107 protein-coding genes and 1 pseudogene (1 of these 108 cut by a window edge) are annotated in these 113,945 nt (G+C 56.6%); 43 read left to right on the top strand and 65 right to left on the bottom strand.

From position 1 onward, the window contains the following. Positions 1-1,646, bottom strand: the 5' portion of a protein-coding gene (locus tag ACH518_RS07645) for a diguanylate cyclase domain-containing protein (RefSeq protein WP_445372465.1). 499 nt of this gene lie to the left of the window's left edge; 1,646 of the gene's 2,145 nt are visible here — the first part of the coding sequence; it begins with the start codon at positions 1,644-1,646; its stop codon lies beyond the left edge, outside the window. A gap of 163 nt (positions 1,647-1,809) precedes the next feature. On the opposite strand from ACH518_RS07645, the gene ACH518_RS07650 reads away from it, so the two are divergent. From ACH518_RS07650 to ACH518_RS07690, 9 genes are all read left to right on the top strand, one after another. Beyond that, a complete protein-coding gene (locus ACH518_RS07650) occupies positions 1,810-3,204 on the top strand; it encodes a cytochrome ubiquinol oxidase subunit I (RefSeq protein ID WP_445372466.1) in 1,395 nt (464 codons plus the stop codon). After that, the gene (gene cydB / locus ACH518_RS07655) at positions 3,197-4,285 is read left to right on the top strand and encodes a cytochrome d ubiquinol oxidase subunit II (RefSeq protein ID WP_445372467.1); all 1,089 of its coding nucleotides are present in this window, start codon (positions 3,197-3,199) and stop codon (positions 4,283-4,285) included. Before ACH518_RS07650 ends, cydB begins: the two co-directional genes overlap by 8 nt. Positions 4,286-4,386: 101 nt before the next feature. After that, positions 4,387-4,965, top strand: coding sequence for a DUF502 domain-containing protein (locus ACH518_RS07660; RefSeq protein ID WP_445372468.1), 579 nt, complete (start codon positions 4,387-4,389; stop codon positions 4,963-4,965). 55 nt (positions 4,966-5,020) lie between these two features. After that, a complete protein-coding gene (locus tag ACH518_RS07665; protein ID WP_445372469.1) occupies positions 5,021-5,515 on the top strand; it encodes a CinA family protein in 495 nt (164 codons plus the stop codon). A 153-nt stretch (positions 5,516-5,668) separates the two neighbouring features. Further along, entirely contained in the window at positions 5,669-6,454 is a 786-nt protein-coding gene (locus ACH518_RS07670; RefSeq protein ID WP_445372470.1) for a M48 family metallopeptidase, read from the top strand. A gap of 3 nt (positions 6,455-6,457) precedes the next feature. Further along, complete coding sequence (gene dapC / locus ACH518_RS07675) at positions 6,458-7,660, top strand: succinyldiaminopimelate transaminase (protein ID WP_445372471.1); 1,203 nt, start codon at positions 6,458-6,460, stop codon at positions 7,658-7,660. A gap of 119 nt (positions 7,661-7,779) precedes the next feature. Continuing rightward, positions 7,780-8,598: a 2,3,4,5-tetrahydropyridine-2,6-dicarboxylate N-succinyltransferase gene (dapD, locus tag ACH518_RS07680; protein WP_445372472.1), complete on the top strand. Its 819-nt coding sequence runs from the start codon at positions 7,780-7,782 to the stop codon at positions 8,596-8,598. Positions 8,599-8,756: 158 nt separating this feature from the next. After that, a complete protein-coding gene (locus ACH518_RS07685; protein ID WP_260839182.1) occupies positions 8,757-9,020 on the top strand; it encodes a hypothetical protein in 264 nt (87 codons plus the stop codon). Positions 9,021-9,148: 128 nt separating this feature from the next. Beyond that, the gene (locus ACH518_RS07690; RefSeq protein ID WP_445372473.1) at positions 9,149-9,562 is read left to right on the top strand and encodes a hypothetical protein; all 414 of its coding nucleotides are present in this window, start codon (positions 9,149-9,151) and stop codon (positions 9,560-9,562) included. 93 nt (positions 9,563-9,655) lie between these two features. Here ACH518_RS07690 and ACH518_RS07695 read toward each other — a convergent pair whose 3' ends face one another. Beyond that, on the bottom strand, positions 9,656-10,393 hold the full coding sequence (locus tag ACH518_RS07695) for a hypothetical protein (protein WP_445372474.1): 738 nt from the start codon (positions 10,391-10,393) through the stop codon (positions 9,656-9,658). A gap of 240 nt (positions 10,394-10,633) precedes the next feature. Between ACH518_RS07695 and ACH518_RS07700 the strand changes: the two genes are divergently transcribed. From ACH518_RS07700 to ACH518_RS07730, 7 genes are all read left to right on the top strand, one after another. Further along, positions 10,634-11,068, top strand: a complete 435-nt coding sequence (locus ACH518_RS07700) for a hypothetical protein (RefSeq protein WP_445372475.1) — start codon at positions 10,634-10,636, stop codon at positions 11,066-11,068. 127 nt (positions 11,069-11,195) lie between these two features. Further along, positions 11,196-12,509 (top strand): YihY/virulence factor BrkB family protein, encoded by a 1,314-nt coding sequence (locus ACH518_RS07705; protein ID WP_445372476.1) that lies wholly within the window; start codon positions 11,196-11,198, stop codon positions 12,507-12,509. A gap of 169 nt (positions 12,510-12,678) precedes the next feature. Next, complete coding sequence (locus tag ACH518_RS07710; protein WP_445372477.1) at positions 12,679-12,921, top strand: hypothetical protein; 243 nt, start codon at positions 12,679-12,681, stop codon at positions 12,919-12,921. Positions 12,922-12,927: 6 nt separating this feature from the next. After that, positions 12,928-13,266, top strand: a complete 339-nt coding sequence (locus ACH518_RS07715; RefSeq protein WP_445372478.1) for an ArsC family reductase — start codon at positions 12,928-12,930, stop codon at positions 13,264-13,266. After that, positions 13,266-14,393, top strand: coding sequence for a succinyl-diaminopimelate desuccinylase (gene dapE / locus ACH518_RS07720; RefSeq protein ID WP_445372479.1), 1,128 nt, complete (start codon positions 13,266-13,268; stop codon positions 14,391-14,393). The genes ACH518_RS07715 and dapE overlap by 1 nt, the downstream gene beginning before the upstream one ends. A 269-nt stretch (positions 14,394-14,662) precedes the next feature. After that, positions 14,663-17,035, top strand: a complete 2,373-nt coding sequence (locus ACH518_RS07725; RefSeq protein WP_445372480.1) for a CHASE domain-containing protein — start codon at positions 14,663-14,665, stop codon at positions 17,033-17,035. Between the two features lie 17 nt (positions 17,036-17,052). Further along, positions 17,053-17,781, top strand: coding sequence for a TIGR00266 family protein (locus tag ACH518_RS07730; protein ID WP_445372481.1), 729 nt, complete (start codon positions 17,053-17,055; stop codon positions 17,779-17,781). A gap of 9 nt (positions 17,782-17,790) precedes the next feature. Here ACH518_RS07730 and radC read toward each other — a convergent pair whose 3' ends face one another. Then, positions 17,791-18,465: a RadC family protein gene (radC, locus tag ACH518_RS07735; RefSeq protein ID WP_140910878.1), complete on the bottom strand. Its 675-nt coding sequence runs from the start codon at positions 18,463-18,465 to the stop codon at positions 17,791-17,793. Positions 18,466-18,546: 81 nt separating this feature from the next. Between radC and coaBC the strand changes: the two genes are divergently transcribed. The 4 genes from coaBC to argB are packed head-to-tail and all read left to right on the top strand — an operon-like array spanning position 18,547 to position 23,617. Then, the gene (gene coaBC, locus ACH518_RS07740) at positions 18,547-19,767 is read left to right on the top strand and encodes a bifunctional phosphopantothenoylcysteine decarboxylase/phosphopantothenate--cysteine ligase CoaBC (RefSeq protein ID WP_445372482.1); all 1,221 of its coding nucleotides are present in this window, start codon (positions 18,547-18,549) and stop codon (positions 19,765-19,767) included. Continuing rightward, positions 19,739-20,194: a dUTP diphosphatase gene (gene dut, locus ACH518_RS07745; protein ID WP_445372483.1), complete on the top strand. Its 456-nt coding sequence runs from the start codon at positions 19,739-19,741 to the stop codon at positions 20,192-20,194. The genes coaBC and dut overlap by 29 nt, the downstream gene beginning before the upstream one ends. 12 nt (positions 20,195-20,206) lie before the next feature. Then, on the top strand, positions 20,207-22,711 hold the full coding sequence (locus ACH518_RS07750; protein ID WP_445372484.1) for a phosphomannomutase/phosphoglucomutase: 2,505 nt from the start codon (positions 20,207-20,209) through the stop codon (positions 22,709-22,711). 12 nt (positions 22,712-22,723) lie between these two features. Then, the gene (gene argB / locus ACH518_RS07755) at positions 22,724-23,617 is read left to right on the top strand and encodes an acetylglutamate kinase (protein WP_278209537.1); all 894 of its coding nucleotides are present in this window, start codon (positions 22,724-22,726) and stop codon (positions 23,615-23,617) included. Here argB and ACH518_RS07760 read toward each other — a convergent pair. The 4 genes from ACH518_RS07760 to murJ form a co-directional block, all read right to left on the bottom strand. Continuing rightward, a complete protein-coding gene (locus tag ACH518_RS07760; protein ID WP_260839180.1) occupies positions 23,600-24,607 on the bottom strand; it encodes a DUF4124 domain-containing protein in 1,008 nt (335 codons plus the stop codon). The genes argB and ACH518_RS07760 overlap by 18 nt on opposite strands. An 18-nt stretch (positions 24,608-24,625) precedes the next feature. Further along, a complete protein-coding gene (locus ACH518_RS07765; RefSeq protein WP_140910874.1) occupies positions 24,626-25,201 on the bottom strand; it encodes a YggT family protein in 576 nt (191 codons plus the stop codon). Then, positions 25,201-26,028 (bottom strand): pyrroline-5-carboxylate reductase, encoded by an 828-nt coding sequence (gene proC, locus ACH518_RS07770; protein ID WP_445372485.1) that lies wholly within the window; start codon positions 26,026-26,028, stop codon positions 25,201-25,203. The genes ACH518_RS07765 and proC overlap by 1 nt, the downstream gene beginning before the upstream one ends. A gap of 85 nt (positions 26,029-26,113) precedes the next feature. Then, positions 26,114-27,661 (bottom strand): murein biosynthesis integral membrane protein MurJ, encoded by a 1,548-nt coding sequence (gene murJ, locus ACH518_RS07775; RefSeq protein ID WP_445372486.1) that lies wholly within the window; start codon positions 27,659-27,661, stop codon positions 26,114-26,116. A 100-nt stretch (positions 27,662-27,761) separates the two neighbouring features. On the opposite strand from murJ, the gene rpsT reads away from it, so the two are divergent. After that, a complete protein-coding gene (rpsT, locus tag ACH518_RS07780) occupies positions 27,762-28,025 on the top strand; it encodes a 30S ribosomal protein S20 (protein WP_140910871.1) in 264 nt (87 codons plus the stop codon). A gap of 230 nt (positions 28,026-28,255) precedes the next feature. Further along, complete coding sequence (locus ACH518_RS07785) at positions 28,256-29,272, top strand: Gfo/Idh/MocA family protein (RefSeq protein WP_445372487.1); 1,017 nt, start codon at positions 28,256-28,258, stop codon at positions 29,270-29,272. A 47-nt stretch (positions 29,273-29,319) separates the two neighbouring features. On the opposite strand, the gene clpB is transcribed toward ACH518_RS07785, so the two are convergent. Continuing rightward, positions 29,320-31,893, bottom strand: coding sequence for an ATP-dependent chaperone ClpB (gene clpB / locus ACH518_RS07790; protein ID WP_445372488.1), 2,574 nt, complete (start codon positions 31,891-31,893; stop codon positions 29,320-29,322). 275 nt (positions 31,894-32,168) lie between these two features. Between clpB and ACH518_RS07795 the strand changes: the two genes are divergently transcribed. The 3 genes from ACH518_RS07795 to ACH518_RS07805 all read left to right on the top strand — a co-directional run bounded on the left by ACH518_RS07795 (position 32,169) and on the right by ACH518_RS07805 (position 33,796). After that, complete coding sequence (locus ACH518_RS07795; RefSeq protein ID WP_140910868.1) at positions 32,169-32,372, top strand: cold-shock protein; 204 nt, start codon at positions 32,169-32,171, stop codon at positions 32,370-32,372. A 137-nt stretch (positions 32,373-32,509) separates the two neighbouring features. Next, positions 32,510-33,433 carry a hypothetical protein gene (locus tag ACH518_RS07800; RefSeq protein ID WP_445372489.1) on the top strand — a complete coding sequence of 308 codons (924 nt, stop codon included), beginning with the start codon at positions 32,510-32,512 and terminating at the stop codon, positions 33,431-33,433. A gap of 108 nt (positions 33,434-33,541) precedes the next feature. Further along, complete coding sequence (locus ACH518_RS07805; RefSeq protein ID WP_140910866.1) at positions 33,542-33,796, top strand: hypothetical protein; 255 nt, start codon at positions 33,542-33,544, stop codon at positions 33,794-33,796. Here ACH518_RS07805 and ACH518_RS07810 read toward each other — a convergent pair. The 8 genes from ACH518_RS07810 to ACH518_RS07845 form a co-directional block, all read right to left on the bottom strand. Next, on the bottom strand, positions 33,793-34,644 hold the full coding sequence (locus ACH518_RS07810; protein ID WP_445372490.1) for a radical SAM protein: 852 nt from the start codon (positions 34,642-34,644) through the stop codon (positions 33,793-33,795). The genes ACH518_RS07805 and ACH518_RS07810 overlap by 4 nt on opposite strands. A gap of 52 nt (positions 34,645-34,696) precedes the next feature. Further along, positions 34,697-35,512 carry a formylmethanofuran dehydrogenase subunit C gene (locus ACH518_RS07815; RefSeq protein ID WP_140910864.1) on the bottom strand — a complete coding sequence of 272 codons (816 nt, stop codon included), beginning with the start codon at positions 35,510-35,512 and terminating at the stop codon, positions 34,697-34,699. Beyond that, entirely contained in the window at positions 35,509-36,405 is an 897-nt protein-coding gene (gene fhcD, locus ACH518_RS07820; RefSeq protein WP_445372491.1) for a formylmethanofuran--tetrahydromethanopterin N-formyltransferase, read from the bottom strand. Before fhcD ends, ACH518_RS07815 begins: the two co-directional genes overlap by 4 nt. Before the next feature lie 49 nt (positions 36,406-36,454). Then, on the bottom strand, positions 36,455-37,120 hold the full coding sequence (locus tag ACH518_RS07825) for a methyltransferase (protein WP_445372492.1): 666 nt from the start codon (positions 37,118-37,120) through the stop codon (positions 36,455-36,457). Positions 37,121-37,144: 24 nt separating this feature from the next. Further along, on the bottom strand, positions 37,145-38,809 hold the full coding sequence (locus ACH518_RS07830; RefSeq protein ID WP_445372493.1) for a formylmethanofuran dehydrogenase subunit A: 1,665 nt from the start codon (positions 38,807-38,809) through the stop codon (positions 37,145-37,147). Between the two features lie 9 nt (positions 38,810-38,818). Continuing rightward, the gene (locus tag ACH518_RS07835; RefSeq protein ID WP_445372494.1) at positions 38,819-40,078 is read right to left on the bottom strand and encodes a formylmethanofuran dehydrogenase subunit B; all 1,260 of its coding nucleotides are present in this window, start codon (positions 40,076-40,078) and stop codon (positions 38,819-38,821) included. Positions 40,079-40,088: 10 nt separating this feature from the next. Continuing rightward, positions 40,089-40,466: a 4a-hydroxytetrahydrobiopterin dehydratase gene (locus tag ACH518_RS07840; RefSeq protein WP_140910859.1), complete on the bottom strand. Its 378-nt coding sequence runs from the start codon at positions 40,464-40,466 to the stop codon at positions 40,089-40,091. 84 nt (positions 40,467-40,550) lie between these two features. Further along, complete coding sequence (locus tag ACH518_RS07845) at positions 40,551-40,907, bottom strand: hypothetical protein (protein ID WP_445372495.1); 357 nt, start codon at positions 40,905-40,907, stop codon at positions 40,551-40,553. On the opposite strand from ACH518_RS07845, the gene ACH518_RS07850 reads away from it, so the two are divergent. Continuing rightward, positions 40,900-41,106: a hypothetical protein gene (locus ACH518_RS07850; RefSeq protein ID WP_140910858.1), complete on the top strand. Its 207-nt coding sequence runs from the start codon at positions 40,900-40,902 to the stop codon at positions 41,104-41,106. The genes ACH518_RS07845 and ACH518_RS07850 overlap by 8 nt on opposite strands. Before the next feature lie 111 nt (positions 41,107-41,217). On the opposite strand, the gene ACH518_RS07855 is transcribed toward ACH518_RS07850, so the two are convergent. Next, entirely contained in the window at positions 41,218-41,415 is a 198-nt protein-coding gene (locus ACH518_RS07855; protein ID WP_140910857.1) for a hypothetical protein, read from the bottom strand. A gap of 420 nt (positions 41,416-41,835) precedes the next feature. On the opposite strand from ACH518_RS07855, the gene ACH518_RS07860 reads away from it, so the two are divergent. Then, entirely contained in the window at positions 41,836-42,144 is a 309-nt protein-coding gene (locus ACH518_RS07860) for a VOC family protein (RefSeq protein ID WP_140910856.1), read from the top strand. Here the strand turns inward: ACH518_RS07860 and ACH518_RS07865 are convergent. From ACH518_RS07865 to ACH518_RS07880, 4 genes are all read right to left on the bottom strand, one after another. After that, positions 42,141-42,650, bottom strand: coding sequence for a J domain-containing protein (locus ACH518_RS07865; protein WP_140910855.1), 510 nt, complete (start codon positions 42,648-42,650; stop codon positions 42,141-42,143). The genes ACH518_RS07860 and ACH518_RS07865 overlap by 4 nt on opposite strands. Before the next feature lie 130 nt (positions 42,651-42,780). Next, the gene (locus tag ACH518_RS07870; protein ID WP_445372496.1) at positions 42,781-43,464 is read right to left on the bottom strand and encodes a Fe2+-dependent dioxygenase; all 684 of its coding nucleotides are present in this window, start codon (positions 43,462-43,464) and stop codon (positions 42,781-42,783) included. A gap of 3 nt (positions 43,465-43,467) precedes the next feature. Then, positions 43,468-44,178 carry a PepSY-associated TM helix domain-containing protein gene (locus tag ACH518_RS07875; protein WP_445372497.1) on the bottom strand — a complete coding sequence of 237 codons (711 nt, stop codon included), beginning with the start codon at positions 44,176-44,178 and terminating at the stop codon, positions 43,468-43,470. A gap of 127 nt (positions 44,179-44,305) precedes the next feature. Then, positions 44,306-46,486, bottom strand: a complete 2,181-nt coding sequence (locus ACH518_RS07880; protein WP_445372498.1) for a TonB-dependent receptor — start codon at positions 46,484-46,486, stop codon at positions 44,306-44,308. A gap of 316 nt (positions 46,487-46,802) precedes the next feature. Between ACH518_RS07880 and ACH518_RS07885 the strand changes: the two genes are divergently transcribed. From ACH518_RS07885 to ACH518_RS07905, 5 genes are all read left to right on the top strand, one after another. After that, positions 46,803-47,186 (top strand): hypothetical protein, encoded by a 384-nt coding sequence (locus ACH518_RS07885; protein ID WP_278209520.1) that lies wholly within the window; start codon positions 46,803-46,805, stop codon positions 47,184-47,186. Further along, positions 47,183-47,431 carry a hypothetical protein gene (locus ACH518_RS07890; RefSeq protein WP_140910850.1) on the top strand — a complete coding sequence of 83 codons (249 nt, stop codon included), beginning with the start codon at positions 47,183-47,185 and terminating at the stop codon, positions 47,429-47,431. The genes ACH518_RS07885 and ACH518_RS07890 overlap by 4 nt, the downstream gene beginning before the upstream one ends. 12 nt (positions 47,432-47,443) lie before the next feature. Further along, a complete protein-coding gene (locus tag ACH518_RS07895) occupies positions 47,444-47,737 on the top strand; it encodes a hypothetical protein (protein ID WP_140910849.1) in 294 nt (97 codons plus the stop codon). Between the two features lie 291 nt (positions 47,738-48,028). Further along, positions 48,029-48,523, top strand: a complete 495-nt coding sequence (locus tag ACH518_RS07900) for a cupin domain-containing protein (RefSeq protein ID WP_445372499.1) — start codon at positions 48,029-48,031, stop codon at positions 48,521-48,523. Further along, on the top strand, positions 48,520-49,092 hold the full coding sequence (locus ACH518_RS07905) for a phosphoglycerate mutase family protein (protein ID WP_445372500.1): 573 nt from the start codon (positions 48,520-48,522) through the stop codon (positions 49,090-49,092). The genes ACH518_RS07900 and ACH518_RS07905 overlap by 4 nt, the downstream gene beginning before the upstream one ends. A 196-nt stretch (positions 49,093-49,288) precedes the next feature. Here the strand turns inward: ACH518_RS07905 and ACH518_RS07910 are convergent, their stop codons facing one another. Next, positions 49,289-49,792 carry a tyrosine-type recombinase/integrase gene (locus ACH518_RS07910; RefSeq protein ID WP_445372981.1) on the bottom strand — a complete coding sequence of 168 codons (504 nt, stop codon included), beginning with the start codon at positions 49,790-49,792 and terminating at the stop codon, positions 49,289-49,291. After that, complete coding sequence (locus tag ACH518_RS07915) at positions 49,722-49,928, bottom strand: phage integrase N-terminal SAM-like domain-containing protein (protein ID WP_445372501.1); 207 nt, start codon at positions 49,926-49,928, stop codon at positions 49,722-49,724. The genes ACH518_RS07910 and ACH518_RS07915 overlap by 71 nt, the downstream gene beginning before the upstream one ends. A gap of 755 nt (positions 49,929-50,683) precedes the next feature. Here ACH518_RS07915 and ACH518_RS07920 point away from each other — a divergent pair. From ACH518_RS07920 to ACH518_RS07935, 4 genes and pseudogenes are all read left to right on the top strand, one after another. After that, complete coding sequence (locus ACH518_RS07920) at positions 50,684-51,139, top strand: hypothetical protein (protein WP_445372502.1); 456 nt, start codon at positions 50,684-50,686, stop codon at positions 51,137-51,139. Positions 51,140-51,200: 61 nt separating this feature from the next. Next, complete coding sequence (locus ACH518_RS07925; RefSeq protein ID WP_445372503.1) at positions 51,201-52,160, top strand: hypothetical protein; 960 nt, start codon at positions 51,201-51,203, stop codon at positions 52,158-52,160. A gap of 392 nt (positions 52,161-52,552) precedes the next feature. Continuing rightward, positions 52,553-52,861: pseudogene (locus ACH518_RS07930) on the top strand (WD40/YVTN/BNR-like repeat-containing protein); the annotation flags it as partial. An 18-nt stretch (positions 52,862-52,879) separates the two neighbouring features. Continuing rightward, entirely contained in the window at positions 52,880-55,666 is a 2,787-nt protein-coding gene (locus tag ACH518_RS07935; protein ID WP_445372982.1) for an iron-containing redox enzyme family protein, read from the top strand. Positions 55,667-56,034: 368 nt separating this feature from the next. On the opposite strand, the gene ACH518_RS07940 is transcribed toward ACH518_RS07935, so the two are convergent. The 19 genes from ACH518_RS07940 to glnE form a co-directional block, all read right to left on the bottom strand. Continuing rightward, entirely contained in the window at positions 56,035-56,847 is an 813-nt protein-coding gene (locus tag ACH518_RS07940) for a heme ABC transporter ATP-binding protein (RefSeq protein ID WP_445372983.1), read from the bottom strand. Positions 56,848-56,851: 4 nt separating this feature from the next. Then, complete coding sequence (locus ACH518_RS07945) at positions 56,852-57,946, bottom strand: FecCD family ABC transporter permease (protein WP_445372504.1); 1,095 nt, start codon at positions 57,944-57,946, stop codon at positions 56,852-56,854. Continuing rightward, positions 57,943-58,842 (bottom strand): heme/hemin ABC transporter substrate-binding protein, encoded by a 900-nt coding sequence (locus ACH518_RS07950; RefSeq protein WP_445372505.1) that lies wholly within the window; start codon positions 58,840-58,842, stop codon positions 57,943-57,945. Before ACH518_RS07950 ends, ACH518_RS07945 begins: the two co-directional genes overlap by 4 nt. 17 nt (positions 58,843-58,859) lie before the next feature. Next, positions 58,860-59,396, bottom strand: a complete 537-nt coding sequence (locus ACH518_RS07955) for a HugZ family pyridoxamine 5'-phosphate oxidase (RefSeq protein WP_445372506.1) — start codon at positions 59,394-59,396, stop codon at positions 58,860-58,862. Between the two features lie 33 nt (positions 59,397-59,429). Then, positions 59,430-60,446 carry a ChuX/HutX family heme-like substrate-binding protein gene (locus ACH518_RS07960; protein WP_140910840.1) on the bottom strand — a complete coding sequence of 339 codons (1,017 nt, stop codon included), beginning with the start codon at positions 60,444-60,446 and terminating at the stop codon, positions 59,430-59,432. A gap of 91 nt (positions 60,447-60,537) precedes the next feature. Beyond that, a complete protein-coding gene (locus ACH518_RS07965) occupies positions 60,538-61,269 on the bottom strand; it encodes a VPLPA-CTERM sorting domain-containing protein (RefSeq protein ID WP_445372507.1) in 732 nt (243 codons plus the stop codon). Positions 61,270-61,409: 140 nt separating this feature from the next. Continuing rightward, the gene (locus ACH518_RS07970) at positions 61,410-61,655 is read right to left on the bottom strand and encodes a hypothetical protein (protein WP_445372508.1); all 246 of its coding nucleotides are present in this window, start codon (positions 61,653-61,655) and stop codon (positions 61,410-61,412) included. 14 nt (positions 61,656-61,669) lie between these two features. After that, a complete protein-coding gene (locus ACH518_RS07975) occupies positions 61,670-64,114 on the bottom strand; it encodes a TonB-dependent hemoglobin/transferrin/lactoferrin family receptor (RefSeq protein WP_445372509.1) in 2,445 nt (814 codons plus the stop codon). Positions 64,115-64,216: 102 nt separating this feature from the next. Next, entirely contained in the window at positions 64,217-64,345 is a 129-nt protein-coding gene (locus tag ACH518_RS07980; RefSeq protein WP_445372510.1) for a hypothetical protein, read from the bottom strand. A 42-nt stretch (positions 64,346-64,387) separates the two neighbouring features. After that, positions 64,388-64,813 (bottom strand): ExbD/TolR family protein, encoded by a 426-nt coding sequence (locus tag ACH518_RS07985; RefSeq protein WP_445372511.1) that lies wholly within the window; start codon positions 64,811-64,813, stop codon positions 64,388-64,390. Then, positions 64,813-65,556: a MotA/TolQ/ExbB proton channel family protein gene (locus tag ACH518_RS07990; RefSeq protein ID WP_445372512.1), complete on the bottom strand. Its 744-nt coding sequence runs from the start codon at positions 65,554-65,556 to the stop codon at positions 64,813-64,815. Before ACH518_RS07990 ends, ACH518_RS07985 begins: the two co-directional genes overlap by 1 nt. Positions 65,557-65,560: 4 nt before the next feature. Then, on the bottom strand, positions 65,561-66,340 hold the full coding sequence (locus ACH518_RS07995; protein ID WP_445372513.1) for an energy transducer TonB: 780 nt from the start codon (positions 66,338-66,340) through the stop codon (positions 65,561-65,563). Positions 66,341-66,416: 76 nt separating this feature from the next. Continuing rightward, complete coding sequence (hemP, locus tag ACH518_RS08000) at positions 66,417-66,593, bottom strand: hemin uptake protein HemP (protein WP_445372514.1); 177 nt, start codon at positions 66,591-66,593, stop codon at positions 66,417-66,419. 8 nt (positions 66,594-66,601) lie between these two features. After that, a complete protein-coding gene (locus ACH518_RS08005) occupies positions 66,602-66,880 on the bottom strand; it encodes a hypothetical protein (RefSeq protein WP_140910832.1) in 279 nt (92 codons plus the stop codon). A 336-nt stretch (positions 66,881-67,216) separates the two neighbouring features. Then, positions 67,217-69,958, bottom strand: coding sequence for an EAL domain-containing protein (locus ACH518_RS08010; RefSeq protein WP_445372515.1), 2,742 nt, complete (start codon positions 69,956-69,958; stop codon positions 67,217-67,219). Next, complete coding sequence (locus tag ACH518_RS08015) at positions 69,955-72,900, bottom strand: PAS domain S-box protein (RefSeq protein WP_445372516.1); 2,946 nt, start codon at positions 72,898-72,900, stop codon at positions 69,955-69,957. Before ACH518_RS08015 ends, ACH518_RS08010 begins: the two co-directional genes overlap by 4 nt. 9 nt (positions 72,901-72,909) lie before the next feature. After that, on the bottom strand, positions 72,910-73,500 hold the full coding sequence (locus tag ACH518_RS08020; RefSeq protein ID WP_140910829.1) for a YfiR family protein: 591 nt from the start codon (positions 73,498-73,500) through the stop codon (positions 72,910-72,912). Between the two features lie 16 nt (positions 73,501-73,516). Then, complete coding sequence (locus ACH518_RS08025; protein WP_445372517.1) at positions 73,517-75,913, bottom strand: TonB-dependent siderophore receptor; 2,397 nt, start codon at positions 75,911-75,913, stop codon at positions 73,517-73,519. Positions 75,914-76,078: 165 nt separating this feature from the next. Next, the gene (glnE, locus tag ACH518_RS08030; RefSeq protein WP_445372518.1) at positions 76,079-78,955 is read right to left on the bottom strand and encodes a bifunctional [glutamate--ammonia ligase]-adenylyl-L-tyrosine phosphorylase/[glutamate--ammonia-ligase] adenylyltransferase; all 2,877 of its coding nucleotides are present in this window, start codon (positions 78,953-78,955) and stop codon (positions 76,079-76,081) included. A gap of 166 nt (positions 78,956-79,121) precedes the next feature. On the opposite strand from glnE, the gene ACH518_RS08035 reads away from it, so the two are divergent. Together ACH518_RS08035 and ACH518_RS08040 are read left to right on the top strand one after the other, a co-directional pair. Then, positions 79,122-79,601, top strand: a complete 480-nt coding sequence (locus ACH518_RS08035) for a cytochrome c (RefSeq protein ID WP_445372519.1) — start codon at positions 79,122-79,124, stop codon at positions 79,599-79,601. A 1-nt stretch (position 79,602) separates the two neighbouring features. After that, a complete protein-coding gene (locus ACH518_RS08040) occupies positions 79,603-81,081 on the top strand; it encodes a DcaP family trimeric outer membrane transporter (protein ID WP_445372520.1) in 1,479 nt (492 codons plus the stop codon). Between the two features lie 62 nt (positions 81,082-81,143). Here ACH518_RS08040 and ubiB read toward each other — a convergent pair whose 3' ends face one another. Genes ubiB through hslV form a run of 7 tightly spaced genes read right to left on the bottom strand, consistent with a single transcriptional unit; the run spans position 81,144 to position 86,623 of the window. Further along, positions 81,144-82,712, bottom strand: a complete 1,569-nt coding sequence (gene ubiB, locus ACH518_RS08045) for a ubiquinone biosynthesis regulatory protein kinase UbiB (protein WP_445372521.1) — start codon at positions 82,710-82,712, stop codon at positions 81,144-81,146. Positions 82,713-82,724: 12 nt separating this feature from the next. Next, positions 82,725-83,360, bottom strand: coding sequence for a ubiquinone biosynthesis accessory factor UbiJ (locus ACH518_RS08050; protein ID WP_445372522.1), 636 nt, complete (start codon positions 83,358-83,360; stop codon positions 82,725-82,727). Then, entirely contained in the window at positions 83,361-83,549 is a 189-nt protein-coding gene (locus ACH518_RS08055; RefSeq protein ID WP_445372523.1) for a hypothetical protein, read from the bottom strand. A gap of 33 nt (positions 83,550-83,582) precedes the next feature. Beyond that, positions 83,583-84,332 (bottom strand): bifunctional demethylmenaquinone methyltransferase/2-methoxy-6-polyprenyl-1,4-benzoquinol methylase UbiE, encoded by a 750-nt coding sequence (ubiE, locus tag ACH518_RS08060; RefSeq protein WP_140910821.1) that lies wholly within the window; start codon positions 84,330-84,332, stop codon positions 83,583-83,585. Between the two features lie 8 nt (positions 84,333-84,340). Beyond that, positions 84,341-84,730 (bottom strand): gamma-butyrobetaine hydroxylase-like domain-containing protein, encoded by a 390-nt coding sequence (locus ACH518_RS08065; protein ID WP_140910820.1) that lies wholly within the window; start codon positions 84,728-84,730, stop codon positions 84,341-84,343. A 6-nt stretch (positions 84,731-84,736) separates the two neighbouring features. Continuing rightward, positions 84,737-86,056, bottom strand: a complete 1,320-nt coding sequence (gene hslU / locus ACH518_RS08070) for an ATP-dependent protease ATPase subunit HslU (protein WP_140910819.1) — start codon at positions 86,054-86,056, stop codon at positions 84,737-84,739. 3 nt (positions 86,057-86,059) lie between these two features. Beyond that, the gene (gene hslV, locus ACH518_RS08075; protein ID WP_140910818.1) at positions 86,060-86,623 is read right to left on the bottom strand and encodes an ATP-dependent protease subunit HslV; all 564 of its coding nucleotides are present in this window, start codon (positions 86,621-86,623) and stop codon (positions 86,060-86,062) included. A 215-nt stretch (positions 86,624-86,838) separates the two neighbouring features. Here hslV and ACH518_RS08080 point away from each other — a divergent pair, with 215 nt between their 5' ends. Then, positions 86,839-87,285: a hypothetical protein gene (locus ACH518_RS08080; RefSeq protein WP_445372524.1), complete on the top strand. Its 447-nt coding sequence runs from the start codon at positions 86,839-86,841 to the stop codon at positions 87,283-87,285. Here ACH518_RS08080 and ACH518_RS08085 read toward each other — a convergent pair. The 4 genes from ACH518_RS08085 to ACH518_RS08100 are packed head-to-tail and all read right to left on the bottom strand — an operon-like array spanning position 87,279 to position 89,982. Next, positions 87,279-87,743, bottom strand: a complete 465-nt coding sequence (locus ACH518_RS08085; protein WP_140910920.1) for a nucleoside deaminase — start codon at positions 87,741-87,743, stop codon at positions 87,279-87,281. The two genes, ACH518_RS08080 and ACH518_RS08085, sit on opposite strands and share 7 nt — an antisense overlap. Beyond that, entirely contained in the window at positions 87,743-88,807 is a 1,065-nt protein-coding gene (gene metA / locus ACH518_RS08090; RefSeq protein WP_445372525.1) for a homoserine O-succinyltransferase MetA, read from the bottom strand. The genes ACH518_RS08085 and metA overlap by 1 nt, the downstream gene beginning before the upstream one ends. A 13-nt stretch (positions 88,808-88,820) precedes the next feature. Beyond that, the gene (locus ACH518_RS08095; protein ID WP_140910815.1) at positions 88,821-89,669 is read right to left on the bottom strand and encodes an ATPase; all 849 of its coding nucleotides are present in this window, start codon (positions 89,667-89,669) and stop codon (positions 88,821-88,823) included. A gap of 10 nt (positions 89,670-89,679) precedes the next feature. Continuing rightward, entirely contained in the window at positions 89,680-89,982 is a 303-nt protein-coding gene (locus ACH518_RS08100) for a DUF6763 family protein (protein WP_140910814.1), read from the bottom strand. Between the two features lie 129 nt (positions 89,983-90,111). Here ACH518_RS08100 and ACH518_RS08105 point away from each other — a divergent pair, with 129 nt between their 5' ends. Beyond that, entirely contained in the window at positions 90,112-90,324 is a 213-nt protein-coding gene (locus tag ACH518_RS08105; RefSeq protein WP_140910813.1) for a SlyX family protein, read from the top strand. A gap of 11 nt (positions 90,325-90,335) precedes the next feature. Here the strand turns inward: ACH518_RS08105 and ACH518_RS08110 are convergent, their stop codons facing one another. The 5 genes from ACH518_RS08110 to ACH518_RS08130 all read right to left on the bottom strand — a co-directional run bounded on the left by ACH518_RS08110 (position 90,336) and on the right by ACH518_RS08130 (position 97,130). Next, positions 90,336-91,613: a D-alanyl-D-alanine carboxypeptidase family protein gene (locus ACH518_RS08110; RefSeq protein WP_445372526.1), complete on the bottom strand. Its 1,278-nt coding sequence runs from the start codon at positions 91,611-91,613 to the stop codon at positions 90,336-90,338. A 293-nt stretch (positions 91,614-91,906) separates the two neighbouring features. Further along, a complete protein-coding gene (locus tag ACH518_RS08115) occupies positions 91,907-93,019 on the bottom strand; it encodes a PepSY-associated TM helix domain-containing protein (RefSeq protein WP_445372527.1) in 1,113 nt (370 codons plus the stop codon). 57 nt (positions 93,020-93,076) lie between these two features. Next, on the bottom strand, positions 93,077-95,437 hold the full coding sequence (locus ACH518_RS08120; RefSeq protein ID WP_445372528.1) for a TonB-dependent receptor domain-containing protein: 2,361 nt from the start codon (positions 95,435-95,437) through the stop codon (positions 93,077-93,079). Between the two features lie 132 nt (positions 95,438-95,569). Next, positions 95,570-96,523, bottom strand: a complete 954-nt coding sequence (locus ACH518_RS08125; RefSeq protein ID WP_445372529.1) for a FecR family protein — start codon at positions 96,521-96,523, stop codon at positions 95,570-95,572. Positions 96,524-96,614: 91 nt separating this feature from the next. Further along, positions 96,615-97,130: an RNA polymerase sigma factor gene (locus ACH518_RS08130; RefSeq protein WP_140910809.1), complete on the bottom strand. Its 516-nt coding sequence runs from the start codon at positions 97,128-97,130 to the stop codon at positions 96,615-96,617. A gap of 343 nt (positions 97,131-97,473) precedes the next feature. Between ACH518_RS08130 and ACH518_RS08135 the strand changes: the two genes are divergently transcribed. Further along, complete coding sequence (locus ACH518_RS08135; RefSeq protein WP_445372530.1) at positions 97,474-100,950, top strand: hypothetical protein; 3,477 nt, start codon at positions 97,474-97,476, stop codon at positions 100,948-100,950. A gap of 30 nt (positions 100,951-100,980) precedes the next feature. Here the strand turns inward: ACH518_RS08135 and ACH518_RS08140 are convergent, their stop codons facing one another. The 5 genes from ACH518_RS08140 to sucC all read right to left on the bottom strand — a co-directional run bounded on the left by ACH518_RS08140 (position 100,981) and on the right by sucC (position 108,229). Continuing rightward, positions 100,981-103,068 carry a putative bifunctional diguanylate cyclase/phosphodiesterase gene (locus ACH518_RS08140; protein WP_445372531.1) on the bottom strand — a complete coding sequence of 696 codons (2,088 nt, stop codon included), beginning with the start codon at positions 103,066-103,068 and terminating at the stop codon, positions 100,981-100,983. Positions 103,069-103,408: 340 nt separating this feature from the next. Then, positions 103,409-104,533, bottom strand: a complete 1,125-nt coding sequence (locus ACH518_RS08145; protein WP_445372532.1) for a hypothetical protein — start codon at positions 104,531-104,533, stop codon at positions 103,409-103,411. 4 nt (positions 104,534-104,537) lie between these two features. Further along, positions 104,538-106,184 (bottom strand): NAD+ synthase, encoded by a 1,647-nt coding sequence (locus ACH518_RS08150; RefSeq protein ID WP_445372533.1) that lies wholly within the window; start codon positions 106,182-106,184, stop codon positions 104,538-104,540. 3 nt (positions 106,185-106,187) lie between these two features. Beyond that, on the bottom strand, positions 106,188-107,060 hold the full coding sequence (gene sucD / locus ACH518_RS08155; RefSeq protein WP_445372534.1) for a succinate--CoA ligase subunit alpha: 873 nt from the start codon (positions 107,058-107,060) through the stop codon (positions 106,188-106,190). Further along, entirely contained in the window at positions 107,060-108,229 is a 1,170-nt protein-coding gene (gene sucC, locus ACH518_RS08160; protein ID WP_445372535.1) for an ADP-forming succinate--CoA ligase subunit beta, read from the bottom strand. The genes sucD and sucC overlap by 1 nt, the downstream gene beginning before the upstream one ends. 104 nt (positions 108,230-108,333) lie before the next feature. Here sucC and ACH518_RS08165 point away from each other — a divergent pair, with 104 nt between their 5' ends. Further along, a complete protein-coding gene (locus ACH518_RS08165) occupies positions 108,334-109,950 on the top strand; it encodes a sensor histidine kinase (protein WP_445372536.1) in 1,617 nt (538 codons plus the stop codon). Beyond that, entirely contained in the window at positions 109,947-111,287 is a 1,341-nt protein-coding gene (locus ACH518_RS08170) for a sigma-54-dependent transcriptional regulator (RefSeq protein WP_445372537.1), read from the top strand. Before ACH518_RS08165 ends, ACH518_RS08170 begins: the two co-directional genes overlap by 4 nt. Before the next feature lie 46 nt (positions 111,288-111,333). On the opposite strand, the gene ACH518_RS08175 is transcribed toward ACH518_RS08170, so the two are convergent. Beyond that, positions 111,334-111,810 (bottom strand): hypothetical protein, encoded by a 477-nt coding sequence (locus tag ACH518_RS08175; protein ID WP_445372538.1) that lies wholly within the window; start codon positions 111,808-111,810, stop codon positions 111,334-111,336. Between the two features lie 150 nt (positions 111,811-111,960). Beyond that, on the bottom strand, positions 111,961-113,796 hold the full coding sequence (locus ACH518_RS08180; protein WP_445372539.1) for an EAL domain-containing protein: 1,836 nt from the start codon (positions 113,794-113,796) through the stop codon (positions 111,961-111,963). Positions 113,797-113,945: the final 149 nt, after the last annotated feature.

A 113,945-nucleotide genomic window follows, 5' to 3' on the forward strand; every position in this document is an offset into this window, starting at 1 on the left:
TAGGCTTGTTTGCGTAATTGTTCTTCGTTAAGTTTGCGTTGGGTTACGTCGAAAAATAGGCCGATGCGGCGTAGCGGCAAGCCGTTGGCATCGAAAACGGTATTGATGCTGAGTTGTTCGACGTATAGTTCGCCGTTTTTACGACGGTTCCAAATTTCTCCGTGCCACTGGCCCAGGCTGTTGATGGTTTGCCACATGTCCTGAAAGAATCCGGAATCGTGGCGGCCGGAACCGAGAATACTGGCGTTTTTACCAATGACGTCTGCCGCTTCGTAGCCTGTAATCTCGCTGAAAGCCGGATTGACCGAAACAATTGTCGCATCCACTTCGGTAATCATCATCCCCTCGTTGCAATTCTGGTAGAAAAGCATGGCCAATTGGCGGTTTTCGTCGGCAAGTTTTTGAAGCGTGATGTCCTGGATGATCCCCGTCATTCTTGGGTATAGGCTATGGTGGCGACCGGAACCGCGAATCCAGCGAATTTCGCCATCCAATCGGCGAATTTTGCATTCGAAATTCCAATTGCTGCGGTCGCGGCGGGCGTGGCCGAAGTCTTGGTCGACGGTGTCCCGGTATGCCGATACGACATGACCGAGAAAGGTTTGGTAAGTCCAGACCGGTAACAAGTCGTCGTAGCCGAAAATCCGGTCGTGGATCGGAGTGCGCATCACGGTTTCTGTTTCAAGGTCGAGATCCCAGGCGCCGGTGTCTATGGTTTGCAACGCAAAACTCAGGCGGTTTTCGCTTTCTTGCAGTGCTTGGGCTTTTTGCTCGCGGTCGTAAAGCATTAACGCCAACGGAATGCCGACACAGGCCAGGACCAGTAAATAGAGCCAAATATTCAGCAGACCGGCTTGCAAATCGCCGGAGGCAAACAGGCCGCACTGGCGTTCCAATCCCCACAGAGACTGGATCGCGGTCATGCCAATCAGGAGCATGACGCCGTGGCGTCCGAAGCGAGCCGCCGCCCAAACCACAAACAGAAAAGTCCAATACCCGCGGGCGTAACCGCTGATTACATCCGGACACCAACTCAGAAATATCGCTTGGCCGCTGAAAAAACTCAGCGCCAAGAAGGTCGCAGTTTCCGGCAGACGTTTGACGACGAACCAGCCAGTTGGCCATTTTCGCCAAATCAGAATGCAAGGGGTTACTAAAGCGATACCAAACAAATCGGCCATCCACCAATGCAGCATGCTCGGAAACAACTGGTCTTGAGTCAGGTAACCACCCAGCAACAACGCCATCGGCCCGATCAGCGCACTGAAACAGGCGGCAACCGCGCCGGTGACGGCCAGCCAGGCGAAGTCGCTCGGGTGGCGCAGTTTGATCGAAAAACCGGGGTTGCCAAGCAGGAGCCAAGCGCCGATCCACGATTCCAGCGTGTTGCCGGCCGCAATAAAGGCCGAGATTGTCCACGAGTCGCCGACCAACAACCCCGCGATGAAAGCGCCTGACAGTACGCCGGCCCAATAATGTTTGGCATTCAACAAAAATGCGGCCAGACCCAGGCCAGCCGGAAACCAGATCAATGTGACGTTTCCGCGGTCGGAAAAAAAAGCCAATACCAGCTTGGCCAAGCCGGCGTAAAGTAGCGCCAAGCCAATGATTTTCAGTCCGATTATCCAGCGGGGCGGGAGCTTCATGGAGTGTCGTAAACGCGGCCGTAGTCCGTCAAAGTTTATATCAGTGCCGCTTATTCTCCATGGTCTGGCGGCCGATATAATGCGACTTGATCGAGAAAAACGCAGACAAACGGGCGGATAATTTTATAATTGCCGCCATTTTGAGCTTGGCCTAGAGGTAGGAATGGTTTCCGAAACGGTTATTGAATTATCTCGCTCGCAGTTTGCGATCAATGCAGTACAGCATTTTCTGTTTGTACCGCTGACGGTAGGCTTATCGTTTTTCTTACTGGTATTGGAAACTTGGGGGCTGGCTGGCGGCAGGGGTGATTACCAAACCTTATGCCGGTTTTGGGGCAAGTTGTTCGCACTCAGTTTCGGATTGAGTCTAGCGTCGAGTGTGGCCATGCTGTTCCAATTCGGTGGCAATTGGTCGTATTTTGCTCACTATGCCGGCGATGCCTTTGCCGGGCCGGTGCTGGTCGGAGTTTTGGCTGGCTTGTTTACGGCGGCGAACGCTTTGGGCTGGATGTTGTACGGCTGGGACAGGTTGGGTGGCTTTCCGCATCTACTCGCTACCCTGGCGGTGTGCTTGGGTTGCCATTTGATATTGTTTGGCTTTTCGGTCGCCAGCGGCTGGATGCAATATCCGGTCGGTGCCGAATTCGACGTACAGGCGTTGCGGATGGAGATGGCAGACTGGCGTGCCGTGTTATGCAATCCGGTGGCGCTGGCCAAATTCGCCCATAGCTTGCTTTCCAGCTATGCGTTGGCAGCCGGGTTCGTGTTGGCTATCAGCGCCTATTACCGGCTAAGGTCGGCCGGAACGGGGTTGTCCGGGCCGTCGTATTCCATTGCAGTGGGGCTGGGCTTGCTGGCGATTGTCGCTACCTTGTTGTTGGGAGATGCCGGCATTTACAAACAAAGTTCGTTTCAGCGCGGCAAGCTGATGGCAATTAATGGCCTGCCTGCCGACGACATTCTGGCGCAAAACCTGCAACGAATCGAAAACGGTGTCCGCGCTTACGCCATGTTGCAACAATTGCGCGACGATAACCCGCAAGCGCAATTGTGGGAGGAATTCGGTGCCGCTAAAGCCGATCTTGGTTACGGATTGTTGCTGAAACGTTGGCGAGACGGTGTGGTCGATGCTAGTCCGACGCAAATTGAGCAGGCGGCGCAAGCCAGTTTGCCGCCGGCAGCGCCCTTGTATTGGGGGCATAAGGCCATGATCGTGTTCGGTGTGTTGGCATTAGTGACGTTTTTGACAGCCGGTTTCGGTGTCGTCACCGGCAGCCGGCAGCCGTGGGTGCTGAAGTCGGCGATGTACGCATTGCCTGCTACTTGGTTGGCCAGCGTTGGCGGTTGGTTCATCTCCGAATTCGGCGACCAGCCTTGGATTGTGGTCGACATTTTGCCGACATGGTTGGCGGTATCGACTTTAACGACTAGCGACTTGGTACTCGGTTTGGCTGTTTACGCCTTAGCGTATTCCGGGTTACTGGCCCTGGTGATTCTGCTGGCGATGCAATTGATAAAACAGGGAGCGGCGTCAGCTCAGGAGGGCGGCGATGCTTGATTACGATATTTTGCGCTTGTTGTGCTGGGGACTGCTCGGTTTATTTACGGTCGGTTTTGCGTTGAGTAGCGGTCTGGAAATGGGCGTGGCGCTGTTGTTGCCGTTTTTGCAATTGTCCGAACCCCAACGGCGGCAGATCGCTGCCAGAATGGCGCCGCTCAGCGCGGGAAATCAAGCCTGGCTGGCTGCAGTGATCGCGGTGTTGTATGCGGGCTGGCCTACGGTCTATGCCGTGGTGTTTTCCAGCTTCCAGAATTTGCTGTTGTGCGTGATACTGGCCGTCTGTATCAGGCCGATCGGTCTTTACTTTAGAAATAGCCTCGAGCATCCGGATTGGCTGCCGTATTGGGATAAGGCGCTATTTCTCAGTGGATTATTGCCCGTCGTCGTGTTGGGCCTGCTGGCGGGAAATTTGTTGAAGGGCTTTCCGTTTCATCTGAGCAGCGACATGCATATCGCTTTTTTGGGTAGTCTGGCCGGCCTGTTCAACCCGTTTGCAATGTTGGTTGCGGCCTGTTGTCTGGCGTTGTTGGCCGCTTACGCAGCAGTCTATTTGCAATTGCACGGCGATCCTGCGTTACAGTTACGCGCAAAAGCGGTGGCGCAAACTACGGTAATTCTGTTTTTATTGTTATTTGCTTTGTGTGGCGGTTGGATTACCCATTTGGAAGGCTACCACGTCACTACCGAAATCCTGCCGGACGGCGTTTCCAATCCGTTGGCTAAATTCGTCAAGCGCGGCGACGGCTTGTGGCTGGATAATTACGAACACGAGCCGGCGTTGTGGGTGATCCCCGGTCTGGCTTTCCTGGCCGGCATCGGCGCCTGGGTGCTGTGTAAGTTCGATCGGGCGTATTGGGCGTTGTTAGCGGTGGCGGTGGCGCTGGCGCTGGCAGTGCTGACCTTAGGCGTATCCATGTTCCCGTTTCTGGCGCCGTCCAATATATCGTTAAACAGTTCGCTGACGCTTTGGGACGCCAGCGCCAGTCAAACCGCATTGACGGGGTTGCTGGGGTTTGCCGGGCCGGCTCTGCTGGTTATGGCGGTAGCGACGCGGGGGCTGTTCAGAATTCTGCGTTAGGCCGTTTTGACGGAGCCGGGCTAACTGGCGCTTTCTAATCAGGCTTAACTTTGATAAAACCGTATATCGATAACAACAATAACTAATGAGGTAGGCGCATCATGAAGAAAATTCTGAACCACACCCTGATCGGCGTATTAGCGTTCATTCCGATTATGGTGATCGTGCAAATCGTGCTGTTCGTTAAAGACCGGCTGGCCGATTTGTTCCAGTTCGTATACGGCTATTCAGACAACTACTTGGTGACCTTTCTGCTATTTGCGGCCAGCTTCGCCACCATCACTTATGTCGGCCACCGCGTAAGCCTCGGCCGCTTTTCGATTATCGCAATGTTCGAACATCTGATCGAACGCATTCCACTTTTGAGTACGATTTACCGGGTCACCAAAAAACTGGTGAACATGATTGCCGGCCACCAGTTGCAGGAACCGCGCGAAGTGGTTTATGTCGAGTATCCGAAAGAGGGCATTTGGGTACCGGCTTACGTGACCAACAAAACCGACGATCGATACGTACTGTTTGTGCCGACTTCTCCAAACCCTACATCCGGGTTTGCCATCATCGTCCACGAATCGAAAGTGGTTAAATCCGAAATGAGCATCGAACAGGTCACCAGCTTCATCATCAGCGTCGGTGCCGACTTCGAAAAAGTCGGCGAAGTCAAAAAGCTGCCGCAATGATGACCGGCAATAGTGCCGGGAGAAGATACTGCTGCGGGCAGGCCTTGGGGCGTTGATGCGCGATCCGGGTTATCTTTTGTCCGAGCAGCTCGGCGAGGGTTTGCGAGGTTCGAACCGGGTATTGGGTTTGGCCGAGTCATGTACCGGGGGCGGCATCTCTGCGGCCATCACCGATGTGCCCGGCAGTTCCGCTTGGTTCGACCGCGGTTTTGTCACCTACAGCAATGCGGCCAAGGTCGAACTACTGGGGGTACATCCGCAGACATTGCAACGTTACGGCGCGGTTAGCGCCGAGACCGCCGGAGAAATGGCGGCCGGCGTCCTCGCACACAGCTCGGCTGACTTGGCTTTGGCCGTTACCGGCATCGCCGGCCCGGATGGCGGCACGGCCGAAAAGCCAGTGGGGACGGTTTTCGTTGCCTGGCGGCAGCGGGGTGGCGAGCAAGCTGTGTGCGTAAGAAAGCAGTTTTCCGGCGACAGGCAAAACATTCGGCAGCAGACCGTGTTGTTTTGTTTGCAGCAACTTCTGCAACTGGTGCGGGCGGGGTAGGCGCAAACCAGCGTCCGTTCGGCTTTTCGTAAGGTCATCTGAGTGCTCAGTTTATTGTGCGCTATTCCCTCCAGCTGGCATGGCCAAAAAGCGTGTAACCCCCTGGCGAGTTAGGCTAAAATGGCCGGCCATTTCTCTGCGGGTAGTTAAGCCATGTTGACTAGAAATTTGCTTATCGCTGCCGGTTTCGTATTGCTCAATAGTTGTGCAACCAGTCCGACCGGCCGCACCCAGTTTATTTATATGCCCGACAACCAAGTCGACCAAATGGGTTTGCAGGCCTTCGACAGCATGAAGAGCAAAAACCCGGTCAGCCGCAATTCTCGCGTCAACCAATTTGCCCAGTGCGTGGCTTATGCAATTACCCAACAAACCGGCGGCCAGTGGGAAGTGGTTGTGTTCGAAGACGAAACCCTGAACGCATTCGCGTTGCCCGGTAATAAAATCGGCGTGCATACCGGTTTGATCAATCTGGTCGACAATGCCGACCAGCTGGCGGCGGTCGTCGGCCATGAAGTGGGTCACGTCCTGTCGCGCCACAGTAACGAGCGCTTGTCTCAGGAAACCGCTGTCAGCACCGGTCTGGCGATGGTGCAGGCCGTGACGCAGCCGCAGACAGCCATGGGGCAAACGGCATTGGGCTTGCTCGGTGTTGGCGCCCAGTACGGGGTGATCCTGCCTTACAGTCGGATTCACGAGACCGAAGCCGATACCATTGGTTTGGATTTGATGGCTCGCGCCGGCTTCGACCCGAGGCAAAGCATTAATTTGTGGTTGAAGATGGACAAGGCCGCGCAAGGGGGGCAGCCGATCGAATTCATGTCGACCCACCCGTCGCATGCCAGCCGCATCGACAATCTGCAACAGAGCATGAACCGCGCGTTGCAAATTCAACAGCAAGCCTGGAACCAAGGACGCCAACCGCGTTGTAGCAAATAAAGCATGAATCCGTATTTATCCGCCTTACACCCGTACCCGTTTGAAAAGCTGGCAACGCTGAAACAAGGCATTACGCCGCCGGCCGACAAAGCTCATATCGCTTTGTCGATTGGCGAGCCTAAGCATGCTACGCCGCATTTCATCCAAGAAGCCTTGCTACGGCATTTGCATGGCCTGACTCAGTACCCCACCACCAAGGGCCTGCCGGAACTGCGTCAAGCGATAGCCGATTGGACTTGCCGCCGTTTTGGGATTCCGGCGGGCGGTGTGGATGCCGAAACCCAAGTGCTGCCGGTAAATGGCACCCGCGAGGCCTTGTTTTCGCTAGTGCAAGCCGTGGTCGATCCGGCTGACAAGCCGGTAGTGATCATGCCCAACCCGTTTTATCAGATCTACGAAGGCGCGGCGCTGTTGGCCGGCGCCGAGCCGTATTATCTGAACACGGTTGAGGCCGATGGTTATTTGCCGGATTTTGACAGCGTGCCGGAAACGATTTGGCAACGCTGCCAACTGATGTTTATTTGCTCGCCCGGCAATCCGACCGGCACGGTGCTGACACAGGCCGATCATCTGAAATTATTGGCTTTGGCCGACAGGTACGATTTTGTCATCGCCTCCGACGAGTGTTACACCGAACTGTACGACGACGAAGCCAATCCGCCGCAAGGTTTGCTGCAAAGCGCTTACGCCGCCGGCAGTACGGATTTCAAACGTTGCGTGATTTTTCATAGCCTGTCCAAACGCTCGAACGCGCCCGGTCTGCGCTCAGGGTTTGTGGCCGGTGATGCCGAGGTGCTGAAACAGTATTTCAAATACCGCACCTATCACGGCTGCCCGATGCCGGTGCCGACTCAGCATGCCAGCATCGCCGCCTGGAACGACGAGGAACACGTCAAGCACAACCGGCAGTTATACCGCGCTAAATTCACCGCGTTTATCGAGATATTGCAAGACGTTTGCGAAATCGAGCGGCCGCCGGCAAGCTTTTACATATGGCTGAAAACGCCGATGTCCGATACCGAGTTTGCCCAAAAACTGTTTGCCAAGCAAAACATCACGGTGCTGCCTGGCAGTTACTTATCCCGTGATAGCGGCGGCATCAATCCCGGCGCCAATCATGTCCGTATCGCGTTGGTTGCGCCTATCGAAGAATGTGTCGAGGCTGCGCAGCGTATTAAAGATTTTCTCAATGAAAACACCGCGTAGGTTGGGTTAGGCGTAAGCCGTAACCCAACGAGAGGCCTTAATTGTTGGGTTACGCTTCGCTTTTATGCCCTACGGGTAAACCCAACCTACATTCTTTTTTATCCAACCCACGAAATACCATGTCAAACCTGGAAAACATCATCAACGACGCCTTCGAAAACCGCGCCGAAATCAGCCCGTCTACCGTCTCCGCCGAAGTCCGCAACGCGGTTGCCGAAGTGTTGAACATGCTCGACAAGGGCGAAATGCGCGTCGCCGAGAAAAAAGACGGCGATTGGGTCACCAATCAATGGCTGAAAAAAGCCGTGCTGCTATCGTTCCGGATCAACGAAAACAAAGTGATCGAAAGCGGCGACGTGCGCTACTACGACAAAGTGCCGACCAAATTTGGTAGCTACAGCGAGGCTGATTTTGCTCAAGCCGGCGTTCGCGTCGTGCCTAACGCGGTAGCCCGTTACGGTTCCTACGTCGCCCCTGGCGCGATCCTGATGCCCTCCTATGTCAACATCGGTGCTTATGTCGATAGCGGCACCATGGTCGACACCTGGGTAACCGTGGGTTCTTGCGCGCAAATCGGTAAAAACGTCCACTTGTCCGGCGGCGTCGGCATCGGCGGCGTGCTGGAACCGCTGCAAGCCAACCCGACCATCATCGGTGACAACTGCTTCATCGGCGCCCGCTCCGAGATCGTCGAAGGTGTGATCGTCGAAGACAACTGCGTGGTCTCGATGGGCGTCTACATCGGCCAAAGCACCAAGATCTTCAACCGTATGACCGGCGAAGTGACTTACGGCCGCATCCCGGCCGGCTCGGTGGTAGTCTCCGGCAACCTGCCATCCAAAGACGGCAGCCACAGCTTGTATTGCGCGGTGATTATCAAGCAAGTGGACGAGAAAACCCGCAGTAAAACCGGTATTAACGAGTTGTTGCGGGATTAACCGCTCGCCCTCCGGCGCATGGTGCTCGTTTGGGTGGCATGCGCTACAAAGCGGTTACCGATTTCTTGTTAAGCGCGTGATACCATTGATGCCTCGAAATTTGTGCTACTTTAAAATCAGCCGGTTTTAACGAGGCTCAAGCCGAAGTCACTACTGAAATGCAAAAAGAAGTCGTAGATAACACGCTTCATCTCGACGATGTTGCCACCAAACGCGATTTAAAAGACTTGGAAGGTGTATTGCGTAGTGAAATCAAAGCGCTAGAGTCCGAGTTAGTCTACAAAATAGAATTGCTCAGGGCCGACACCAGTTGCAACCAAGCGGTAACCAAAGCCGATTTGACCAGCTGGATTATTGCCGCCGGTTTCTTGCAAACTACTGTTATCGTCGCGGTGTTGCTGAAAATAGCGCGTTTGATTTAATTCCGATCTTTGCCAAGTTCTTAAGGCTAGCAAGTAGTCTGGATGAAGAAGAGTGGAGTCGAGCGTTTTTGGCTTCCAATCGGCTTGGAGCTTAGGGCTTTCAAAATGAAAAAATTAAAGGATTGGCCATGTTTTATTTGTTAATCACGCTTGCAGGATTAATTTTTCTGATCTGGGCGCCGGTAAATGTGTCGATAATTACTGGACTCGTCCTACTTCTGATCCCTATGGTAGTTCGCTACAGTGCAAAGTTAATAACAGGACTTGATGTTTCCTTTGGCGAAGCTTTTAAAGCAGTTACTCTTTCATTGTGTCTACCTGTCGTCGGGCTAATTTGGCTGGTGGCGACCTTAGGCAGTCTTGGGGCTAATATTGAGCTTTCTGGCGTTGGTTCAGTCATTTTTCCGATGGGTCTTTTTGCAGCCTATACGCTCGGATATAAGATAAGTCTTGGTCTAGATTTCAAACCGAGCATGGCAATTGCTGGATTATCGGCCCTGCTTTCCATTCCAGGGTTACTACTTATAGGTTCGTTTTTTTAGTTTACCCAGTCGACATTCTCCCGCTTAGAATGCGGGAAGAATGTCGACCGCGAGTTTCAGTGACATTGCGCTTCGCACAACAAGGCTAGCGAATCACCGTTTGGCGTTTGGTAACGTAACGGCAATTTTTGTACTCTCCGCCCGAATCGTAAACACCATCAATAACTCCTCGTTCTGTGTTAGCTCCAATGGCGTCGGCAGGCCATCTGCGCCGAGTTGCTTGCCGATAATCGGCTCTATACAAACATACTCCGCTTTTTTATCGCTCCACACGCCGAACGCCAGTGCTATCGGCTGCGACAGCGGGCTGATCTCGCAGGCCATAGATACGGCAAATTCCTCGGTGCTGAGTTTGACCGGGTCACTCGGTGTTACTGCCGGATAAGCCCGCATACTGTCGTGCGGCAGCGTGGTCACGTCTATCCGGGTGCCGGCAATATCCACGAAACTGTTCGGTGTAATCGAAAAATACGGGTGAAAGCCGGGCCTTACCAGGGCGGTTTCCGAGAGGGCGCGGATGGTGGTGGTGACTTTCAGCGTTTTGCTATGTTGTTCGTCGGTTTCTTCCCAATCGGTAACCACCTCGATGTTGCCCCAGTCGTTTTCGTTGGATGCTGCCAGATTCTTTTGATGCGGCAGCGTGACGTCGCAAACCGTGGTGCGGTATTCGCCGTGCTTGATGCTGAACGGCGGCGACAGTTCCTCGAAATTGGGGATACAAAGATATACCCCGCCGCGCGAGCCGCCGCCCGGCTTGTCGTGGAGCGGTGCGACAACGTCGATATCGTCCAGTTGCCATCTGATCAGAGTGCCGGTATCGGTGAATTGCATGGTGAAGTTTGTCCTTGTCTTTGGCTGGATTTGGGATACAGCCGGTGTCGGGGCTTGCATAGTGCGTAACAAGAGCTGTCGCGTTGTGTTTAAACCGTTAGGTGCCGGCTCGCAGCCGATTATTGTAAACTGCAAGCATTCATATCAGGTAATCGAATGCAGAATAATTTACTTAGGCGAATTAAACCCGACGGTCATTCGTGATTGTTGCCGCTGTTTTTCTATAGGAATTGCATGCGCGTGATCGAGCTTTTTTCTCTGGCCAGCCATGCCGGCGATTACCGGAATTGGCCGCTGCAAACCCGGCTATTACGGCATGGTGTGCCGACTGCTTGCCATGTCCCCGGCTATCGGCTGTTACATCAGTTCCAAACCGAAGCCGGCGACTATTTGCTGATTTGCGATTGGGATTGCCCGTTCGAAGAAGCCAGCGAATGCGTGTTGCTGAGCCGGGAATTGCAGGTTCTGGCCCGGCGCAGCCTGGGCCTGCCGTATGCGTCGTTGGTGTTGGATGCTGTGGAAATCGTCGGCCCGGACGAATTGCGTCTGAATTATTATCCGGATCGAAAATGGGCGTTACGTGTCATGAGCCCCATCAAATGGCTGCCCGGTTATCTCAGTCGATGCCGATTTTTCGGGTGCAATCGGCGGCTGCACTTGCGGCGTTTGGCCTGACCCGACAAACTCGGTCATCGGTGCACTCGGAATGCCGGGATTTTGCCGGTTTTATCCGGCATACTGTCGTTCAACGGCGCGGTGTATCGTTCACACTTGCCGATCGGCCCCAACGATAGAGACTTGTATGGCATTGAACCTGTTGCTGTTCTGCAAAGAAGACATTTGGCGGCTGGATGAACGGAGCCTGACTTGCTGGCCGGCGCTTGGCATCCGCTGTTTGAAAATCGCGTTGTTGGCGGTGCAAGGCTTTCGCCGCGATTTATGCCAACTGCGAGCCTCGGCGCTGACCTTGTACAGCATCCTGTCTATCGTGCCGGTGATTGCGATGTTGTTCGGCATCGCCAAGGGCTTCGGTTTCGAAAAGCTGCTGCAGCGACAATTACTGGAGCGGGCGCCGCAGCAGGACGAGCTGATGTTGCGTTTGATCGGCTTTGCCCAAAATTTGCTGGCCAAGACTCAGGGCGAAGTGGTGGCCGGCATCGGTATCGCGGTTTTGTTTTGGACCGTGGTCAGCCTGATCGCCAATATCGAGGAGTCGTTCAACTACATCTGGAAAATCGATCAGGGCCGCAGTTGGGGGCGCAAATGCAGCGATTATTTGTCGCTAATGTTGCTGGGGCCGGTACTGCTGATGGCTGCCAGCGGCCTGACCGTGTTCCTGCAAACCCAGGTAGGCTGGTTGGCCGGGGCGATACATCTGCCGGCTTTCGGCGTCTGGCTGGTATTGAAAGCCTTGGGGCTGTCGCCGTTACTGCTGATGATCGTGCTGTTCACGGTGGTATTCGTGTTCATGCCGAACCACGCCATCGATTACCGGGCCGGGCTGGCTGCCGGCGCCGTGACCGGCATGCTCTACCACGGTTTGCAGTGGGCCTATTTGAGCCTGCAAATCGGCGTGTCCAGCTATAACGCGATCTACGGCAGTTTCGCCGCCTTGCCGCTGTTTGTGGTCTGGCTGCAAAGCTGTTGGATGATCGTGTTGTTCGGTTGCGAGATGGCGTTTTATATCCAGAACTACCCGATTCACCGCCACGGCGACCGTTTCCGCAATCTGAGTTTTTCGTTGAAGAAAATCCTGGCGCTGCAAATCGCACATGCCCTGGTTAAACGCTTCGTCAACCAGGAGGCGCCGCCGTCGGCCGAGGAATTGGCGCGGGATTTGATGATTCCGCTGGCTTTGGTGCAGGCGTTGCTGCATAAGCTGATTGCCAGTCGCATCGTCGTCGAATTCTGCCATCCGGAACAAACCGTTTCGGTCTACCAGCCGGCGGTCGACATCAATATTCTCAGTATCGGCTATGTAGCCGATGCGCTGGAAAGCTGCGGCCAAAACCAGTTGCCGGATATCCAGCCGGAACCGGCTTTTGCCGAGGCCGTCGATCATTTCCGCCAGGCGATGGCGGATAGCCCGGGCAACCGCTTGTTGAAAAACATTTGACGCCGAACGCCGCGGTTAACATCGCTCGCCGGCAATGCGTTACAATGCGGCCAAATTCGATGGAGGCGGTACTTGCATGCATGCAACGACTATTGCCGGGTTAGCTCGGCGCCAATCCTAGCGGCCTCCTGCTCAGTTCTGTTCTTCCATTTCAACCTGCGAGCACACCATGCCAGAAAATATTTCGAATAATGCCTTGATCCTTGCGCTGCTGTCCTTGAACGGCGAAATCGCGATCCAGAAAGACTATTTGGAATCCGACGAGATTCCGGAAGACGAAGTGACCGACGAGGAGGAAGTGTTGGACGATCTCGAACAAGCGTTTATGGAGTTCGTCGATGTCTACAAAGCCCGCGCTCAGGCCGATAAAAGCTTGCCTAGCCTGGACGAACTGTTGGCCGGCGAGGCATAACCGGCAATGAAGGTGTTGTACGGTATCAAGAACTGCGACACGGTGAAGAAAGCCAGAGCATTGCTGGATTCGCGCCGTATCGAGTACCGCTTTCACGATTACCGGGTGGACGGGCTGGAGCAGGCCTTGCTGCAAAAGTTCGTCGATGCGCTCGGAGTCGATGCCGTTCTAAACCAGCGCAGCACCAGTTGGCGCCAACTCGACGACGAGCAAAAACGCGACTTAACGCCTGAAAAAGCCGTGCAGTTGATGTTGGCAGTACCGACTTTGATCAAGCGTCCAATCCTGGACGACGGCCGACAACTAATGGTCGGTTTCAATCCCGAGCAATATCCCAGCGCATAATGACAGAAACGCTTTCCCTGCTGGAGCAACTGATTCGGCGCGAATCGGTGACTCCCAACGACGCCGGTTGCCAGGATTTGCTGGCCGAACGTCTCAGTAAACTTGGCTTCAACGACGAACGCCTGAATTTTGCCGATACCCAAAACCTGTGGCTGCGTCGCGGCAGCGAGCCGCCATTGTTTGTGTTTTTGGGGCATACCGACGTGGTACCGACCGGGCCGTTGGCGGCCTGGGATTCGCCGCCGTTCGAACCGACTATCCGCGACGGCAAGCTCTATGGTCGCGGCGCGGCCGATATGAAAGGCGGCATTGCCGCATTCGTCACCGCGGTTGAGCGCTTTATCGGCCAATATCCGCAGCACAAGGGTTCGATAGCGATCATGATGACCAGCGACGAGGAAGGTGCTGCCACGCACGGTGTCGTCAAAGTGGTCGAGGTGCTGGAGCAACGCGGCGAAAAGATCGACTGGTGCCTGGTCGGCGAACCTTCCAGCGACAAAGCTGTCGGCGACGTCATTCGCGTTGGCCGCCGCGGTTCGCTCTGTGCCAAACTCACCGTATTCGGCATTCAAGGCCATGTGGCGTATCCGGAATTGGCGGAAAATCCGATCCATACCTTCGCGCCGGCTTTGAAAGAACTGACCGAAGAAGTCTGGGACCACGGCAACGCGTTTTTTCCGCCGACCCGGTTGCAGGTGTCCAATATCAACGCCGGCACCGGCGCCGAAAATATCATTCCGGGCCAAGCCGAAGTACAGTTTAATCTGCGGTTTTGTACCGAGCTGGACGAAGCGACCATCAAAGCCCGTACCCAGGCTATTCTGGATAAACACGGCTTCAAATACGACTTGCAATGGCGGCTGTCGGGCAATCCGTTTTTGACGGCGCGCGGCGAATTGATCGACGCTACCCACGCGGCGATCGAAACCGTGTGCGGCTTTCAAACTCAGGACGACACCGGCGGAGGTACCTCGGACGGGCGTTTCATCGCACCCACCGGTGCCCAGGTCATCGAGCTGGGGCCGTTAAATGCCAGCATTCATAAAGTCAACGAGCATATCGGCCTGGACGATTTGGAAACGTTGAGCCGGATATACCAGCAGATTTTGGTCAATCTGCTGGTCTAGCCAGGCCTGCGCCGACTGGTCGGCACAACGAAAGAACGTTGTGCCGGACCTAGCCATGCTTCGAAAATCATATACTCTTAAATCCTGAAAATTTGCCGAAAATTCATTGGTGCCAAGCCGATACCGCGGCGTTTGTTTGATCGCAAAACGGGTCGTTGATTTGGTTGCCGTCCGTCTGCCATGATGGTCGAAGCGCTGCGTGCGCTGGTGATTCGAGACAAGTCCTAGAAACCACCCAATAAGCAGCTGATAAGGCGTGGGGGTATGCCATGGTAAGCTCAGTCGGGAAGCTGTCGACGTTGCGTTACCGGCACTATATGCCGGTGCTGTTGGTGCTATCGGTTTCGGCAGCGTTTTTATTTTTTGCGTGGCAAGCTCTCGAACGGCATTATCAACAACGACTTCGCGAATATTTCGAATTCGAAGTCGAGCGCATCACCTCGAATATCAGCGAACGCATGGCATTGCATGCGCTAACACTGCGGAGTGCGGCCGGCGTATTTGCCGCCAGCAACGAAGTGAGCCGCGCCGACTGGCGGGCTTTCGTCGAAATGTTGGGCTTGGACCAAAACCATCCCGGCGTGCAAGGCGTCGGTTACGCACAGTGGATTCCGGCGAATGAGTTGCAAAGTCATATTTTGCAGATTCGCAGCCAGGGATTTCCGGATTACGTCGTTGCTCCGGCGACTCCGCGGCCTCATTACAGCAGTATCGTTTACCTGGAGCCGTTCTACGGGCGCAATTTGCGGGCCTTCGGCTTCGACATGTTTTCCGAGCCGGTACGGCGCGAGGCGATGGAACGGGCGCGGGATAGCGGAGACTTGGCTTACTCCGGTAAGGTCACCTTGGTGCAGGATTCCAAAGCCAATCCTCAGGCCGGAATGTTGGCGTTTTTTCCGGTTTACCGTCATGGGAGCATTCCGCAAACGCCGGAACAACGCCGAATTGCCATCCAGGGTTGGGTCTATATACCTTATCGGATGAATGATTTGCTTCGAGCCATACTCGGAAAGCAATTGTCGGCGTTGCGGCTGGAAATTTTCGATTCCGACCGTGCCGACGCGGAAAGTTTGTTGTACGACAGTAGCGATACCCTAGATTTTCAGCAGCAAAGTCTCGGATTTGGCCATTTGCGTCTGGAGCGGCGGCTGGAGTTGGCGGGGAGGCATTGGACTTTGCGCTTCACCGAATTGGCCGGCTTCAGTAAAGCGAGTAAATTGGAACCGCCTTGGGGCGAGTTTCTGGCCGCCGCGTTTATCAGTTTTCTGCCGGTATTTTTCTGCGCGGCCTATATCAAGGCCCGCCGCAGCAGTCTGATCGCGTTACATCTCACCGAATCCTTGAAACAAAGCGAACGCCGCTTCCGCAGTCTGTTCGAGAACTCGCCGGTGGCCTATATGGCATTGGACCGGCACGGTTGCCTGCTGGATGCGAATCCGCAATTGTGCGCATTGTTGGATTACCCGGGCGACGAGTTGATAGGGAAAAAATTGCCGGATTTTTTAGTTGACGACGCCGATGCCGGGGCCGATTTCGGCTTGAAACTGCAAATGTTGAACCATTACGGCGTGTTGGAGTGCGAACTGATGCTGCGCAGAAAATCCGGCGGCACCATCACGGTGATATTGGACGGCCGCCTGCAAAGCCGTAAATCAGGGCCGGCGATCATTCACTGTATTTTGACCAATATTACCGAGCGTAAGCGCGCCGAGGGCAAATTACAGTTGGCGGCACGCGTGTTTGCCGATGCGCACGAAGGGATCACCATCACCGATGCCGACGGGATTATCATCGACGCCAACCCGACCTTTTGTGCGATAACCGGGTATCCGCGCGACGAAGTGATCGGCCGCAACCACAACTTCCTCAAATCCGGCAAACACGATGCCGAATTTTATAAAAACCTGTGGCAAACCCTGCAAACCGAGGGCTGTTGGCAGGGCGAGATATGGAACCGCAAGAAAAACGGGGAATTGTATGTGGAATTGTTGACGATCTCGGCGATGCGCAACCAGAAAGGTGAAGCGGTCAATTACGTCGGTTTGTTCTCCGATATTACCCAGTCGAAGTTGCATCAACAGGCATTGGAGGAGATGGCACATCACGACCCGTTGACGCATTTGCCTAACCGGACCTTGTTCACCGACCGTTTTCAGCAGGCCATGGCACGCTGCAAGCGAGACAATTCCTTGCTGGGCGTGGTGTACATGGATTTGGACGGCTTCAAGCAAATTAACGATAATCTGGGCCACGAGGCCGGCGATCAGTTGCTGGTGGAAGTCGCGGCGCGGTTGCGGGCCGGGCTGCGCGAAGAAGATACCGTGTGCCGTTTGGGTGGCGACGAGTTTGCAGTGTTGATGTGCGGCGTCGAATCGAAGCAGCAGTGCATACAGGCGCTGGAGCGGATTCACCAGAACGTTGCCCGCAGCTACCCGATTGCCGGGCAGCAGGTACAAGTAGGGGTTAGTAGCGGCGTGACCATTTATCCTTACGATCCCAGCAATCCGGATTACTTGTTGCGGCATGCCGACGAAGCCATGTATATCGCCAAGCAACAGGGTCGCAATCGTTTCGAGTTTTATCAGGCCGGCTGCAATCGGGAGTCGGTGCAGCCCGATCAGGCGTTTTCCAATCAGAGTTGATTTTTTGCGGAGAGTTTATGAATTGCCACGAAGTTGATTACCGGATCGTCGGCCACGATATTCAGATGGTCGAAATCGAACTGGATCCGAACGAAACCGTTGTTGCCGAAGCCGGCGCGATGACCTATCTGGAGCAGGATATCGAATTCGAAACCAAAATGGGCGACGGTTCCGGCGGCGTGATGGATAAGCTGTTGGGTATCGGCAAGCGCTTGTTGACCGGCGAATCGGTTTTTCTGACCCATTTCAGCAACCGCGGCGGCCAAAAACGGCAAGTGGCTTTTGCCGCACCGTTTCCGGGCACCATCATTGCGTTAAATATGGCTGAGTTGGGGCAGGAAGTGATCTGCCAGAAATCGGCATTTTTGGCGGCGGCGTTCGGTACCCAGGTCGACATCGCTTTTAACAAGCGGCTGGGCAGCGGTTTTTTTGGCGGCGAAGGTTTTATTTTGCAGCGCCTGCGCGGCGACGGGATGGCCTTCATCCACGCCGGCGGTACGGTGGTGCGTAAAGAATTGCGTAACGAAACCCTGCGGTTGGATACCGGTTGTCTGGTCGCTTTCAGCGGCGACATCGATTACAACATCGCCCTGAGCGGCGGCCTGAAAAGCATGCTGTTCGGCGGTGAGGGTCTGTTTCTGGCAACCTTGAAAGGCACGGGATCGGTTTGGATCCAAAGCATGCCGTTTTCGCGGTTGGCGGAACGGGTGTTAAGCCAGTATCGACCGCTAGGTCAGGATAGCTAATAAAGCCGGTTACAGCAGGCCGTGTTCGGCGAACGAGAACGGCGGACCGTCGCCAACGATGAAATGGTCCAACACCCGGATATCGAACAAGCCCAGGGCTTGTTTCAGTTTCTCGGTAATCTGCCGGTCGGCCTGGCTGGGTTCGTTGATCCCTGAAGGATGGTTATGAGCGAATATCACCGCCGCAGCATGGTGAAACAACGCCCGTTTGGCGACTTCGCGCGGATAAACGCTGGCGCCGTCTATCGTGCCGCGAAACAATTCTTCCCATTGAATCACCCGGTGCTGGTTGTCGAGAAACAGACAGGCGAAAATTTCGTAGCTGTGGCCGCGTAGTTGTGCGCTCAGGTAAGCGCGGGTGATATCCGGGCTGGTCAGCGCGTTGCCGCGTTGCAGAATTTCGGCGAAATGGCGGCGGGCCATTTCCAGCACCGCCTGCAATTGCGCATACTTGGCGTCGCCCAGGCCGTGGCTCTGGCAAAATCGCTGCTGGTCGGCGCCTAGCAGCGCGCGCAACGAACCGTATTCGCTGAGTAGTTCCCGTGCCATATCCACCGCCGATTTACCGGCCGTGCCGGTACGCAAGAAAATCGCCAGCAATTCGGCATCTGTCAAGGCGCCGGCGCCGCGCTGCAACAGTTTTTCCCGCGGGCGTTCGTCGGCAGGCCAATTTTTAATGCTCATCAACTCGCTCCGGCCGCTAAGAAACGGTTTTAAGCGTAGAAGAATCGGACCGACTTTGCCATAATTCCATAATTAGCCATTTTGGGGCGTGTTATTAACAAGCGAATTTTACTGGGAGTTTGCGGCGGTATCGCGGCCTATAAAGCGGCGGAATTGCTGCGCCTGCTGCGCAAGCAAGGCTGCGAGGTCAGGGTGGTGATGACCGCCGCCGCCGCCCGGTTCGTGGCTCCGCTGACTTTCCAGGCCCTGAGCGGACATAGCGTGCACAGCGAATTGCTTGATCCGGAGCAGGAACAGGCGATGAGCCATATCCAACTGGCGCGCTGGGCCGATCTGCTCCTGATTGCACCGGCAACTGCGGATACATTGGCCAAAATGGCGCACGGATTGGCCGACGATTTGTTGTCGACTTTGTATCTGGCCGCCGAATGTCCGGTTTACGTGGCGCCGGCCATGAACCAGGCGATGTGGGGCAAGCCGGTTACCCAAGAAAGTATCGCTCGTTTGCAGCAGCACGGAGTGACGGTGATTGGCCCGGCTGCGGGCGAGCAAGCCTGCGGCGAGCAGGGATACGGGCGCATGGTCGAGCCGGCCGAAATCGTCCAAAGCGTATTGATCCAGTCCACTAGCGGTTTACTTGCCGGTGTGAAGCTGGTGGTCAGCGCCGGTCCGACCCGCGAGCCGTTGGATCCGGTGCGGTTTATCAGTAACCGTAGTTCCGGCAAGATGGGTTATGCGTTGACCAAAGCCGCTGTCGCCGCCGGCGCCAATGTGACTTTGGTCAGTGGCCCGGTGCATCTGCCGGCGCCGGCCGGCGCCAAATTCATTCAGGTCGAGACTGCATTGCAGATGTACCAGGCCGTGCTGAACGCTTGCTCTGATGCAGAACTTTATATCGGTGCGGCGGCAGTGGCTGATTATCGAGCCAAACAGGTCGCCGGGCGCAAACTGAAGAAAGGTGAAGCCGAAGACAGCGTGATTGAGTTGGAAAAGAATCCGGATATCGTCGCCGCGGTTGCACGACTACTGCCCAAACCTTGGGTCGTCGGTTTTGCCGCCGAAACCGACGACCTTGAGAACTACGCGCTGGGCAAGCTGCACAGTAAAAATCTGGACATGATTGCCGCTAACTGGGTAGGGCGGGCCGAAGGCGGCTTCGATTCCGAGCGCAACGCCTTGCAGGTGTTCTGGCGGGATGGCCGAAAAACGCTGGAGATGGCCGACAAAACCAGTCTGGCGGTGCAGTTGTTGCAATTGATTGCCGAGAGAATGCATGAAAAAAATCCAATTAAAAATCCTTGATTCACGCTTGGGCGAGCAGATCCCGTTGCCGGCTTACGCTACGCCGGGTTCGGCCGGGCTGGATTTGCGGGCCTGTCTGGAACAGGCGTTGACGTTGCAGCCCGGCCAGACTGCGCTGATTCCGACCGGTCTGGCGATTCATATCGACGATCCGCATTTGGCGGCAATGCTGCTGCCTCGATCCGGCTTGGGCCACAAACACGGCATCGTGTTGGGTAACCTGGTCGGTTTGATCGATTCGGATTACCAGGGCCAGGTGTTCGTGTCCTGTTGGAATCGCGGCACTGAGCCATTCACCGTCGAAGTGGGCGAACGCGTCGCCCAAATGGTGTTCGTGCCGGTTGCGCAAGTGGAATTCGAATGCGTTGCCGAATTCGATGCCAGCCATCGCGGTAGCGGCGGTTTCGGGCATAGCGGTCGGCATTGATCGAGGGCAACCATGGGGCGCATATTCAGCATCGTCGCCGGCATTGCCGTCTTTATGGTCTTATTGGCCGGCGGCGGCGCATATTGGTTCTCGGCGGCCAAAGTCGCTGAGACGCAACAAACCAGCGTTACAGCCGTAGCGAACGGCATGGCCGTCAGTTTGTCGACCCAAATCGACACCTTGCAACACGTTGTCGATGGCCTGGCACTAGCGCCGGACGTAATTGCCGTGTTCAGCCCCGAGACTCAGGATGCTGCAAACCGCATTACCGTGGCAGCCAGATTGCAGAGCGTGATCCCGAACGCATTGAAAGTGCGTTTGCTGCCGGCGAATGTAAGTGAGCCGGATTTGACTCAAGCGCCGAACATGGGGTTTGCCGACTTGGAAATGGTCAGGGCGACGCTCGCCGCCAAACAAAAGCCGTCGGTGCAAGGCGAGGGCGAACACCGACACCTGGCGATAACCAGCTTGGTCATTAAAGATCAGCAGCCGATCGGCGTGATACTGGTCAGTTTGAAACCTGATGCATTGCAATTGTTAATCGGCAAAACCAGTTTCAGCGGCGGTTTTGTCGAAGTTCGCCAAGACAGTGCCGTATTGGCCACTGCCGGCAATTCCGCAGCCAAACTTGACGATCCCCAGACCCTGCCGTTGCTTAACAGTCGCTGGCAACTGGATTTGTGGACAGGTGAGGCTACCGAGCCTGCCGATTTGGTGCTGTTTCTGTGCATTATCCTGATCCCGGCGTTGTTGTTGAGTCTGGCGTTTTTTATCGGTTACCGAAAATTGGCCGACTATTTGCGGCACGACCAGAGCAGTATATTGAAGGCTGCCAAGGATATGATGACCGGCAAAAGTGCGGGGCATTATCCGGTGCAACTGGACGAGATGCGTCCGATCGTGTCCACCTTGGCCCAATTCAAACGAATTCTGGAACATGAAAAGCAACCCGAGAAGCCGGTCGAAGTCGACGAGGATTTCGATTTTTTCGAGGAATCGTTCGATATGGATTTTGTCGAGCCCTCCAAGTCTGCCGCGGTTGCAGAGCATTACGCCAGCGTGCCGATAGCGTTGTCCTCGGCGCCGGTTAGTCTGCCCGAGCCGACGCCTGTGGCCGAGGTAAAGCCTGCCAAGCCCGCGGGCAAGAGTGGCGATATTTTTAAAGCTTATGATATTCGCGGCGTAGTCGGTCGCGACCTGACGGCAGAAACGGTGCGGGCGATCGGCTTGGTGCTGGCGAACGAGGCTCGGCAACAGCAGGTCAGGACCATCGTGTTGGGCCGAGACGGCCGTTTGACCAGTCCCGAGTTAGCGGATGCCATGGCTCAAGGTTTGACAGCCGGCGGCTGCGATGTGCTCGACATCGGTTTGGTGCCGACGCCGCTGTTGTACTTTGTCGCTCACCACAGCGAAGGCGCTAGCGGCGTGATGGTGACCGGCAGCCATAATCCGAAAGAATACAACGGCCTCAAACTGGTTTTGAACGGCGAGACCTTATCCGGCGAAAAGTTGCAACAATTGAAACAGCGTCTGGAAGCGGGCGACTACAGCCAGACCGAGCCCGGCTCGATTCAACGCAACAGCCTGTTCGGCAACGAATATATCGGCATGATTACGGAAGATCTGCATCTGGTGCGACCGATGAAGGTCGTCGTCGATTGCGGGAACGGTGCGGCCGGACGGTTGGCGCCGATGTTGCTGAAAACCCTGGGTTGCGAAGTGGTCGAGCTGTTTTGCGAGATCGACGGCAATTTTCCCAATCACCATCCGGATCCCAGCAAGCCGGAAAACCTGACCGACTTGGTGTCTGCCGTCAAACATTACGAGGCCGATATCGGCTTGGCTTTCGACGGCGACGGCGATCGTTTGGGCGTGGTGGACTCGACCGGTAAAATTATCTGGCCGGACCGGCAAATGATGTTGTTCGCCCGCGATGTGCTGACGCATAAGCCTGGGTCGGAGATCATTTATGACGTGAAATGCTCCCGGCATTTGCACGATCAGATTGTTAAACGCGGAGGTCGGCCCTTGATGTGGAAAAGCGGCCATTCGCTGGTGAAAGCCAAGCTGAAAGAAACTGCGGCGGCCCTGGCCGGAGAAATGAGCGGCCATATATTTTTCAACGATCGGTGGTTCGGTTTCGACGATGCGCTGTATGCCGGCGCCCGGCTGGTCGAGATCCTTTCCAACGATATGCGAAGTAGCGGCGAGTTGTTTGCCGATCTGCCGGACAGTGTCAACACCCCGGAACTGCACGTGCCGGTGGCGGAAGGCCAAGGAGCCGGTTTGATGGAGCGCTTATTCGCTCAAGCCGAGTTCAAGGGTGGGAAAATCGTCAATATCGACGGTATGCGCGTCGAGTTTGCCGATGGCTGGGGCTTGGTCCGCGCCTCGAATACCACGCCGGTGTTGACCGTCCGGTTCGAAGCCGACACCCAGGAAGCGATGCAGCAAATTCAGGCGCAGTTCAGGCAACTGCTGCTGAAAGTGAATCCCGACCTTCATTTGCCATTTTAATTGTTAGAGACCATGAAAGAAAAAACCGCACACCAGATTGCCCACGTCCTGATCGAAGCCCTGCCGTACATTCAAAAATTCAAAGGCCGGACGGTCGTGATCAAATTCGGCGGTAATGCCATGGTCGACGATGCGTTGAAGCACAGCTTCGCGCGTGACATCGTGTTAATGAAGCTGGTGGGTATCAACCCTATCGTCGTACACGGTGGCGGCCCGCAGATCGGGAACCTGCTGGGGCGGCTGGGCAAGACCTCAGAGTTTGTCGACGGTATGCGCGTGACCGACAGTGAAACCATGGACGTGGTGGAAATGGTTTTAGGCGGCTTGGTCAACAAAGAGATCGTCAATTTGATCAATCTGCAAGGCGGTAAGGCGGTAGGTTTGACCGGAAAGGACGGCAACTTCATTCACGCCCGCAAAATCAATATCACCAAAGCCGGCGCGTCGCTGGACGATGCGCCGGAAATCATTGATTTAGGCCATGTCGGCGAGGTCAGCAGCATCGATCCGGCGGTGGTGGAAATGCTGGGCAACAGCGATTTTATTCCGGTGATAGCGCCGATCGGTGTTGGCAAGGACGGTCATTCCTACAATATCAACGCCGATCTGGTGGCGGGCAAGGTTGCCGAGGTGTTGAAAGCCGAAAAGCTGATGCTGCTGACTAATACCCCGGGTATTTTGGATAAACAGGGCAACTTGCTGACCGGATTGACCTTGACCGACATCGACAACTTAATCGCTGACGGTACGATATCGGGCGGCATGATTCCGAAAACCCGCTGTGCGACTGATGCGTTGAAAGGCGGTGTCACCAGCGTCCATATCATTGACGGCAGGGTTGACCATGCCGTGTTACTGGAGTTGTTTACCGACCAGGGCGTCGGTACATTACTGCTGCGCCGCTAATTGGGATTGGATAAACGGGGCGAACGCTTCGCGAATGGCTTGGGCTTTGGCGCTGGCGCACAGTTCCAAACCTAGGCTGGATTGGCGGCAGCGTATGTCGAGAAATATCTGGCGGACGTCGTTCCTTTCCAGTAGAGACGCCGACAGGCTTAGATCGGTATCGGTTTGCGGTGCCGCCCGCATGATCAGTTTTTCGCTTTCCACGTCTTGGCCGGTAGTGGAGTTGCTGGCGACAAATTCGCCGGCGATTTTCCAGGCCTTTTCGCATTGAACCGCATCTTCGCAGACGAACAAGCCTAGTTCGTTACTGGCGTTGCTGGCGGCTAGAGAGGATTTGTCGGTTTTCCCGGTTTTTTGCGATTGGGTCAAAAACTGGAAGCGGGCAACATCGGCTTTGAACTCTTTTTCGCTGTTTTGCCGTTCCAATTGGTGGCGTTGCAGATCTTGTTTGGCCGCGTCTATTTGTTGTTTGCTGGCGGCAATGTCGCCGAGTAGTTTGTCGGGCAATTTGCTGCCGCTACGTTCTAGATTGGCGGCCTGTTGTTGCTGTTGCCGTAATTGCGATTCCAGTAAATCGATGTTGCCCTCGATCACCTTACGCGCCGCATCGATCGCGGCTAATTTGTTGGCGATCGCTTTTTCCAAATCGTCGACGCTGCGGAAGGTGCTGAGTAAGACTTTATCGTTGGCCGCTTGTTTCGTGATGATCTTCTCCTGCTCCTTGCGCAGTTCGTCCAGGCGTTTTTGCTGGGTGAGTTGCTCTGCGGTTTTGGCTTTTTCTACCACATCCGTCACCCGTGCCTTTTCGTTTAGGGTTTCCCGTTTGTGCTGGACCTGATCGGGCGGAACTTGGTCGGAAAAATAAACGTTACCGCTGTCGTCGACCCAACGATACATTTTTTTGGCAAAGGCCGGATCGGCAGCCAACATCGGCATGACCAGAGCGAGCGCTAGCAGGATGCGTTTGGCGGTGTTGTTCGGTGTGCCCATATTTTTCGGCGATCCGACCTAGCCCAAGATCGTGGCCAGCTGATGTAATGGCGGTAATATCATCATTTTTGCCAGTTGCAACAACACCAGTGCTGCCAAAGGCGACAAGTCAATGCCGCCTAAATCGGGCAATACTCTGCGGCAAACGTTCAGCAGCGGTTCGGTCAAACTGTACAAGATCGATGAGGCGCTGCTGTAACTGCCCGCTGCGAACCAGCTCAGGATCGCTGCGGCAAAAATGGCGTAGACAAAAATGTCCAACAGCATTTTTACTAGGTCGGTAAACGACAGCAACAGCAAAGCGACTACGCTGATCGATAAACTCTTCAGTGCCAGAATCGAAAAATTGGCGATCATTTGCAGTACCAGAGCCAGAACCAGCGAGGAACTGTCGATACGGCCGATCGCCGGGATAAAGCGCCGCATGATCCTTAACGGCGGATGGGTGATTTTGACCAGAAACTGCGAAATCGGATTGTAAAAATCGGCTTGGGTCCATTGCAGCAAAAACCGCAAAGCGACCGCCAGGATGTAGAGCGAGAACAGGGTGTCGATCAAAAACACCAAGGGATCTGTCATGTAGTTACTGCCCATCAGTCGGCTCCGAGTTGTTTTGACATTTCAATCGAGCGGTCCCTGGCGGCATGCAGGGCTTTCGATACCAAATCTACGAAGCCGTGTTGCAGAAAGGTCTCTACGGCTCGCTGCGTTGTACCGCCTGGCGATGTTACTCGGGCCCGCAGTTGTGCCGGAGATTCGGCGGATTCCAGGGCGATTTTCGCCGCGCCCAACGCAGTTTGCTGAATTAATAAACGCGCGGAATGTTCGTCCAGACCCAATTCCAAAGCGGCCTGCTCCATCGCTTCCATTAATAGAAAAAAATAGGCCGGGCCGCTGCCGGAGACGGCAGTAACGGCGTCGAGTTTGGCCTCGTCCCCGAACCATAACGTCAAGCCGACGGCGCGCAGGATGTTCTCGGCCAGGTCTTTCTGTTCCTCGTTGACTTGCGGATTGGCGTGCAATGCCGTGGCACCGGTTTGAACCAAAGCCGGGGTGTTGGGCATGCAACGGACGATGGCGGTGTTTGCGCCCAGCCATAGCGCCAAGCTTTGTTGACCGATGCCGGCGGCGATCGACACTACCAGAACGTTCTTTTGTTTCAGTTGCGGTGCGATTTGCAAGCAGACGTCTCGCAGAATCTGCGGTTTGACCGCCAGAACCACGACGTCGGCTTCGTTGGCGATATCAGCGTTATCGGCGGAAATATTGACGTGCAATTGATCGGCGTGGGACTTCAGCATGTCGGGAGCGGCATCGGATACCCAAATTTGCTGGGGCGAGTGGCCGCTGGCTATCAGACCGCGCATCAAGCTGGTTGCCATGTTGCCGCCGCCGATAAAGCCGATTGTTTTAGTGTTCATAGCTTACTGAAAAATAAATTGTATCGTGATGGAAACCGCTGTTGGCAGCGCATTCTACATGACAATGGTGGCCGCGGATTAAATCTCAAGCCGTGGCCGATTCCCGGAATCCGATATGCCGCGGGCGGAAACCGGATAGTAGCAGAGCGCTGCCGTAAACGATTATCGCCAAGCCGATTGTCGCCGCCAAGTTCAGGCCGCGTTGAGCGGCGTTCCAATTCAGCCATAAGCCGGCATCGACAAAATAGTACAAAAATGCCGACATGGCTGCATTGGCCGCCACAATCCGTCCAATATAACCGTACCAACCGGCGCAAGGTTGGTAAATGCGCGTCGTAACCAGGTTGCGTAACAATAGCAGTGCGTTGAGATAGGCGGATAAGGTGGTCGCCAAGGCGACTCCGGCATGAGCCAAAGGCCAGACCAAAATCAAGTTGAAGGCCACATTGGCAAGCATCGAATACCCGCCGAATCTTGTCGGTGTGCGGGTGTCGTGGCGGGAGGTAAAGCCGGGGGCCAGCACTTTAATTAGCATAAAAGCCAACAAGCCCAGCGAATACGCGATCAAGCTGCGGCCGGCCATCTTGACGTCGCCGCTGTCGAATTCGTTGTATTGGAACAAGGTGGAAAGTAAAGGTTCGGCCAGAAATGCCAATCCCAAAGTGGCCGGCATGCCGATTAGTAGCGTCAGTTTCAAGCCCCAATCCAATGCCTTGGAAAATCCAAGCTGGTCCGACGTGGCATGATGTGCCGACAGATGCGGCAAAATCACGGTGGCGACGGCAATGCCGAGGATTCCAAGCGGGAATTCGACCAGGCGGTCTGAGTAATACAGCCAGGACACGCTGCCCGGAGCCAGAAAAGAAGCTACCAAAGTGCCGAACAGCAAGTTGACCTGCACCACCGAGACGCCGAAAATAGCCGACGGCATCCGCGTCAGCATGCGTCTTACGTCCGGGTCGCGGTAGGCCCAGCGTGGCCGCGGTAGCAAGCCGAGGCGCAACAACGGCGGAATTTGAAATGCCAACTGTATCGCTCCGGCCGCGAATACGCCCCAAGCCAGCGCGACAATCGGTTGGTCCATCAGCGGTGCCAGCCAGATTGCGGCAGCGATCATCCCGAGGTTCAAGATCACCGGTGTCAAAGCCGGAACCGCAAATCGGCCTTGGGCATTCAATATTGCGCCGGCAAAAGCGACCAATGTGACGAAAAACAGGTAAGGAAATGTGATGCGCAGCATTTGTACGGTCAACTCGTATTGGCTGCCTTCCCACAAAAATCCCGGCGCAAACACCAGGATTAACAAGGGGGCTGCAACGACTCCGGCCAGCGCGACCGGAGCCAGTAACGCTGCCAAGGTGCCTGAGCTGCGGTCTATGAACTGGCGTAATGCTTCTCTAGTACCTTTCTGATGGTAATCGGACAGCAGCGGTACGAAGGCTTGAGCGAAAGCGCCTTCGGCAAATAAACGGCGTAAAAAATTGGGAATCCGGAACGCGACGAAGAAAGCATCGGTGGCAGCATTAACCCCGAAAATATTGGCGAACAGCATGTCTCTGGCGAAGCCCATCAACCGCGAAATCAATGTCATACTGCCGACAATGGCGGTTGATTTGAAAAGCTGTTTACTCACGAATCTTCCCGTCTATTCAGACGCACCTAAAAATTTGACAATCATAGCATTCAAAAAGATAATATGCGGTTCCAAATTCACTGAAACAAATTGATAGACTATGGCGAATTCACCACAAGCTAGAAAAAGAGCGCGTCAGGCAGAGAAAAGCCGTATTCGCAATGCCGGACAGCGCAGCAACTTACGCACTTTCATCAAAAAAGTGATCGCCGCTGTTAGAGCAGGCGATAAAGAGCAAGCGCAAGCCGCGTTCAAAGTGGCTGTCCCTGTTATCGATTCAGCCGTCAACAAAGGCTTGATCCACAAAAATAAAGCCGCCCGCGGTAAAAGCAGATTGAATAACAGACTGCGCGCCATGGCTTAATTTTGGTTTAGGCATAATCGATTGCAAAAGGCCCGGATGGAAACGTCCGGGCCTTTTTTGTGCCTGGCGTTTTTTCAGTTGCCGAGTGATGTTTTAGTCGTCGCACTTGGCGCCACGTTTTCGGACAATCGTTTGCTCGCCGCGGAAGACTTTTTTCCGGTCGCGTTTGCGGCTGTTAAACAAGCTGCTAATCTGTTACTGCTTAAGAATATCAGTAAAAGGTAATCGCCATGAATAACCAAGATCAAGCCAAGCTGCGCTGGGGAATACTCGGGGCGGCGCGTATCAACGAGCGCCTGCTGCCGGCTATAGTCGAGGCTCAGAATTCCGAATTGGTCGGGATAGCCAGCCGGCGGCCGGGAGCCGCCGCGCAAACTTTGGCTCAATACGCTCCTTGCCATCCCAATATTCAAAGTTACGACAATCTGGACAGCCTGCTCAACGACGACGACGTGCAAGCCATATATTTGCCGATGGCCAACCACGAACACGCGGAATGGGCCCTACGAGCCATCGAGCACCGCAAACACGTACTCTGCGAAAAACCGATGGCTTTGGCCGTGGCCGACATCGATGCCATCGAAACCGCCGCCCGCCGCTATCGGGTGACGGTCATGGAAGGGTTTATGTACCGTTTCCATCCGCAGCATGCTCGGGTATTGGAATTGATCGGCTCCGGCTTGATCGGCGAGGTGCGTTCGGTACGAGCTAGCTATTCGTTCATGATGCGGCCGGCGCGGATGTACCGGCTGGCGGAGGATGTTTCGCGCGGCGGCGGTGCGATGTGGGATATCGGCTGCTATGCGATCCATTCGTTGCGGATGTTTTTTCAGCAGGCGCCGCGCACGGTTACTGCTTTATCCAAGTATGTCGAAAGCGGTGCCGACATCACCACCAGCGGGGTGCTGGATTTTGGAGACGGCAAATTTGGCCACTTCGATTTCAGTTTCGAGCGGGCGCGGCGTTGCGAATACGAAATCATCGGCACCCGGGGCGGCATAAAATGCCACGTCGTCTGGCAATTGCCGGGCGATATCCCGATTATTTCCTGGTGGACCGAGGACGGCCGCTTCGCCGAAGAACGGATGCCGGCAGCGAACCATTTTCGTTTGGAGATCGAACATTTCAGCGATTGCGTGCTAAACGGCAAGCAGCCGCAATTGTCGTTCGACGATGCCCGCGACAATTGCCGGACGATTGTCGCTGCGTTGCAAGCGGCCGCCGAAGGGCGGACGGTAAAAATTTAGCGGAACCCGCGCCGGCCCGGACTTGAATCCGGGCCGGCGCGGCGGGCTTATTTGCTGAAGGTCAGGCCGTCGTTGGCAACATCGATTTTTATCGTATTGCCCGGCAAGAAACGGCCGGCCAATATTTTGTTAGCCAACGGATTTTCCAATTGGCGTTGTATCGCCCGTTTCAATGGCCGTGCGCCGTAGACCGGATCGAAGCCGGCCTCGCCGAGTAGATCCAAGGCCGGTTCGCTGACGGCCAAGCCGATCTCCTTCTCTTGCAGACGACGGCGCAGCAAATCGATCTGGATTTTGCAGATTGCCCGAATCTGGTCTTGCTCCAGCGGATGGAACACCACGGCCTCGTCGACCCGGTTGATAAATTCCGGGCGGAAATGCTGGCCGACGATGTCCATTACCGCGTCTTTCATTTCGGCATAGTTGTCTTCGCCCGCCAGTTCCTGAATCACGCTGGAGCCCAGGTTGGACGTCATCACCACCACCGTGTTCTTGAAATCCACGGTGCGGCCCTGGCCGTCGGTCAATCGGCCGTCGTCAAGGACTTGCAGCAATACATTGAACACGTCGTTGTGGGCTTTTTCGATTTCGTCGAGCAGGATCACAGAGTAGGGCTTACGACGTACGGCTTCGGTCAGGTAACCGCCTTCTTCGTAGCCGACGTAACCCGGCGGTGCGCCGATCAAACGCGCGACCGAATGTTTCTCCATGAATTCCGACATATCGATGCGCACCATGGCTTCTTCGGTGTCGAACATGAATTCGGCCAAGGCCTTGCACAACTCGGTTTTACCGACGCCGGTCGGTCCCAAGAACAGGAACGAGCCGTTCGGCCGGTTCGGGTCGGAAAGCCCGGCGCGGGAGCGGCGGATCGCGTTGCTGACCGCTTTCAAGGCTTCAGTTTGGCCGATCACGCGTTTGCCCAGCTCTTCTTCCATTCGCAACAATTTCTCCCGCTCGCCTTCCATCATTTTCGAGACCGGGATGCCGGTCCATTTCGATACGACTTCGGCGATTTCCTCATCCGTGACTTTGCTGCGCAATAATTTGGCTTCCTGCATTTCGGCTTGCGATGCCAAGTCCAGCTCCTTCTCCAGTTTCGGAATCTCGCCGTATTGCAGCTCCGACATCCGGGTGTAATCCTGATTGCGGCGGGCAGCTTCCAACTCCAGGCGGGCGTGTTCCAGCCGCTCTTTAATCGTCGCCGTGCCTTGCAGCGCCGCCTTTTCAGCTTTCCAGATTTCGTCGAGATCGGAATATTCTTTCTCCAATTCGGCAATGTCTTCCTGCAAGGTTTCCAGGCGTTTTTTCGAGGCTGGGTCGCTTTCGTTTTTCATCGCTTCGCGTTCGATTTTCAGCTGAATCAGGCGGCGGTCGAGTTTATCCATCGCTTCCGGTTTGGAATCCATTTCCATCCGAATCCGGCTGGCGGCTTCGTCGATCAGATCAATGGCCTTGTCCGGCAATTGCCGGTCGGAGATATAACGGTGCGAAAGCATCGCCGCGGCGACGATGGCCGGGTCGGTGATATCGACGCTGTGGTGGATTTCGTAACGTTCCTTCAAGCCGCGCAGGATGGCGATGGTGTCTTCGACACTGGGCTCGTCGACCAGGACTTTTTGGAAGCGGCGTTCCAATGCGGCGTCCTTTTCGATGTATTGGCGGTATTCGTCCAGCGTCGTCGCACCCACGCAATGCAGCTCGCCGCGCGCCAGGGCAGGCTTGAGCATATTGCCGGCGTCCATCGCCCCTTCGGCTTTGCCGGCGCCGACCATGGTATGCAACTCGTCGATGAACAGAATCACCTGGCCTTCCAGCTTGGCGATGTCGTTCAAGACGGCTTTCAGGCGCTCCTCGAACTCGCCGCGGAATTTGGCGCCAGCGATCAGCGCCGCCATGTCCAGCGACAGCAATTGTTTGCCCTTGATGCCTTCCGGCACCTCGCCGTTGACGATGCGTTGGGCCAGGCCTTCGACGATCGCAGTTTTACCGACGCCGGGCTCGCCGATCAACACCGGGTTGTTCTTGGTGCGGCGTTGCAAGACTTGTATCGTGCGGCGGATTTCGTCGTCGCGGCCGATCACCGGATCCAGCTTGCCTTGCTCGGCCCGCTCGGTCAGATTGATCGTGTATTTTTTTAAAGCCTGGCGCTGGTCTTCGGCATTGGCATCGTTGACGTTCTGGCCGCCGCGCATGTTGTCGATGGCTTTTTCGACGGCCGATGCGGTGACGCCGGCCTTTTTCAGCAGGTTCTGCAAGGTTCCGTTGGTGTCCAGCGCCGCTAACAGGAACAGTTCGCTGGAGATGTAGGCGTCTTTGCGCTTTTGTGCCAGTTTGTCGGTCAGATTCAGCATCCGCGACAATTCGTTGGAAATCTGCACGTCGCCGCCGGCGCCTGAAACGCTGGCCAAACGGTCGATCTCTTTCAACAGATCGTTGCGCAAGGCGTTGACCTGAACCCCGACCTGCTGCAACAAAGGTTTGATACTGCCGCCTTCCTGGTCGATCAAGGCCTGCATGACATGCAATGGCTCAATGAACTGGTGGTCTTTGCCGAGCGCCAGACTTTGCGCGTCGCCGAGAGCCTGTTGAAATTTACTGGTTAATTTATCCATTCGCATGCAGCGTACCTCGTTAGGAAAATAAGTTTGGTTGCGACCGACATGGGGCGGCATGAGTCGGTTTTCAAGCGTCGAGGCTTGGGCTGGACAAAATTTCCGCTTAGTCTTCAGGGGAATGCCCGAATATCGCCGGTAGCTTAGACCATTGATTCAAAGTACAATGCCCGCGCTCAGATAATAGATGTTCGCGGCTTATCGCCACTGCTTCAGGCAGCAACGGTTGCCATTAATGTCGGTCTGCGTAACCAATAGTTTTATTTTGTAGGAGTTTTAAGATGGCAACAGGCACTGTAAAGTGGTTTAACAACACCAAAGGTTTTGGATTTATCGAGCCTTCCGAAGGAAAAGAAGATGTGTTCGTACATCATTCCGTGATTTTGGGAGAAGGTTTTAAAACCTTGTCGCCTGGCCAATCGGTCCAGTTCGATATCGAATCCGGCCCCAAAGGCTTGACCGCCACCAATGTGTCGCCCAGATAAACCTTAACGGTTACGGAAACAAAAGGCTCTTGATTGTTCAAGGGCCTTTTTTATGCGCGAAACAAAGCCGTTTCGCTAGGGGACGGCCCGTCCAGCAAGCTATAATGCAGACTCCTTTTCTAAACTGGGATTAGAGTATGGCACGCGAATTTTCATCGTTAAAACAATTGGATATCCCGGTTAAAGTGCTGTTCACCGGTTATTTGACAACGGTGGCGGTCGGTTATCTGGTGGCGTTGATTCAGATCCTGTTTACCCACGGGATGGCCGACGGTAAATTCGGCTTGTCGATAGACGACATCGTCTACAGCTACTACGGGAACCGCTCCGGCACGGTGTTGGAGACCAAACTGAATGGTTCGATGAAGGAAAACGCCTCGGAACAGGAGCGGTTTCAAATCATTCAATGGGTGCGCGACGGCGCCGACCAGGACGAATACGAAGAGTCCGGCGTGGCCAAGATCATTCAGGAACGCTGCGTGATGTGCCACAACAAGGAATCGTCGCTGCCGGATTTCACCGATTTCAAGGTTCTGAAGGAGTTGACCAAAGAGGACGAAGGCGCCACCTTCGGCTCGTTGACTCGGGTGTCGCATATCCATTTGTTCGGCATCAGTTTCATATTCATGTTTGTCGGCTTGATTTTCAGTTTTGCCGAAACCAGTACCGTCAAATACAAGTCGATCGCGATCGGCATGCCATATGTTTTCCTGCTAGTGGATATTTTGTCGTGGTGGTTGACCAAATTGCATCCGATATTTGCTTGGCTGGTGGTATTGGCCGGCGGCGGCATGGCGGTATCGTTTGCGTTTATGTGGACGGTGTCGGTGGCGGAAATGTGGCTATTCGACAAAGTGTTTCTGGATGGGCAAGGCCAACCCAGGCCGCAGTGGAGTACCATCGTCGAAACCAAATTCGAGGAGTTAGGCGGCATTGATGCTTACCGCAAATTGGCCGCTTGGGCCAAGCGGACGGGCTCGTCTGCATGCGCGCTCTGCCAAAGCAAGTTGGCGCCTTACCTGCAAGGTTTGTGTGCAAAAATCTTTAAAAAAGACAAATAGTTAACGAGTGTGATTGCGTCTGCAAAATGCTGACAAAAATTAAAGTTATGGGCTGTCGGCCGCTACGCTAAGCGGTATGATGCAAACCTGTTTTGCAGGAGGTGTACCATGATTACCAACGCTCTGAATAGTGCCACCAGCCTGATCTCGCAAGCTCAGCAAAAGGCCAGTACCGCTGCGCAAACTATCGCAAGTCTGCCGGTTCAGGAGCAGGAGGTCGGTGGTTCTAAAGATGTCGGTTCGGCGGAGATGTTCAAGCCGGTGTTGAGTTTGAAAGAAGCCGAATTGGAAACTTCGGCCGGCGTCAAAATCATCAAGGCCCACGAAAAAATGCTGGGTTCGATATTAGATATTCGCGCTTAATAACTGACGCTGACGTCATAGCCCAGGGCGCTGACGTCGGCTGCCAAAGCATCCATGCTAGCTGCGGATGCTTTGGCCAATTCCGCCGCTTCCGCTTGTAGAGACGGTCGCGCCAAGCTGTAAAGCATGATCTGCTCAATCTCTATTCCCATCTGCCGCAATTGTTTTAACAAACTCAAATAAGCTTGTTTCTCTTGGTCTGACCACGCAAATCGATAGCTGAAAACGCAGGTCTGTAATTTGGTTCGGCAAAGTTTTGCGGCGATTCGCAAGTGCTCCAACAGTTTCTGCTGGCTTTGCCCGGTCTGATTGATCAGCTTGCGGCCCGACTCGGTCGCGCTATCCAGCTTGAACCAAAGCTCGCCGTTGTAACGCGCCAAGGTTCTCAGTCCTTGTTGGACCGCGGATTGATGAATCAAACTGCCGTTACTGATCAGTACATAACGACTTTCCGGAAACAGGCCGGCTTGACTGGCGATCCCGCCTATGAGGTCGGCGGCGCGGTCGAAATTCTTCAAACTGGTGGGTTCGCCGTTACCGGAGATGGCGATGTCCTTAATCACGCGCTGCGGTTCCGGGATATTGAAGCGCTGATAAAAGTCGCCGTTTAAGACCTGATTCAGGAACTCTCGCAGCTCTTGCTCCAACAACGCAAAATCCAATTCCGGCGCATTACCGCGCTGCAGGCCGGGGACTTGGCAGTAGACGCAATGCCAGTTGCAGGCGTTGTTGGGATTGAAATTAATCCCAATCGACAGGCCGCCGGCGCGGCGGGAAATTACCGGATAAACGTAGCGCAGGCCGGCAATGTTCCGGTCGTGGTCGTTGGTGCTGAGAGTTTTCGGCATTCAAAATAGCTACTGCCGACCGGGCGGGAGCCGGCCGGCATTGACTGGCCGCTTAAAGTTTGACCAGAATTTCCCCGCGCCCGGCTTCGGCCATATCGCCGCCGAAGCGGCGCACCCGATTGAAGGCAATAGCTTTGTCGGCGAAGCGGGAGTTCAGCGATTTGAACGACGCGAACAGCATCGGCAGGAAGGCCAGCGTATGCGAGCCGCAATCGTTGAACGTGGCAGGCAATTGCGGTTGGTTCCACAATAGCAAAGTGCCGCGCCGCATGGCATAACCGGCGTAACGGCCAACTTGGCCCATCACGGCAATGGTTCCGGCGACCATGCGGGAGCCGCAATAGTCGCCGGCATTACCTTCGATCAAAATTTGGCCGCGGCGCAGGTGGTCGCCGCAACGCTGGCCGACGTTACCTTTGACCAGGATCGTGCCGCCTTTCATGCCTTGCTTGTTGCCAGGCAGCGCACCGCCGAGGAAATCTCCGGCATCGCCTTCGATTTGAATCAGACCGTTCTTCATTTCGCAGCCGGCATAAAGGCCTACATCGCCGATCACGTTGATCGTGCCGCCCTTCATCTGCATGCCCAAATAGGCGCCGGCTTCACCCTGTACGCTGATGCTGCCGTTTGCCAATTCTTTGCCGATGAAATCCAGCTTGCCGATGCTACCGACGATACTGATGTCGTCGGCATTGCTACCGGTAATATGAAACAATTGAGCGACCCGCAGCTTTTGCTTGCCGCATTGCAGTTCGATCGCTGCAATTTGGTCCAGACTCAGGCCGGCCAGTTTGTGGCAGACCAGCGGCGACATGTCGATGCGCTGCGCCGGCGGCGTTTCGATCAAAGTAAATGTCAACGAGGTCATGCCATGATCTCCTGCAAGTGAAAGTGGAATGGGCCGAGTTTGCCGCCGTAGTTACCGGCGCTGATGCGCTTGATGCCGTTGGCCGCACCCAGATCGCAAACCGCCTGAATGCCGACCCGCATCGCCTTGTCGATGTCTTCCTTGCTCAAACCGTCGATGACGATTTCCATCACCGATTCGATTTCCGGCGACAGATCGGTTTTGGTCACGCCTTTCAGCGTCGGGCAAAACGCATCGTTGGTCGAGGCGCTCAAGGCTTTGTATTTGGAGCCTACCTTCGATCCGGAGCGAACCACGCCGCCGGGGAAGGGCATGATCACGTTGGGGATTTTTTTCATCGCTTCGATCGCCGCTTCGCAGGCCGCCAGGGCTTGCGGTTGTGATTCTGCCAATACCAGAAAGTTACCGCCGCCGACCGCGTCAACCATGCCGGTCGTCGCTTCGGTCAGAAATTCGCCGTCCATTACCGGCACCCGCCAGTAACGTTTGCCACCGATTTTTTTTGCAATCTGAAAGCCGTCGCCAAAGAAGCGCAGGTTTTTACCCAGCGGAATCGGCTTGCCGCCTTCGATGCCGGCGAATAGTGCAGACGTCGGCGAAGTCAGCACGCACTGGCCGGCTCGGGTTTCCAATTGTTTGGCCAAGCCTTTGCCGCCCATCGCATAAATCATGATCGCGACGCCGGGGCGGCCGTCCGGGGTTTCGTCCGGACTCAACACCCGTTCGATGCCGGCTTCGCAGCCGCAGGCAATGACCGAGGTGGCGAAGCCGGTCATTGCCTGTGCGGAAATCATCGCCCATTTTTCGTTCTGGGCGGTGATGATGGCGCGCGTCGCTTTCATCGGGAAGGCTTCGGCGAAAGTTTTATCTATGGTGACGCCGTTAATTATCATCGTGGTTACTCATAGTCCGGAGTTCTGTATATCGATTTGCCGCGGTGGTTTAATCGAATTGGTTTTGATTGATTTGGTAGATCACGTGCCGCCCCGCGTGGTTATAAGTTTCGGCAACGGTGTTTACGTTAAAGCCATACTCGGGCGCGACGTGTTTCGGATCGTGTTCGGCGCCGACAAAATCGGAAAAGGGAATAAATATCTGCGCGTCCGGCTCCAGATAATCCGGTACTTCGCGAAAAAAACGGCGCAGTATTTGTTGGCCGCCGTCCTCGTTCAAGCCGAATGTACCGTTGGAGGGGTAATAATTGAAATTGAAAACAATCATGCCGAAACGTTTGGCCGGAACCGAGGCGAATAAATCGCTATGGATGAAGGCGCTCGGCGCTATATCCGGATTCAATGAACCGTTGTGGCGGGCACAGGCGACGGCGTCCGGATTAAAGTCGACACCGATAACCTCTTCGCAGCCGATTTTTTTCAATATAAACGCGAAATAGCCGCTGCCGCAGCCCATATCCAGTCCGGTCTTCACCGGTCTTTGCTGCAGCATGAAGTCGCCGAAAAAGGAGCTGGTCAAGCCGAAATCCGAGGGAAATACATTTTTCGCAATACTCAGAGTAATGCCATCCTGCTCGACCAGATAAGGCTGGCGTGCCAGATAATCGGCCAGCTCGGCTTCTCTGTCGGCGATTGTGATCGATGTTAGAGTCATCTTGTTCCTTGGGTTCCGATTGACCTATACGCCGATATGCAACGGATGCGTCGTCAAGCTGCCGCGGCCGTCTTCGCTAATCTCATCATCGCTGATTTTAAAGTTGCCGAGTTTCATGGTCAGGTATTTATCGAAATACGGTTTCAGTTCGTTTTCGATAGACAGGTCGTAGTCAGGTCTGACGATGTGGGTGGTACCCCAGGTGACTTTGACGACTTCGCCGTCTTTCACCACCAGTTCGCCGTCTTTGAATACGTAATCCGGTTTCGAGAACATGGTCTCTCGATTGTCGTTTTCGGTATAGACAGTAATGTCGGCGAAGTTGCCGGGGCTGAGCGCACCGCGATCTTTCAGGCCGATGATGCGAGCGGCGCCGGCGCGGGTCATGATGGCAATTTCGTTCAAGCTGTATTCGCGCTCGATCGATGCCAGCGTGGTCATCTTTTGTGCTTCCGGATGAATAGTCGCCAGCATGTCATTGCGGAAACTACGGTCCATCAGCAAACGGATCAAATGCGGATAGCTGGTGAACGGCGCGCCGTTGGGGTGGTCGGTGGTCAGGAAGATCCGCCACGGGTCTTCGACCAGCAGGAAGATTTCCAAGCCAATCGCCCATTGCAAGGCGTTGACGAAGTTCTGGTCCTTATACTTGAACGGCACCACGCCACAGCCGGCATCGCATTCGATGTCCATACACACCCACTTGTTCGGACTGGCGAACTTGTGGTTGGCGTGTTGGCGCATGTTGTCGCCGGAGGCAGTGACGGTCTGGCCGAACAAGATTTGGCCGACGTCGGCGGTGATATTTTTATTCTTGTTGATCGCCTCTGCGATTTGCGCCGCGCCGGAGGAGAATTTGAAGTCGCCTTCGGTGCCGTAGCTGTGGAACTGAATATGAGTCAGATGCATCGGCAGGCCGTCGATGCCTTCGATTGTGTTCAAGGTGGTATCGACGTTGCCGGGGACGCCCAGGTTGCAGCCGTGCACGTGCAGGGGATGAGTCACGCCCAGTTCATTGACCGCGCGGGCCAGGGTTTGCAGCACTTGCCGCGGAGTGACGCCGTAATGAGCGTTTTGCTCGTCCAGCTCCAGCTTGCGTTGGTTGAATTTGAAGGCGTTGATGCCGCCGGCGTTAACCACTTTGACCCCGATGGCTTTGGCGGCGTTCAGCGTCCAGGCCACGTAATCGTTGACGGCTTTCTGGTCTTTTTTGGCGGTCAGCATACGCAGCAAAAAGTCGTCACTGCCCAGCATCACGTAGCCGCCTTTGTCGATGATCGGCGTATCGCCCATTTCCATGTGGGCCTGACGGGCGTTGACCGGTAATACTGCTGGTTCAAAGCAGGCGGTGTAGCCCATTTCGGCGTAACGGTAACCGGTGACGAAACTTGAAGGCATCGCATGGCCGGTGCCGGAACGGGTCAAATGAGTGCGGTGCACCGGATCGGCCCGGTGATCTTCCGGCAGCAGGGTACGGGCGATGTTGCCCTTGCCGCCGCCGATGTGGGTGTGCATGTCGATGGCGCCCGACATGACGACTTTGCCGCGCAAGTCGTATTCCCGATCTACCGGGCGGCCGTCCTTGGGCGCTTCGACGATGCGGCCGTCCTGAATGTAAATATCCTGTTGCTGACCGGCAATGCCGCTGGCCGGATCATAAATGGTGCCACCTGTGAGTTTTATCAGCATGTCGGTATCCTAAAGTGCTTGTTCAATGGCATTCAGCACCTCGGCGGTGCTAGGCAGACCGGAGTCGCGCAATTTTTTCAAGCGCAAGGCGACTACACTATCCATCCGATAAACATGACCGGCGTGATCGATCCCCGGCGTACCGACTGGAATGAATACGTCGGGCTCGGCTTCGAGTTGCATGCCGGAACGGCCGACAACGATGGTCGGCAAGCCTGTTCGTGGTGGCGTCGCCGTTGCGTTATAGGCCTGCACCCATACCAAGGCATCGGCTTCGCCGTTGGCAATCATGGCCTGACTATCGAACAGAAACGGATCGTATTCCGGATAGCCTCTGGCGAAATTGACTCGTGCTGGATAACCGGTGGTCCAGCCGCAAACCTGATTGGCGGTGTAATCGCCTTCCTTGCCGCCCAGCGGCAGGCCGGAGCAACGGGTAGCCTGCATATTGATGTCTTTGACGATATTGCAGATCGTCTGGACAGTTAACTCAGCGTGTTCGAATGCCAGTTTACCTGCGCTCCACAATACGACGCCATAACGTGCCTGGCGTAATCTGTCGGCTACTTTTTGCAGTGCCGAAACCGCAATATTGCCGACGGTTTCAACCTGTAATGGTTGATTCCTGACCAGAGCAGACAGCACCGCCACCACGTCAGGTAGGTCGGCGTCATCGCAGGCCAGCACGGTTGGTGTTTTGCCAGTAGGCGAAACAGCGGCCTTGCCCGCGGGTGTTTTGCCAAGATAAATCACGTCACGTTGATCAGTGCTTTCTAGGAACATCGCGTGTTCGTTCCATAAAAAGCGTTCGAAAAAGCGCGGTGCAAAGACTTCCGGATCGGTACCGATGATCAACAGCAAATCACAGCGATTCTTGACCTCGGCCAAAGTGGTGTTCATCCAGCCGGAGTCCTGCATCGCCAGCAAATTGCGGCGAGCCGCGTTGAAGTTGATGTTATCGACCACCGCGCCAGCCTTGTCCGCCAGCGCCAGCAAGGCGCGCATGCCGTTGACGTCGGTCGCGCAGCCGCCGATGACTGGTTGCCGGGTGTCGCGCAGCAATTCGGCGGCTTTGGCGACGGCAGCCTCCAGGCTGGCAGTTTGGCCGGCGATGCGCGGTGCGGTATCGCTAATCGGCTGTTCGAAGGCGGGGGTGTTGACCGCGCAACCGTTGGCGGTTACTGTCACGGCCAAGCCTTCCACCTTGATACTCAGATCGTCGGTGCCGATGCCGCAAAACGGGCTGGGTACCTCGGTGATTTCAGTCATCGTGCTGTCCTCAGTCTTTTTTAATGTATTTGAAACGCGGATCGTCCGGCGTGCCCTCGAAAATGCCGTCGGATTCGGCGGCGGCGTCCCACAACACCACCTGCTCGATTTTTTTTGCCAGTGCGAAATCCATTTCGGTCACGCCTTTGGCGGCATGGGTGACCAGTTTGACGATCACGAATGCGTAGGAAACCGTTAAATCCGGATGGTGCCAGGCTTTCTCCGCCAGATGGCCGACGGTATTGACGACCATCAACGTGGCTTTCCAGCCGCTGGTTTTGAATTTGCGCCGAATCCAGCCGTTCTCGTAATACCAGTGCGGCAAGTCGCGACTCAATCGTTCGGCAATTTCGGCTTCGCTATAAACTTTGAGTGTATCGTGAGGCATTGCCTATCCTCCGGGTAGAATCAATTCAACATTCTATCGCACAGTTTGGTCTGGTGTCTTTATGGCGCGTGGCTTCAGAATAGACTATTTAGCCGTGTCGGTGTAAAGCGGCGAGCCGTTTTGTAGTTTCCAATGTTCAAGCGTGCTGCGATCCGGATTGGTATAGCGGTTTGGCTTGTAACGACACCAACCAACCCGGTTTTGGTTGGTACGGGGGTAAGCGAAATCTTTGCGGATCGCAGTCACAGTTTGCAAAAGGGCGGATTGCAGGTTTTTCAGTTCCGGCCGCTTAATTGAGTACGCGATGCCGGTGCAATAACGACGATGTCGCTGTTGAACAGGGCGGCATTGAAAAACAGCCTGATCGCCGCCAAGTCCGGCATTGAACTCAAAAACCGCTGTCGCGGTTATTTCACGAAACGGGGGATACAGAATGTCCACGATGACTTTCGAGGCTTTATTGCAAACCGTGGCCGAACAGGAAGGCCAGATCGCAGAATTGAAAAGCCAATTGATTTGGCTGCAAGCCTTGCTGGAAAACCAGCGCCGGTTACAGTTAGCGCAGGAATTAGTGCAGATGGTCAGTCAGTATCCGGGCAAATTAAATTGTCCGATGGTGGTTTCGACCGAGGTGCACTGATTTAAGCCAGCATGGCTTGGTTTGCTGATGGCCGGCAGGAGAGGCCGATGTTTGGAGCCGATACGAGGCGCCAAGCAACCGAGCCGATCATCCCAGTCCGGGACGCAGGGCTCAGCCCTTTGATAGCCACTCGTTGCGCATTTCTTCCACCCGCCGCATCATCTCGTCGAGCGCTTTGACGGATTCTTTGTGGAGCGGGTGAGCGCGGTTATGGACCGGATGCTTGGTATCGTTGAGCAATTCCTCGATAAACCGCTCGTATTCCATCAGTTCGGCGGGTATGGAGTCTGGCTTTTCTTTCATCAGCATAACGACAAGTAGAATTGAAAGTATAAGAACATAAAAAAGCCCACATTGTAGTGGGCTCCGTCCGGTGTTTTTATGTTTTTTTGATGGACGCCTACCCGATGTAGCGGTAGGTTAAAGTGTTGCGCTGTTTTTCTTGTTATACCGCCGAAACGGTCGCTTACCTCCTCCCCCTTTTTAAAGATACGCCCTTGCAAGGCGTATTGACCTAAGTCAAGGTGGGCGCATTCTAGTGAAGAAAAATGCACTTGTCCAGAAAAACGCGACAATTTGTCGCATAATAAATTTAAGGGTTTTGTTCGGCGCTTAAATCCTGTTCGCAAGTCGCGGCCGCAGTTTGATTTGCTTCAATTTGCCGCCGAACTTTTGTGCGGTATAAATGGCCTGGCAACTGACTGGAAACAGGCCGCTGGAGGATAAAACATGGACACCATTCACCACATCGCGATTCAAGTCGACGATATTCAACAAAGCGTGGACTGGTACACCAGCCGTTACCAAGTGCGTGTGGCGTATCAGGACCAAACCTGGGCCTTGCTGCAATTTGCCAACGTAGCGCTGGCATTGGTGCTGCCCAACCAACACCCGCCGCATTTCGCCATCGTCTCCGAACATGCGGAGGATTACGGCCCATTGCAAACCCATCGCGACGGGACTGCATCGGTTTACATTCAAGACCCGGCCGGCAATCAGATCGAGATGATCCGGCTGGCAAAGATGGCCAACGATTAAACCCGGTCGTCTTCCTGCAACATCGCATAGGCGGCATTGATTCTTCGGGTTTCTTCTTCCGCCACTTGCCTGATTTTCGCGCCCAGGTTTTCGACCTTGTCCGGGTGGTATTCCGAAATTTTCTTCTTGTAAGCAGCGCGGATGTCCAGCGGAATCGCGTCCGGCTTCACTTCCAGAATTGCAAAGCATTCGTCCAAGGTTTTGACCGCGGTATCGTCGTCCGGCAGCTTGATTTCGGTGATATAGACGTTGTTATGCGCGTCGACGTCCAATTTGAATTGTGCCGCGCACTTGCGGCATTGGGCCTTATTGCTTTTGACCGGTAGCGTGAATTTGATTTGCTGAGCGCAGGCCGGGCAGGAGATGACCCGGTCATTGGGATTGGGCTTGGCTACGGCCGGTTTCGGCGATTTCTCCCGCTTCTGCTTGATCCGGCGCTTGATCAGCAAGTAGCCTAGGGCCATCGCGGCCGCGAATGCCGTTGCGGCGAAAATAAACGGGTTCATTGGCGGGATGTCTGCGAAGCTTCGAGCGCGGGTTGCGGATGTCGGCAAGTTTAGCCGATAGCGGCACAATACGTTGCACGGCTCGAAACCGAATCCGGGGCCGCCGCCGCTAGAAAGTCGGGACGCGCGCTTAAACCTCAGCCCACATTCGCAGCAGGTTGTGGTAGCAGCCGGTCAGATTGACCACCGGCTCGCTGTCGCCACCGGAGTTGCGTAACTGCAGGATGGCCATGTCCATTTCGAACAGCAGCCGGCGGCGTTCGGTTTCGCGCACCATGCTTTCCAGCCAGAAAAACGACGCTACCCTGGCGCCGCCCGTCACCGGCTCCACCCGGTGCAGACTGGAGCCGGGATACAGCACCATGTCGCCGGCGGCCAGCTTGACGGCATGCTGGCCGTAGGTGTCTTCGATCACCAGTTCGCCGCCGTCGTAACTGTCCGGATCGGCCAAAAAAATCGTCGCCGACAAATCGGTGCGTACCCGCTGGCCGGTGACCGGACAATGCCGAACCGCATTGTCGATATGGTTGCCGAAGGTGTTGTGTTCACCTTCGTAACGGTTGAATAGGGGCGGGAAGATGCGCTTCGGCAGCGCCGCAGACAGGAACAAGGCGTTGCGATTCAGCGCGTCCAGCAAAATAGTGCGGGCCGCCGCGCTTTGGCTGGATTGTTCCGGCAACTGCCAGTTGTTTTTGACTTGCGCCGACTGGCTGCCGGCTGTGATCCGGCCGTCGGCCCAAGCCGCATCGGCCAGAATCCCGCGGACTCGGCTGAGTTCGTCCGGGTTCAGCACCTGCGGAATTTCGATCAACATGGCTCAAGCTCCGATCGCATCGATGGCGAAATACAGCATCAGGCTCAAAGAGCCCAAGCCCAAACCCGCCGCGGCCAGCCGATTACCGTGCAATCGCGTCCACAACAAAGTGCCGGTCAGACTGAGCAGAATCAGGCCGCCGGCCAGGGTATCGACCAGCAACACCCAGCCCACGCCCATCCCGACGCCCTTGTGCAGATTGTTCAGGGTTTGCAGCAGATTGGCGTCGCTTTGTTTAACCGTGACAAAAGCATTCCCTTCCCAGTAATCGGCCGACAACATATGTTGCGGGTTGCGCAGATTGATCTGCCACGAGGCCGGCTGTTGCACGGTCTGGTTATTCCAGGTCACGGTCCTGCCCGGTTCTTTTCGCGCTCTGGCGTGGCTGGTGTCGACGTTAAGTGTCTGGCCCAGCCAGGCCGCCAGCGCTTTCGGATCGGCCGGTTTCGGCTCGGGCAAGGCGATTTGGATTTCCTTGGGCTCCATCCGGCCGATCGGAATTTTCATCACCTCGCGGTGGTTCATCAAAATCCCGGTAAAACCGAACAGCAAACCCATCGCCGCGCCCCACAGCCCAAGCCAGGCGTGGGTGCGGCGCAGCCATTTCAAAAAAGCGCCGCGCGAAAGATTTTTGGGCAGGAATAAATAGCCGCCGTTGGTTTTCTTCGGCGGGCGGTTGGCTGGCGTGATCGATTGAGTAGTTGTTGTATCCATTAGGTGCTAATTGGTCTGTGTGATTCCCACATCCATGCGCGGCTGGACTGCAAACAGTCTGGGGTGAAAGAACGTACGTGGGTTTTAGTTTGTTGCCATCCCTGGCAGATTCTGGGTTCAAGAGTTTTTAAAACTTCATACTCACGCCGGCATTGACCGCAATCGGCGAGCCTGGGGTGATGTTGGTATTGCTATTGGCGGTTGCGTAGTACTGCTTATCCAAGAGATTTTCGATGTTGACTTGCAACTGGATATTTTTGGTTGCTTTGTAATAAGCAGCGGCATCAAAACGCAGGAAACCCGGCAGAGACACAGCATTGTCGCTGGCTGCAAACATTTTGCTGCGATAAACAGAGCCCAGTCCAACCCCCCATTTTTCGGTGATGTCATAACGATTCCACAATGAGAAGGTATGTTCCGGAACTTGAGCCAGAGTATTGCCCGCAGGCGCGGTGGCGGACAGGCTCTTGGTATATTCGGCATTTTGATAGGCGTAGCCGCCGATGACTTTCCAGGCTTCGGTGATGTTGCCGCTAAATCCAAGTTCTATGCCTCGAGTCCGTTGGCCATCCACCAAAAAGGACACCGCCGGATTGTTTGGGTCAGTGGCAACCGCGTTGAGGCGATCGAGCTGGAAAAACGCCAGTGTGGTGGAAAGATCCGCTGTGATGTCCCACTTGGCCCCCAGTTCATAATTTCTGAATTCTTCCGGTTTGAGTGCCTGGTTTGATAAGGATAGTGAGGATAATTGATCTCCCGCCCTCGGCACATAAGCGATACTGTAGTTGGCGTACAAAGAAAAATCTTCGCCGAAGGGTTTGTAGATCAGGCCCCCGCGTGGCGAAACCAAATCATCATTGGTCGCAAAGTTTTGGCCGTTGCGTTTATTTGTGAAATCAACTTCAAAGCGGTCGTATCGCAAGCCCATAATAGCTTGCCAATGTTCGCTGAGTTGGATTTGATCCTGCACGTAACCCGCTGCTATCGTTGCCACCCCGTGATTATTGGCGTCGGTGGCGCTCTGTCTGAAAACCACATTGCCTCTGTAGATGGGATCAGTCAACTTTACCAAGACAGAGGTCGTGTTGGGGCCAATCTCGTTAAAGTAACCGGTATTGCGAAAATTGTCGGTTTCCTGCCGCCCAAATTCCATGCCTGTCAGAAGCTTGTGTTTGAATGGACCGGTGTTTATTGAAAATGTCAGATCGGTTTGGTTGAAAAAGTTCTCGCGCTGGGTTGCATTGTTATAAGCCGAGATTGTGACCTGTGTGCCGGCAGCGTTGACAGCGCCGGGAAAGATATTTTGATAGAACTTATCGTAGGTGGCGTAACGGGTGCGGTTGCGAACAGATACACCGTTGCCAAAGTCGTGATCTAGCAAAGCATTGAACGAGTCGACTGTCGCGCCGGTCGGGCTACGGTCCGGGTCGCCAAAAAAAGTCGAGGAAGCGGTATTGACTGGCCGACCACCGAAAGACGAGATGCCTCGGTCGGCAGTTCTGGCGTCCTCGTAATGTTCGTAACCTAAAGTGATCTTGGTTTGATCGCTAGGACGCCAGCTTACCGTCGGATTGACACCCCACCGTGCCGCATCAAAGCCCTCGCGATAGCTGCGCGAGTTTTCCCACATACTCGTCAGGCGCACTGCGAAACTGTCGCTAATGACGTGATCGAAGTCTCCGGACAGTCGGTATTTATCGAACGAACCAAATTGCACGTTCATTTCGTGCGTGTTACTCCAGTCCGCCATTTTTGTGGCGCGGTTGATTAAACCACCGGAACCGCCACGGCCAAAGACCATCGCATTGGGGCCTTTCAAAACATCGACTCGTTCGATGTTATACAAGTCGCGGAAATACTGTACGTCATCGCGGATGCCATCGACATACATATCGCCTGTCGAACTGTTGCCGCGAAAAATAGGCGTATCGCGATTGCCTTCGCCTTGGGCTATACCCACGCCGGGTACGTAGCGAATCGTGTCGGCGATGCTCTGCATGTTTTGGTCTTTAATCAGGTCCTGGGTAATGACGGTTAAGGATTGCGGAAGATCGATCAGTTTGGTATCGGTTTTGACTGCTGCGTTGTTGGTTTTGGCTTGATAACCTTTTACGGTATTGGCTTTTTTCTCCCGAACGGATTTGACCTTGACATCTTTTAAGATGACTTCCTGGTCCTTGTCGGCAACGGTGTTGGCTGTAGGTTCGGCTAGGGCAATGCCGCTCAAGGCGGCGCCGAGCGGCAGAAGGGCGCCCAGCCGCCATTTGGCGTTGCCGGATTTGCTACGGAGTGGTTTGGTGTCTGACATACGTTCCCCTAAGTTGGCATAGATTCGGTTGGCTGCCTGGCGAGGAACGCTGGGTGGCTATAAAGGCGTTGCAATGCTGGTCTCGCGCACTAATTCGGGCGGGAGCGCAATGCTCTGAGAAAGATGCTGCACGGAGCGTAATTGAAATCGTTCTCAAATAATAACGATTCTCATTTTATGTGTTTCGATTTGCTTGTCAATTGTTGCTGAGTCGCAACGGCTTGGCCCAGACCCTAAATTTCCATTTCAGATACGCCGGCCCCACAGTCCGCTCGGAGTGCAAAATCTGCCGCCAAAATCAGAGATTACCTGAAGCTTGGCCGCTATCGCTTCGCTCGCACCTGGGCCTGATTTGGCATTGTTGCGCGCTTTGAAAAAAATAATTTCGCGCAGAGAGGGAAAAGTGCTTTACGACTTAAATGAGAATAATTATCATTTAATTCAAATTCACTGCCTGTTAGCAATCGTGAAACGACTATTTTCATTTTGGGACAAAACGGATTGCGTCAATCTGGCGATTGCGCCCGACGTACTTGCAACGCTGGTCGAAACAGGCCAACTGCACGCCACCGATTTTCGTTGTCTGGATCTGGGGTCCAAGCAAATTGTCTGGAAGATGTTTTTATCGCTGGCCGCTGCAAAACTGGGTGGTCGGCAAGCTTTGGCGGATTTTTCTCTTAAATTAAGGAGCGAGCGATGAGCAAGAAACCCTGCAACCATGAATACCTGGCGGCCACCGAATTCGGTAAAGTCCAGATTTGCCGCGAATGCGGCGTCGTCCACTTCCACGTGCAGAATTTGACGATGCGGTTTGAAGTGGCCGATTTTCTCGGGCTGGCGGACACGTTGGCCGATGCGGCAATCCAAGCCAGAACCGGCGGCGATAAGGACAAGGCCAGCCGCGCCGGCTTTACCGTGATCAAGCCCAGCCAGCGTTTGAATTGACCGGGCGAAGCGATGCGCTACCACCCGCAGGCGCTTGTCATCGCCATTTTATCGGCAACGATAGGCTGCAACTTCGTCGTTAAGATCCTGTTTCCGGAAGCCGGCGCCAAAATCGCCGAGGCATTGCAAAGCGATACAGCGCCAGTGCTTGGTGTCGCCGCGGTACTGGTGCTGATCGCCCTGGGACTTTTTGTTAAGTCCAACAGGAGCACCATCGATCGGGTATTGACCGGCCGCGCCGAACCGGCGGAAGTATGGCGCGTGTTTTTCAAACCCAGTGTTGCCCGCCGCCGCGATCCGAAATAACGGATGCTATTCGTGGTTGGCCGCTGCTGCCCGAATGGCAGCAACCCCTGCAAATCGTCCTGCAACAGCGCCGTCTCAATCGCGCAAACCCTCGCGCTGCTTTCTTGCAGCGGGTAGATCGCCAATAGAGCGCATAGACCGAGTCCAACACCAAGCAATCCCCGCCTCGAACCCACCCATAACGGCGCGAACAAGCCGCAGTATAGTTACAACTGCCACCAGACCGATTTTACCTGCGCCCGGTTTGTCGGCTAATCTGTCGCCTTGCCGCTCGTTTCCGGAGTTATCCATATGACCGAACTACCGTTCCCCGTCGCCGTTGCCGCCGAGCAAGTGCCGCCGCGGCCGCGAAAATCCTTGTATCCCCAAGCCATTCTCGATCTACATGGCACCCGCTTGGCGGGGCGGGAAAAGACGCCGCTCGGGGACGTGTTCGGGCTGCAAAACTTCGGCGTCAACCTGACCAAACTGGAACCCGGCGCGATTTCCGCCCTGCGCCACGCCCACGCCAAGCAGGACGAATTTATTTACATACTGCAAGGCACGCCGACGCTCTATACCGACGAGGGCGCGACACGGCTGGCGCCGGGCATGTGCGCCGGCTTCCAGGCCGGCAGCGGCAACGCCCATCGCTTGGTCAACGAATCGGCGGACGACGTGCTCTATCTGGAAATTGGCGACCGCACGCCGGGCGACCGGGTCGAATATCCGGACGACGACTTGCGGGCAGTCGGCACGGCCGGCGGTTGGCAGTTTACCCATAACAACGGCGAGCCGTATCCATGACGGCGCCACCACCCGCGCGCATCGTTCTGCTGCGGCACGGCCGGCCGAGCGTAGCGCTGACCGGCATTTTGCGGGCGACCGATCTCGCGCGCTTGGCCGATGCTTACCGCGTCGCCGGCATCGTCGATGCGCCGCCGCCGGCAACCCGCGCAGTGCTAAAAGACATCGGCATGGCCTTGTGCAGCGATCTGCCGCGTTCCCGGCAATCGGCTCAGGCACTGGGATTTGGGGAAAATCCGGTCGCCGATGCCCTGTTCGGCGAAGCCCAATTGCCGCACTTTCACCATGGCCGGATTCGCCTGCCGGCAGCCGTGTGGCTGCCCGTGTTGCGCCTGCTATGGCTGGCCGGCTTTTCCCGCAACGGCGAATCCTACGCCGCAGCCAAACGCCGTGCCCGCTCGGCCGCGCAGCGATTGATCGATTATGCCCATATTCACGGCAGCGTAGCGTTGGTGGGACACGGCGTGATGAATCATTTGATCGGCCGCGAACTGCGCGCCCAGGGCTGGTGCTGCAGCCTGCGCCCCGGCAAGGACTATTGGGCTTACGCCGTTTATGAGGCGAATTGACGCACGGAGCTAAAGAAGGATGTGCCGGGCGGAGCGCGCTTCAATCGAGGTAACTCGCGAACGATGAGTATCTCGTTGTTCGTTACATCCGATAAGTGCATCTTACGGCTGCCGAGGGTAGTGATCGGCCAAGAGCCGCCACAGAACACTCATTGCGGAATGACGGCAAACGAGTCCATTGCCGCCGATGGTTGCATCATAAATCCAGAGGGCTTTTTGCGTCCTTGATTGTCCCACTGGGCACGGTAAGCGTGTAGATCATGGTCGTTCGCAAATCTCTGTGACCTAATAGTTCTTGAATGGTGCGAATATCGACGTTGGCTTGTGGGAGATGACTGGCAAAGCTATGGCGAAACGTTTGCACCGATGCACGTTTGGCAATTCGGCTTCTGCGCACCGCGAGTTTAAGGGCTTGTTGCACATGAGACTCCTGCAAATGCCAACGCCGATACTCTTCATTGGAAGGAACCAGGGTATTCGACTTTGCAGGGAACAACCATTGCCAGGCAAATTCTTTGGGGGCGTTTTTATATTTGCCATCCAGCGCTTTGGGCAAGAAGACACCGACGGTGTTCGCCGCCAAATCCAGTTCATGCAACGCCGCCACTTGCTCTAGTTGGGCGGCAATCTTATCCGTCAACATTGATGGCATAGGCAGGGTACGTTCTTTTTGGCCTTTGCCATCGTGCACGGTCAACACCTTCAACCTTGCCAAACTCCTTTTGTAACATGTTCTTGAATAAAAACAGTAGCCCATTGAAGGCTTGATTCTGGCTAGACGCCGTGACCTGTTTGTTCACAGCGAGATGACTCAAAAAGCCTTTGACTTCGTCCATGCCTAACAAGCCGGCATCTTTGCTCTTGGTAAAGGTTTGAAACTACTGTAGCCAATAGTGGTAGGCTTGCCATGTGTTGTTCGAACAATGGAGTACCTTGATAGCGTTCTTCAGTTGCTCATAAATGGCTTCCCAGTTGGCACCGGTCAATTTTAGCGGCTGACCCGTCACTCAAGACAGTGGCATTTCCCGTTTTGTCACAGACAGACTGACCTGACTGGAAGAGCTGGGATTCCGGCGTGCCTGAAGACGTCGAAGGCAGTGGATTGTTAGCGGTTAAATTGCCGGACCGTGCTGACGGCGATTGAAGAGTGCCAATCTTTCGGTAATAAATCGCAAAATTCCGGCGAGCTTCCATTCTTTGCGCATCGGACTGCCCCTTGATCTTCAGTTTTTCGTCAAACCCGGCAAAGCTAGCGGTAAGTTTCGGGTACAAAGTGTACTTATTGTAAAAATCCAGATAAAACCTAAGCCACTTATGAAAAATTATGGCGTTGCTGATCCGAAATATTGTGTAAGGTAAGCTGTGACTCGAACGCCTGACTTAGTAATGCGGTAGTAGTCAACATGACAACCTCCAATTTCACCTTTTGGCTCAGTTTGGATGATATACGGAAGGGAAAAATCCTTACAGTTCCTGTCCAGAATTTATTGTTGCGACCCAGGTTTCGTGGTAGAAATATTGTTAACAGCTAAATAACTTGTTAGGTCTTATAACCGATACTGTTTTCCCATATTTTACCAAGGAGAGTTTTATGAATTCCGAAACGTTCGATGATGATGTGCAAACTTCTATTGAAGGCCCTAGGCAAATCGGTAAGGCTAATCATCACACCACTGCAGCGTCCATCACTTTAACCACTTATCTACCCTTAGTCGCTAGTGTTAAGTGGGTTCGGGCTTACATACGAAATCTGCCCTGGGGTCAGGGTCAATGCACTCTGGGCAGTGCCGAATGGGTGCAAGCACCTCTCGATGGTCGTGAGCCAATGGGCTGGTGTCGAGCAGAAGGTCGTGGGCAAGGAACAACCGAGCATGCGCGGTGGGTGTCTGTTGAGTTCTTCAGCTGGAGTCATTGCAACAGCAGAGAGGCTAAACTTGAAGTGGGGTATTACATGCCAAAATATCACGGCGAGCATTCGGAAGTTATCGAAATTGCAGAAATCCTCTGGCAAGAACCTAGTCTTGGGTACACGAACACCCCGACTTAACATTGTGCTCAAGCCGACCCGCTTCGGCATACATGCAAGTTGAGATCAAGGATATCTTCAAATGACCAAGCTCGACGAATATCTTAAAAAGCCCGTCTCTGAATTAGTGGCTGACTCGCCACGTCTAATTTCCCCAGAAGAAATGGAGAGACACAATGTTTACTCACTGCTCTTAATGAGCATGGTTGCATTCAACTGGAATTCAAATAAACGGGGCGTTGATGATTCCCAAAAACCATCCCCCAGCAAAGACTACGGGAACAACTTACTGCTATCCACACCGGAAAAGCCAGTACCGCGAGGGAAGAGCCTTAAAGGCGATTATCTCGGCCATAACATTGCTGCTTTTGCCGTTGATAGAGATGGTTTTGTGATCGACTTTGATTTCAATCACAACGAGATATTCAACAGTTCTACGCAGCACGCTGAGGCACGATTGTTAAACCGAATATTCTCCCTTAATCAAATTAACGACTCTTGGAACATAGGAGCTCCCTCTGAAGCCACATCCAGTAGCTACGGCCAGTTACTTCAAGGTGTAACTGTCTACACCTCACTTGAGTCATGTGCTCAGTGCTCTGGAATAATGACCCTAGGAAATGCAAAGGAAGTGATCTATTTACAAGAAGATCCAGGTCAATACAAAATCGGAAACATCATGTTCAGGCTTACGGAGTCAAACGACCCAAACAGAAAAGCACTGGCTCCACGCCCGATACCGGCAAATTCATTCGGGTTTAATTACTATTCAGTGCTTTCAGATAAGTTTGGCGAATACAAGAAAGCCACTGGCAACTCAAGTATTACGTCGTTTTTATGCACCGAGGCCGCATATCTAGTTTTCCTTGAAGCGGAGAATGAGTTCCATCATTTAGCTCGTAGCGTGCTTAAGTTTCCAGACTGGAAGGCAAAATTAGTAACCGGAAGCGAATCCCGGTTAAGCAACAAAGACGTGTTGGAAGAGTGCATAGGCTTCTATAAATACTTTGCAGAAAAAGGGCGCAGAGGGACTCCCCACTGAATATCTAACCCCTTATCGCACCGGACACGCGCAATAAGGTCGGAGAGTCGCTATTTTTGCCGAAAGATTTTTTCGGGCATCCTGCTGGAAAAAATCGGCAAAAATCACGCGACCGCTTATGCCTTCGGCGCCCCGATTCGTCCGCGTCACCTCGTTTCGACCCAACAGGGGGATCGAAACATCGGCTCTCGCATGACTTGACGCCGTTTCGCGATGCCTTGCAGGTTTTCTCCGCTTCGCTGCGAAAACCCGCCCGGCGCTACGGCTATCGGGGACTAAAAATCTTCACTTCGCTAGCGCTCCGTTTCCAAGATTTTCAGCGTGCGTAGATCGGTGTGTGAAGTCAAATATTTAGCCGTAACTAACTGGTAAAGCAACCAGAAGGAGGATGTATGTCGTTCACTTGGAAACCCACCAATGCTCCAAATGCTTCGAGCCGCACCGACGATATTTGGTTCCTGAATGAGGAGCATGGGTGGGCTGTAAATAGCAACGGTCAAGCGCTGTACACCGCCGACGGTGGCAGTACCTGGGCCATCAAGTATACCTTCCCCTCGAGGACCTACCTCCGTTGTGTTACGTTCACTTCGCCAAACCACGGCTGGATCGGGGCACTCTCGGGTCCATATCGACTCTACCGGACGACGGACGGGGGAACTACTTGGACGCCGATAACTAACTTGCCGCCGACCCCTAACGCGATCTGTGGGATCTGGGCCGTGAGCGACACTATCCTGTACGCATCGGGTACCAACTATCCAGACCGTCCTCCGGCTCTAATCAAGTCTGTTGATGGCGGTGCGACTTGGACCCACATCGAAATGCACGATCACGCCACGCTGCTGGTCGATGTATATTTTCGCGATGAACTGCACGGCTGGGTCGTCGGAGGCTCGGGCGGGTCGACTCGCCCAAAGGTCAAGCCTGTGGTCCTTTATACGCAGGATGGCGGAAGCACGTGGGTTAATCAACTCGCTAGTCAAAGCGCCGAATTTCCGTTTGGCGAATGGGGCTGGAAGATCCAGTTCCTTCAGGATGGCACCGGTTTCATCTCTCTTGAAAATTTCGAAGAGGGCGCAATCCTCAAGTCGGTTGATGATGGCAAAACTTGGACCCGTCTTTCGGTGAACGACGCTCAGCGCAACGCGAACCTCGAAGGCATTGGATTCATTGATGCAAATCATGGTTGGGTTGGCGGATGGGGGGATCGCCAGTTCCAGGGCGGTTACAGTAGCGAAACATCCAACGGCGGTGGTACCTGGCGCAACGCGAATCATGTTGGTAAGTTTATAAATCGTTTTCGCTTCATCGGTAGTCCATTGCGCGTGGGCTATGCCTCCGGCGATACCGTCTATAAGTACGATGAGTTTGCAACGGCGATCCAGAGCCAGCCTTTTTCGCCTACAGGTGCGCGGCGGCTAGTCCTGAACAAGCATGCCGAAGCAGTGACGAAAGAACTGGGCATCTTGCTTGATGTGCCAGAAGGCACTCAGCAACTGTCCGTCAACGTGTGGGACCGATTTGGCTCGCACGTGGCCACGCTCGTCGAGGAGACGGCGCCGGCTACAGGTCCGAGGTATGTATCATGGGGATTTCCGGTTCGACTAGGCCTTCCCGACACGGAGGGGCACTTCATTTACCGAGTTAATGCTGACGATCTAATCGAAAGCCGTATCGTGCTACACTCGCCCAACTGTGGCCAGACGAGAGTATCCGTCTGTGCTAGCACTGATGACGCCCTCTCGTCGCTCGAGTTTCGTCTCATGACGCTGCCCGCTGGAAACCAGACAAAGCTCCCCCTTCCGACTGTTGAAGAAGAAAAGGAGGCGTTCTACCGAGTCGCAAACATTGAAGATTATCCCGAGTTTCGCCCGACGGCGCTGAAGCTCGCTAGGGCTTACCTAGCAAACGCGGATTACGATGCAGACGATCTCTATAGACCGTTCGACTATACGCCGGAGGCGTTCGATGATCGAATGCGCGCCATCTACGAGGCCCTCCTGCCTGGCATGGACCAGCCGTACTCTTACGACCGCGATGTCATTACCTGGCGCAACGGCAAACGTTACAGAATCGGGCGTGCTTCCGATGCCGTTGTACGAGACCAACTCCTGCAGCTAGCGCCGTTCAATCTCATGGATGGCGTTTGGCTTCAAGGCATTCTGCAGGCTGGACCATCAGATGAAATCCGGTCGCGGCTATTTAGTATCTGGGCCGACGAGGTCGGCGACGGACATACACGTCAAAATCACTCGAATGTCTACCAAGACTTGCTGCGCAGCCAGGGGATGTATCTTCCACCAATCACCTCGCGCGCCTTCTTGGATCTTGATCTAGCACCGGGTGCATGGCGGACCCCTGTGTTCCAGGCAGTTATTGGAATGTTCCCTCAGATGTTCTTTCCCGAGCTAATCGGAATGACTCTGTTTCTCGAGTGGGAGGCGACCCCAACACTTCAGCCCAAAGTGCGCATGCTTCGAAATCGCGGAATGAACCCACTCTTCTATTCGCTGCACGTCGCGATCGACAACATTAGTGAAGGTCATGGCGCTATCGCCAAAGAGGCGGTGAAGCTCTTCTTGGCAGACAAGCTTGAGGAGGGTGGGGACCAAGCAGTGCAAGAGAACTGGCGGCGCATCTGGAACGGGTACGTGACATGGGCAACGGCCGGCTTCAACGGTGAGGGGCTCGCGGAGCGACGGCTGCTTATCGACAAGAAGTCGATCAATATCGGGAACCCTGAGGCACCCGACTGCTTCCCGAAGTGGAGCACATATTATCGCGATCGAATGATCCGGCTAATCCAAAGAAAAGCGCCTGTCGCGGCACAGGTTCACGGTAGAAGGATGCTCGGAGGCGTTTTGCTGAACGATCTCTTTGCGAAGCCAGAGGAGTTACTAGACAGGCTAATTGCCACGAAGACTGTCGACATCGATAACCCGCGGCGAAGCAGGCTGTTTGATCTCATGTCATTTGAGGGTCCGATGTACCGGGTCTTCACTGAGGAAGAGAAGGACATCATCCTCGACTGGCTTGAGTCGCTATCGGCGAAGCCACAGCCATGCATCGAACCTATTCCAGACAACCCGGCTGGTCAACCATGGTCTGAAAAAATGGCCCAGCTAATTGCGAACTACGCACGCGTGGCCAAGCGAGCCCACGACAAGCTTAGTTTGCCTGACGTTCAAGGCCGCCCAGTCGCTTTGGTTGATATTCTCGACGACCCCGCCGAAGTGATGCGGGGCATAGTTCGCGGCGGCTGGGTAGTCCCTGGGGAGCCCGAACGGAGTATGTTCTTGACCCGCATCATGGAAAACGGCGGCCCCATGGAGGGAGTATTCGCCGCCGAAGACGTTGAGACAGTTAGGCAATGGATCTTAGCGGGGGCTACCCCGCCCGAACCGACTGGAACGCAACTGGCTTTGGACAGTAAAGGCATGACCGATGACGGTACTTTGACGCTGCTCGACAAGCGCTCTTTCATTGGGCAAGGTTCGGTCCACTAATTTGACCGTACAAAGCGTGGAGCTCCTGAGTCGGTGGAGGACGCGCGCCTAGGCAGGGATTCCACTGCCTAACAAAAGCATCTAACGGACGGCGCTACGCGCCGCCGCTGATGCTCGCGTTGAATGGCAACTAATTGAATACCAACGGACATAGAGCGCAAAGCACCGACTGTCAACTAGGGGTCGTTAGCGTCACAGTCTTCGTTATCTGCTCCACCTCCAATCCACAGCCTCCAAGCCCCTTAGCCGTTGGTCTCTCACAAAAAGGTGCCGCCATCCCTGGCGGCTTTTGTTAACGCATTCATCCGAACACGCTAAAACCGGTATTCCTCCGCTCAAGTGAGCGTCAGCCGCATGGACCGACGCTCTCATTGCGCCGGCATGCCGGGCGCGGCTTGCCGTTGCGGTATTACTAACAGCGCCTGCGGGTGTTGCGGGTGGCTGGCGATGCTGACCGGGTAGTCGAACACTTGCCGGATCGACGTGCTGTTCAAGGTTTGCGCCGGGGTGCCGATGGCGGTCAAGCGGCCCTGGTGCAGCAGGGCGATGCGGTCGGCGTAGAGCGCGGCCAGGTTCAGGTCGTGTAACACCGCCAATACCCCGGCCTGTTGCCGGTCGGCAAAACGGCGGGCGATGGCTAACACGGCGTGTTGGTGGGCCAGATCCAGCGCGGAGGTAGGTTCGTCCAGCAGCAAATAACGCTGCAGCGGGTGTTGCGGCTCCCAGATTTGCGCCAGCACCCGCGCCAATTGCACCCGTTGCCGCTCGCCGCCGGACAACGTGGTGTAGATGCGCTCGGCCAGATGGCCGGTGTCGGTCAGCGCTAAAGCTTGGTCGGCGATGGCTAGATTTTGCGCGGCGCTGTGGGTTTTACGTTGCGGGCTGCGGCCCATCAAAACCACGTCACGCACGCTAAAGCGGAAGGCCAGTCCGGAACTTTGCGGCAACACCCCGCGCAAACGCGCCGCTTGCTTGGGCGGCCAGTCGGCCAGCGGCCGGCCGTTCATCAGCACTTGGCCGGCGCTCGGCGCCAGTTCGCCGCTCAAGGCCCGCAGCAGGCTGGATTTGCCGGCGCCGTTGGGGCCGGCCACGGCTAACACTTCGCCGGGACGCAGTTCCAGCGTCACGCCGGCCAGCAAGGTTTTCGGGCCGGCGCGCAAGTTCAGATCGATCGCTTGCAGCATGTCAACGCCCCATCAGTTTTTGCCGAAACAGCAGCCACAGAAAAAACGGACTGCCGAGCAGGCCGGTGACGATGCCGATCGGAATCTCGGCCGGCGCCGCCAAGCTGCGGGCCAGATAGTCGGCGCAGATCAGCAACAAGGCACCGAGCAAGCCGGAAGCCGGCAACAGCCAGCGGTGATCCGGACCCAACGCCAGCCGCAACAGATGCGGCACCACCAGGCCGACGAAGCCGATCACGCCGGACAAGGCCACCGCGGCGCCGACACCGAGCGCGACCAAAGCCACCACCCCGGTCTTGATCCGTTCCACCGGAAAACCGAGATGGCCGGCTTCGGCCTCGCCGAGCAGCAATGCGTTCAGCGCGTCGGCCAGCCACGGTAACAGCAGCAGATTCGCCAGTAAAAACGGCGCACCCAACATGACGCTGTCCCAGCCGGCACCGTTCAGGCTGCCCAGGCTCCAGAAGGTCAAGCTGCGCAATTGGTCGTCGTCGGCCAGATAAACCAGCAGGCCGGTGGCGGAGCCGGCCAGGGCGTTGATGGCGATGCCGGATAACAACAGTGAGGCCACGTCCAGCCGGTCGCCGCTGTCGGCCAGCCGGTACACCAGCCAACTGACGCCAAAGCCGCCGGCAATGGCCGCGACCGGCAACAAATAGGCGCCGAATGCGCCGGCCAGCGCGCCGAACCAGCTGTCGCGCAGCACGATCACCGCCACCGCGGCCAGCGCCGCACCGCTGGAGACGCCGATCAAGCCCGGATCGGCCAGCGGGTTGCGGAATAAGCCCTGCATCGCCGCGCCGGATGCGGCCAAGGCGGCGCCGACCAGCAGGCCAAGCACCAGACGCGGTGCGCGGATCGCCAACAACACCGCTTGTTGTTCGGCGGCGAAGGGCCAGGGCAGGGCGATACCGAAGCGGTCGGCAACAATCGCGGTGGCCTGGCCGGCCGAGATCGCCACCGCGCCGCTACCCAGCGCAGCCAAGGCCGCCAAACCCAATAGGAGCGCCAGCAGCCAACACAGGCTGGCCCGGCTCAAGGCCGGTTTCAGCCACTGGCTCGGTCTGGCGGCCTGGGTTGCGGAACAGGCAGTCATCGATTGGCTCCCGCGTCGGCGGCAACCGCCGGCTCGCCGTGCAATTGCATCGCCAGTTCCAGGATGGCCTGCCCGCTGTGCAAACCAAAGCCGAGCAAGGCCAAGGTATCGACAACCCGGATGTTGCGGTTCCGTCCGGCCGGAGTTTGAGCAATGCCGGGTTGTCGGTAGAACGCGTCCAGGCCGCCGATGGCATTGGCGGCGACATCGGTCAACAAAATCACCTCCGGCGCGGCAGCGATCATCGCCTCGGTACTGATAGGTTTGTTACCTTGCAATTCAGCGGCGGCATTGCGGGCGCCGACCAGTTCCAACACCGCATCGGCGGCGGTGCCACGGCCGGACGCCAGCGGTGCGCCGTGGGCGACCGCCATCAAAAACAAGGCCTTGGGTTGCTCGCTGTGTTGCGCGCGCCACTGCGCCAGCCGTGCGAAATCGGCTTGCACTTGCCCGGCCAGTTCCCGGCCGCGCTCGGGCCGTTCCAGCAAGCCGGCAATCGTATCGATTTTGGCGGCGATGCCGGCGGCGGAATAATCCTCGGCCAGGGTTTCGATCCGCAGCCCGGCCGCGTGCAATTGCGCCAATACCGCCGGTGGCCCGGCGTGGGCGCTGGCCAGCAACAAGTCGGGGCGCAGCGACAGCACGCCTTCGGCGGACAGCGAGCGCATGTAACCGACTTGCGGTAACGCTTTGGCGGCGTCCGGGGTCAGGCTGGTGCTGTCGACGCCGACCAGACGCTCCTCGCCGCCCAGGGCGTAGACAATCTCGGTCAACGCGCCGCCGACCGAAACGATGCGGGCCGGTGCGGCGGCCGATACCGGCGTGGCCGCCGCCAGCCAGATTAGGGCGGCGAACGCGTTTCTGCGGGCAAGGCTTAGCGATAGGCTGAGTTTCATCTGCAAATCCCTGCCGCTTATGCCGGCGCTTCGATCGGTGCGCGGGACTTGTGACCGACATCGTTCATGTGGCGGATTTGGCTCAGATCGTCACCTTCTATCGCAAAAGCCTTGGCAAAGCCTTGCACAAAGCTGCCGCGCTGCGGCTGGATGCGGAACAAATGGAAGTCCTGCATGCTCTGCAACTGACGGATGAAGGCGCCGAATTTTTCTTCGAACAGACTCATCAGGTTTTCGAAGGCGGCGCTGTCGCGGTCGATTTCGCCGGCCTTGCAGTGGTAGGTGACGCGCTGGCGGGCGAACAGATGCATGGCTTTGTCCTCGTCCTCAAGGAACAGCAAGCAGACCTTGCCGTTGGCGAGCAAGTTACGGGTGTGGGCCGACAGCTCGCTGACGTAGATGTAGTAGTCGCCGTCGTGTTGCAGATAGGCGGCATAACTGGCTTCGGGTTCGCCGTCGGCGCTGACGGTGGCCAGCAAGACCGAGGAAAAGCTTTGCGCCAACGCGCTGTAGCTTTGGCGGATTTGGTCGAGGTCTATCGTTTTTGGATTCATGGTCTTATCCTGTGCCCGGAGACGACCGGGCTGTTAATTGAAAATACGATTGCCGGGCAGGGCGTCGATGAATTCCTGCCACAACAGACTCTCACCGTCGACGGGGTCGTAAGCGCCGAAAACGGTCGCCGCGGTGTAGCCGAGGCGGTCGCGTAACAGCAAACCGCGCAGCGTGTGCCGGCCGTGGCCGAGCTGGATGATGGCGGTCTCGGCCACGCCTTTTTCGTTCAGATGCAAATTGAAGCCCTGATCCAGCACGTTGAACCAAGGCTCGGTAATCCGCAGGTTCTGCACCGGGCCGGTGTGCAACTGCAGCGTGCCGGGGCTGGGGACCAGGATTTGCAGCGGCATCGCCAGCCGCGCCAATTGCTGCAGCAGTTCCCGGAATTGTTGCCCGGAGATGAAGCCGACGGTTTGCAGCCTGCCGGCCAGCGGCCGGCTCAGACGTTGCCATAACTCCGGCAGGCGCTCGGTTGTCGCCCAGTCGATATCGGCGGGTCTGGAAATATTCAGGGGCTCCACCGTCGGCGCTTGGTCGGCGGCGGCGAAGGTGGCGACCAAGCGCCGGTAACGCCCGGCATCGGACTGTTCGGTCAGGTAGATCTTGTGCACGGCCTCGCCTTCTGCGTCGAAAAACTGCAGGCTCTGCCGCGGACCGATCCGGCTTTGCTCGGTCACCGCGTAGCCGGAATGCCAGCGGCCGGTCAGCAGACACAGTTCTAGGTTATGCCCGGACACCAACAGCAGATCGCCGCACAAACGCAGCCGCTCGTACCGGCCGGTTTTTTCGTGTACGGCAACGTCGTTGCGGGTCAAGGCCATCACCGGTCCGAGCCCGCCGACGGCATCGATCAGAGCCGGCCAGTCCGGACGCAGCCGGACGGCGTTGTCGCCGCAGCCGGTCGCGACCAGTTCGGCCTCGCTGACGCCAAGGCTGCTGGCTGCGTCGCGCGGCCGCAGATGGGGGTGGTCGGCCAACAGGTCGCGCCAGGCCAGTTTCAATTCGTAGGCGGCGCTGGCGTTTTGGGTAGCGGTCGTATTCAGCATCATGTTTAACTCCGGTTGCTAAAATGCGATGCCGCTGTGGCGGGCATCGCGGTAGTCGGGCTTGGCGCCGACGGCGCCAAGCGCAAACGGCGGCCTAGGCCGCCAAGCCTTTTTTACGATTGACGCCCAGTACGGCCATCAGTCCGGCGCCGAACATCCACACTGCGGCCGGCAGCGGTACCCCGGAAATTGGGCCGGTATTCGGGCCGATGTCGATTGCGATCTGGGCCAGGCTCATGCTGTGTTCGGCGCTGTTGAAGTCGAATGCGTAACTGGCCGCCGCGGTTGGCAGATCCCAGATCGCCAGATACTGGACCAGATCGACAGGGCCGAAAGAAGTGGCATAGTTGGCCTCGAAATAGGTCGTGTCGACATAGGTCGGCGCAGCGCCGTTCAGCAAAATGCTGTCGTAATCCATTGGTACGCCCCAGGTTTCGAATTGCAGGGCTACGCGTAGCGGGCCTGACGCCGTGCTGCCGCTTAACGACGCCGTGAAGTCTTCAATGACACTGAAGCTGTAGAGATTGCCCGACCCGGCGGCGAAGGTACCGGCATTCCAGGCGATATTGGCGTTGCTGCTGCCGGCGCTGCCGACATCGGGTGCGGCGGTGCGAGTACCGGGATAGGAGTTGTCAACAAAGGTATCCCATTCGGCGTAGAGCGTGCCGGCATCGCCGCGAGTCCAGCCGCCCCAAGTCGCTTCGGTGGGTGTGTCGAAACCGTAGCCGGCGGCGTAGGGATTCGGGCCGTTGGTGATATCCGCGAAGGCCGCGCCGGACAGCGATAACAGGCCGGCGATCAAAGTCAGTTGATGAGTCGCTTTCATAATGTTTTCCTATGCTTGATTGAATTAGCGTTGCTCTTCGCCGTGAAGACGCCGCGCCGGTTTTGCCAAAAATTGTTTCCGCCGTTTCGGCCCCGTGCCGGCGATCCGCGTCTGTGGTTGCGGTGGCGGAAATTTAAAAATCAATCCGGTTTTCCCGGCTCCGCAGCGGATTGCGCCGCGCGATTTACCCTGGCCGCATCCCGTGCTTGAAAGTCCACGACGTAGCGGTACTGTTTGCCGCAGTAAATAATCACTTCCTTCTGGCCGCGTTTCAGCAGGCGCATTTCCACCCGCAAATCGCCGAAACCGTCGTGGTCCAGCAGTTCGCCGAACAGGGTTTCCAGTTTGCGTTGGGCCGCCTGTTTGGCCCTGGCTGTTGTGCTCATCGGTTTGTCCTCGATCAAAATGCCAGTTTCATGGAGACGCCGAGGTTGCGGCCCGGCCGGGAATAGCGGTCGGCCCAATAGCGGGCATCGGCGAAATTGCCCAGCGTGCTATGCGGGTCGCCGGCGCGGGTGTTGATGTCTTCCCAGTCGATATATTTTTTGTCCAACAGGTTGAATAACCCCACGTTGAAAGATAAATGGCGGCTGATGTGGTAATAGGCGTTGAAATCGATCACGCCGTAGCCGCTGGGTAGAAACAGGGCGTCGCTGGGCGCGGTCCGCCGCTGCTTGGTGCTGACCAGGGTCAGATTCAATTCTGTGCCCCAATTGCCGTCGGGTTGGGCGTAGCGCAGCCCGATGACCGCCTTCATTGGGCTGATTTGTCTTAGGGCATCGTCGTCGCTACGTTGGGTATGAAGATTCCGACCTTCTAGGTATGAGCCGCTAAACAGCAGGCTGGTCCCCATCAGAGCGGGATTTAACCAGTCCAAATAAAGCTGGCTTTTTACTTCGATACCCTGAATCCGAATCGGGTCTGGGCTATTGATGTTCTGATAAGTAGTAAAGCCTAGCGGCGGACAAGACGCTGTGGCTGGGTTGCAAATCACCGCGTTGTAGATGAATTGTTCGTAATCGTTGCGGAACAAGCTCACGTCGAATTGTCCGGCCGCGCCTTGGCCGCGCAGACCTACTTCGGCGCCGACGCTGGTTTCGGGTTGGATGTTGTAATTCGGTAGATTGGCGTATCCGCCGGTGACATTGGTAAAGCCGAGGTTGCTCTCGCTAAAATTCGGGCCGCGAAAGCCGTGGCTGTATTGCCCGTGCACGGTAAAAATATCGTTAAGGTGCAGCAAGGCGCCGAATTTGGGCAGGAAAGCATGCGCGTCGATGACGCTGGGCACAATCGGATCGGCACCTTCTGCAACCGCCGCATCCGAGGCTTTTTGAAACAGGTAATCCACTTTTGGCAACAAGCGGAAATATTCGAAGCGGCCGCCCGGAATCAGTTCGATGCGTTTGTCGAGTAAGCCGATGTTATCCTCGATGTAAGCCCCGGCCTTGGTGACGGTGGATAGTGGAAAATCCCGCACCGGAAATTCGTCAGGTGTGACGGTTTTGCTGATTCTGCCTTTGGGGCAGGTGGCAGTGGGCAGGCCGCTGACCGGGTGAAATGATCCGCTGATGCAGGTATAACTGCCGTCTCGTAACTGGGCGATGCTGTTTTGGCTGATTTGGCCGCCGTAGTGCACTGTGTGGTGCGTGTCCGCCCAGTCAAAGTTTTTGCCCAGTTTCAACTCGCCGCCGAAATCGTCATTGGCGAAATCGAAAATCCGTTCGGTGAGCGTATTGCCGTCGGTTCTCGCGGTGCGGTCTTGCAGGGTCACTTGGCCGGTGGCGGATTTTTGGGTGTAAAACTTCCACATGGCATCATCGACGAATGCTGTGTCCAGATGCTTCAGGGTGTGGTCCAGCGTTAGCCGCCGGCGCGACTGCGTATCGGTGGTCAGCATGCTGTTGACCGTGCGCAGACTAATGTCGGGGCCGCGTAGATACAGGGCATCCACATCGGATTGGCTGTCCAGCCATTCGCCGGTCAGGCGTAGCACGTTGTCGTCGTTAAAGCGGTACAGCAGTTTGGCCAGCAGGTTGTAGCTTTGGTTATCCTGCGGGCTGGGGGTGGTGCGGTCGCCGCCCATCGTATCGATGTCGCCTTTGTTGTCGGTTTCGTTGCTGGCCATGTGCGTGAATAACGCCATGCTCTCCCAGCCGCCCAGTGCGCTAGCGACGGTGGCGGTTTGGGTAAAGCCGTTATCGGTGGTGTTGTAGTTCAGTTTCAGGCCGGTGTAATAGTCCTTGCCGAACACGTTCAAGTAGTCCCGCGGGTCTTTGGTGACGAAATTGACCGTACCGCCCATGGCGTCGCCGCCGTAATAGGCCGAGCCCGAGCCGCGCACGATTTCCACCGCCTTCAGCGCGTCCATGTCCACCGCGTTGCGAGTGGCGTTGGCGAACGAGCCGATACTGAAAGCTTCCGGCAGCCGCACGCCGTCGATCTGCATCAACACCCGGTTGCCGCCCAGGCCGCGGATCGTAAAACCGCTGGCGCCGAAGCGCTGCGGATCGTTACCGACGTTGACGCCGGGTTCGTAACGAATCAAATCCTTGATATTGCGGACCATGCGTTGCTCGATGGTTTTGGCGTCTATCGTCGATTGGGTGCCGGGCGGCGCGGCGGCCGGTTTTTCGGCTTGAACTTTGACCGTGACGGTTTCCAGCTCGAGTTCTTCGGGCGCCTCGACGACTTCGGGTTCGACCGGTTCGGCCGCCAACGGTGTAGCGGCCAGCAGCCATAGCAGCGTGCACAGTGCGGCGCGGCTGCAAGTCTCGGCAGATTCGGCGCAGGCCGCATAGGGGCAGCGGCCGAGTGTTGTCGATGAGTAATTCAGTTTGGTTGCCATGGCATACAGTGGTTACTGCTGGCTGCCTGGCGCGACGGCTAGGGGGCTGGCGGGTTGTTTCGGTTGGTACTGCTTGCCGGCTATTCGGTGCCGGCTGTTAATTTATCCGTGTAGGGTGACATCCTTGTCAGCCGACGGGTCCTTGTCGGTGTCCTGCACCGCGCAGGCCGGCGCCGGGCAGATCGGCGCAACGGCTGGCGGCATCGTTGCTACCAGTGCTCGGTTGTTCACCGCCGGTTTGCAGCGGCACGAAAGCGGTCGGAATTTTCCTTACTATTTTTGATCCGGCTCCGAGACGAAACCGATCTTGCTGACGCCGGCATTCGCCGCATCGGCCAGAGTTTCGGCGATAAAGTGGTAAGCCACGTTGCGGTCGGCGCGGATATGCACTTCCGGGGCGTCGGCTTGCTGGCCCAGCGGCTGCAAGCGTTGTTGCAATTGCTCGCGGCTGACGGCTTCCCGGTTCCAGAACAATTGGCCGTCGGCATTTATCGCCAGATTCACCGGCTCGACCGGTGTTGGCGGTTGCACCTGGCTGCTGGCTTTGGGCAGATCGATTTTGACGCTGTGGGTCATCATCGGCGCCGTGATCATGAAGATCACCAGCAGCACCAGCATCACGTCGATCAGCGGCACCATGTTGATTTCGGCCATCGAATGGCCGCCGGCTTTGTTTTGGTCGAAGTTGCCGAAGGCCATTATTCCGCTCCCACGCTAACCAGCGTCAGTTTCTGCGCGGTATTGACCGGCTGGGCGCTGGATGCGATCGCCGAACCAGTGGTCAGAAACGCAAACAGGTCGTGGGCGAAGGCATCGAGTTGCGCCAGCAATACCCGGTTGGAACGGACGCAATCGTTGTAGGCCAGCACGGCCGGGATGGCGACGGCCAAGCCCAGGCCGGTCATGATCAGCGCTTCGCCGACCGGGCCGGCGATTTGTTCCAGCGAACCCTGGCCGCTTTGGCCGATGCCGATCAAGGCGTGGTAAACACCCCAGACCGTGCCGAACAAGCCGACGAACGGTGCGGTGCTGGCGATCGAGGCCAGTACGGTCAGGCCCCATTCCAGCTTGGCGGTTTCCTCGTCGATGACCCGGCGCATGGCGCGGGTCAGGAATTCGCTGGCCGAACCGGCTTCCTGCAGGCGTTGTTTGCCGTGCTTGGCGTGGTGGCGGCTGGCGCTGATAGCGTGGTATGCCAGATGCGAAAACGGTTCGTCGTCGCGGTGTTGGTGCAGCGAGTGCGCCACTTCGTCCAGCGAGGCGGCATTCCAGAATTGGTTCAGGAATTGTTTGCTGCTTCGCCGCGCCTGCAAGCCTTGCCAGGCTTTGACGGCGATAAAATACCAACTGGTGACCGACATCACCAGCAGCAGCCCGAACAGGGTTTGGCCGACGGCGTCGCTTTGCGACAAAAAATGACTGAGATTTTGGTTGAACGACATGGCTTTATCCCTCAAGGCTGAATGAAATCGGTACTACCACCCAAGCGGCGACGGCTTGTTCGGCGCGTTTGGCCGGCACGAAACGCCATTTTTTGACGGTTTCCTGGGCAGCGGCGTCCAGGCGTTCGTGGCCGCTGGTTTTGCGTAACGTGACTTGATCGACGTTGCCTTCGACATTGACCAAGACCCGCAAATAGACTTTGCCTTGTTCACCCAATTGGCGGGAGATCGGCGGGTAGGCCGGCGGCGGGTTGTTCAGGTAGTCGGCGTTCAGATTGGGCAGGGTCAATGGCGCCTGATTGTTGTCGGTTTCGCTGGTTTTGGCTGCGGCCGGTGTGGCTTCTGCTGTCGAAACGGCGGCAGGTGCCGGCAGCTCGGGTGCGGGCAGCGGTTCGGCCGGCATGCTGATCGGCGAGGCGGTTTCGCTGGGCGTGGCCAGTATCGGTTTCGGTTTGGCAGCCTGAGGCAAGGGTTTGGTTTTGGGTTTGACCGCTTCCGGTTTCGCTTGGGCGGCGGCCGGCGGCGGAGCCGGAGTAGGCGCTTTGGCGGCCGGTGCGGCGATCCAATTCACCATGATGGCCTGCGGCGGCGTGATTTTGGGTTCGGGCTGGCTGTCCGGAATCAGGCATAGACCGGCAATGTGCAAGGCAAGGACTAAGCTCAGGCCCAGCCAATGGCCGGATGCTGAAGGCTGCGGCTGCGAACCGGCATGGCGGAACGCGGGTTGCCGTTGCGGACTGGTTGCTACGGCGCTGGCTTGTAGAAAACACAGATTGACGGTCATATAGCCTCGACTATTGCGTGGGTTGGTTACGCTTGGCTGGCTACCGTCCGGTTGGCTGGCTATGCGGTACTACGGTTTATTTGGTCAAAATCAATTTGCCGTTGCTGGTGATGCGTAAGCGATATTCTTCGCCTTGGTGCTCGATAATCACTTCGCTCTGGGCGGCGAACAACTCGCGGGTAGTGATACGCGGGCGGTTGGCGACGGTGGCGGCGATTCGAACGTCTTTGTTTTTAGGGTTAAGCTCATTCATAACAAGGTTCAGTGGTAAACGGCGGTTTGCCGCTGTTGCTGCTTATGGTCTATCAATTGTTGGGTCACTCCTTGCCAGTGCGTCAGTAGTTGTTGGTATAGCTCGCGGCTTTCGGACCGCGTTTGCGATTGCGGATGGGATAACAAATGGCCGAGCTGGCTGACGATCTGCTGCGACAGTTTCGGGCAGTGCCGGCCGCTGATGAACTGAGTCATCAACAGGCAAGTGGTCGCATGCAACCGGGTCAATTCCGCTTGTGATCCGGCCGTGGTTTCGGCTTCGTCCATAGAGACCTCGTTATCAGGGTGCTAACCCGGCGGCCGCTTTACTGTTAGCGAGGACGCCGGATTAACGGGCTTAAAAAACCGCATGCTCCAAGCGAGACCGAAGATGCGGAGATGCCACCGCGAGAGAAGCAATAGCATTTGATACAAATGATAATGATTCGCAATTATAAGTCAAGCAAAAATATATTCCCGCGCGAACGCTCGAGCCGGACGCGGCCGAATGCAAGCGTCAGCGGATGAAAATTCGGGATGGATGCGGAGAGATTGAGGTCTGCGCGCCGGCCGGACCAAAGCCGCAGAACGCCAGGAACCAGGACGCCCGCCGGCAAGACCCCGCTAGGGGCGGCTATCGAAGACGCGTAGGTCGAGGTTTGCCGGTTGGTCGCTGGCTTCCTGTAACCGGACCTGGAATTGTTCCAGCGGCAGCGGCCGGCCGAACAGAAAGCCCTGGTAGAAATGGCAGCCGTGGGCTTTCAGAAAGGCGAGCTGTTCTTCGGTTTCGACGCCTTCGGCCAGGCTCTCGATACCCAAATTGTCGGCCATGCCGATGATGGTCTGGACGATGACCGCGTCGTTTTGGCTCACGCCCAGATTGTGCACGAAGGAACGGTCGATTTTTAACTGATCGAACGGCAGCTTGGTCAGGTAATACAGCGACGAATAGCCGGTGCCGAAATCGTCCATCGAAAAACTGACGCCGCTTTCCCTGAGTTGTTGCATTTTGACGATGGTATCGTCGATATCGTCCAATACCAGGCTTTCGGTGAGTTCCAGTTTCAGGCGGCTGGGACAGAGTCCGTGGCGGGTAATAGTTCGGCGGACTTGGGCGACGAAATCGGCCTGGCGAAATTGCGGCGCGCTGACGTTGACCGCCAGTTGCAGGCCGTCGAATCCGGCTTGGCCCTCCCAATTTTTCAACTGGGCGCAGGCGCTATCTACCACCCAATTGCCGATCGGCACGATCAGCCCGGTTTCCTCGGCCAGCGGGATGAATTCCGCCGGCGCGACCAGGCCGCGTTGCGGATGTTGCCAACGGATCAAGACTTCGGCGCCGACAATGTTGCCGTCCTGGTCGACTTGCGGCTGAAAATAGAGCAGGAAACCGTCTTCTTCCAGCGCCCGGCGTAAGTCGTTTTCCAGTGCAGCTTTGGCTTCCAGCGCTTGTTGCATTGCCGGGTCGTAAAACTGCAGGCTGTTGCGGCCGCTCCGTTTTGCCTGGTACAGCGCGGTATCGATGCATTTCAGCAGTTCTTCTACCGTGGTATCCGGATCGCGAAACAAGCCGACGCCCATGCTGGCCGAGCAATGGTGCTCGTAGCCTTGCAGCGGGTAGGGGCGACTTATGGCCGCCAGGATTTTGCTGCCTATCATTTTGGTTTGGGCCGAGGCTTGCCCCGGATCGCCGTTCAGTCCGTTCAAAATCACGACGAACTCGTCGCCCCCCAGCCTGGCTACGGTGTCGCCTTCGCGAACGCTCGCTTCCAGACGGCGAGCCACTTCGATCAGCAACAGATCGCCGTGGTTATGGCCTTTGGTGTCGTTCAGCGTCTTGAAATTGTCCAGATCGATGAAGAGCGCCGCACCGTGGCTGGCGGCGCGGGCATTGGCAACGACGGCCTGATGCAGGCGGTCGTAAAGCAGGCGGCGGTTGGGTAGGCCGGTCAGCGGATCGTAAAACGCCAGCCGCTCTATTTCGGCTTCGGCTTGTTGCTGGGCCCTGCTGCGGCTGAAGTTGTCCAAAGCAATATCGATGTCCGTAGCCATTTCCAATAACAGGTCGCGGGCGTCGGCGTCGAAAGCGTCCACTTCGTCGGCATACAACACGAACACGCCGGCGCCCTGGTGCAAGGGCAGAGCGGCAGACGATTTCCAATTGGCTTTTAGCGCTTGGGCTCGCCATGGCAGCGTTAACGGATCGTTTTGAAAGTCCTGGCACCAATAAGGCCGTTGTTCGCGGATCGCAACGCTGGTGGGACTGCGGCCGAAGGTGCTGCCGGCGGTCAAGGCCATGTCGATGGTTTGCAGTTCGTCGGCGCCCTCGCCGAAACTGGCGCATGGGCGAAGCGCGCTCCGGTCGGCATTCAGCAGGCCGACCCATGCCATCTTCATGCCGCCGAATTCCACCGCAGCCTGACAAACGCTGAGGAAAAGGTCCGCCTCGTCGGCGGACTGGACGATGGCTTTATTGCACCGGCTCAATGCGGCGTAGAGTTGCATGTGGCGCTGGATTTTGGCCTGGGCCGCCCGGCGTTCGCTAATGTCGCGGGCGATACCCAGCACGCCGATCAACTTGCCGTTTCGGTCCAGTACCGGAGTTTTCAGGGTTTCGAACAGGCCGCGGTAGCCGTTGTCGGCAAATTCCAGCCATTCCTCGTTGGCGCATACCTTGCCGGCCCGCACTGCTTTTTGGTCGTTGTCGCGGAAAAAGTCGGCCAGTTCGGCGGAGACGAAGTCGCGGTCGGTTTTGCCGACGATCTCGGCTTCGCCGGCACCGTACAGGCGTTCGAATTGGAGGTTACAGGTCAAATACACCCCGTTCGGATCTTTCAGCCAGACCAGATCGGGAATGGTATCCAGCAGGGTGTGCAATTGGGTGTGGGCTGAAATGTAATCGTCCAGCGTGGTTCTGAGTTTTTGCTCGCTCTGGTAAAGTTGGCTGCTGCGTTCCGCCACCGCCTCTTCCAGCCGGTTGCGCAGGCGTTCGATTTCCAGATGGGTCCGCACCCGCGCCAGCAGTTCTTCGCGCTGATAAGGCTTGGACACATAGTCCACCGCCCCCAAATGGAAGCCTTGTACTTTTTCTTCGGTTTCCGAGAGCGTACTGACGAAGATGACCGGCACTTGCCGCGTGGCCGGGTGCGCTTTCAGCCGACGGCAGACTTCGAAGCCGTCGATGCCGGGCATCATGATGTCCAACATCACCAGATCCGGTGGGTTGTCGAACGCCGATTCCAGTGCCAATTCGCCGTCGATGGCGGAGCGGACCTCGTAGCCTTCCGCCCGCAGCAGTTCCGACAACAGCTTCAGCGATGCCGGGGTGTCGTCGACGACAAGAATTCTGGATTGACGGCTGGTCATGTCGAATCGCCTCGATTGGCTCGCAATGCTTTCAATATCGCTGGATAGTTATAGTTTTCGGCCTGCAGCGCCAGTGCTGCGGCCAGTTGCTCATCATGCGCCCGGACTTGGCCGATGGCATCGGCGATACGTTGGTTTTCCAGGCTTTTCAAGGCATTTTCCAGATCGTAGCGCACCGCAGCCGGCAGCTTGCGCAGGCTCTCCGTGCTGAAGGCCGGCGTCTCGGTGGCCGGCGCATTGGCACAGCGGTAACGTACCCCCAATTGCCGGGCCAGGCAATCGTAGATTTCGGCCGGATGGTAGGGCTTGCCGATAAATTCGTCCATGCCCGCTGCCAAAATTTCGTCGCGCTGTTCGGCAAATGCCGACGCCGACACACCGATGATTTTTACCGCATTGCCGCCCGGTAAGGCCCGAATGGTTTGGGTGGCTTCCAGACCGTCCATCACCGGCATTTGCCGATCCATCCAGATCAGGTGCGGTTTCCAACTTTGGAACAGTTCCACCCCGTCCCGGCCGTTTTCGGCCAATTTGACCTTGAAACCGACGGCTTCCAAGATCCAGGAAAGCAGCAGTTGATTGTCGGTCTGGTCTTCGACGATCAGAATCCGGTACTCCGGTTGGTCCGGTGCCAGCCCCAACACTTCGCGTTCGTCTGCCGCGGCCTGCTGAGGGGCGCCTTTGGCCGGTTCCGATATGCGTAGCGGCAGTTCGACTCGGAACAGCGATCCCTGGCCCTCGACGCTTTCCAGCCCGATACTGCCGTTCATCAATTGTACGAATTGGCGGGTGATGCTCAGGCCCAGACCGGTGCCTTTGCTCGCGGTGGTTTGGCCGATCTGGACGAAGGGTTCGAAGATGCGTTGCCGGTCTTGCTCGGCGATACCGATGCCGGTGTCTTCTACCTCTATCAGCAGGTGCGCAGTGGCGTTAAGTTTGCTGCGCAGGCGAACGGTGACGCCGCCCTTGACCGTGAATTTCAACGCATTGCCGACCAGATTGATCAAGACTTGGCGTAAGCGGGATTGGTCGCCGACGATGAACTGCGGAAACGCCGATGCCGGATCGAGCGCCAGGCTGAGCCCTTTTTCGGTGGCGCGCGCGCGCATCATGTTCAGCACGTCGTCGACCATCGCCTGCAGGTCGAAAGTCGCTTCCGCCAACGGCACTTGGCCGGATTCGATTTTGGCCATTTCCAACACTTGGTTGATCAGGCTGAGGAGATGTTCGCCGCTACGATTGATGATGTCCAGATTGCGCAGATCGCGCTCCGCCAGTTGTGCGCTTTTACGCATCAGGCTGGAGAACCCCAGAATCGCGTTCAACGGTGTGCGCAGTTCGTGGCTCATATTAGCCAGGAATGCGCTCTTGGCTTTATTCGCAGTTTCCGCCGCATCTCGCGCCATTTGCAGTTCTTCGGTACGGTGCTGCACGGTTTCTTCCAAGCGGTCGCGGTAATGGCGCAGTTCTTCTTCGGTTCGCTTGCGCTGGCTGATGTCGCGGCAGATCGCCAAATTGTAAGTTTTGCCGTCGAACTCGAAAGCGTTGCCGGTGATTTCCACCGGAAACACGCGGCCTTGACGGGTGCAATGCATGGATTCGAACTGAATTTGCCGGTGTTCCAACAACTGCGGCCAGAATTCTCGCCACATTTCCGGCGTCCAAGTCGGGTCGATGTCGTACACGCTCATGCCCCCTGTCAATTCGGCGACACTGTAACCCAGGGTATGGGCTCCGCTTTGATTGACGTACAAAAACCGCGGGTCGTTTTCGCCCATCAGCAGGATGGTTTCCCTGACTTTGTCCAGTGCGAAACTCAGCAATTGCAAACGCTGTTGCGCCTGTTTGCGTTCGGACAGATCATAAAACAAGCCGACGAAGCCGACGAAGCCGCCGATACGGCCGCTTTCGTCGCGCAATGCCGTCACCGAAAGATTGACCGGCAAGCGGCTGCCATCGCTGCGGATAAACGTCCATTGGCGTTCTTCAGGCGAATGATATTGCGCCAGGGCAGTGAACACGCCGAAGTCCGGCGCTATGGTTTGGCCGAATTGCGCCGAGGGCTCGCCAGCGCATAGCGCGATCTCTTCGCTATCGTGCCACAACGCCGGTGTTGCCCGCCCGACCACCTCTGCGGCCTGGTAGCCCAACAACCGTTCCGCGGCCGGGTTAAAACTGGTGACGATACCGTCGCAGTTGGTGGATACGATACCGTGGGCGGCGTTGTCCAGAATAGTGCGTTGAAACAGGTTGAGCCGGTGCAAGGCGTCGTCGCGTTGTTGAATCGCCGCCATCATGGCGTTGAAATTGCGGCCGAGCCGGGCCAGTTCGTCGTTGCCGTCGGCCGGTACCCTTTGCCGGTAATCGGCTTCGGCTCGCACCCGCTCGGTGGCTTCGGTCAACGCCGCGATCGGCCTTACCACCGTGCGGCGCAAAACCATCAACTGGCTCCAGGTAACTCCCATCAGGATCAAGACCCCGGCGCCGAATAACCACAGGGTCTGACGCGTTTCGCGGTTCAATTGTTTCAGATTCATGCTCAGGCGCAGACGGGCGCCGCTGGGGAGGGTTTGCACCCAGTCGGCATGAGCCGAAGCCAGATAAATGCCGTCGCGGTTGTCGAGGCCGGCGAAATTGGTTTCAGCCTGATTGCCGAGCTGAGCCAGCAGTCGGCCGTCGCTGAGGACGATGTGTGCCCCCAGCAATTGCGGATTGTGTTTCAGCGTATCCAGAATTTCCTGGGCGCGTTGGCCGTCCTCGAAAGCCACCGCGCTGTCGGTGCCGACCGCGATCAATTCTGCGTAGGGTTCCATGATCTGATGGACCCGTTGCTCCAAAGTCAGGTTTTGATATATCAGCAAACCGCCGCCGAGCAATATGAAGATCAAGACAGCCGATCCCCACAGTATCAGAGATAGCCGGTGGTGAATGTTCAATCGCATCGGCATTGCTTACCTCATCCGGCGCAAGGCGCCGTTGAACAGGACGCTGGTGGACACCTCCAGCATCTTGGTTTGAATGGTCAGCGAAACCGCTCGCGCTTGGTCCAGATTGATGCTCATGCCCACCCGGTCATCGACAACGAAGCCCACGACTCCGCCGGCGTCGAGAAAATCCGGCGCGTCGCCGATCGTCAATACCGGCTTGTTGCGCAATTCGGCGAGTGCTTGTTGGCGTTGCCAAGGTTCCGGGTAAGCAATGTAAACCAATTGGCAAGCCGGCAATTCCGCCGGCCGCTGGGCGCGAACGATGCGGAAGCCGCGGCCTTGCTCGGTGCGGTTGCGCAAGGTATCGTCCAGAATCTCGCCGAACGGGTCCGGACCGAGGATGCCGACGCACCAGGGGGCACCGTTGTCCGGCAAGGCTTGGTCCGGCCAGACCACATAATGGGCGAAATTGCGCAGAAAGGCGGCTTTGACCCGGTACGGGTTTTCCTGAGTCGAGGCCGGAGCCGGCGCTAACGCGCAGAGCAGCAGTGTCAGCAGCCCGAATGCCCGGATTCGGCCGGAGCCGCTATGCGAAAACTTGATGCCGTATTGCATGCTCGTGCCGCCGCAGTCAGTACTTGACCGAAAAGTTGACCATCAACTCTTGCGGTCGACCGCGGCTGCTCTGCGACGGCCGGTAATGTTCGTCGAGCAGGTTTTTACCGATCAGGTCGACGCTGATGCTGTGGCCGCCCACTTGCCAAGTGTAACCGACCAAGGCATTCAGTAGCGCGTAGGTTTGGTAGGCCGAACTCGGCGTGTCCGGTAACAAGGTCTGGTCGAACACCAAGTTGACGCCAGCGCCGATATGCAGCCCTTGCAGCGGGCCGGCGTCGAAATCGTAGCGGGTCCACAGATTGGCCAGATGCGGCGCGCTCATTTGTAGCGGCGCATTGTGAAAGCGCAACGCGTTCTTGTAATAGGCGCGGCCGGTCGCGTCCAGCGTGTTCGGATCCTGGGCCAGGATCGCGGCGTCGTTGCCGGTGAATTCGGTAATCTTGGCATCCATGAAACTATAGGACAGGTACAACTGCCAGTTCTCGGCCAGCTTGGCCGTAGCGTCCCATTCGATACCGCGCGAACGTTGCTTGCCGGTGGGGACGCCGTAGATGGTGGTGATACCCAAGCCGTCGGTTACGGCCAGATCGTTGACGATGTTTTTGTTTTCGATGTCGAAGAAGGTCAGCGTGCTCGACAGGCGGCCGTCGAACAGGTCGGCTTTCAGGCCGATGTCGACCCCGCGGCCTTCGCTCGGTTCAGGGATGCCGCGGCTGCCGTCCAGGTTGTTGACCAAAAACGTGGCGGGAACGAAGGATTCGGCATAGGTGGCGAAGGCGGTCCATTCCGGCGTGATTTTGTAGAGCAGGCCGTACTGGGGCGTGAGTTTGCTGACGCTGGTTTGCGGTTGGGCGACATTGGTCAGACCGTCGCTGACTTGGCTGGTCGTGGAAGTCCAGCGCCAGCCGGCCAACGCCAGTAGCCGGTCGCCGAACAGGCCCAGGGTGCCGCCGCCGTAAACCGATTTATCAACGGCGCCGACGTCCTGGTTGAAGCGGCCGGCGGTCAAGGCCGCTAGCGGAATCGCGGTATTGCGGTTCCAGGTTGCCGGGTTGCCCAAGTCCCACCGCGGTAGCGGCGAGGCGATCGGGTTGTTGCCCAAGGCCGGATCGTTCGGCGCCTGGCCGGCATTGCGGTGGAAATTGCGGTCCACGTACTGGCCGCCGAGCAACAAGCGCAGGCTGGCGAAACCCAGGTCGTATTTACCGACGCCCTGAATTTCGACGGTGTCGTCGCGGTTGGTATAGTTTTGCAGCCGTACCCGCCGGCCTTGTATTAGCGTGGCGTTGTTCGACATACCCAGGTTGCCGCTGAACACGGCTTCGATATCGTATTCCAGATGCGAATAGCCGGCGCGCAGATTCCAGTGTTCGTCGGCTTTGACGTCGATCCAACTGCTGAAATTATTGGTTTTGCTGTGGCGGAAGTCGCTGTAGGCCATGCTGTTCCAGGTGTCCGCCAGCCCCGGCACGTCGACGCCGGACAGGTTCGGGTCCGCCGTGCTGGGGATCAGTCCGGCCCAGGTGCTGTAGCCGGGTTTTTGCATCAATTGCGGTTCTTCGATCTTTTCGAAATGTTCGAATTTCAGCGAGACGCTGAGCCGGTCGCTAGGCTGCCACAGCAGGGATGGCGATAGGTTCCAGGAATGGGCGTCGTAAGCATCCCAGTAATGCATGTCCTGGTCGTAGGATGCCGCCAGGCGGTAGGCCAGCGTGGCGGAGGCCGGGCCGGTGACGTCGGCATCGAAGCGGTATTCGCCGTAAGAGCCGTAGCGGGCGTCGGCGCTGGCGGCAAACCGGCGCTGCGGTTGTTTGGTGATGACGTTGACGATGCCGCCCGGCGCGACCTGGCCGTATAAAAACGAGGCCGGGCCTTTAACCACCTCGACCCGCGAAATATTGGTGAAGTCGAATATCGACGGGCCGTGCACGCCGTCACGCAGGATCTGGATATTGCCGCCGGCCAGCGAGCCCACGGTGAAGCCGCGGATGGCCAGATTGGCATTGCCTTCGTTGAAATCGTTGCTGCGGTAGGTGACGCCGGGCGAATAGCGGGCGATATCGAAAATGTCGCGCGGTTTCTGGTCGGCAATGAACGACTCGGTGAAGGCCTGCAAAGCGAACGGCAGCTCGCGGATCGGCGAATCGAAACGGGAGCCGGATACCGAATTGGAGGCGCTGTAACCGCGGTCGAGTTGGCTGGATACTTCGAACGGCGAGACCTTGACGCCGACCAGTTCGTCGATGTCCATGTCGGCGACGTTTTTGGTTGTTGCTGCCGCTTCCGGGGTGGATGCCGGCCGGTAAACCTCGCCGACTTCCGCGCTCGTTTTCGCCGTCGGCGCGACCCCGAGCGCCAAACCGGTCGCAACCGCGCCAAGTCCACCGAATCTTGGCCAACGTCGCGTCATATTTGAGCCTCCCCAACAGCGGTTAGTCAACGTTGCCGTCCGGTTTGGCCGATCAAATTCCTCCGGTCGCTACCCGCGCGGGCAGGGCGATCTAAGGCATCATAGCACGGGGTCGCCGCAACGGATTACTGTTGCACCCGGCTTGCGGTTTACACCGGAAACCGTTCACAGCATATAGTGTCGCCACAGCCGCTCGACTTCGCCGCGCAATTCGGCAAACTCGGCGCCGTCTGCGGTGGCGCTGAGCCCTTGCAGGACCTGGTGATGGCCGTAATCCCGGTAAGCGCAGTAGGCTTGCTTCAGCAAGTCTGCGTCGGCGGCCGGCATCAAACCGTGCTGTTGCAAGCCTGCTAACAGACGCACGTTGTCGGTGTAGGTGGCAAGGTCCGGATAGTGTGCGGTGCCGGCCAGAATCGAGTATTGGACGATGAATTCGATGTCGGCGATGCCGCCGGCACTGTGTTTCAGGTCGAATACCGCCGGGTCTTTCGGCGCCAGATTGTCGCGCATCTTTTCCCGCATTTCCCGCACCTGGGTCTGCAATTCGGCCGGATCGCGCGGCAGGGCCAGAATCCGGGCCCGAATCGCTTCGTAGCCGGCTTTCAACTTTTGGTCGCCCGCCACGAAGCGGCCGCGCACCAGTGCCTGGTGTTCCCAGGTCCAGGCTTCGTCCTTCAGATAGGCTTCGTAATGGCCGATATGGGTCACCAACAAACCGGAATCGCCGTTCGGCCGCAGCCGCAGGTCGGCCTCGTACAGCACGCCGGACAGCATCTTGGTATCCAGGATATGGCGGATTTTCTGGCCCAGCCGCAAATAGAACTGGGCCGTGCCGATCGGTTTCTCGCCGTCGGTGGCAGCGTTGCCGTCGGCGCAATCGTACAGAAACACCAGGTCCAGGTCGGAGCCGTAACCGAGTTCGATGCCGCCGAATTTGCCGAACGCAATCACGGCGAAAGCGGCCGGGTCCGGGCCGGTGCCGGGCGGGCAGCCGTGTTTGGCGGCCAGCATGTGCCAGGCCCGTTCCAATACCTGCTCCAGAATCGCTTCGGCGATCCAGGTCAGATAATCGCTGACGATCATGACCGGAATCGCGCCCATGATGTCGGCGGCGGCGACCCGCAACACATTCAGGTGTTTGAACTGGCGCAACGCAATCATCAACTGTTCGCCATCCTGCTGGTCGACCTTATTCAGCGCCCGCTGCAAGTCTTCGCGCAAGGCCTGTTTCTGCAATGGCTCGTATAACGAGCGGGTGTCCAGCAGTTCGTCGAACAAGATCGGATACTGTGCCAGATACTCGCAGATCCAGGGACTGGCCGCGGCCAGCGTGATCAGTTGTTGCAAGGCATCGGGATTTTCCGCGAGCAAGGCCAGATAGACGTTACGGCCGGATACGGCTTCGAACAGTTGCAAGATGCGCAGCAAGGTGGTGTCGGCGTGCTCGCTGCCGGCAACCTGTTCGATCAGCTTCGGCATCAGCCGGTCCAGCACGCCGGCGCCTTTGGCGGTCATCCGTTTTACCGCGTGGGAGTCCTTGAAATCGGCGACGGCTTTTTGCATGGCCAGCGGGTCGGCGAAACCGTAATCGGCCAGCGCCTCCAGCGCCTGTTCGTCGTCGGCCCCGGCGGTCCAGATCAGGCGCGCGCTTTGCCGCTTGTTGTCCTGGTCGCTGAGCGAGAACACCTGTTCGAAAATTTCGTGGACCGAGGCACGCACCCGATCCAGTTCCTGCTTGAATTCCTGCCAGTCGGCGAAATCCAGCGAATAGGCCAGCAACAGCTGCGCCCGCGGCTCGGCGGGCAAATCGTGGGTTTGTTTGTCCTGGTATTCCTGGATGTGGTTTTCCACCCGGCGCAAAAAGCGGTAACCGAATTTCAGCGTGGCGACGTCGTCGTCGCCCATCAATTGCAAATCGCGCAGTACGTCCAATACGGTCTGGATTTCCCGTTGCTGCAGCGCGATGTCCTGGCCGCCGCGGATCAGTTGGAAGGCCTGGCCGATGAACTCCACTTCGCGGATACCGCCGGGGCCGAGCTTGACGTTTTCCATCCGGTCTTTGCGCCGCAACTCCTGGGTGATCTGGAATTTCAGCGAACGCAGTTCCTCGAAGGCGCCGTAATCCAGATAGCGCCGGTAAACGAAGGGTTTGATCATCGCCGCCAGTTGCTTGCCGCTGGCGAAATCGCCGGCTACCTGGCGGGCCTTGATCATCGCGTAGCGCTCCCATTCCCGGGCTTGAGTCAGGTAATACTGCTCCATGCCGTCGAAGTTCATGATCAGCGGGCCGCTGTCGCCGAACGGTCGCAACCGGACGTCGGTGCGGAACACGAAACCGTCCACGGTGATTTCGTCCAGCATTTTCACCAGCGAGCGGCAGAGACGGGTGAAGAATTCCTCGTAGCTGATTTCTTTTTTGCCGCTCAGCACGCCGTCCTCGGCGTAGGCGAAAATCAGGTCGATGTCGGACGAATAATTCAGCTCCCAGGCGCCGAGTTTGCCCATGCCCAATACCACGATATTGAACGGAGTGCCGTCGGCCAGCGTCGGCGTGCCCCAGCGCTGACAGGCCTGGCGGTATAAAAAATCCAGCGCGGTCTGGATGCAGGTTTCGGCCAGTGCGGTCAGATCGGCCAGGGTTTCGTCCAGGTCGGACCAGCCGGCCAGATCGCGCCAGGCGATTCTGACCATTTCCCGGCGCCGAAACAGCCGCAACGCGCGGGCCAGAGTCGGTTCAGAATCGGCCGAGCCCACGCTCGGCGCCAGCGCGGCGGCGTAGTCCTGCCGGCGTAGCGGAGCGAACAGGTCGCCCGAGTCGACCAGTTCCGGCAGCAGACCGGGGTGGCGCAGCCAGTTGTCGCTGATGAACTGGCTGCAGGCGCAAACCTTCAATATCGAAGCGCGGAAGCGGTCGTCGCCGAATGCGGCCAGATGCTCGGGGCTAGAACCCTCGGCCAGTCTGGCGCAAAAATCGCCGGCCCAGGCTTGCAATTCATCGGGTAAATGCGCCGAATGCTGCGACAACGTATCGAAAAGCGTCATTGGCCGGTTCCTGTAGTTGTAAACGGAAGGGCATGATACCTAAACTGCTGAGGTCTGAATAACAATATCCACACTATGATTAAGGCATGTTTCCGCAGCGTTTTCCCGGCATACCGGCGTTGACGCTTTGCGCCTGCACGCAGCCAGCCCAAAGGGGGCTCTCACCATGAAAAAAATTTACCCGATACTCGTTTTATCCGCGGCAGCGGCGGCCTGTTCGGCGCCGGAGCCAAAAAGCCTGGCTAGCTCAAGCGGTTGGAGCCAAACCGGAACGCCGGCCCTGCATGCGGTTCGCGACGGCAAATTACGTGAACTGATGGATCGAATGGACAGCCTGATGCATGAGCGATTTATGACGGAGACCCAAATCGATGCCGAGCGGCGCAAGTACGCGCGGCAGATTGCCGAGACTGCGCATAGCCTGTCGGCGAATGTCGACACGATCATCGCCAGTATGCCCAGTCTGAACCTGACCGCGGACGAACAAACCGCATTTCGGGCGTTGGCTGCAAAACTGCGTAGCGAAATGAGCTTGTTGCAACAGCAAGCCGAATCGAATCGTATCGATCAAATCAGCGACAACCTGCATGAAATCAACACCACCTGTACCTCGTGCCACGCCTTGTTCCGCAAACTGGGAGGCTAGTGTGAGTAGAGCGGGCGATTTTTTACTGAAATTGGCGGCGCTGCTTGCCTTGTGCGGAGCGTTGTCCGGTTCGGCGGCAGCGGACGACGACATTAAGGCCCTATTGGGGGCGATGAGCCGGCAGATCGAGGACTTGAAACAACAGGTGGCGCAGTCCAATCAGCGCATCGGCCAGTTGGAGCAGGCGCTGAAGGTCTATAAAAGCGAGCAGCAATCGCCAAAAGCCAATTTGGTCGGGGCTGCGGGCGTTCAGCCAGTACCGGCCTCGGCCGCCGGCGCCGGCAATTCCAAGGAAAAAGCGGTTGTAACGGTTGGCGATACTAAAGGCACATTCAAAATTCCGGGGACCGATACTTCGTTAGGTCTGGGCGGTTTTGTCAAAACCGACCTGCTGTTCAACAGCGTCAGCGCCGGTCGCGACCGTTTGGGCGACCAGCAATTGATCATGTCGCAAATTCCGGTCGGCGCCGCCGGCGAACGCGGGCAGGTTACTTTTCTAGCCAAGGAAAGCCGTTTGTGGTTCAAGTCGTTTACGCCGAGTGAGTGGGGCGACGTCAATACCTTCGTCGAACTGGATTTTTACGGCGATCCGGCCACCTATAGTTATACGCCGCGCTTGCGCCATGCCTACGGTTCGTTCGGCCATCTGCTGGCCGGCCAAACCTGGACTACGTTTTTGAACGCGTCGGCTTTGCCCGACAACCTGGATGTGGGCGGCTCGGCCGGCGCCCTGGCTAGTCTGCGTCAGCCTCTGGTGCGCTGGACCGAGCCGTTTACCTGGCTGGATACGCCGATGGAAGGGCTACTGGCGCTGGAAACGCCGCGCAGCCGGCTATGGGTGGATAACCATCTGGAGACGGGAACCGCGAACCGGGCGGCGGCCGGCGATCCTAATCTGGATGCCGCCTATTGGACGACGCCGAACGCGGATCGCTATCCGGATTTGGTTGCTCGCCTGAATTTGAATCCGGAATGGGGCAACATGTCGCTGGCCGCATTGGGCAGGCAGTTGCGTTACACCAATAGCAGCAACGGTTATCGCCAGGATGCTTGGGGCGGCGGTGTCAATTTATCCGGCAGGATCAATACCGTCGGCCTGGATAACATCCGTTTCATGGCGCATTACGGCAAGGGCGATGCTCGTTACGTGTCGACAACCAACACCTTCGCCGATGCGGCGCTGGATAGCCACGGCGCGATAGAGTTGTCGGAGAGCTACGGCGCTATGCTGGCCTACCAGCATTGGTGGGACAAGCAATGGCGTTCCAGCCTGACTTACGGCTTCGCCCAAACCGACTATCCGTACTATGCCAATCCGGTATTGACCCGGCAGGTGCAATCGCTGCACGCGAATTTGTTATGGAGCCCGGTCAGCCAGGCCATGCTGGGCGTGGAATACACCTATGCCGACCGAGAACTGATCGACGGCCGCGACGGGGTGCTGCAACGGGTGCAGTTTTCGGCGAAATATAGTTTCTGAGGTGGGCAAGTTGGCCCAGCGTTCGAGCCTGTAATAAGTCGGAGCCGAAATGTCGCGGCGAATCAGCCCCGCAACAACGGCGATTGCAGGATCAGCGCTGCCGTAATCAGCACCGCGGCGCCGAAGATGGCGCGCAGGGTGCGGGTGTTGTTGCGCTTGAGTTGTTTGCGCAATTGGATCATTTCCTTTTGCTGGTGTTGCAATTGCTGCTGCATATGCGCGGCGCTTTGCAGGGCTTGAAACACCAGGCCCGGCACTTCCGGCAGTTGTTCGCCGATTTCCGGAAACTTGCCCAGCAATTCCTTGATTTTCTTTTCCGGACCGATGCGTTGTTTGAACCAGTTTTCCAGGAACGGCTTGGCGGTTTGCCACAGGTCCAATTCCGGATAAAGCTGGCGGCCCAGGCCTTCGATGTTGAGCAGGGTTTTTTGCAGCAGTACCAGTTGCGGTTGTACCACCATGTCGAAACGGCGCGCGGTCTGGAACAGGCGCAGCAACAGCAGGCCGAAGGAAATGTCCTTCAACGGTTTTTCGAAAATCGGTTCGCATACCGCGCGGATCGCCGCTTCGAATTCCTCGATCCGGGTGGTTGGCGGCACCCAGCCCGATTCGATATGCATTTTCGCCACTTTCCGGTAGTCGTGATTGAAAAACGCCAGAAAGTTTTCGGCCAGATAACGCTGGTCGCTGTCCGACAAGCTGCCGACGATACCGAAATCCACGGCCAGGTATTTATCCGGCAGTTGCACGAAAATGTTGCCGGGATGCATGTCGGCATGAAAGAAATTGTCGCGGAACACCTGGGTGAAGAAAATTTCGACGCCGCGCTCGGCCAGCTTTTTGAAATCGGCCCCGCCGCGGCGCAAGGCATCGATATCGCCGACCGGGACGCCGTAGATGCGTTCCATCACCAGTACTTTCCGCCGGGTCAACGGCCAATGGATTTCCGGGATGTACAGCATCTCCGAGTTTTTGAAATTGGCTCGGATCGCGCTGGCGTTGGCCGCTTCGCGGACCAGATCCAGTTCGTCGAGTATGGTTTTCTCGAATTCGGCAACGATTTCCATTGCCCGCAGCCGGCGGGCGTCGGCCCAGAAGCGTTCGGCCAGGCGAGCCAATTCGTACAACAAGCCGACGTCGGAATGGATTTTGTCTTCGATATCGGGCCGCAATACTTTAACGATGACTTTCTCGCCGCTGGGCAAAGTCGCGGTATGGACTTGGGCCACCGAGGCCGAAGCCAGCGGCGTCGGGTCGAATTCGGCGAAAGCTTCCTCTATCGACTGGCCGAGCTGCTGTTCGATGATTTTGCGGGCGATGTCGATCGAGAACGGCGGCACCCGGTCCTGCAATTTGATCAATTCTTCGGCGATGTCTTCCGGCAGCAAATCCTTGCGGGTCGACAGGGTCTGGCCGAATTTGACGTAAATCGGCCCCAGGTCTTCCAGGGTGCGACGGATACGTACGCCGCGCGGTTCGCGCGAGTTGCGGGTCCAGTAATTCGGCGAAAAGAACGCCAGAAACCGGATCGGTCGGAACAGATGAGTTCTGAGTACGATTTCGTCCAGACCGTGAAACATCATCACCCAATTGATATGCATCAGGCGTAGCAGTATTTTGGGGCGAATCACGGTGTCGGTCCTTTAGTCAGACTCAGAGGTGTTGTCGGAAGTTGTGGTCAGCCGATCCAGCCGGGCGGCAAGGCGGTCGCAATCGCTACGGCAGGCGTCGATGCCGCGGAACAGCAATTCGGCTTCGGCCTTGGCCGGCAGTTCGCGGGTTTCTTCCTGCAGAAATTCTTCCAGGTTTAGCCGCAGCGTATGCAGGCTTTGACCGGTCCAGCGTTTGCCGCCGCGAACGATATCGCCCAGTTGCCGCGCCAGTCGCTCGCCGGTGACGCGGGCCAGTTTGCCCTGCAGATCGATATCGAGTTTTTCGAACAGGCGCTGGAATTTGCGGGCCAGTTGTACGTCGCCGGCCAGGCGCACTTCGCCCTTGAACAGCGAACGCATCGGCGTGGTGCTGAGGCCCATCAGGCCCAGCGACGATAAGGAACCGCTCAGGGTGGCGTCGGCCGCCGCCGGATAACTGTCCAGGATACGGATAGTGTCGCTGCCGGGGCATAAAAACAGGCTGCTGCCGAAGGTATCGATCCGCAATTCAATGACCTTGCCCGCCATCGGCGCCAGATATTGTTCGCTGTGGCTGTCCAGCGCCAGATAGCGGACCAGTGCCGCTTCGAGCGCGGATATCAGCAGTGGTTTCAGCGAGCCGGGCATTTATTGAGCCTGCTGCTGCTGTTGTTGCTGCAGATAATCCCGCATGTCTTCGTTATCGATCCGATGGTATAAATCGGCGACGGCTAAGCTCAGACCGACGCTGTCGAAGCTGATATTGTCGCCGAGAGAGGAGTGCGTCGGGCGCCAATCGGCTTCGCTGATCGGGTATTGCGCCTGTTGCAGAGCCATCTTCGAATCTCGCTACCGGGTCCGTGGGTCGGCTTAAAACTTGTAACCCCGGTGCACGGCAACGATGCCTTGGGTCATGTTGAAATACTCGCAACGTTCCAGGCCGGCGTTTTCCATCATCTGCTTCAATTCGTCCTGCTTCGGGTGCATCCGGATCGATTCGGCCAGATAGCGGTAACTGTCCTCGTCCTTGGCCACCACGGCGCCGATTTTCGGCAGGATGTTGAACGAATAAAAGTCGTAGACTTTTTCGGTGATCGGGTCGATCGGATGCGAGAACTCCAGCACGATGACGCGGCCGCCCGGCTTCAAAACCCGGTACATCGAACGCAACGCGGCGTCTTTATCGGTGACGTTGCGTAAGCCGAAGCCTATTGTCACGCAGTCGAAAGTATTGTCGGCGAATGGCAGGCATTCGGCGTTGACCTGGGCGTAACGGATATTGCCGGCAACGCCTTTGTCGATCAAGCGATCGCGGCCGGTGCGCAGCATTTCCGAATTGATGTCGGCCAATACCACCTGGCCGGATTTGCCGACCCGTTTCTCGAACAGCAAGGTCAGGTCGCCGGTACCGCCGGCCAAGTCCAAAACCTTATCGCCCTCGCGAACATTGGCCAGTTGCACCGCAACCCGTTTCCAAATCCGGTGGATGCCGAGCGACATCAGGTCGTTCATCACGTCGTATTGGCGGGCGACCGAGTCGAATACGCCGCGCACCAGCGCGACTTTATCTGCCTTGGGAACCTGTTTGAAGCCGAAATGGGTGGTATTGTCGTTAGTCATGATTCGATTCAGTTGTGTAAGGGCGAGCGGCGGCTGATGCCGGCGGCTTGCAATGCTTCCAGGTAAGCCGACCACAGCAGCGGGAAATCGGAACCAAGCTTGTACAGCAAGTCCCAGCTATAAATGCCGGTGTCGTGGCCGTCGCTGAAGATGAGTTTCACCGCGTAATTGCCGACCGGCTGAATGTCGGTAATGGTGACGTCTTCCTTGCCGGTCTGCAGAGTTTCCTGACCGGGGCCGTGGCCGACCGCTTCCGCGGATTGGGTGAAAACTCGCAGATACTCGCTGGGCATCTCGAAGATGCTGCCGTCGTCGAAATGGATTTCCAAAATCGCCGACACTTTGTGCAGCTTGATTTCGGTAGGTTGGCAATGGCAGGGAGTGATGGCTACGCGCATGGTCGGTTATAAAATGTAGCGGCTCAAGTCTTCGTCGTCGGCCAGTTCCAATAGGTGGGCGTCGACGTAAGCGGCGTCGATGACGACCGATTTCTCCGGCAGATCCGGCGCGCTGAAGGAAATGTCTTCCAGCAGTTTTTCCAGAATCGTATGCAGGCGGCGGGCACCGATGTTCTCGGTCTTTTCGTTGACTTGCCAGCCTAGTTCGGCAATGCGTTTGATGCCGTCGGCGGTAAATTGCAGATCGACGCCTTCGGTTTTTAGCAAGGCTTGGTACTGCTCGGTCAAGGACGCATCCGGTTCGGTCAGAATGCGGACGAAGTCGTCGGCGCTGAGTGCGTTCAACTCGACCCGGATCGGAAAACGGCCTTGCAGCTCCGGGATCAGGTCGGACGGTTTGGTTAAATGGAACGCGCCGGAGGCGATGAACAGGATATGGTCGGTCTTGATCATGCCGTATTTGGTGGTGACGGTGCTGCCCTCGACCAGCGGCAGCAAATCGCGCTGCACGCCTTCGCGGGAGACTTCGCCGCCGCCCGTTTCCGCGCGTTTGCAAATCTTGTCGATCTCGTCCAGAAACACGATGCCGTGCTGTTCAACCGCTTCCAGCGCCGATTGTTTGATTTCCTCTTCGTTGACCAATTTGCCGGCTTCCTCTTCCTGAAGCAGTTTCAGCGCGTCCTTGATTTTCAGTTTGCGCGATTTGGTGCGGCCGCTGTTCAGGTTCTGAAACATGCCCTGCAACTGGCTGGTCATTTCTTCCATGCCCGGCGGTGCCATGATTTCGACGCCGACCGACGGTGCGGACACGTCGATTTGGATTTCCTTATCGTTCAAATCACCTTCGCGCAATTTTTTGCGCATTTTCTGCCGGGTGGATTCCTCGGTATCCGACAGCATGCCGCCCTCGGCCCGCGGCAAAAGAATGTCCAGTACTTTGTCTTCGGCGGCGTCGGCGGCGCGGTTTTGCACCTTTTCCATGGCCGATACCCGCGTCATTTTTACTGCGCTGTCGATCAGATCGCGGATGATGGATTCCACGTCGCGGCCAACATAGCCGACCTCGGTGAATTTGGTGGCCTCAATCTTGATAAACGGCGCATTGGCCAGTTTGGCCAGGCGGCGGGCGATTTCGGTTTTACCGACACCGGTCGGGCCTATCATCAGGATGTTTTTCGGCGTGATTTCGTCGCGCAACTCGGGCGCGACCTGACTACGGCGCCAGCGGTTGCGCAAGGCAATGGCGACTGAACGCTTGGCGTCGGCTTGACCGACGATGTGTTTGTCCAGTTCGCTGACGATTTCTCTCGGGGTCATTTGACTCATGGTTTACTCTTGCGGCGCCGCTTGCGGTTCGGCGTCCAATTCTTCGATGCGTAAGTTGTGGTTGGTATAAATGCAGATGTCGGCGGCGATATTCAAGGCCTTTTCGACGATGTCGCGCGCACTAAGTTCGGTGTTTTCCAGCAACGCGCGGGCGGCGCTTTGGGCGAAGGCGCCGCCGGAGCCGATGGCGATGAAATCGTGTTCCGGTTCGATCACGTCGCCGGTGCCGGAGATGACCAGGGACGTTTTGCTGTCGGCGATGATCAGCAGTGCTTCCAGTTTACGCAGGGCTCGGTCGGTACGCCAGTCTTTGGCCATTTCTACAGCGGCGCGGGTCAGGTTGCCGCGGTGTTTTTCCAGTTTGCCTTCGAAATGTTCGAACAGGGTGAAGGCGTCGGCAGTGGCCCCAGCGAAACCGGCTATCACTTTGTCGTGGTACAAGCGTCTGACTTTTCTGGCATTGCCTTTCATTACGGTGTTGCCCAAAGTAACCTGACCGTCGCCGCCGATCACGACCTTGTCGCCGCGCCGGACCGATAGAATTGTGGTGCCTCTGAAGTTGGTCATAAGCTGGGAAACTGAAAACGGAAAGGCGGCGATTTTACATGTTCTGGGCCCGGATGGGTTAGAAGTTTAGCAAGCGCAGGCCTTGTCGGAAAAAGGTTCGGAGATTGAACAAAGCACTAAAACTGATTAAAGTTGAAACTGCTGGTATTTTAAGGATGCGCCGTTTTGTCGGGCGCTTCCAACATTACAACAACAATAACAACAAGAGGCTAGTCATGAATTTGTCGATTCGCTGGAAAAGCGCGCTGCTGTTGGGCGCGATGGTTTTTTCGAGTGTGGCGTTGGCGCTGACACCGGAGGAGGAGGAACGGTTAAAGGAATGCAAACGGCCCAAATTTCGCGATTTCGTTCCGGAACATAAAGCCGAAGTCGATGCTGGGGTCGATATGTCGTTCCATGTCTCGCACAATGCCGATCCGTTGTCCATCAGTGCCGAGGCCCGCGGCGAGAAAATGAAGGTCGAGGTGGTCGATAAAAAGACTTTTTATTTCGTTAAATCCAAATTGCCGCAACTCAGTCCGGGATTCGCCCGGATCCACGTCATGGCCAAATCGGCCGAAAGCAAAGTCGAGTCCGGCTGCTGGGGGCAGGACGGCTGGTTGATCAAAATCAAGGGTGAAGAGGCTGCGGCCAAGCCGGCAGCTCCGGCAGCGGCTCAGTAGCGGATTTTATCGGTCTGGATTTGCCATAAGCGGAACGGTTCCGCGGCAGATTCGAGTGGCAGATGCCGCATAACGATCTGGCGCTGCTCGGCAGGTTTATCGATTTCAGTGTAAATCAGGCTGTCGTCAAAGCCGGCTTGGGCGGCATCGTCGCGGCTACTGGCGAAATAGACTGCGTCCAGCCGGGACCAATAAATCGCGCCCAGACACATCGGGCAGGGTTCACAACTGGTGTAGAGCACGCAGTGTTTCAATTGAAAGTCTTGCAAATACTGGCAGGCTTGGCGGATCGCCAGCACCTCGGCATGGGCGGTGGGGTCCATGTTCTCGGTGACGCGATTGCCGCTGGCGGCGATGATGCGCTGGTCTCGCACGATCAGCGCGCCGAACGGGCCGCCGCCGTTGCTGACGTTGAAGCAAGCCAGTTCTACCGCTTGATGCAGAAAGTCCTGGTGCATCACAGGCCCAGCGGATTGCGCGGATCGACGCCGTCCATGAACGGCAGTCGGCGGTCTTCGTTGGTGATTTGGTAGACCTTGCCCAGCCAGTTGTTGAATACGGCTTTGGCCGAGTCGCGCCAGGTGATGTCCAGACGTTCGACGATTTGCTCCTCCGGCATTGCTTTTAGCTGCCGGCCGCCGTGGCGGGCGGCCTGGACGTGGCTGGCGTAGTCGGCCAGCATGCGTTGCGCCGCTTCGTCGAAATAGTGTTCCGGATAGGGCGGATAATCGTCGCGTTCGGCGCGGTAATAGCGCAGCACCTCGCGTTTATATTCCTTCAACAAGCTGATGTCGTCGTACTCCGGATGGCCCTGGAAGAACACGATCCGGAAGCCGTCCGGGCTGACCGCCAAATGTACGCCGGCCTGGTCGCTGGCGACTAATACCTTTAAGCCTTGTTTTTCCATGTCGCTACGGAAAACCTCGTTGAACCGAGAATGCGGTACATCGAAGCGGGTATTGATTTCGGATACCAGCGGGTGGTTGCGATCGACCACCTTGTGCGAGTAGACCCCCCAACGCTTGGCCGGCAGCCGGGTGCGTTCGATACCGTAACAATGCTGAATCAGAGCATGGGTGGCGAGGCAGGAACAGAGCACCGAAGTGACGTTTTCCTTGGCCCACTCGAACACTTCGGTCAGCGGCCGCCAAAAATCCTCTTCCTGTAAATGGTCGTGGGTGACGTTGGCGCCGCTGATGATCAAGGCGTCCAGGCCGTCGCGTTTGATCTGTTCGAAGCTTTCGTAATACTTGGCGATATGCGCCAGAGCTTCCGGGCCGCGCTCCAGGCCGTCGATGGTAAACGGGTGGACGTGGAACTGGGCAATTTGGTTGCAGGCGCCGACCAGACGGAAAAACTGGCGTTCGGTGGCTTCCAGCGCGGCATCCGGCATGATGTTCAACAGGCCGATGTGCAATTCGCGGATGGATTGGTGGGCGGCGCGGTCCGGCGTCAGAATCTCTTCGCCTTCTTCCTGCAAGCGGCGGAAAGTCGGTAATTCGGTATGAGCGACTAAAGGCATGTCAGTGGGCCGCTCAAGCGCTTTGGCGGGCGATCGCCGCGGCGATCAGTTGGACGAAATCGTCCTCGGTTTGCACTTTGGCGGTTTCGTCGGCGCTGATCGTGTAACCGTATTGGGCGGCGATTGCCTCGTAACGCGGCACCCGCGCCTTGAACAATTCCGGAAACACCCAGCTGACGAATTCGTCCGGCGGAATCTGGTCGGTGTTCTGGTAGTTGCGTTCGCGCATGAATTGCGCCAGCTTTTCATCGACGAATTCCGGCCGGTAATACAGCGGTTTCGGATCTTGCTTGGCGCGGTCGATGATGGTCTGTTCCAATGCCGGCGGAATTTTGATGTAAACGATCAGCGTATGCTTAGCCAGGTTTTCCAGCACTTCCGGGCAATCCAGTTCGCAGACGCTGCCGCCGGCATCGTTGATGAAATGTTTGTAGCCGTAAATGGCTTCGGCTTTATGGATGAAATCCGGCACGTCGTTCATCGCCGCGATTTCGGCTTGATGGTGCAGGGCCTGACGGCGCTTGAATTCGGCCTGGCTCAAGCCGCCTTTGCCGGGGTCGCCGATTTTGCCGAGGAAGCTGGATACCGGCGCCAGATTGTCGACGGTGATGTTGCTGCAAATATAGATCGAGTCGGACTTAAGCAGGTCCCGCAAAAACGGCACGCCCATCGCTTGTTGTTTGATGTTGTCCAGTATCGGTTCTTCCAGATATTTGGTGCCGATCCGGTAGTCGCCGGAATAATGGAACCATTTGTCTTTGGGCAGTTTGGCCGATAGCGTGGTTTTGCCGGCGCCGGACATGGCTAACAGGGTGATGCTTTTGGACTCCCAGTCCAAAAACTGTTGCGGGGTCATTCTCATAAGGTCGTGTTTAATCCAAAAAGTCGCTGATATCCAAATCTTCCGAATCGGCCCGGCTGTGGCGGTCCGGATCGGTATAGCCGAGATCGTCGGCTTCCAGATCGTCGAACGGTGCGCTCCAGTCGTCCGGATCTTCGATGTAATCGATGGTCGAGCCGTACCAAGACTCGTTATCGTACTCGCCTAAATCGCCGTTGGCGTATTGCACTTCGATCGATTCGTCGGCTCCTTCGATCGCCACTACCTTGAAAGTAAGATTGCTTTCCAAATCTTTATACCAACGGCCGATGACCGGATCTGCAATGGTTGTCATGGTTGCATCCTCGCTGTGTTGATGTGGTGGGCAATGATAGCGAGTTTGGCGGGGCGGTGCGAGTGCGCAGGCGTAAAACCGCGATCAAATTCGATTAGAATGTGCCATTACTTGCAGCTTTAGGCCGTTATGAACGAAGAACGCATTATCGAATTGGAGATTAAGCAAGCGTATCAGGAAGACCTGATTCAGGCTTTGAACCAAGTGGTGGCCGACCAGCAAAAACAGATCGGCAAATTGGAGGAGACCTGCAAGTTGCTGCACGACAAGATCAAGAGTTTGGCGCTGAGCATGGCCGAGCGGCCGTTGCTGCCGCTCGACGAAAAGCCGCCGCATTACTGAGCGGCGGCCGGTTAAGACTTGGAGCGGTTGCGGTGGCCGATTTTGCCGTGGTTGCCGGTCGCAGCCACGGTTTGTTTCGGTTGCGGAAAGGAGCTGCAATCCAGATTTTTGCCGTGCAGGCGGCGGCAGAAATCGCGGCTGTCGTCCTGTTGCAGGCCGGTCCATTGGCTGAGCCAGACGGTGCCTCTTTTGTTTTTGCTCTTGACGATACGCGGTTGACCGCTTTTTGCCAACGGGCCTAATGCGTTGCGGACCCGCTGCAGGTTGACGTCGGCATCGATTTTGCGCGGAAAGCTGCCCAGGCTGACGTTCCATGATGCGGCGCTATAGCGGGGCTGCGGCTTGTTTGCCGCCAGCAGCCGGCGCTCGCGGCTTTCCGGCGTTTCGTTGATCCTAATCGGTTCGTAACGGCTGATGGCGCCGGAGTCTGCGCCCATTTGCGCGGCACTGCCGGCGCAACGGTTAGATGCCAATTGAAACGGCGGTGGCAATTGCGTGGTATCGTGCAATTGCGAGATGTGTTCGCCCAACTGGCTGTTGCCGCTCTTGGCAAAGCCCATATCCAACAGGTTGCCCATTTGCTCGAAACGTTCGCCGCTGCTGTGGGCGCCGAGCAGTACGCCGATGATCCGGTGGCCGTTGCGTTTGGCCGAAGCGATCAGGTTATAGCCGGAGCCGCAGGTAAAACCGGTTTTGAAGCCGTCGGCGTCGGGGTAGGTTTTCAGGATTTTGTTGGTATTCGGCATTACCCGGCCCTTGTAACGGAATTCGGTGGCCGAAAAGTAATGGTAATACTGCGGAAAATCGCGCAGTACCGCCGCCGATAACAATGCCAGGTCGCGGGCGCTGCTGATTTGGCCGTCGTCCGGCAGGCCGCTGGCATTTTCGAACGAACTGCTGCTCATGCCCAGGCGGTGCGCGGTTTGCGTCATCATCGCCGCGAAATTGGATTCGGTTCCGCCCAGTCTTTCCGCCAACACCACCGCCGCATCGTTGGCCGAGCGGGTGGTGACGGCCATGATCGCTTGTTCGACGGTCAGGCTTTGCCCGGCGCGCAAGCCCAGCTTGGAACTGGGCATAGATGCGGCGTGTTTCGACGCGTAAACCGTATCGGTTAGTTTCAGGTTGCCTGATTCGAGCGCGGCAAACGTCATGTACATGGTCATGACTTTGGTCAGCGAGGCCGGATACCAGCGCTGGGTGGATTCATTCTCGTGTATCACCCGGCCGCTGTCGGCGTCGATGACAATGGCCGCATAGCGGGCGGCCGCAAACGGGCTCTGCAGCATCAGGCAAGCCAGGGATATCAGGGCGAAACGGGGCTTAGGCAGGCGGCTCAAGTTATTACTTTGCTCCAGGAAGGTTGTGTAAGCGTTTGACGATATTATTTAATCAGAAATTTCAATTTCGACAAAGGCGGATTTCGTGGCGGGTTGGATGGATTCGACTGGCCGAGTGGTGGATTTTTACCGGAATCGGCCCGGAAAACCCGGCTCTACCGTAACGTAGTGCCAATCTTGGCGCCGAAATCGCCCGCCGCCGGCACCGATCGGCAAAATAGCAAAAACCGGCGGCGCTCGGGTCAGACGCTGCTGCGCAGTTTGAATTTGTGACGGGCTTGGCGTTTTTGCAGCCAGCGAATCAGGCCGGTGACGAACAGCAGCGGACAGGCCAATCCGGAAATCAACACCAGCAATTGTCCGGTCAAGCCGAAGGCTTCGCCGGTATGCAAGGGATGCAGCCAGTTGATCAGCGTGTCGGAACCGCCCAGCTCGGCGGGATTGCTGACCGCCAATACTCGGCCGCTGTATTGATCCACCCAGACATTGGTTTTCGGGAAGCGTTGGCTGGGCTCGCCGTCTTGGCGCAGATTGATGCGGAAACTGCCGCCAGCATCGTGCGGAGTTTCGATCCAGCACAAGCGGGCGTCGGGAAAAACCGACTGGCCGGCGGCGACGGCTTGATCGAGGCTTATCCGCTGCTGTCCGGCGCGGGCCGGGAAAGATTGTGGTTTGGGCGTGGGCTGCAGGGGCGAAAAATAGCCGAACAGCGGATTGGCGTATTGTGGGATTTCCAGGGCAACGCCGCTCAGCGCCAAAACCAGCATCACGATGAAAGTGTAAAAACCCGCCAATTTATGCAGATCGTAATTCAGCCTTTCCTTGCTGGCCTTGGCCTTAACCGTCAGCGCGGTTTTTAGTTTGCTTAGCGGCGGCCACCACAGGTAGAGGCCGGAGATCAGCGAAATCAACAAAAAGCCGCCGACAATCGCCATCAAAATTTTACCGGGCTCGTCCAGTAACAGTTTGTAATGCAGGTCGTACAGCCAGGTCATCGCAAACTCGCCCCAAAAGCGGTTCGCCAGCACCTGGCCGGTGTAAGGGTCCAGCGAAACCATCAAAGGGGCGAAACCGTGGTGGGCGGTTTCTTCCGGTTTGTAATAGCGGGCGGTGACGGCGCGGTGCGGGTCTGCAGGAATTTCCAGGCGCCAGCCGCGTTGCCGGCCAGGTTCCGCCTGGCGTAAAGCCTGGTACAGGGCTTCGTAGCTTTGCCGCTGTGCATTGGGCTGGGCGATTACCAATTGCGGATTCAGCCATTCGTCGAGATCCAGATAGAACACCAACAGGCTGCCGGTCAGACCGGCGACTGCAATAACCAAGCCCAAGCTCAGACCCAAATGAAGATGGACCGCCAACCAAAGCTGGCGGGCGGTCTGTTTCCTTTTGGCTGTTAAAGCTGGCGCAGCCATGTTTTAGTAGTCGAACTTGACACTGACTGCGCCGTAGAAAGCGCGGCCGTCACCCGGTGAGTAAAAGGCATAACGTTGGCCGGCGCCATAACTTTCGTCATACCACAGGTATTCGCGCTGGGCGTCAGTCAGATTTTTGGCCTGGAATTGCAATTCGACTTCCTTGGTTACCTGATAGCCCAAGTCCAGATTCAATAGGGCGTATTCGCCATGTTTACCGGCGTCGTTGGCTTGATCGACGAAGTAGTTACCTTGGCCGCTGGTCCATAGCGATGAACGCAGTTGTTCGGTGACTTGGTAATCGATGCCGGCCGAAAACAGATAATTCGGCGTATTCACGACCTGGTTGCCGACCGTGTATTCCATGGTATTGGTGACAACCGCCGGTGGGTTGGTTATCTTGGCTTCCTGCAAGGAATAGGCCGCCCAGATGCCAAAGCGATCGGTCGGATAAACCTTGATTTCGATGTCGACGCCCTGGCGTTTGGTGGGACCAATCAAGGTCGAATCAGCACTGGCCAGATTACGGCTGATCTCGTTGCTGGCATCCTGCATCCAGTAGGCTACCCGGCCTTCCGCCCAGTCGACCGGTTGCAGTTTAAAGCCGACTTCCCAGCCGTCGTTCAGAGAAGGACCGGTATTTGATTGGTTGCGCCCGATAAAGGTGGCTTGCCCAAGTCCGACTTGGAAGGTTCGGCCCCAGTTGCCATACAGACTGTAACCCTCGATTGGCGTGATCACCGCGCCTATTTTGGGTTGTGAGATGGTGCCATAATCGTTGATCGGATAGGCGCCAAAGGTAGCGCCGGGACGGTAGCTGAAAAAGTTGCCGTCAATGACGTCGGCGCGATAGCCGGGCGTCAGTTTCAGCCATCGGGTGGGCTTGATTACCGCCTGAATGTAACCACCGTAATTCAGAAACGTCCAATGCTCGTCGTTGCGGATGTTGGTCGCACTGCTCGGGTTGGGTATGCCGTTGGTGGTTCGGTACTGTTTGTAGCGGTTTTCCTGTTGTTGGAAATCAAAGCCGGTTTCAATCGAGAAATCGTCCAGCCAACTGATTTGTGGGTGATAGGTCAACGACGTGATCGCACCGTACTGCACCTCGTCACGGTCGCGTTTGACTTGGGAGAACACCGGGTGAAATCGCACCAGGCGCTGATCATCGAAAATATTGCCGTACGCCTTGTTCGACCAGAACAAAGTTTCGCTCAAGTTGACGTCGAGATGGGCGCTAACCTGGCCTATTGTGCGCTTGCTGTAATCCAGCGGGTTGTGCGGTGTGGACTGAGTGGTACTGGCTAATTGCTGTTGATAACTCAGATAGCCCGGCTCTTGCGCGCCGGCCTCGCTCCAACGGGCGATTAAACCGGCTTTATATTTATCGGTTGGTGCGTAAAACCACTTGCCGGAAAAGCTGTTCTTATCCGAATCGCTACGATCGCGATAGCTGTCGCTGGCGCGATACGAAATCTGGTAGTTCTGAGAAAAGCCGTCCTTTTCGTAACCTAAACCGGATTGGATTTCGTGGGTGTCGAAACTGCCGTAACTCATCCGGCCTTTGACGTAATTGCCGCCGGTGGTGGTGGTCATGTTGACGTTACCGGCAACGTTATGCAGGCCGTAACGCGGATCGTTGGTGCCCCGCACCACCTCGATCGATTCGATATCCAGCGGAAACAAGGCATCCAAATAAGGCATGTTGCCGTCGTTCGAGTTGCTGGGAATGCCGTCGATCAGCAATTTCACCGCGTTGATCCTGCCTTCGCCGTTGAAGCCGCGGAACGAAAATTTGCCGGTGGTGGTGCCTTGGCCGAATTGGGTGATTTGGATGCCCGGCATCCGATGCATTAAGTCGAATGCGGTCAATACGTTCTGGTCGGCGATCTTGTCGGCATAGAGGATGTCGACTGATGTCGCGATGTCCTTGCTAGTCAATTTGCCGTTGTCCGGCTGTTCGTTGACCGTAACTTCGCCGAGCGAGATGATCGAATCGTCGCGGATGGCTTGAGGTTTCGGCGCCGGCGGGGCCTTCTTGATGGTAATCACGCCGCCGACAATCTCCGACTGCAGCCCGTGTTTATGCAGCAACCGGTCCAGCGCTTGCTGTACGGTGAATTCACCGCGCAGCGCATCGGCTTGAATGCCGTTGACGATCGAGTCGGCGTAGATCAATTTGGCGCCGCTGGTCTTTGCCAAACTGTCCAGGCTGGCGGCGAGGCTTTGGGCCGGCAGATCGAGTTTGCTCGATACGGCTTCGCCGGCCCAGGTATTGCTGGCGATTGCCAGAGACAGGGCCAGCATCGGCAAAACGATGCGGCGTCCGCTGCGCTGCCGGTCAGTTGGACTACTTGATAGAGTCATTTTCATCTCCTGATTTATGAAGGTTGGCCAGATCTGTGCCTGGGCATACCGTTCATAACGAAGCAGAACAAGGAAACTGGACAGTTTTGCCGAAAAAAATTGGTTCGGGGGAGTTCCGCGTAGCGGCTGCGCTTAGTGTTTGTGCAGTACGATAGTGTCTTTACTGCGTTGTACCCGTAGCGGCAATATGCTTTGCACGGCCTGTAGAAACGGCTGGAGATCGGTGGCGTCGAAACGTCCGCTTAGGGTTTGTCGGCCGAGCGACGCGTCGGCGAGCACGAAGTGAAGGCTATGGTAGCGTTCTAGTTCTTTGATTACGTCGGCTAGCGGCGTGTGGTCGAATAATAACTGGCCGCGGGTCCAGGCCAAAACCGGTTCGGCGTCGACTTTTTCCTGCCTCTGCCAGTGTCCCTCCGGATCGAGGCGGCGGCTGAATCCGGCGCGCAATGGTTCTCCCAGCCAACGGCTGCCGACCCGCATTTCCACTTCCCCTTCCAACACCGCAACGGAGGTGCCGTCGGCATCCTGATGGCGGACATTGAACAGCGTGCCGATATCGCTAATGTGCAGTTTCCCGGCATGGACCCGAAACGGACGCCAGCGCTCGTGGGCGACCTCGAATACCGCTTCGCCTTGCTCCAGTTCGATATCTCGGCGTAACCAGGATATGCGGGTTCGCAGGCGAGTAGCGGTGTTCATTTCCAAGCGCGAGCCGTCCGCCAGCGCCAATGTGCGGCGTTCGCCGATTCCGGTTTGGTAAGTAGTGGTTGGTGTGGAGAATTCCTGCCATGCTCCGCCGAGTACCGTCGCCAGTAATATCCCGGACAAGAGTTGCCGGCTATGGCGCCATCGTTGCGGACGAACCGATCTGGCCTGGTTCAATTCCGCCAAGTCTTGCGACTTCAGCGTGTCCAGATTGCCCCAAACTTGTTCGACTTCGCAAAAGGCGCGGCGATGCTCCGCACTTGCCGCCAGCCATTGCTCGAATTGCTGGCGTTCTGCGGCGGCGACATGCTCTGATTGCAGCGCTACGAACCAAGTCGTGGCCTGCCTCAGAGTGCGTTGCGAGGGCGAGGTTGATGACATCGGGTGGTACCAGGTTAGTCAACGGAGTTAACTCTTAGTCAGTTTAGCCGGTTTTGCTAAACAAGAGTTGAGACGTATCGGTCGTGGGGTGCTAAGGCAACATGTCCAGGCAATATTGGTGGCAATGCAGCATCGCTTTGACCAACTGGCGCTGTACGGTTTTTTCGGATACGCCCAGCCGATCGGCAATTTCGCGGTAACCGAGTTCGTCTACCTTGCGTAGCAACAATATGTGGCGGCATTGCGCCGGCAAGGCGGCGATCGCTTCCAGTACCCGGCGGTAACGCTGAGTGACGATTGCGGCGTCCTCCGGTTGCGGCAGCGGGCAAAGGGCGTCTTCCGCTAACGGCTCTTGGCGGGCGCTGTGGCGCTGGTTGTGGCGGACGAAATCGATTGCCAGCCGCTCGGCGGTGCGGAACAGGTAACCGCTCAGGTTGTCGGTATGGACCAGCCCGTCTTTCCGCAACAGGCGTAAATAGGTTTCCTGGCTCAAGTCCTGTGCCGTGTCGGGGCATTTGACGCGCTGTAACAGAAAATGCACGATCGCTTCCTTATGGTCGCGGAATAGTGCGGCAACCTGATCGGCGGGAATGGCGGCAGCGGACAAGACGGGCTCCGGTGAGAACAGATGGAGTTAGATTGAAGCAATAAATTTGCCAGTCGAGCAATCGGGATATAAGTAGCGGATTTCAAGGCCGCGGGAGGATCAGCCGGCAGAAGAACGTAGGTAGAATAATTAATCTAAGTTAAATGACTCAATCGTGTCGGCATATCACGCAGTTTTATGCGCTTCAAAATATTCGACTACGAACCAAATCGGCCAAGGTTAGGCCGCCGATACGGAATTTTGCCGGGAGGTGTATGACGGCCGCCGATAGCTTGCTGACCTCGGCTTGGGGTTTGCTATATCATGCCGCTACCATCAATTAAAAAATTCCAAGGGGGAGGCTATGGATAAACTCAGAGCGCTGGGTCTGGGACCCGCCGGTCAAGACGAGCAGGCGGTGAAACGCCAATTGCATCTTTACATCAATTTAAAACTGGCATCCTGCGGCCAGCCGACATGTATTGATCACGCGTCGGCCCAATTCATGGATACCGCTCAGGATTTATTGAACAGCTACCTGGAAAAAAGCCGGCAATTGGCCAGTTCCTCGTTGTACCCGGCCGACCGTCGGATTCAGGATTTTCTCGAGCGTTATTTAGGCGATGTGGGTCTGGACAAGATATCTTCGTTGCCGACCATGACCTTCGAGCTGGATCGCCACGGCGTAGCGCGCGAATTGTCGCTGCCGATGGGCGAAGATGAATTTCGTTCCGAAATCGTGTCCAGTTTCCGCGTCAAACAGGGGGTGTTGCATAATCCGGCCAGCGACCGCCGTACCACCCAAGGCTCGTTTCATATCGCCGAAGGCGGTTTGCCGGTGCCCGGCGACAAAAAACAGGTGCCGAAGCTGACCTTCGCCTTGATGCTGGCCGAAGCTCTGAATCCGCCGCCAGACTTGCTGACCCTGCCGTTTACCGCCAATCAGCCCCAGCCGGCGCGCATGTTCGCCTCCTTGCTGCTGCGGCCGGTGGTTTGCCCGGAAATCCCTGGCGTTGCAGCCGAAAAATCGATGGAAATCCGTTTTTTCGCCCCTGGAAATCTGGTCAGCAACCTCGATTTCGTCGAGAGTATTTTCGGCAACGGCGGCAATCCGGCCTTGCCGGAATGCGACGCGGCGCTGGACGTCGAACATTGGTCCGGCCACAGCGGCTGCGTGATTCTGGCGCCGCATCTGGTCAAGCTCACCAAAAAACAGTTGGGCTTGCCGCACTGGGATGATGCCAGCGAACGCCAGCGCGCCGAAGGCATGTGTTGGCAGAACCCGGCCGAACTGTATAACGACGGCCAGGCCTTTAAACTGACCGCCCGCGATCGTTCCGGCGTCATTGTCACGCTCGTCGCCGACAACTATTACGGCTACTGCAAAAAGGAAGTGAAAACCCAAATCAGCTATGCCGCCAATCTGTTCGGTTTGGCCGAGGAGGAGCATGCCGGCGGCGCGCTGGCCTTCCGCCGCTTCAACCACGGCGACGAATTCGGCATCGGTAGCCTGACCCGCGAGCCGGGCTATGATTTCGACGACATGGTTTATCGTTACGGCGCCATCATGGACATGCAGCCGGAAGGCTACGCCATCGACAAGCAATATCCGGACATCATTTACGTGCCGCAAGACCTGCGGATGAGCCTGAACAACCAGAAAATCACCTGGATCAGAAACGGCCAGAGCCATAGCATCCGGCTGCAACCGGGCAAGATTTACGTGCAGCCCAACGGCTATAAGATCGAGATGTGCAAGCACCCCGGCGCGCCGTCCTGGCGGTTGATCGGTACCGTCGCCGAAGGTACCTTTTGCCACAAGCCGTGTACCGTGTCCGGCGGCGGCAAGTCGGAAATTTCCAAATCCATCGAGGATGCGGTGATTTACGGGCCGTTGTTCGTCGACGACTTGCAGCACGATCTGGACCGGGTGCAGGCGATTTTCGACAAGGATTACACCGGCCGCTTCCTGCCGGGCTACGAGCACGAAGATCGCGATTCGGCCCGCAAGATTCTGAGTCCGGAGCGCAGCCTGGGCTCGGTGATCAAATTATTGACGCCGTCCAGTTATCACACCCCGGAGTTCAACAACTGGCTGAAATCGATTCCGCCCAGCATTCTGGCGTTGGTGTTCCTGATCAAACGTTTTTACCGCGAGGAGTGGGGCGAACACTGGCGTGACCATTTGTCGGTGGATGTCATCGACGGTGCGCCGGGCCACGAGCTGAAACTGAACCAGCGGAAGATCGTCGCCACCTATTTGCGGGTCGGTTTCGACGCCGAAGGCGGCTGGCGTACGTTTAAAGTTCGCCAGGACTACATCGCCTGCGAGAAAGTGCAGATGGAAGACGATATCAGCGCCTCGGTGGTGGTACCGACCACGTCAGTACAGCCGTGGTTACCGGATACCGGTTACCAGATGAGCTTGAAACTGGTCACCAACTGCGAATACCGGCTGTTTCAGCGGCCGGACGATGCGATCATCCCCGGCTACGACAAGCAGACCGAAGCCAACATGTCCGGCCCCGGCAATTTCATGGCTAATTTCGAGCCGTTGGATCCGGCAAAACTGGCCGCGGTGGTCGAAGACGTGATGACCTTCTCCAAATTTACCCCGCCGATGCAAAACCTGTTGAGCGATGCCTATCAGGACGGCAAGGGCTTTGTCGTGTCTTCCGCGCATCCGCGTTTGGTGGATGGCAAACCCTCGAAAAATCCGCGCTACCTGGAAACCCGGGTCGATGTGGTCAAGCCGCTGCGTAAATATGTCGCCGAAGTCGGGGCCCGCCTGCACCGGAAGATTCCGCTGAATCAGCCCTTGTGCCATCCGGTCGATGCGGTGCTGACCGGCCGGCGCAACAATCCGCCCGAGCCTGGAATCCGGCCGCTGGCGGTTTACAACCCGATTCATTACCAGGAGTTGCCGGAGCTGTTCATGGACTTCATCAGCTCGCTGACCGGCAAGTCGCCGTCGACCACCGGCGCCGGCAGCGAGGGCGCGCTGACCAAAGGCCCGTTCAACGCCTTGCGCGGCATCACCGACCTGAACAACACCTTGGTGTCTTATATCCTGACCGGCTATCCGGGGTTTTCCAGCTCGGCCGGTCATATCGGCCCCGACACCCGGGTCGACCACGACATCAGCTTGTTGATTCCGGAAATCTGGGCCCGCTTGTCGCGGCAGGAACGCGAAGCCGATTACCTGTTGCAACACGGTTACCTGGAGCCGTTGACCGATTTTGAGTACAAAGGTCAACTGGTCATGGCCAGCCGGCTCGGCTACCGCATCACCAGCCATTTCGTGCATAGCCTGATGGGCAAGATCTTCGACAATCCTTACGCGGTGTTCACCGACGAGATCCTGCAACCGGAACGGCAAGACCTGGAGGTGTTCGTCGACGGCGTCAACAACATCGTCGAGACCCAGCAGCGGGTGGCCCAGCAATATCTGGACGACGGCAGTATCGAAGACGCCTGCCCGCCATTGTATGCGCTGCTGCACATCATGGCGCTCGGCCATTACGAAGGTAAGGACGCTCACCATCCGGAGATCAGAGCCATGTTTAGCCGCGAGTATCTGCTGGCGGCGGATTGGTACCATGAGCGGCTGGAACTCAAACAGCAGCGGGAAATGGCTTTGTGGCGGCGCCACGTCGGCTATCTGGAGGGATTTTTACGCGACAACAGTCATCAGGCCGTGGTTGGCGAATTGAAGCTGGCGGAACGGTTGCAGCAAGCGCAACGCAAACTGCAGCAAGTGTCGGGTCCCGAGTATTTGAAATCGCTGGTCGGTACTTTGGGCGCCGATCCGCTGGGGCCTTACCGCTGCCTTAACGCATAAAGCCCGATAGCCTTCTGGCCGTCCGGATCCTTAAAACCGGGCGAACAGCCGGCGAAATTCGTCTATTGGCAGCGGCTTGTGGAAGAAATAGCCCTGGCCGCGGTCGCAGTTGTTCTGCTTCAATAAGGTCAATTGTTGCTCGGTTTCGACGCCTTCGGCTTGGACTTTCAGGTTCAAGCCGTGCCCCAAGCCGATGATCGAGCGCACGATGCAGGCGTCGTTCTGGTTGTCGTAAATGTCGGCGACGAAGGATTTGTCGATTTTCAGCGTGTCCACCGGAAACCGTTTCAAATAACTGAGTGATGAAAAGCCCGTGCCGAAATCGTCGATCGCCAGCCGAATGCCGAGGTTTTTCAAGTCTTGCATGTGCTTGATGGCGGTCTCGATGTCGTCCACCAGCATGCTCTCGGTAATTTCCAGTTCCAGGCGTTCGGCCGGAAAACCCGTTTCGCGCAGAATGTCGCCCACACTGTCGACCAGTGTGGTTTTCTTGAACTGCCGCACCGACAGGTTGATAGCCAATAGCAGGTTGCGCTCCCGCAACGGTGAACACATATAGTCGCGGCAGGCCGTGCGTATCACCCATTCGCCGATTTCGACGATTAAGCCGCTGTTCTCGGCGATCGGGATGAATTCGTCCGGACCGACGGCGCCGAGCTCCGGCGTCCAGCGCAGTAATACCTCAGAGCCGATGATGCTGCCGCTGGCCAGATCGACTTGAGGTTGGTAGACCAGCGAGAATTCGTTGCGGGCCAGGCCGTGGCGCAAATGATTTTCCAGGTTAAGCCGGCGCAGAGATAAGGCGTTGGACGCGGCGTTGTAGAATTCGAAAGTGTTACGGCCGTGCTGTTTTGCCAGATACAGTGCGTCGTCGGCGTGTTTCAGCAATTGTTCGCTGGTGGTGGCGTCCTGCGGATACACGCTGATACCGAGGCTGGTGCCGACGAACAATTGGTGGTCGTCGATGAAATACGGCTCGTTGATGGTGTTGATCACGCGTTGGGCGATGTCGCCGGCGTCGGCGGGACTGGTCAGGTTCAGGCCGATCAGTGCGAATTCGTCGCCGCCGAGGCGAGCGACGGTTTCTTGCTGGCGCAAGCAGGCCGCAATTCGTTTCCCGACTTCGATCAGCAATTTGTCGCCGACCAAATGTCCCAGGGTATCGTTAATGTTTTTGAAACGGTCCAGATCCAGGTAGAACAGCGCAAAGATCTGCGGATTGCGCTTGGCCAGGTGGATGGCTTGTTCGAGCCGTTCGTTGAACAGCGAGCGGTTGGCCAGATCGGTCAACGGGTCGTAGTACGCCATATGGCGAATGATTTCCTCGGTATCCTTGCGGTCGCTGATGTCGTGAATGATGGAAACGAAATGGCTGATCGAATTGTCGTCGGCCAGGATCGGGGCGATCGATTCCAGACACCAAAACAGTTCGCCGTTTTTCTTGCGGTTCAAAAATTCGCCGTGCCAGGCGGTGCCGCTCAACAGGGTGGTCCAAAGATTCTTGTAGGTGTCTTCGGCGGTCAGGTCTGACTTCAGCAGATTGGCTCGGCGCCCGATCACTTCGTCCGCCGTGTAGCCGGTAATCTGGTAGAAGGCGGGATTGCAATATTCGATTTGGGTTTGCGCATCGGTGACCATCACCATGCTGGAGCTGTATTGCATCGCCAGGGTGAGTTTGCGCAGCTCGCGTTCGGTGTTTTTGTGATTCTCGATCTCCCTGGCCAGCGCCGAATTTGCCGCGACCAATTGCGCTTGGCTGGGGATAGCCAGGATTTTCGGAACCAACGGCCAAACTAACGCGGCTGTGCTGATCGAAACCATTGCCGTCGCCAGTTTGACGAAACCGGACAGCCAATAGTCCGGTATCCAGACATTCCAGATGCTGAGCAAGTGGGTCGTGCCGCATAGAAAGATGAACAGGCCGAACAGCCAGTAAATCCAGCTGAACGGAATGTCCAGGCGCTTTTTCAGGATGTAGAGCAGTGCGAACGGGATCGAGTAATAAGACAAAACGATTAGCGCGTCGGACACCACGTGCAGCATCAGCAGATCGCTTTGCCACATATAACATTGGCCGTGCGGCATGTACGGGTGAATGTCGAACAGGTGATCTGGCATGTTTCGCTCGCTTTGGAGTTTCTCGAGCGCCGGAAAGCTGTCGGGCGAGGCACCGACGATCCGGCCCTGCGGGTTGGGATACTCGCGTTCCGTGCGGCTGGCTGGCAAGCTTAACGTAAATTTTCGCTAAAACAAACAAGTTAAGCGGCGGAGGCTATCGGCACCGGAAAGGCTGTCCAAGTGCCGTAGATCGGGATGCACCGCCCGCCGCAGCCTAGCCGGAAGCGTGCGGGCTTTAATCCCGTGGAGATAGATATGTCGGCGCGACCCGGCAGACTAAAGCGTTATGCAGGGCTGCAGGCTGGGTTTGACGAGCGTCAAGGAGGCGACACCCGCCGGATCAGCCTTTGCGCTTGGCTTTCTTGCCCTTGTTTTTAATCGATTCCTGAGCGATCAAAGAGCGGGCCAGTTTGCGCAAACCGTTGGAAGAAACTTCCAAGCCCAACGGTGAGCCGATCGATTCCAATTCGTACATCAAGTCGGTCGCGGCAATCAGCGTGACGTAACGCAATTTTTCGCCGCCCGGCAATTGGCTGGAGGCGTCGCGCAACAACGGGGCGAAGGTATCCCACGAGCTGTTGAAAAACTTGCGCACCGGGTCGTTCTCGGCGACCGATTCGCTGCTCAGGCCTTGCTCGAAGGCCGTGCCGGCTTTTTGCAACACTTCGTGCAGTTTGGCTCGGGTGTCCTCGGCATTGCCGCCCAACTGGGCAGTGGCGATCGATTTGTCCAGGGAAGCCTGCCAGTTTTGCCAAAGCGCGCGCCATTGTTTCAACTCGGTTTCGGTTAGAACTGCGGCCGGTTTGACGTTGTTCGGGTTCGGGTTGTCGGCCGTGTAGCCCAAATTGATTTGTAAGCCGTTGGCGTCGGCCTTGGCTTGGTTGAAGCGCAAGCTGTTGATCGTATCGTGCAAGTCTTCGCTGTGATCGGCGGCGATGTAAGGCACCAGAGCTTTAGCGATGTCCGGCCGGACCTGGTTCAAGTCGATTTTCAAACCGGACAGTTTCGGTTCGGCGGCTTTCTTGATCAAGGATTGCAACTGGCTGATATTCAGCGGCTGGCCGTTGCGGTCGAACGCGTTGAGCTGGGTGACCGGAAAGCTCAGCACATTTCCCGAAGCGTCCACGGTGGGTTGCTGAAAGGTCTGCAGGATACCGGACCATTCCACCAGCGCCATGCATTTGCCGCCCAAAGCAGTGCCGATTCGGGCCTGGACGTTGTTCTGGATTTTGACTTGGCCGTTTTCGCCGCTGATTTGCGGATGGTCCAGGTCGAGATAGCTGCATTGTTTGCCGTCTTTCCAGGCCCGCACCGATTCGTCCGGGCCGGTGTAGAGTTGGTTAACCAAAACGCTCTTGATAAAGCGGTATTCCATCGGCACTGGAATATTAATTTCGCGGGCTAGACCGTTCTCAGCCGTCAGCAGCAGTGCGGTAGAGATTAAAACGGTACGCAATATTGACATGAATTTACTCCTTAACGTTGTCGGGCGCTGTTGGATTAAGCGCGGCGGTGCCGCGGTAAGCCGATGAAATGGGGTAACGCCGGTCGCGGCCGAAGGCTCTGGGCGTAATGCGAATGCCCGGCGGCGATTGCCGGCGTTTGTACTCGTTGCGGTCGACCAGCGAGATGGCGCGTTCGACCGCGTCGCGCGGATAGCCCAGGGCGACGATGTCGGCGGCTGATTGGTCCTGCTCGATGTAGAGGGCCAGAATCGGATCCAGAATCGAGTAGGGCGGCAGCGAGTCTTCGTCTTTTTGGTCCGGCGCCAGTTCGGCCGACGGCGGCCGGGTGATGACCCGCTCCGGAATCACCGGCGACAGGCTGTTGCGGTATTCGGCCAGTTTATAAACCATCAATTTGGACACATCCTTCAACGGCGCAAAACCGCCGGCCATGTCGCCGTAAAGCGTGGCGTAGCCAACGCTCATTTCGCTCTTGTTGCCGGTGGTCAGCAGCAGTTTACCCTGCTTGTTGGATAAGGCCATCAGCAATACGCCGCGGCAGCGGGCCTGGATATTTTCCTCGGTGGTGTCTTTCCGGCTGCCGGCGAACAGGGGCGCCAGCATCTGGTTAAAGGCGTTGACTGCCGGTTCGATCGGTAGGGTATGGAATTTCACGCCGAGGGCTTCGGCTTCCAGTCTGGCGTCTTCGTTGCTGATGTCGGCGGTATAGCGCGACGGCATCGCCACCGCCTCCACCCGGTTGGCGCCGAGCGCGTCGGCGGCCAGTGCCAGTACCAGCGCCGAATCGATGCCGCCGGACAGGCCCAGAATGGCGCCGTGAAAGCCGTTCTTGCGCACGTAGTCGCGAATCCCAAGCAACAAGGCCTTGTATTCGCTGACGATGGGCTGGTACAGCGCAACGATGCCGGTTCGGGCCGGTAAAGTGCCGTCGAATTCGACTACATCGAGTTGCTCTTCGAATTCCGCCGCGCGATAAACCACTTCGCCGCTTTTATCGGCGACGAACGAGGCGCCGTCGAATATCAGTTCGTCCTGGCCGCCGATCTGGTTGACGTACACCAGCGGGATGCCGGCGGCGCGGACATGATTGCAGATGATGTCCTCGCGCTGCTGCATCTTGCCGGCGTGGAACGGCGACGCATTCAAGGCCAGCACGATGTCGGCGCCGGCATCGCGGTTAGCGGCCATGGTGGCGGGCAGCCAGACATCCTCGCAGATCGTCAGTGCCAACTTGCGGCCATTGGCTTCGAATACGCAACAGCCGGTTCCGGGCTCGAAATAGCGTTGCTCGTCGAACACGCCGTAGTTGGGCAGCGCGGTTTTATGGTATTCGGCGACGATGGCGCCGTCGCGGATGGCAGCCGCGGCGTTGTACAACTTGCCATCCCGGCGGCGCGGGAAGCCGATCACGGCGACGATGCCTTGAATTTGCGCGACCAGTTGCCGAACGGCCTGTTCCGATTGAGCCAAGAAATCGGCTCGCAGCAACAGGTCTTCCGGCGGATAGCCGGTCACGCACAATTCGGGGAACACGACGATGTCGGCTCGCCGCTCGCGGGCTTGTTCGGCTGCGGCCAGGATTTTGCCGACGTTGCCGACAATGTCGGCAACGGTGAAATTGAGTTGGGCTAACGCGATTTTCAACGGCATTGGCTACTTCGAAAAACAATCCCGCATGGCCGCACCGATATCCGACGGCGAACTGACCATGCTGACGCCGGCCGCTTTCATCGCTGCGACCTTGCCTTCTGCCGTGCCGCTGCCGCCGGTGACGATGGCTCCGGCGTGGCCCATGCGTTTACCGGGCGGTGCAGTCTGGCCGGCGATGTAACCGACCACCGGTTTCGTGACCTGGGCTTTGATGAATTCCGCGGCCTGTTCCTCGTCGCTACCGCCGATTTCGCCGACCATGACGATGCCCTCGGTTTGTGGATCGTCCTGGAACCGGCGCAACACGTCGATGAAGTTCATGCCGTGGATCGGGTCGCCGCCGATGCCGACGCAGGTGCTCTGGCCCAAGCCTTCGCGGGTGGTTTGGTGCACCGCTTCGTAGGTCAGGGTGCCGGAGCGGGAGACGATGCCGATTTTGCCGGGCTGGTGAATATGGCCGGGCATGATGCCGATCTTGCATTGGCCGGGCGTGATCACGCCGGGGCAGTTGGGGCCGACCAGTAAGGATTGGGTGCCCTGCATCGCGGCTTTGACTTTCAGCATCTGCAGTACCGGAATACCCTCGGTGATGCAGACGATCAATTCGATGCAGGCCGCGACCGCTTCCAAAATCGCATCGGCGGCGAAAAACGGCGGCACGTAAATCATCGTCGCATTGGCGCCGGTGGCTTTGACCGCTTGCTCCACCGTATCGAACACCGGTAGTTCCAGGTGAGTGGAACCGCCGCGGCCCGGCGTGACGCCGCCGACCAGTTGGGTGCCGTAGGCCAGGGCCTGTTCGGAGTGGAAGGTGCCTTGTTTGCCGGTAAAACCCTGGCAAATGACTTTAGTGTTTTTGTCGATCAAAATGCTCATCAGGCCACCTCCTGCGCCAGTTTCACCGCCAATTCGGCGGCTTGGTTCAAATTGTCCGCCGGCACCAGCCCGAGCCCGGACTGGCTTAACATGGTTTTGCCCTGCTCGACGTTGGTGCCTTCCAAGCGCACCACGACCGGAATGGTCAAATGCATTTCCTCGACCGCAGCCAGAATGCCGGCGGCGATCACATCGCATTTGACGATGCCACCGAAAATATTGACCAGCACGGCCTTGACGGTGCCGTCCGACAAAATCAGTTTGAAGGCCTCTTTGACCTTGTCTTTGTTGGTGCCGCCGCCGACGTCCAGGAAATTGGCCGGCGCGCCGCCTTTTAATTTGACCATGTCCATCGTCGCCATCGCCAGGCCGGCGCCGTTGACCATGCAGCCGATGTTGCCGCCCAGCGTGACGTAGTTCAGATCGAATTGCTTGGCCTCGGCTTCCTTGGCGTCTTCCTGCGATGCGTCGCGCAGCGCGGCGATGTCGGGATGCAAAGCGATTGCGTTATCGTCGAAATTGATTTTGGCGTCCAAGGCGACCAGTCTGCCGTCTGCGGTTTCGATCAGCGGATTGATCTCGATCTGGCTGCAATCCTTGGCCAGAAACAACTGGTACATGCCGTTCAAGATGGTTTGCAGTTGGCCCTGTTGTTCCTTGCCCAAACCGAGTGCGGCGCCGATTTGCCGGCCTTGGTAAGCTTGCAGTCCGGCCGCCGGATGCACCGGCACTTTGACGATTTTTTCCGGGGTTTGGGCGGCGACTGCTTCGATATCCATGCCGCCGGCCGCCGAGGCGATGAAAATCAGGCGTTCGCTTTCCCTATCCAGCAGCAGGCTCAAATAAAACTCGGATTTGATCGCAGACGCCTCTTCGATCCAGACGCTGTTCACCGGCAAGCCGGCGGCATCGGTCTGGTGGGTAACCAAACGCTTGCCCAGCATCTCTGTGCTGAATTGGCCCGCTTCTGCTGGGCTGTCGGCGAGTTTTACGCCGCCGGCTTTGCCGCGGGCGCCGGCGTGGACTTGGGCTTTGACCACGCACTTTACCCCACCCAATTGCCGAGCGGCTTCCTGAGCTTCCGCGGCACTGGCCGCGACCAATCCGCGCGGAACCGGGATGGCAAAGTCGTTAAATAGTTGTTTCGCCTGGTATTCGTGAATATTCATCTAGGTGCTCCATATTGAGGCGGGCATCGCGGCGTTTTGAGTTGGTGCTATGATTGCCGGACGCTAATTTTAACCAACTCCTGAAAAAACGACGGGCAATGCGAATGCCAGCGGCCGATACTTTATACCCCTGTCCCTTTTCCAAAGGTTACGGTATTCCCAGTCGGCAGGCCTGGTTGATGCTGAAAATCTTTGCCTTGTACCGTTTCGTAACCGCCAGCCTGTTCGCAATGCTGTTTTATTTGCGTTTCGGTCCGTCCCTACTCGGCTCTTACGACACCGCATTGTACCAGTTCGCCAGTTTGGCTTATTTGGCGATTTCGCTGATTGCCGCGCCAATCGCATTTAGGCTGCGGCTGGGTTACGCCCGATTGGCTCAGATTTTTATCTTTACCGATATCATCTTGATTACGCTGATGATGCATGCCAGCGGCGGGGTCGGCAGCGGAATTGGCATCTTGCTGGCGATTTCGATTGCGGCCGGCGGGCTGTTGGTTGGCGGGCGGTGTGCGATCTTGTTTGCCGCGTTGGCGAGTGTGGCGATTCTGACCGAAGAGGTTTACGCGATCCAGACCCGGGCGTTTGAAACTACCACACTGACCTATGCCGGCATGCTTGGCGTCGCATTCTTTTCGATCGCCTATCTGTCGGTGATACTGGCGCAGCGGGCCGAGCAGGCCGTGATTCTGGCGCAACGTCACGCGCAGACCATTGCCCGGCTGGAAAGCTTGAACCGCTACATCATTCAGCATTTACAATCCGGCATCATGATTGTCGACGACGGCGAGGCGACCCAGCTATCCAACCACTCGGCATTGCGTTTATTGGGGCTGGAACGGCAGCCAGCCACCCTAGCCGACATTTCGCCGCAACTGCAACAGGCTTTCGAATTGTGGCGCGAACAACGGGAGCAGGATTTTGCCATCGTGTCTTTGCCCGATCGAAGTGAAATTCAAGTCCGGTTCTCGGCACTTATGATGGACGGCGAAAACTTGAATATGTTGATTTTCGAAGACATCGCCCTCTACAACCAGCGTCTGCAACAAAGCAAACTGGCTTCTTTGGGCCGATTGACGGCGAGTATTGCCCACGAAATTCGTAACCCGCTATCGGCGATCAGTCATGCCGGCCAATTGCTGGCCGAGTCCCGCGCCTTGGACGCCCAGGATTTACGCTTAACCGAGATCGTCCGGGTTCATTGCCAGCGGGTGAATGGTATTATCGAGGACATTCTCAAGCTGTCGCGGCGCACGCCCTCGCATAAGCAGACAATCGCGCTGGACCAGTGGCTGCCGGCCTACTTGAGCGAGCAACGGCTGAATCTGGGGCTGAAAAAAGACACGTTTAACTTGTCGTTTAAGGCCCAAGGCCTGGATGCCTACATCGACGGCGGCCATTTGAAACAGATTCTGGATAATTTGTGCGCCAACGCGCTGAAGTATGGTCGCCCGGAAGCTGGATCGCTGATGATCGAAGCGGGCCTGGCTCAAGGCTCGCCTTACATCAGCGTGATAGACAACGGCCCGGGCATCGGCGCCGACAATCTGCAGCATCTGTTCGAACCGTTTTTCACCACGTCTCACCAGGGTACCGGGCTGGGGCTTTATATCTCCAGGGAATTGGCCGAATTGAATCGGGCGGAGTTGTATTACGCGCCCGGCGAAAAATCCTGTTTTACCTTGTTATTGGCGAACGCCGATCGTGCGGCGATTGAAATATGAATATGCCTGTTACTTTGTTGGTTGACGACGAACCCGATATTCGGGAGTTATTGGAGATCACGCTAAACCGGATGCAAATCCAAACCTGCTGCGCGGCGACGCTAGCCGAAGCCAAGCATTGGTTAGCCAGCCGATCTTTCGATTTATGTCTGACCGACATGCGCTTGCCGGATGGCGACGGCCTGGAACTGGTCGATTACATTCAGAGCCAAGGCTTGCAATTGCCGGTGGCGGTGATTACGGCCCACGGCAGCATGGATGTTGCGATCAAAGCCATGAAAAAAGGCGCTTTCGATTTTCTGTCCAAACCGGTCGATCTGGCGGTATTGCGGCAGTTGGTCAGTCATGCCTTGCAAATCTCGCTGAACCGGGTGGCGGAAAAAGAACGCCGCACCCGCGATTTGTTGCTGGGCGAGTCGATGCCAATGCGCAATATCCGCTCGAAGATCGATAAGGTCGCGCGGAATCAGGCGCCGGTATATATCAGCGGCGAGTCCGGTTCCGGCAAGGAGTTGGTGGCACGACTGATCCATCAGCAAAGCCCCCGTAGCGATAAGGCATTCGTCGCCATCAACTGCGGAGCGATCCCGCATGAATTGATGGAAAGCGAGTTCTTCGGCCATAAAAAGGGCAGTTTCACCGGGGCGGTCAGCGACAAGCAGGGCTTGTTCCAAGCTGCGGACGGCGGCACCCTGTTTCTGGACGAAGTGGCCGATTTGCCGTTGGCGTTGCAAGTCAAATTACTGAGAGCGATACAAGAAAAGAAAATCCGGCCGATTGGCGAACAACACGAGATTCCGGTGGATGTGCGTCTGTTGAGTGCCACCCACCGGGATTTAGCCAAAATGGTTCAGGAAGGCAGTTTTCGGCAGGACTTGTATTACCGGATCAACGTCATCGAACTGAATTTGCCGCCGTTACGGGCACGGGCGGCCGATATTCCGCAATTGACCGCACATTTGTTGCAAGGGTTGGCCCGTAACAACGGCATTGCCAAGCCGGAATTATCCGATGCGGCGCTCAGCGCGTTGAAGCAATATTATTTTCCCGGCAACGTTCGCGAATTGGAAAATATTCTGGAGCGAGCTTTGGCGTTACATGAGGGCGGCGTGATTCAGGTAGACGATCTGAATTTGCCGATGGGCTTGGATTTGGCTGTGGCCGAAGATTTCAATGCCGAAAAAATGTCGCTGGAAAGCTATTTGGAAGATATCGAGAAAAAGGCATTGAGCTCGGCCCTGGAAGAAAACCGCTGGAACAAAACGGCGACAGCCAAATATTTGGGGATGAGTTTCCGCTCATTGCGTTACCGCTTGAAGAAACTCGGCCTGGAATAAGGGCCGGCAGCCTGTCGCCCGCAAGGCTGCCGCAGGCGCTGCGTGGTTACTGGTATTTGTCCAATGTTCTCAATTGTTGCAGCGCGGCCTGAATTTTGGCATTGGCGGCCTCGTCCAGCTCATTGTTCTTGTAAACCTTGTCCAGCAGGCCTTCTTCTACCAGTGCATCTTTAATCCAGCGTTTGGCAAAGGCGTAGCTGGCCGGAAACTTGGCGACTTCGCCGGTTTTCGGATTTTTCAGGCTGTCGGCGTTAGCGGCCGGTTTGGTTGTGGCCGGTTTGGCCGGAGCGGCCTTGGTTGCGGTTTTTGCGGAAGGTTTGGCGGGGGCTGGTTTTGCGGATTTTTCTGCGGTTTTGACGGCGGCGGGCGGGGCGGCTGGTTCCGGCTGCGGCGCCGGTTTGACGGCTTCAGGTTTTGCTGCCTCGGCTTGCGGGCTTTCCGACGTGTCTTTCTTCCCCCCCAGCACTACAAATATCACATAAGCCACAAAAATAGTGGTCGCTATGAAAAGCAATTCAGCCATAGTCCTTCCCCCCTTGTTTTAATTTTATTTATTAAAGTTTAAGCACGATGTAAAGGCAAATATTGTTGCCGAATCCGAATATACCAGAGCAAAGCATGCCGGTAAACTAATTGGCCGGCCGATATCAACGGGAATTTTCCCCGAATAACTCTAATTGATCGTGGTCGTCGACTTCGGGGCAGCGAACAATATTGCATTGGAAACCTGGCTGTCGATTAAATTGCGGTCGGGTTTCCCGAATGCGTAACCCTGGCCGAAATTAACGCCAATTTCTTTTAACTTGAGTGCGGTACCGGTGGATTCGACAAATTCGGCAATGGTTTTCTTGCCCAGTTTGGAAGCGATTTCTACCATCGATTTCACCAGAATCTGGTCGGTTTCGTTTTCCAGCAGGTTTCTAATAAATTGGCCGTCGATTTTTACGTAATCGACCGGAAAGGTTTTCAGGTAATTGAAGGAACAAAATCCGGCGCCGAAATCGTCGAGCGCGAATTTACAGCCCAAGGAGCGGATTTTGTTGATCATGTGCCGGGTCTTGTCGAAGTTGTCGACGGCGGCGGTTTCGGTAATTTCGAAGGTCAGGCGGCCGGCATCGATCCAGGTCATTTCCAGCTTGTCGCTGATCGTAGACAACAAATCCGGGTATTGAAAAGCGGTACTCGACAGGTTAATGGCCAGCGACACGTATGACATATACGACGGCAACGCCGCCAGAAAATCGATCGCGCTTTCCACCACCCATAAGTCGATTGCATGGATTAAACCGGTGCGCTCAGCGACCGGAATGAATTGGTCCGGGGTGATGATCTCGTCGCCCTCGCCGCGCATTCTGAGCAAAACTTCGTAATGGGAAATATTGCCGTCGGTCAACTGCACCACGGGCTGGAACACCAGAAACAAATTGTTGTCGCGCAATGCCCTACGGATTAACGGCACCCAATAGATATCGCGTCGCCTTTCCTTGACGGTAACGTCTTCGCTGTTATACACGCAGACCTTGTCGCGGCCTGTATTTTTCGCGAAATTGCAGGCCTGGCGTGCATGCAGGATCATTTCCCCCGGATGAAAGGCCGATACCGAGTTGTCCAGCGTGGCAATACCGATCGAAACCGAGGCGCTGTAGCAAACCTCGCCGGTGAAAAAACGGAAATTGTCGACCGTATTTTTGATGGTTTCGGCCAGTATCTGCGCCTGCTTTTTGGTCTTGTTCTCGACGAACAGGCAAAACTCGTCGGCACCGATGCGGGCGAACAGGCTGGCCGGGGGGGTTAGTTTGCGGACCAGAATGGCCAGCTCCACCAGCAGACGGTCGCCGACTTCGAAACCTTCCAACTCGTTGATCAGGCTGAAGCGGTCAACGTCGATGAACAACAACGCGCCGTCTTTTTGGGTTTTGTTGCTGCGATTCAAAATCAGCCGCAACTGGCGTTCGAAGCTGCTGCGATTGAACAAGCCGGTTAGTTCGTCGTGCGCGACCAGAAACTTGAGTTTGGCGTCGATGACGTTTTTTGCCGCCAACTCGTTAATCAATTGCTCTTCCTGGCGCTGACGAAGTTGGCGTTCTTGTTTCAGACTCAGCAGAAATTTCACCGCCAGCAACAACTCCTGAGTATTGACCGGGGTGTGGATTCTATAAGTGAGGCAATCGGTTTCCGGTTCGATCGAACAGTGATCGGAGGGGCAATCGAAGTTTTCGTTGTCCAACAAGACCACGGGAATCACCGAAGCCGCCGCGGTGCTGGAAAGGTTGCGGCACATTTCATGGACTTTGCACAGTGGCAAAGCCGTATTCAAGACGATCAGGCCGATGGCTTCCGGGGTGCTGCTGTGCGGGCGCAGTAGTTGGTAAATTTGCTCGCCGCTGCCGGCTTGGCTGATATTGGTAAAGCCTTTGGCCTTAAGCGTGGAAACGATCTTCAACGCCGAGATTTCGTCGTGTTCCGCTACGACGATGAGTTTTTCTTTGAGCGCGTCACTGGCAAACATTTAATACCATCCAGGTATTTGTTGAAAATGGGGGGGCTTCAAACATGGGTAGGGAGGGCGGCCGGCATTTGCAAAGCTTGTAATTCCATTGAAATGGACTAGGGTTAACCGCAAACTTTAAAGTCGTTTCTATGCTATCGCTTGCTAGT

The sequence above is a fragment of the Methylomonas sp. HW2-6 genome (assembly GCF_052474525.1).

What these genes read in the sequence shown, in the direction of transcription:
- dapE (WP_445372479.1), top strand. Translation starts at nt 13,266, where the DNA reads ATGACAGAAACGCTTTCCCTGCTGGAGCAACTGATTCGGCGCGAATCG.
- ACH518_RS07915 (WP_445372501.1), bottom strand. Translation starts at nt 49,928, where the DNA reads ATGGACGAAGTCAAAGGCTTTTTGAGTCATCTCGCTGTGAACAAACAG.
- ACH518_RS07995 (WP_445372513.1), bottom strand. Translation starts at nt 66,340, where the DNA reads ATGACCGTCAATCTGTGTTTTCTACAAGCCAGCGCCGTAGCAACCAGT.
- ACH518_RS08165 (WP_445372536.1), top strand. Translation starts at nt 108,334, where the DNA reads ATGCCAGCGGCCGATACTTTATACCCCTGTCCCTTTTCCAAAGGTTAC.
- ACH518_RS07810 (WP_445372490.1), bottom strand. Translation starts at nt 34,644, where the DNA reads ATGCCGAAAACTCTCAGCACCAACGACCACGACCGGAACATTGCCGGC.
- ACH518_RS07960 (WP_140910840.1), bottom strand. Translation starts at nt 60,446, where the DNA reads ATGATGCTGAATACGACCGCTACCCAAAACGCCAGCGCCGCCTACGAA.
- ACH518_RS07830 (WP_445372493.1), bottom strand. Translation starts at nt 38,809, where the DNA reads ATGCTGATAAAACTCACAGGTGGCACCATTTATGATCCGGCCAGCGGC.
- ACH518_RS07750 (WP_445372484.1), top strand. Translation starts at nt 20,207, where the DNA reads ATGGGGCGCATATTCAGCATCGTCGCCGGCATTGCCGTCTTTATGGTC.
- ACH518_RS08085 (WP_140910920.1), bottom strand. Translation starts at nt 87,743, where the DNA reads ATGCACCAGGACTTTCTGCATCAAGCGGTAGAACTGGCTTGCTTCAAC.
- ACH518_RS07800 (WP_445372489.1), top strand. Translation starts at nt 32,510, where the DNA reads ATGGCACGCGAATTTTCATCGTTAAAACAATTGGATATCCCGGTTAAA.
- ACH518_RS07670 (WP_445372470.1), top strand. Translation starts at nt 5,669, where the DNA reads ATGTTGACTAGAAATTTGCTTATCGCTGCCGGTTTCGTATTGCTCAAT.
- ACH518_RS07900 (WP_445372499.1), top strand. Translation starts at nt 48,029, where the DNA reads ATGACCGAACTACCGTTCCCCGTCGCCGTTGCCGCCGAGCAAGTGCCG.
- ACH518_RS07690 (WP_445372473.1), top strand. Translation starts at nt 9,149, where the DNA reads ATGTTTTATTTGTTAATCACGCTTGCAGGATTAATTTTTCTGATCTGG.
- metA (WP_445372525.1), bottom strand. Translation starts at nt 88,807, where the DNA reads ATGCCTTTAGTCGCTCATACCGAATTACCGACTTTCCGCCGCTTGCAG.
- ACH518_RS07835 (WP_445372494.1), bottom strand. Translation starts at nt 40,078, where the DNA reads ATGACTGAAATCACCGAGGTACCCAGCCCGTTTTGCGGCATCGGCACC.
- ACH518_RS08025 (WP_445372517.1), bottom strand. Translation starts at nt 75,913, where the DNA reads ATGACGCGACGTTGGCCAAGATTCGGTGGACTTGGCGCGGTTGCGACC.
- ACH518_RS07990 (WP_445372512.1), bottom strand. Translation starts at nt 65,556, where the DNA reads ATGTCGTTCAACCAAAATCTCAGTCATTTTTTGTCGCAAAGCGACGCC.
- ACH518_RS08080 (WP_445372524.1), top strand. Translation starts at nt 86,839, where the DNA reads ATGAATTTGTCGATTCGCTGGAAAAGCGCGCTGCTGTTGGGCGCGATG.
- ACH518_RS07985 (WP_445372511.1), bottom strand. Translation starts at nt 64,813, where the DNA reads ATGGCCTTCGGCAACTTCGACCAAAACAAAGCCGGCGGCCATTCGATG.
- ACH518_RS07825 (WP_445372492.1), bottom strand. Translation starts at nt 37,120, where the DNA reads ATGACTCTAACATCGATCACAATCGCCGACAGAGAAGCCGAGCTGGCC.
- ACH518_RS08055 (WP_445372523.1), bottom strand. Translation starts at nt 83,549, where the DNA reads ATGGCTCTGCAACAGGCGCAATACCCGATCAGCGAAGCCGATTGGCGC.
- proC (WP_445372485.1), bottom strand. Translation starts at nt 26,028, where the DNA reads ATGAACACTAAAACAATCGGCTTTATCGGCGGCGGCAACATGGCAACC.
- ACH518_RS08095 (WP_140910815.1), bottom strand. Translation starts at nt 89,669, where the DNA reads ATGAGAATGACCCCGCAACAGTTTTTGGACTGGGAGTCCAAAAGCATC.
- ACH518_RS08120 (WP_445372528.1), bottom strand. Translation starts at nt 95,437, where the DNA reads ATGACTCTATCAAGTAGTCCAACTGACCGGCAGCGCAGCGGACGCCGC.
- ACH518_RS07905 (WP_445372500.1), top strand. Translation starts at nt 48,520, where the DNA reads ATGACGGCGCCACCACCCGCGCGCATCGTTCTGCTGCGGCACGGCCGG.
- ACH518_RS07875 (WP_445372497.1), bottom strand. Translation starts at nt 44,178, where the DNA reads ATGGATACAACAACTACTCAATCGATCACGCCAGCCAACCGCCCGCCG.
- ACH518_RS07795 (WP_140910868.1), top strand. Translation starts at nt 32,169, where the DNA reads ATGGCAACAGGCACTGTAAAGTGGTTTAACAACACCAAAGGTTTTGGA.
- ACH518_RS08050 (WP_445372522.1), bottom strand. Translation starts at nt 83,360, where the DNA reads ATGCCCGGCTCGCTGAAACCACTGCTGATATCCGCGCTCGAAGCGGCA.
- fhcD (WP_445372491.1), bottom strand. Translation starts at nt 36,405, where the DNA reads ATGATAATTAACGGCGTCACCATAGATAAAACTTTCGCCGAAGCCTTC.
- ACH518_RS08175 (WP_445372538.1), bottom strand. Translation starts at nt 111,810, where the DNA reads ATGGCTGAATTGCTTTTCATAGCGACCACTATTTTTGTGGCTTATGTG.
- ACH518_RS07725 (WP_445372480.1), top strand. Translation starts at nt 14,663, where the DNA reads ATGGTAAGCTCAGTCGGGAAGCTGTCGACGTTGCGTTACCGGCACTAT.
- ACH518_RS07705 (WP_445372476.1), top strand. Translation starts at nt 11,196, where the DNA reads ATGGCATTGAACCTGTTGCTGTTCTGCAAAGAAGACATTTGGCGGCTG.
- radC (WP_140910878.1), bottom strand. Translation starts at nt 18,465, where the DNA reads ATGAGCATTAAAAATTGGCCTGCCGACGAACGCCCGCGGGAAAAACTG.
- ACH518_RS07895 (WP_140910849.1), top strand. Translation starts at nt 47,444, where the DNA reads ATGCGCTACCACCCGCAGGCGCTTGTCATCGCCATTTTATCGGCAACG.
- dut (WP_445372483.1), top strand. Translation starts at nt 19,739, where the DNA reads ATGAAAAAAATCCAATTAAAAATCCTTGATTCACGCTTGGGCGAGCAG.
- ACH518_RS07870 (WP_445372496.1), bottom strand. Translation starts at nt 43,464, where the DNA reads ATGTTGATCGAAATTCCGCAGGTGCTGAACCCGGACGAACTCAGCCGA.
- ACH518_RS07840 (WP_140910859.1), bottom strand. Translation starts at nt 40,466, where the DNA reads ATGCCTCACGATACACTCAAAGTTTATAGCGAAGCCGAAATTGCCGAA.
- rpsT (WP_140910871.1), top strand. Translation starts at nt 27,762, where the DNA reads ATGGCGAATTCACCACAAGCTAGAAAAAGAGCGCGTCAGGCAGAGAAA.
- ACH518_RS08035 (WP_445372519.1), top strand. Translation starts at nt 79,122, where the DNA reads ATGAAAAAAATTTACCCGATACTCGTTTTATCCGCGGCAGCGGCGGCC.
- ACH518_RS07865 (WP_140910855.1), bottom strand. Translation starts at nt 42,650, where the DNA reads ATGAACCCGTTTATTTTCGCCGCAACGGCATTCGCGGCCGCGATGGCC.
- ACH518_RS07685 (WP_260839182.1), top strand. Translation starts at nt 8,757, where the DNA reads ATGCAAAAAGAAGTCGTAGATAACACGCTTCATCTCGACGATGTTGCC.
- hemP (WP_445372514.1), bottom strand. Translation starts at nt 66,593, where the DNA reads ATGAATGAGCTTAACCCTAAAAACAAAGACGTTCGAATCGCCGCCACC.
- ACH518_RS07920 (WP_445372502.1), top strand. Translation starts at nt 50,684, where the DNA reads ATGAATTCCGAAACGTTCGATGATGATGTGCAAACTTCTATTGAAGGC.
- ACH518_RS07695 (WP_445372474.1), bottom strand. Translation starts at nt 10,393, where the DNA reads ATGCAATTCACCGATACCGGCACTCTGATCAGATGGCAACTGGACGAT.
- ACH518_RS07715 (WP_445372478.1), top strand. Translation starts at nt 12,928, where the DNA reads ATGAAGGTGTTGTACGGTATCAAGAACTGCGACACGGTGAAGAAAGCC.
- ACH518_RS07855 (WP_140910857.1), bottom strand. Translation starts at nt 41,415, where the DNA reads ATGCTGATGAAAGAAAAGCCAGACTCCATACCCGCCGAACTGATGGAA.
- ACH518_RS07660 (WP_445372468.1), top strand. Translation starts at nt 4,387, where the DNA reads ATGAAGAAAATTCTGAACCACACCCTGATCGGCGTATTAGCGTTCATT.
- ACH518_RS08145 (WP_445372532.1), bottom strand. Translation starts at nt 104,533, where the DNA reads ATGTCAATATTGCGTACCGTTTTAATCTCTACCGCACTGCTGCTGACG.
- ubiE (WP_140910821.1), bottom strand. Translation starts at nt 84,332, where the DNA reads ATGACTAACGACAATACCACCCATTTCGGCTTCAAACAGGTTCCCAAG.
- ACH518_RS07650 (WP_445372466.1), top strand. Translation starts at nt 1,810, where the DNA reads ATGGTTTCCGAAACGGTTATTGAATTATCTCGCTCGCAGTTTGCGATC.
- sucD (WP_445372534.1), bottom strand. Translation starts at nt 107,060, where the DNA reads ATGAGCATTTTGATCGACAAAAACACTAAAGTCATTTGCCAGGGTTTT.
- dapC (WP_445372471.1), top strand. Translation starts at nt 6,458, where the DNA reads ATGAATCCGTATTTATCCGCCTTACACCCGTACCCGTTTGAAAAGCTG.
- sucC (WP_445372535.1), bottom strand. Translation starts at nt 108,229, where the DNA reads ATGAATATTCACGAATACCAGGCGAAACAACTATTTAACGACTTTGCC.
- ACH518_RS08150 (WP_445372533.1), bottom strand. Translation starts at nt 106,184, where the DNA reads ATGCCGTTGAAAATCGCGTTAGCCCAACTCAATTTCACCGTTGCCGAC.
- ACH518_RS07760 (WP_260839180.1), bottom strand. Translation starts at nt 24,607, where the DNA reads ATGGGCACACCGAACAACACCGCCAAACGCATCCTGCTAGCGCTCGCT.
- ACH518_RS07815 (WP_140910864.1), bottom strand. Translation starts at nt 35,512, where the DNA reads ATGACCTCGTTGACATTTACTTTGATCGAAACGCCGCCGGCGCAGCGC.
- ACH518_RS08015 (WP_445372516.1), bottom strand. Translation starts at nt 72,900, where the DNA reads ATGCGATTGAACATTCACCACCGGCTATCTCTGATACTGTGGGGATCG.
- ACH518_RS08105 (WP_140910813.1), top strand. Translation starts at nt 90,112, where the DNA reads ATGAACGAAGAACGCATTATCGAATTGGAGATTAAGCAAGCGTATCAG.
- ACH518_RS07965 (WP_445372507.1), bottom strand. Translation starts at nt 61,269, where the DNA reads ATGAAAGCGACTCATCAACTGACTTTGATCGCCGGCCTGTTATCGCTG.
- cydB (WP_445372467.1), top strand. Translation starts at nt 3,197, where the DNA reads ATGCTTGATTACGATATTTTGCGCTTGTTGTGCTGGGGACTGCTCGGT.
- ACH518_RS07785 (WP_445372487.1), top strand. Translation starts at nt 28,256, where the DNA reads ATGAATAACCAAGATCAAGCCAAGCTGCGCTGGGGAATACTCGGGGCG.
- dapD (WP_445372472.1), top strand. Translation starts at nt 7,780, where the DNA reads ATGTCAAACCTGGAAAACATCATCAACGACGCCTTCGAAAACCGCGCC.
- ACH518_RS08170 (WP_445372537.1), top strand. Translation starts at nt 109,947, where the DNA reads ATGAATATGCCTGTTACTTTGTTGGTTGACGACGAACCCGATATTCGG.
- clpB (WP_445372488.1), bottom strand. Translation starts at nt 31,893, where the DNA reads ATGCGAATGGATAAATTAACCAGTAAATTTCAACAGGCTCTCGGCGAC.
- ACH518_RS08065 (WP_140910820.1), bottom strand. Translation starts at nt 84,730, where the DNA reads ATGCGCGTAGCCATCACTCCCTGCCATTGCCAACCTACCGAAATCAAG.
- ACH518_RS08020 (WP_140910829.1), bottom strand. Translation starts at nt 73,500, where the DNA reads ATGCAATACGGCATCAAGTTTTCGCATAGCGGCTCCGGCCGAATCCGG.
- ACH518_RS07945 (WP_445372504.1), bottom strand. Translation starts at nt 57,946, where the DNA reads ATGACTGCCTGTTCCGCAACCCAGGCCGCCAGACCGAGCCAGTGGCTG.
- ACH518_RS08180 (WP_445372539.1), bottom strand. Translation starts at nt 113,796, where the DNA reads ATGTTTGCCAGTGACGCGCTCAAAGAAAAACTCATCGTCGTAGCGGAA.
- argB (WP_278209537.1), top strand. Translation starts at nt 22,724, where the DNA reads ATGAAAGAAAAAACCGCACACCAGATTGCCCACGTCCTGATCGAAGCC.
- ACH518_RS08005 (WP_140910832.1), bottom strand. Translation starts at nt 66,880, where the DNA reads ATGGACGAAGCCGAAACCACGGCCGGATCACAAGCGGAATTGACCCGG.
- ACH518_RS07860 (WP_140910856.1), top strand. Translation starts at nt 41,836, where the DNA reads ATGGACACCATTCACCACATCGCGATTCAAGTCGACGATATTCAACAA.
- ACH518_RS08140 (WP_445372531.1), bottom strand. Translation starts at nt 103,068, where the DNA reads ATGCCAGATCACCTGTTCGACATTCACCCGTACATGCCGCACGGCCAA.
- ACH518_RS08125 (WP_445372529.1), bottom strand. Translation starts at nt 96,523, where the DNA reads ATGTCATCAACCTCGCCCTCGCAACGCACTCTGAGGCAGGCCACGACT.
- glnE (WP_445372518.1), bottom strand. Translation starts at nt 78,955, where the DNA reads ATGACGCTTTTCGATACGTTGTCGCAGCATTCGGCGCATTTACCCGAT.
- ACH518_RS07950 (WP_445372505.1), bottom strand. Translation starts at nt 58,842, where the DNA reads ATGAAACTCAGCCTATCGCTAAGCCTTGCCCGCAGAAACGCGTTCGCC.
- ACH518_RS07730 (WP_445372481.1), top strand. Translation starts at nt 17,053, where the DNA reads ATGAATTGCCACGAAGTTGATTACCGGATCGTCGGCCACGATATTCAG.
- ACH518_RS07710 (WP_445372477.1), top strand. Translation starts at nt 12,679, where the DNA reads ATGCCAGAAAATATTTCGAATAATGCCTTGATCCTTGCGCTGCTGTCC.
- ACH518_RS08110 (WP_445372526.1), bottom strand. Translation starts at nt 91,613, where the DNA reads ATGCTGCAGAGCCCGTTTGCGGCCGCCCGCTATGCGGCCATTGTCATC.
- ACH518_RS07890 (WP_140910850.1), top strand. Translation starts at nt 47,183, where the DNA reads ATGAGCAAGAAACCCTGCAACCATGAATACCTGGCGGCCACCGAATTC.
- ACH518_RS07805 (WP_140910866.1), top strand. Translation starts at nt 33,542, where the DNA reads ATGATTACCAACGCTCTGAATAGTGCCACCAGCCTGATCTCGCAAGCT.
- ACH518_RS07970 (WP_445372508.1), bottom strand. Translation starts at nt 61,655, where the DNA reads ATGAGCACAACAGCCAGGGCCAAACAGGCGGCCCAACGCAAACTGGAA.
- ACH518_RS08135 (WP_445372530.1), top strand. Translation starts at nt 97,474, where the DNA reads ATGGATAAACTCAGAGCGCTGGGTCTGGGACCCGCCGGTCAAGACGAG.
- ACH518_RS07975 (WP_445372509.1), bottom strand. Translation starts at nt 64,114, where the DNA reads ATGGCAACCAAACTGAATTACTCATCGACAACACTCGGCCGCTGCCCC.
- ACH518_RS08100 (WP_140910814.1), bottom strand. Translation starts at nt 89,982, where the DNA reads ATGACAACCATTGCAGATCCGGTCATCGGCCGTTGGTATAAAGATTTG.
- ACH518_RS07765 (WP_140910874.1), bottom strand. Translation starts at nt 25,201, where the DNA reads ATGGGCAGTAACTACATGACAGATCCCTTGGTGTTTTTGATCGACACC.
- ACH518_RS07955 (WP_445372506.1), bottom strand. Translation starts at nt 59,396, where the DNA reads ATGAATCCAAAAACGATAGACCTCGACCAAATCCGCCAAAGCTACAGC.
- hslV (WP_140910818.1), bottom strand. Translation starts at nt 86,623, where the DNA reads ATGACCAACTTCAGAGGCACCACAATTCTATCGGTCCGGCGCGGCGAC.
- ACH518_RS07665 (WP_445372469.1), top strand. Translation starts at nt 5,021, where the DNA reads ATGCGCGATCCGGGTTATCTTTTGTCCGAGCAGCTCGGCGAGGGTTTG.
- ACH518_RS07880 (WP_445372498.1), bottom strand. Translation starts at nt 46,486, where the DNA reads ATGTCAGACACCAAACCACTCCGTAGCAAATCCGGCAACGCCAAATGG.
- hslU (WP_140910819.1), bottom strand. Translation starts at nt 86,056, where the DNA reads ATGAGTCAAATGACCCCGAGAGAAATCGTCAGCGAACTGGACAAACAC.
- ACH518_RS08010 (WP_445372515.1), bottom strand. Translation starts at nt 69,958, where the DNA reads ATGACCAGCCGTCAATCCAGAATTCTTGTCGTCGACGACACCCCGGCA.
- ACH518_RS07925 (WP_445372503.1), top strand. Translation starts at nt 51,201, where the DNA reads ATGACCAAGCTCGACGAATATCTTAAAAAGCCCGTCTCTGAATTAGTG.
- ACH518_RS07850 (WP_140910858.1), top strand. Translation starts at nt 40,900, where the DNA reads ATGTCCACGATGACTTTCGAGGCTTTATTGCAAACCGTGGCCGAACAG.